Origin of the sequence: Chryseobacterium sp. SN22 (assembly GCF_008329705.1) — a bacterium.
In the GTDB taxonomy this organism is placed as follows: domain Bacteria; phylum Bacteroidota; class Bacteroidia; order Flavobacteriales; family Weeksellaceae; genus Chryseobacterium.
The window spans coordinates 1-85,719 of the sequence record NZ_VTSX01000023.1 but is presented as its reverse complement, the minus strand read 5'-3'; the positions used below and the strand labels follow the sequence as shown (position 1 = coordinate 85,719).

The 85,719-nt window shown below is 40.7% G+C and carries 77 protein-coding genes; 51 read left to right on the top strand and 26 right to left on the bottom strand.

The window, feature by feature from the left end:
* The 4 genes from FY557_RS15765 to FY557_RS15750 all read left to right on the top strand — a co-directional run.
* A partial coding sequence (locus tag FY557_RS15765; RefSeq protein WP_149248201.1) for a lanthionine synthetase LanC family protein occupies window positions 1–888 on the top strand: 888 nt, incomplete at its 5' end.
* 85 nt (window positions 889–973) lie between these two features.
* Window positions 974–1,411: a hypothetical protein gene (locus tag FY557_RS15760; RefSeq protein ID WP_149248200.1), complete on the top strand. Its 438-nt coding sequence runs from the start codon at window positions 974–976 to the stop codon at window positions 1,409–1,411.
* A 34-nt stretch (window positions 1,412–1,445) separates the two neighbouring features.
* Complete coding sequence (locus tag FY557_RS15755; RefSeq protein ID WP_149248199.1) at window positions 1,446–2,438, top strand: aspartate-semialdehyde dehydrogenase; 993 nt, start codon at window positions 1,446–1,448, stop codon at window positions 2,436–2,438.
* A gap of 54 nt (window positions 2,439–2,492) precedes the next feature.
* Window positions 2,493–3,491, top strand: coding sequence for a cation diffusion facilitator family transporter (locus FY557_RS15750; protein WP_149248198.1), 999 nt, complete (start codon window positions 2,493–2,495; stop codon window positions 3,489–3,491).
* A gap of 4 nt (window positions 3,492–3,495) precedes the next feature.
* On the opposite strand, the gene FY557_RS15745 is transcribed toward FY557_RS15750, so the two are convergent.
* Window positions 3,496–3,933 carry an exosortase F system-associated membrane protein gene (locus FY557_RS15745; protein WP_149248197.1) on the bottom strand — a complete coding sequence of 146 codons (438 nt, stop codon included), beginning with the start codon at window positions 3,931–3,933 and terminating at the stop codon, window positions 3,496–3,498.
* A complete protein-coding gene (gene xrtF, locus FY557_RS15740) occupies window positions 3,930–4,451 on the bottom strand; it encodes an exosortase family protein XrtF (protein WP_149248196.1) in 522 nt (173 codons plus the stop codon). Before xrtF ends, FY557_RS15745 begins: the two co-directional genes overlap by 4 nt.
* 47 nt (window positions 4,452–4,498) lie before the next feature.
* On the opposite strand from xrtF, the gene FY557_RS15735 reads away from it, so the two are divergent.
* The 5 genes from FY557_RS15735 (at window position 4,499) to FY557_RS15715 (ending at window position 8,150) form a co-directional block, all read left to right on the top strand.
* Window positions 4,499–5,518, top strand: a complete 1,020-nt coding sequence (locus FY557_RS15735; RefSeq protein ID WP_149248195.1) for an aminoglycoside phosphotransferase family protein — start codon at window positions 4,499–4,501, stop codon at window positions 5,516–5,518.
* Window positions 5,519–5,635: 117 nt separating this feature from the next.
* Entirely contained in the window at window positions 5,636–6,055 is a 420-nt protein-coding gene (locus FY557_RS15730; RefSeq protein ID WP_149248194.1) for an RNase adapter RapZ, read from the top strand.
* 95 nt (window positions 6,056–6,150) lie between these two features.
* Window positions 6,151–6,864, top strand: a complete 714-nt coding sequence (locus FY557_RS15725; RefSeq protein ID WP_149248193.1) for a nucleotidyltransferase family protein — start codon at window positions 6,151–6,153, stop codon at window positions 6,862–6,864.
* A gap of 6 nt (window positions 6,865–6,870) precedes the next feature.
* Complete coding sequence (locus FY557_RS15720) at window positions 6,871–7,623, top strand: TIGR00730 family Rossman fold protein (protein ID WP_149248192.1); 753 nt, start codon at window positions 6,871–6,873, stop codon at window positions 7,621–7,623.
* A gap of 104 nt (window positions 7,624–7,727) precedes the next feature.
* On the top strand, window positions 7,728–8,150 hold the full coding sequence (locus tag FY557_RS15715; protein WP_317131790.1) for a DUF6702 family protein: 423 nt from the start codon (window positions 7,728–7,730) through the stop codon (window positions 8,148–8,150).
* Window positions 8,151–8,410: 260 nt separating this feature from the next.
* Here FY557_RS15715 and FY557_RS15710 read toward each other — a convergent pair whose 3' ends face one another.
* Window positions 8,411–9,811, bottom strand: a complete 1,401-nt coding sequence (locus FY557_RS15710) for a DUF5689 domain-containing protein (RefSeq protein ID WP_149248190.1) — start codon at window positions 9,809–9,811, stop codon at window positions 8,411–8,413.
* 15 nt (window positions 9,812–9,826) lie between these two features.
* Window positions 9,827–12,712: a carboxypeptidase-like regulatory domain-containing protein gene (locus FY557_RS15705; RefSeq protein ID WP_149248189.1), complete on the bottom strand. Its 2,886-nt coding sequence runs from the start codon at window positions 12,710–12,712 to the stop codon at window positions 9,827–9,829.
* A gap of 249 nt (window positions 12,713–12,961) precedes the next feature.
* Here FY557_RS15705 and FY557_RS15700 point away from each other — a divergent pair, with 249 nt between their 5' ends.
* Together FY557_RS15700 and FY557_RS15695 are read left to right on the top strand one after the other, a co-directional pair.
* Complete coding sequence (locus tag FY557_RS15700) at window positions 12,962–14,152, top strand: endonuclease/exonuclease/phosphatase family protein (RefSeq protein ID WP_149248188.1); 1,191 nt, start codon at window positions 12,962–12,964, stop codon at window positions 14,150–14,152.
* Window positions 14,153–14,198: 46 nt separating this feature from the next.
* On the top strand, window positions 14,199–14,621 hold the full coding sequence (locus FY557_RS15695; RefSeq protein WP_149248187.1) for a DUF6146 family protein: 423 nt from the start codon (window positions 14,199–14,201) through the stop codon (window positions 14,619–14,621).
* 60 nt (window positions 14,622–14,681) lie between these two features.
* Here the strand turns inward: FY557_RS15695 and FY557_RS15690 are convergent, their stop codons facing one another.
* Together FY557_RS15690 and rho are read right to left on the bottom strand one after the other, a co-directional pair.
* A complete protein-coding gene (locus FY557_RS15690; protein ID WP_149248186.1) occupies window positions 14,682–15,278 on the bottom strand; it encodes a superoxide dismutase in 597 nt (198 codons plus the stop codon).
* A 570-nt stretch (window positions 15,279–15,848) separates the two neighbouring features.
* Window positions 15,849–17,765 carry a transcription termination factor Rho gene (gene rho, locus FY557_RS15685; RefSeq protein WP_149248185.1) on the bottom strand — a complete coding sequence of 639 codons (1,917 nt, stop codon included), beginning with the start codon at window positions 17,763–17,765 and terminating at the stop codon, window positions 15,849–15,851.
* A 145-nt stretch (window positions 17,766–17,910) separates the two neighbouring features.
* Here rho and FY557_RS15680 point away from each other — a divergent pair, with 145 nt between their 5' ends.
* The 3 genes from FY557_RS15680 (at window position 17,911) to FY557_RS15670 (ending at window position 21,586) form a co-directional block, all read left to right on the top strand.
* Window positions 17,911–18,300: a DUF4293 family protein gene (locus FY557_RS15680; protein WP_149248184.1), complete on the top strand. Its 390-nt coding sequence runs from the start codon at window positions 17,911–17,913 to the stop codon at window positions 18,298–18,300.
* 339 nt (window positions 18,301–18,639) lie between these two features.
* Entirely contained in the window at window positions 18,640–19,560 is a 921-nt protein-coding gene (locus FY557_RS15675) for a M28 family peptidase (RefSeq protein WP_149248183.1), read from the top strand.
* Between the two features lie 187 nt (window positions 19,561–19,747).
* Window positions 19,748–21,586, top strand: coding sequence for an ABC transporter ATP-binding protein (locus FY557_RS15670; RefSeq protein WP_149248182.1), 1,839 nt, complete (start codon window positions 19,748–19,750; stop codon window positions 21,584–21,586).
* Between the two features lie 196 nt (window positions 21,587–21,782).
* On the opposite strand, the gene FY557_RS15665 is transcribed toward FY557_RS15670, so the two are convergent.
* From FY557_RS15665 to rsfS, 5 genes are all read right to left on the bottom strand, one after another.
* The gene (locus FY557_RS15665; RefSeq protein ID WP_149248181.1) at window positions 21,783–22,439 is read right to left on the bottom strand and encodes a phosphatidylserine decarboxylase family protein; all 657 of its coding nucleotides are present in this window, start codon (window positions 22,437–22,439) and stop codon (window positions 21,783–21,785) included.
* A 4-nt stretch (window positions 22,440–22,443) separates the two neighbouring features.
* Window positions 22,444–23,316: a phosphatidate cytidylyltransferase gene (locus tag FY557_RS15660; protein ID WP_149248180.1), complete on the bottom strand. Its 873-nt coding sequence runs from the start codon at window positions 23,314–23,316 to the stop codon at window positions 22,444–22,446.
* Between the two features lie 23 nt (window positions 23,317–23,339).
* Entirely contained in the window at window positions 23,340–23,921 is a 582-nt protein-coding gene (locus tag FY557_RS15655; RefSeq protein ID WP_149248179.1) for an LUD domain-containing protein, read from the bottom strand.
* 131 nt (window positions 23,922–24,052) lie between these two features.
* Window positions 24,053–26,059, bottom strand: a complete 2,007-nt coding sequence (gene ftsH, locus FY557_RS15650) for an ATP-dependent zinc metalloprotease FtsH (protein ID WP_149248178.1) — start codon at window positions 26,057–26,059, stop codon at window positions 24,053–24,055.
* 21 nt (window positions 26,060–26,080) lie between these two features.
* Entirely contained in the window at window positions 26,081–26,443 is a 363-nt protein-coding gene (rsfS, locus tag FY557_RS15645; RefSeq protein ID WP_149248177.1) for a ribosome silencing factor, read from the bottom strand.
* Between the two features lie 86 nt (window positions 26,444–26,529).
* Between rsfS and FY557_RS15640 the strand changes: the two genes are divergently transcribed.
* On the top strand, window positions 26,530–27,246 hold the full coding sequence (locus FY557_RS15640) for a biotin--[acetyl-CoA-carboxylase] ligase (protein WP_149248176.1): 717 nt from the start codon (window positions 26,530–26,532) through the stop codon (window positions 27,244–27,246).
* Here the strand turns inward: FY557_RS15640 and FY557_RS15635 are convergent.
* The 4 genes from FY557_RS15635 to FY557_RS15620 are packed head-to-tail and all read right to left on the bottom strand — an operon-like array spanning window position 27,240 to window position 30,642.
* Window positions 27,240–28,352, bottom strand: a complete 1,113-nt coding sequence (locus FY557_RS15635) for an LptF/LptG family permease (RefSeq protein ID WP_149248175.1) — start codon at window positions 28,350–28,352, stop codon at window positions 27,240–27,242. The two genes, FY557_RS15640 and FY557_RS15635, sit on opposite strands and share 7 nt — an antisense overlap.
* 55 nt (window positions 28,353–28,407) lie before the next feature.
* On the bottom strand, window positions 28,408–29,541 hold the full coding sequence (gene tgt, locus FY557_RS15630) for a tRNA guanosine(34) transglycosylase Tgt (RefSeq protein WP_149248174.1): 1,134 nt from the start codon (window positions 29,539–29,541) through the stop codon (window positions 28,408–28,410).
* 10 nt (window positions 29,542–29,551) lie between these two features.
* Entirely contained in the window at window positions 29,552–29,929 is a 378-nt protein-coding gene (locus FY557_RS15625) for a DUF4296 domain-containing protein (protein WP_149248173.1), read from the bottom strand.
* Complete coding sequence (locus FY557_RS15620) at window positions 29,926–30,642, bottom strand: polyprenol monophosphomannose synthase (RefSeq protein ID WP_149248172.1); 717 nt, start codon at window positions 30,640–30,642, stop codon at window positions 29,926–29,928. Before FY557_RS15620 ends, FY557_RS15625 begins: the two co-directional genes overlap by 4 nt.
* Before the next feature lie 75 nt (window positions 30,643–30,717).
* Here FY557_RS15620 and FY557_RS15615 point away from each other — a divergent pair, with 75 nt between their 5' ends.
* The 4 genes from FY557_RS15615 (at window position 30,718) to FY557_RS15600 (ending at window position 34,809) form a co-directional block, all read left to right on the top strand.
* Window positions 30,718–31,386, top strand: coding sequence for a DUF4271 domain-containing protein (locus FY557_RS15615; protein ID WP_149248171.1), 669 nt, complete (start codon window positions 30,718–30,720; stop codon window positions 31,384–31,386).
* A gap of 12 nt (window positions 31,387–31,398) precedes the next feature.
* Window positions 31,399–32,139: a uroporphyrinogen-III synthase gene (locus tag FY557_RS15610; protein WP_149248205.1), complete on the top strand. Its 741-nt coding sequence runs from the start codon at window positions 31,399–31,401 to the stop codon at window positions 32,137–32,139.
* An 88-nt stretch (window positions 32,140–32,227) separates the two neighbouring features.
* The gene (locus FY557_RS15605) at window positions 32,228–34,273 is read left to right on the top strand and encodes a S9 family peptidase (protein ID WP_149248170.1); all 2,046 of its coding nucleotides are present in this window, start codon (window positions 32,228–32,230) and stop codon (window positions 34,271–34,273) included.
* Window positions 34,274–34,464: 191 nt separating this feature from the next.
* Entirely contained in the window at window positions 34,465–34,809 is a 345-nt protein-coding gene (locus FY557_RS15600; protein ID WP_149248169.1) for a demethoxyubiquinone hydroxylase family protein, read from the top strand.
* A 94-nt stretch (window positions 34,810–34,903) separates the two neighbouring features.
* Here FY557_RS15600 and FY557_RS15595 read toward each other — a convergent pair whose 3' ends face one another.
* Window positions 34,904–35,401: an SRPBCC domain-containing protein gene (locus FY557_RS15595; RefSeq protein ID WP_149248168.1), complete on the bottom strand. Its 498-nt coding sequence runs from the start codon at window positions 35,399–35,401 to the stop codon at window positions 34,904–34,906.
* Between the two features lie 205 nt (window positions 35,402–35,606).
* On the opposite strand from FY557_RS15595, the gene FY557_RS15590 reads away from it, so the two are divergent.
* From FY557_RS15590 to fabF, 10 genes are all read left to right on the top strand, one after another.
* A complete protein-coding gene (locus tag FY557_RS15590) occupies window positions 35,607–37,154 on the top strand; it encodes a sensor histidine kinase (RefSeq protein WP_149248167.1) in 1,548 nt (515 codons plus the stop codon).
* A gap of 76 nt (window positions 37,155–37,230) precedes the next feature.
* Window positions 37,231–37,917 carry a response regulator transcription factor gene (locus FY557_RS15585; protein WP_027380477.1) on the top strand — a complete coding sequence of 229 codons (687 nt, stop codon included), beginning with the start codon at window positions 37,231–37,233 and terminating at the stop codon, window positions 37,915–37,917.
* A 69-nt stretch (window positions 37,918–37,986) separates the two neighbouring features.
* Window positions 37,987–38,628 (top strand): hypothetical protein, encoded by a 642-nt coding sequence (locus FY557_RS15580; protein WP_149248166.1) that lies wholly within the window; start codon window positions 37,987–37,989, stop codon window positions 38,626–38,628.
* A gap of 18 nt (window positions 38,629–38,646) precedes the next feature.
* A complete protein-coding gene (locus FY557_RS15575) occupies window positions 38,647–39,021 on the top strand; it encodes a hypothetical protein (RefSeq protein WP_149248165.1) in 375 nt (124 codons plus the stop codon).
* Window positions 39,022–39,130: 109 nt separating this feature from the next.
* Complete coding sequence (locus FY557_RS15570) at window positions 39,131–41,806, top strand: TonB-dependent receptor domain-containing protein (protein WP_185151743.1); 2,676 nt, start codon at window positions 39,131–39,133, stop codon at window positions 41,804–41,806.
* A 348-nt stretch (window positions 41,807–42,154) separates the two neighbouring features.
* Window positions 42,155–43,012 carry a helix-turn-helix domain-containing protein gene (locus tag FY557_RS15565; protein WP_149248164.1) on the top strand — a complete coding sequence of 286 codons (858 nt, stop codon included), beginning with the start codon at window positions 42,155–42,157 and terminating at the stop codon, window positions 43,010–43,012.
* 88 nt (window positions 43,013–43,100) lie between these two features.
* Entirely contained in the window at window positions 43,101–43,520 is a 420-nt protein-coding gene (locus tag FY557_RS15560) for an OsmC family protein (protein ID WP_149248163.1), read from the top strand.
* A gap of 171 nt (window positions 43,521–43,691) precedes the next feature.
* Complete coding sequence (locus FY557_RS15555; protein ID WP_149248162.1) at window positions 43,692–44,312, top strand: TetR/AcrR family transcriptional regulator; 621 nt, start codon at window positions 43,692–43,694, stop codon at window positions 44,310–44,312.
* 7 nt (window positions 44,313–44,319) lie between these two features.
* Entirely contained in the window at window positions 44,320–44,745 is a 426-nt protein-coding gene (locus FY557_RS15550; RefSeq protein WP_149248161.1) for a PaaI family thioesterase, read from the top strand.
* Window positions 44,746–45,987 (top strand): beta-ketoacyl-ACP synthase II, encoded by a 1,242-nt coding sequence (gene fabF / locus FY557_RS15545; RefSeq protein ID WP_149248160.1) that lies wholly within the window; start codon window positions 44,746–44,748, stop codon window positions 45,985–45,987. It abuts the gene before it with no gap.
* Between the two features lie 427 nt (window positions 45,988–46,414).
* Here the strand turns inward: fabF and FY557_RS15540 are convergent, their stop codons facing one another.
* Genes FY557_RS15540 through FY557_RS15530 form a run of 3 tightly spaced genes read right to left on the bottom strand, consistent with a single transcriptional unit; the run spans window position 46,415 to window position 48,723 of the window.
* A complete protein-coding gene (locus FY557_RS15540) occupies window positions 46,415–46,900 on the bottom strand; it encodes a hypothetical protein (RefSeq protein ID WP_149248159.1) in 486 nt (161 codons plus the stop codon).
* An 18-nt stretch (window positions 46,901–46,918) separates the two neighbouring features.
* Entirely contained in the window at window positions 46,919–47,341 is a 423-nt protein-coding gene (locus FY557_RS15535; RefSeq protein ID WP_149248158.1) for a Dabb family protein, read from the bottom strand.
* A 53-nt stretch (window positions 47,342–47,394) separates the two neighbouring features.
* Window positions 47,395–48,723: a hypothetical protein gene (locus tag FY557_RS15530; RefSeq protein WP_149248157.1), complete on the bottom strand. Its 1,329-nt coding sequence runs from the start codon at window positions 48,721–48,723 to the stop codon at window positions 47,395–47,397.
* 227 nt (window positions 48,724–48,950) lie between these two features.
* Between FY557_RS15530 and FY557_RS15525 the strand changes: the two genes are divergently transcribed.
* Window positions 48,951–49,640 carry a response regulator transcription factor gene (locus FY557_RS15525; protein ID WP_149248156.1) on the top strand — a complete coding sequence of 230 codons (690 nt, stop codon included), beginning with the start codon at window positions 48,951–48,953 and terminating at the stop codon, window positions 49,638–49,640.
* The gene (locus FY557_RS15520) at window positions 49,637–51,028 is read left to right on the top strand and encodes a sensor histidine kinase (RefSeq protein ID WP_149248155.1); all 1,392 of its coding nucleotides are present in this window, start codon (window positions 49,637–49,639) and stop codon (window positions 51,026–51,028) included. Before FY557_RS15525 ends, FY557_RS15520 begins: the two co-directional genes overlap by 4 nt.
* Window positions 51,029–51,054: 26 nt before the next feature.
* On the opposite strand, the gene FY557_RS15515 is transcribed toward FY557_RS15520, so the two are convergent.
* Both FY557_RS15515 and msrB read right to left on the bottom strand, forming a co-directional pair.
* Window positions 51,055–51,810 carry a murein L,D-transpeptidase catalytic domain family protein gene (locus FY557_RS15515; protein ID WP_149248154.1) on the bottom strand — a complete coding sequence of 252 codons (756 nt, stop codon included), beginning with the start codon at window positions 51,808–51,810 and terminating at the stop codon, window positions 51,055–51,057.
* Between the two features lie 132 nt (window positions 51,811–51,942).
* On the bottom strand, window positions 51,943–52,386 hold the full coding sequence (msrB, locus tag FY557_RS15510) for a peptide-methionine (R)-S-oxide reductase MsrB (protein ID WP_149248153.1): 444 nt from the start codon (window positions 52,384–52,386) through the stop codon (window positions 51,943–51,945).
* A gap of 217 nt (window positions 52,387–52,603) precedes the next feature.
* Here msrB and FY557_RS15505 point away from each other — a divergent pair, with 217 nt between their 5' ends.
* Complete coding sequence (locus tag FY557_RS15505; protein WP_149248203.1) at window positions 52,604–53,848, top strand: DUF445 domain-containing protein; 1,245 nt, start codon at window positions 52,604–52,606, stop codon at window positions 53,846–53,848.
* A gap of 224 nt (window positions 53,849–54,072) precedes the next feature.
* Window positions 54,073–54,495, top strand: coding sequence for a helix-turn-helix transcriptional regulator (locus tag FY557_RS15500; RefSeq protein WP_149248152.1), 423 nt, complete (start codon window positions 54,073–54,075; stop codon window positions 54,493–54,495).
* Window positions 54,496–54,623: 128 nt separating this feature from the next.
* Here FY557_RS15500 and FY557_RS15495 read toward each other — a convergent pair whose 3' ends face one another.
* Together FY557_RS15495 and FY557_RS15490 are read right to left on the bottom strand one after the other, a co-directional pair.
* Window positions 54,624–55,661 (bottom strand): quinone-dependent dihydroorotate dehydrogenase, encoded by a 1,038-nt coding sequence (locus tag FY557_RS15495; protein WP_149248151.1) that lies wholly within the window; start codon window positions 55,659–55,661, stop codon window positions 54,624–54,626.
* A gap of 160 nt (window positions 55,662–55,821) precedes the next feature.
* The gene (locus FY557_RS15490; RefSeq protein WP_149248150.1) at window positions 55,822–56,526 is read right to left on the bottom strand and encodes a pseudouridine synthase; all 705 of its coding nucleotides are present in this window, start codon (window positions 56,524–56,526) and stop codon (window positions 55,822–55,824) included.
* Between the two features lie 124 nt (window positions 56,527–56,650).
* Here FY557_RS15490 and FY557_RS15485 point away from each other — a divergent pair, with 124 nt between their 5' ends.
* Both FY557_RS15485 and FY557_RS15480 read left to right on the top strand, forming a co-directional pair.
* Window positions 56,651–57,148, top strand: coding sequence for an RNA polymerase sigma factor (locus FY557_RS15485; RefSeq protein WP_149248149.1), 498 nt, complete (start codon window positions 56,651–56,653; stop codon window positions 57,146–57,148).
* The gene (locus tag FY557_RS15480; protein ID WP_149248148.1) at window positions 57,132–57,722 is read left to right on the top strand and encodes a hypothetical protein; all 591 of its coding nucleotides are present in this window, start codon (window positions 57,132–57,134) and stop codon (window positions 57,720–57,722) included. The genes FY557_RS15485 and FY557_RS15480 overlap by 17 nt, the downstream gene beginning before the upstream one ends.
* Before the next feature lie 116 nt (window positions 57,723–57,838).
* Here FY557_RS15480 and FY557_RS15475 read toward each other — a convergent pair whose 3' ends face one another.
* Window positions 57,839–58,894, bottom strand: coding sequence for an alpha/beta hydrolase (locus FY557_RS15475; protein ID WP_149248147.1), 1,056 nt, complete (start codon window positions 58,892–58,894; stop codon window positions 57,839–57,841).
* 145 nt (window positions 58,895–59,039) lie between these two features.
* Between FY557_RS15475 and FY557_RS15470 the strand changes: the two genes are divergently transcribed.
* From FY557_RS15470 to FY557_RS15455, 4 genes are all read left to right on the top strand, one after another.
* Window positions 59,040–59,552, top strand: coding sequence for a hypothetical protein (locus FY557_RS15470; protein WP_149248146.1), 513 nt, complete (start codon window positions 59,040–59,042; stop codon window positions 59,550–59,552).
* A 274-nt stretch (window positions 59,553–59,826) separates the two neighbouring features.
* Window positions 59,827–61,368 (top strand): glycine--tRNA ligase, encoded by a 1,542-nt coding sequence (locus FY557_RS15465; protein ID WP_149248145.1) that lies wholly within the window; start codon window positions 59,827–59,829, stop codon window positions 61,366–61,368.
* Between the two features lie 104 nt (window positions 61,369–61,472).
* A complete protein-coding gene (locus FY557_RS15460) occupies window positions 61,473–62,288 on the top strand; it encodes a hypothetical protein (RefSeq protein WP_149248144.1) in 816 nt (271 codons plus the stop codon).
* A gap of 163 nt (window positions 62,289–62,451) precedes the next feature.
* Window positions 62,452–63,594 carry a serine hydrolase domain-containing protein gene (locus FY557_RS15455; RefSeq protein ID WP_149248143.1) on the top strand — a complete coding sequence of 381 codons (1,143 nt, stop codon included), beginning with the start codon at window positions 62,452–62,454 and terminating at the stop codon, window positions 63,592–63,594.
* Between the two features lie 484 nt (window positions 63,595–64,078).
* On the opposite strand, the gene FY557_RS15450 is transcribed toward FY557_RS15455, so the two are convergent.
* Both FY557_RS15450 and dinB read right to left on the bottom strand, forming a co-directional pair.
* Window positions 64,079–67,144 carry a DNA polymerase III subunit alpha gene (locus tag FY557_RS15450; protein ID WP_149248142.1) on the bottom strand — a complete coding sequence of 1,022 codons (3,066 nt, stop codon included), beginning with the start codon at window positions 67,142–67,144 and terminating at the stop codon, window positions 64,079–64,081.
* 11 nt (window positions 67,145–67,155) lie between these two features.
* Window positions 67,156–68,316, bottom strand: a complete 1,161-nt coding sequence (gene dinB / locus FY557_RS15445) for a DNA polymerase IV (RefSeq protein WP_149248141.1) — start codon at window positions 68,314–68,316, stop codon at window positions 67,156–67,158.
* Window positions 68,317–68,377: 61 nt separating this feature from the next.
* On the opposite strand from dinB, the gene FY557_RS15440 reads away from it, so the two are divergent.
* The 12 genes from FY557_RS15440 to FY557_RS15390 all read left to right on the top strand — a co-directional run bounded on the left by FY557_RS15440 (window position 68,378) and on the right by FY557_RS15390 (window position 85,715).
* On the top strand, window positions 68,378–69,148 hold the full coding sequence (locus tag FY557_RS15440) for an XRE family transcriptional regulator (RefSeq protein WP_149248140.1): 771 nt from the start codon (window positions 68,378–68,380) through the stop codon (window positions 69,146–69,148).
* Window positions 69,149–69,311: 163 nt separating this feature from the next.
* Complete coding sequence (locus tag FY557_RS15435) at window positions 69,312–69,812, top strand: M15 family metallopeptidase (RefSeq protein WP_149248139.1); 501 nt, start codon at window positions 69,312–69,314, stop codon at window positions 69,810–69,812.
* Window positions 69,813–70,139: 327 nt separating this feature from the next.
* On the top strand, window positions 70,140–71,177 hold the full coding sequence (locus tag FY557_RS15430) for a patatin-like phospholipase family protein (protein ID WP_149248138.1): 1,038 nt from the start codon (window positions 70,140–70,142) through the stop codon (window positions 71,175–71,177).
* Between the two features lie 435 nt (window positions 71,178–71,612).
* Window positions 71,613–71,768 carry a hypothetical protein gene (locus FY557_RS20165; protein ID WP_185151742.1) on the top strand — a complete coding sequence of 52 codons (156 nt, stop codon included), beginning with the start codon at window positions 71,613–71,615 and terminating at the stop codon, window positions 71,766–71,768.
* A 511-nt stretch (window positions 71,769–72,279) separates the two neighbouring features.
* Complete coding sequence (locus tag FY557_RS15425) at window positions 72,280–74,472, top strand: hypothetical protein (protein ID WP_149248137.1); 2,193 nt, start codon at window positions 72,280–72,282, stop codon at window positions 74,470–74,472.
* A gap of 551 nt (window positions 74,473–75,023) precedes the next feature.
* Window positions 75,024–76,469, top strand: coding sequence for a hypothetical protein (locus FY557_RS15420; protein WP_149248136.1), 1,446 nt, complete (start codon window positions 75,024–75,026; stop codon window positions 76,467–76,469).
* Between the two features lie 21 nt (window positions 76,470–76,490).
* On the top strand, window positions 76,491–80,303 hold the full coding sequence (locus FY557_RS15415; protein ID WP_149248135.1) for a hypothetical protein: 3,813 nt from the start codon (window positions 76,491–76,493) through the stop codon (window positions 80,301–80,303).
* A 72-nt stretch (window positions 80,304–80,375) separates the two neighbouring features.
* Window positions 80,376–82,550, top strand: a complete 2,175-nt coding sequence (locus tag FY557_RS20385; protein ID WP_228451806.1) for a zincin-like metallopeptidase toxin domain-containing protein — start codon at window positions 80,376–80,378, stop codon at window positions 82,548–82,550.
* A gap of 2 nt (window positions 82,551–82,552) precedes the next feature.
* Entirely contained in the window at window positions 82,553–82,846 is a 294-nt protein-coding gene (locus tag FY557_RS15405) for a hypothetical protein (RefSeq protein WP_149248134.1), read from the top strand.
* A 286-nt stretch (window positions 82,847–83,132) separates the two neighbouring features.
* Entirely contained in the window at window positions 83,133–84,701 is a 1,569-nt protein-coding gene (locus FY557_RS15400) for a hypothetical protein (RefSeq protein WP_149248133.1), read from the top strand.
* Window positions 84,698–85,198 (top strand): hypothetical protein, encoded by a 501-nt coding sequence (locus FY557_RS15395; RefSeq protein ID WP_149248132.1) that lies wholly within the window; start codon window positions 84,698–84,700, stop codon window positions 85,196–85,198. Before FY557_RS15400 ends, FY557_RS15395 begins: the two co-directional genes overlap by 4 nt.
* 292 nt (window positions 85,199–85,490) lie before the next feature.
* Window positions 85,491–85,715 (top strand): hypothetical protein, encoded by a 225-nt coding sequence (locus FY557_RS15390; RefSeq protein ID WP_149248131.1) that lies wholly within the window; start codon window positions 85,491–85,493, stop codon window positions 85,713–85,715.
* Window positions 85,716–85,719 lie beyond the last annotated feature (4 nt).

Here is an 85,719-nt window from a genome sequence, read left to right as displayed (position 1 = left end):
TTCTTAATGTATTCTTTAGAAAAAATACATGCCAGGCTTATAAGTCAGGACAATTATAGATTTTGGGACTCAGGATTAAATGGCAGAAGTGCCGTAGCATTATTCTTTTTTTATTATTATAGATTTGCAAAGGACGTTAATTCATATAACCAAGGAATTGAATTAATTGAATATGAATTAAATGATTTAGAAAATATTTCTAATGTAAGTTTATTCAATGGCCTTTCAGGTATAGCATGGACTATTAATCATTTATGCATCGAAAATTTATTAGATATTAATCATGACGAATTCCTTCCGGATTTACTTGAAGATCAACTAAAAAGTATTTTTTTTTCAAAAGATTATATAACTTCCCAAGAACACTTTGAAATAAATTGCAACATTCTTTTCTATTTTATTGAAAGGTTTATATCAACAAGATCCGAACAATTAAAAGGAAATTATGAAATTTTTATTAATCAAAGCTTAATATTTTACACTCATATATTTTATCAACTTAAAAAAAATAAATATTATGAAAAGTTTTCAGTAAATATATTAGAATCTTTTATAAAGCTTTTAAACCTTCTTACAAATATCTTCCCATCACCACTAATTGATTTCCTATTATCAGAAAGCATTAAGTGGATAATAAAAAAACCTCTTATACACTCTTATCCGTTAATTCAAAAGCATATTAGTATATCACTTAATTATCTAACGGATATCAAGCTTATTAAACAGGCAAATATTTTTTTTGAGAAAATCAAAATAGAAGATATTCCTGATAAAAGTGATGATAAAGAAATTGGTATCTGGAATTCTGGTTATAGCAAATTAGGATTAAACTTAATTGTTAAACAGGAAAATCATATGAGTGATACTTTAAAATATTTACTCTATTAATTATCCATTTTATACCTACCAATCCCGGCATTTCGCCGGGATTTTTTGTTATCTTTGTGTACTTTAAAAAAACAAAAAATAGATTATGGAATTTTACAACATTTTGCTTAATGCGCATAAGGGAATTGGATATCTGGAAATTCTTTTGGTGACCTTATTTGTGATTGCCCTCTTAACGACGATGTTCGGCTATAGCGGGAAAGTGAATAAGTTTCTGAAAAAGATTACCCTTTTTACGATGATCTTCTTCCATGTGCAGTTTATAGCAGGGATTGTTCTCCTTATGGTATCGCCGGGCGTTAAAGCTGCTTTATCTGCAGGAACCCTGATGAGTGATTCTTATTCAAGATTCCAATATGTAGAACATCCGTTTTCGATGCTGATCGCCGCTGTTTTGATGACGATCGTTAATAAAAAAGTAAAAACAAATCCTACCATTACCTTAGGCGTAGTAATTATGGGATTAATTGCCGTAGGTTTATTTGCATTCGCGTTCCCGTGGGCCAGAGTCTTCGGGGCATAAATATATTTTAACAAAACAATTTTTAATTAAATCAATGAAAGTAGCTGTAGTAGGTTCAACAGGAATGGTTGGACAAGTTATGCTTAAAGTTCTCGAGGAGAGAAACTTCCCGATCACCGAACTGATTCCGGTAGCATCCGAAAAATCCGTTGGCAATAAGGTGAAGTATAAACAGGAAGAATTTACGATTGTAAGCATGAAGGACGCTATAGCTGCCAAACCCGATATCGCGATCTTCTCTGCCGGAGGCGGGACTTCCCTGGAATTCGCCCCTCTTTTTGCCGAAGCAGGAACTACGGTGATCGACAATTCTTCTGCCTGGAGAATGGATCCCGGCAAAAAACTGGTGGTGCCGGAAATCAATGCAGAGGTACTGACAAAGGAAGACAAGATCATTGCCAACCCGAACTGTTCGACGATTCAGCTGGTGATGGTATTGGGACCATTGAATAAAAAATACGATCTTAAAAGAGTGATCGTTTCCACTTACCAATCCGTTACAGGTACCGGTAAAGCAGCCGTTGACCAGCTAAACGGGGAAATCGGCGGAGACGAGTCTACGGCTAAAGTATATCCTTACCAGATCTTCAAAAATGCACTGCCGCACTGCGATGTTTTTGCAGACGACGATTACACCAAAGAAGAAATTAAGCTGATGAAGGAACCTAAGAAGATTTTAGGGGACGACACGTTTAATTTAACGGCTACTGCCGTAAGGGTTCCCGTACAGGGAGGCCACTCGGAAAGTGTAAACATCGAGTTTGAAAATGAATTCGATCTTGATGAAGTACGGAAAATCTTATCCGAAACCCCGGGCGTTGTGGTGATGGATAATGTGAAAAACAATGAATACCCGATGCCGCTGTATTCCGAAGGAAAAGATGAAGTATTCGTCGGAAGGATCCGGCGGGACCTGTCTCAGCCCAATACCCTGAATCTCTGGATTGTGGCGGACAATCTGCGAAAAGGAGCTGCCACCAACGCGGTACAGATTGCAGAATACCTGGTAGAAAAGAACTTAGTGTAAACTAACAAACCTAAAAAGAGTCTCAGAATTGAGATTCTTTTTTTTATCAAACCTATGAACGTTCAGCAGAATAAAAATACAGATAAACTGTCCTTTCAGAAACTGATCGCTGTTTTTGGGGTCATCCTTTTCATCGGGAAAATCGTTGCCTGGAAACTAACGAATTCCGATGCTGTCTTTTCGGATGCGATGGAAAGTATCGTGAATGTGGTGAGTGCTTTTATGGGATTATATTCCCTGTACCTGGCTGCGAAACCCAAAGATGAGGACCATCCGTACGGCCATGGAAAGGTAGAATTCGTCACCTCCGGAATCGAAGGGGCCCTGATTGCCATTGCAGGAATCATGATCATTTACGAAGGCGTCAACAGCCTTATCGTCGGGAAGGTCCTGAGTAAGCTTGATCTTGGAATCTGGATTATTGCTGCTACGGCTGTTGTCAATTACCTGTTGGGCTATATTTCCATTAAAAAAGGAGAAGCAGAGAACTCCCTGGTGTTAATTTCGTCCGGAAAACACCTGCAGTCCGATACGGTAACGACTCTTGGGGTGGTGATCAGTTTAATTGTTGTCTATTTCACTAAAATTTACTGGCTGGATTCGGTGGTAGCTTTGATTTTCGGGCTTTACATCATCCTTGTGGGGTACAAGATCGTCCGGAAGTCTTTAAGCGGGATTATGGACGAACAGGATCCCGAATTGCTCAACCAGATCATCAAGGTGCTGGAAGAAAACCGCCGCACGGAATGGATTGATGTCCACAACATGAAAATCCAGCAGTTCGGAGCCAACCTACACATCGATGCCCACATTACCCTGCCCTGGTATTACAGCCTTCGCGATGCGCACAATGAAATGGAAAAAATGATCATCCTCCTGGCCAAGAATACCAGCCGCAGTGTGGAGTTCAATTTCCATATGGATGACTGCAAGCCCATTTCCTGCCCGGTCTGCCGGATCGCGGAATGTCCGGTCCGTGAAAAAGATTTTGTAAAAAGAGTAACCTGGACCCCGGAAAACGTGACCAACACGGAAAAGCATACCGCGGAATAAAATATTAATTTATTTTTTCATTCAAATGCTTCCGGTAATAAAACATCGGGATAACCAGCAGCAGAATCAAAGGCTGGATTACAAACCGCCGCATGTAAAAAGAAAACAGATATCCGATTTCAAACCGGTCGTAAATACAGTACAGGTAAATCGGAAAGGTGATCAGAAAGATAATCGTTATTAAAATAGCGCCCTGGATGGTCCATTGCCTGTTTCTGAACCAGAAATGAATGATCAGGCAGGAGAAAAAAAGATTTAAGATAAAACGGAAAAGATAGCCGGCAACCAATTTTCCCCATTCAAAAGGTGGAAAAGGAATGTTTTTCTGTGCTTCATGGAAGTAGTTTAGGAAAGGATCGTAAAAAAGACGGTCTTCCCCTATTCTGATGCCAATGAGTCCCAATATCCCAAAGGCCACTAAAAACCAGCTCAGCACTCTCATTTTTTCAATGCAAAAAATTTGATCCAGACCAGCCACAGGGCAACCACCGTTCCGTAAATAATAGCCGGAAAAATAAAATCGTGTGAAATCTTTCCGTATTGTTTGTAGTCTGCCATAACGATATTTAAACCTACAATCCTGAGCAGATTCATTACATACAGCAGGACCAATCCTATCAATACAAAAAGGAATGTTTTGGACCCTTTATAAAAGGCAAAGACAAAAGCAACAAAAAGAATCATCACGGATACCGCATTACAGCCTTCCACCATCCGGGTTACATATTCCTGTTTTACGTAAAACCATACCTGTTCGCCTTTCACATCGTCGTACAGCTGCGTAGGGAAGCCGGTGGAATTCTGAATTTCGCTTACCTGGCCTGCGATCATCCGGGAAAAAGGATCAAGGCCTTCCCCCTGAAAACGGTTCAGGAAAAACTGATAAGCAAAGAGCAGCACCAGGTAAATGATGATAAAACGAAGCAAAATGCTTAAAGCAGGTTTGAAATCCTTTAACATACTGCAAAGATAGAAATTAACCGTAAATTACTATCTTTGTTTCGCCTATGATTTCCGGATACGCCCAACGATTTTTTGAAAATTATATAGAAACACCCTCTTCTGAATTTATTACGCTAGCTCAAAGCGGTTCTGCAAGGGTTAATTTTCTGGCAGCAGCCGGAACTAAAAAATACATCGTTACCTGTAACGAAAATATTCAGGAGAACGAAACTTTCCTGTATTATTCGGATGTTTTTTCCCGTTTAAAGCTGAATACTCCTGAAATCCTCGCCGTTTCCGGAGATCGGAAAATGTATATCCAGGAATTTCTGGGCGAGCAGACGCTGTCCGATATCATTACGAAAGAAGGGCTTTCAGACCGTGTAAAAGGTTTGGTACGTCAAACATTGGAACAACTGTACCGGCTACAGGTTTCAACCCGAGATAAAATCGATTTTACCAAAACTTTTGAATACGAAAACTATGACGAACTGCCGGTAACCCATGATCTGTATTACTTTAAAAATTTTGTGGCGGACGTCCTTGAACTGGAATACCATAAATCGACCCTCCTGAAAGAATTTAAAAGCATTGTCAACCTCATCGAAAGCCTGGAACCGAAAGGACTGATGATCCGTGATTTCCAGTCCAGGAATATTATGGTGAATGATAAGGATAAAATTTCCTTCATCGATTACCAGTCGGCGATGAAAGGTCCGCTGATGTATGATGTTATTTCGTTTCTTTTCCAGGCCAAAGCCGATTTTCCTGAAGATTTTAAAAATGAAATGCTGGAATTCTATATTCGGCAATTTGAAAATCAGGAAATCGAAAATCAACTAAAAAATTCGGTAAAGCCACTCCAGATGATGAGATTCCTTCAGGTATTAGGAGCTTATGGATTCAGAGGTCTGATCCAAAGGAAACCGCACTTTATCGCAAGCCTTGAAAAAGGGATTGAAAACATAACGGAATTGGCAAAATCCTGGGAACAAATGAAAGACTATCCCGAACTGGAAAAAGTGATCAGCAGGCTGAATTCGGAACAAAATAAGGATAAAATAGAAGGAATACTGAACCGTTAAGATTGTTTAGAGCAGAATATCAGGAAAAATACAAGCCTGTCATTCCGTAGAGATTCCAACAGAGTATTAGAAAAATAAGACTTGCTTATTATCAGTTTAAAATAATAATTAAAAGAAATGCTACACATAGACATACACAGTTTCTCCTACAAGAAAGGAGGAATACCGAAAGATGAAACAGGAAACGGAGGCGGTTTTACCTTCGATTGCCGGGGAATCCTGAATCCGGGGAGAGTGGAAGAATATAAGATCCAGACCGGAAACGACATCGGCGTTCAGGAATACCTGGAAACCAAAACGGACATGCCTAAATTTTTAGAATTGATCAAAAGCCTGGTTTCCATCAACATTGATAATTACCTGGAACGGGGGTTTGAAAACCTTCAGATCAACTTCGGATGTACGGGCGGCCAGCACCGGTCGGTATATTCTGCCATCAAGACAGCCCATTTCATTGAAGAAAAATATGGCACCCAGGTAGAAATCAGTCTTCATCACGACGAACAGCACCAGCTTAACACAGGTAATAAGCAATAGGTAATGAGCAATATTTTTAATTTCATTAATGATGTATTACCATTAACGGCTATGCGTTGTATTACTTATTACCCATTACTCATTACCCATAAAAAATGAAGGCTCTTATTTTTGCAGCAGGAAAAGGTACCCGGCTGAAACCTTTTACCGACCATCATCCGAAAGCATTGGCTAAAGTGAATGACATTCCGCTTTTGGAAAGAAATATCTGTTATTTAAAAAATTTTGGAATAACCGATTTTGTCATTAATATTCATCACTTTGGAAATCAGATTGTTGATTTTTTAAAGCAAAACAACAATTTCGGATGTAAAATAGAAATTTCGGACGAATCCGAAGAACTGCTGGAAACAGGAGGCGGCTTGATTTTTGCCAGAAAATTCCTCGATCACGGTGAAGATTTCCTGATTATGAATGCGGACATCCTTACCGATATCAACATCACGGATTTTGTAGAATATCATAAAAAGATAAAAGATTTTGCTACATTAGCTGTTTCGGACAGAGAAAGTTCGAGGAAATTGCTTTTCAATAACGATCTGGTGTTGCGCGGCTGGCTGAATGTACAGACCGGCGAACAAAGACTGGCTGAATTTAACAAAGGTTTTAAACCGTTAGCTTTCAGCGGCGTTCACTGCATCAATCCGGTGATCTTTGAAAAAATAAAAAGAAAAGGCAATTTTTCTGTGATGGAAGAATATCTGGATCTGATGCAGACCGAGCATATCCATGGTTTTCTGCACGACAGCATCCTGATCGATGTCGGAAGACCGGAATCCGTAACAGAAGCCGAAAAACATTTTAAATAATTTGCAATGGGAATGGAAGGAACCCGGGATGAAAGTTTGATCAATCCCGAATTTGATGCTAATGAAACCAGGCTGCATAACAGTCTGAAACAAAAAACCTGGGACGAGACGGTAACGAAAGACAGCTGGATGGTCTTCAAGGTGATGGCCGAATTTGTAGACGGCTATGAAAAGCTGGCGAAAATCGGTCCCTGCGTTTCCATATTCGGGTCGGCAAGGCTGCAGCCGGAAAGCAAGTATTACGAAATGGCTGTTGAAATCGCTGAAAAGATTACCAAAATCGGCTTCGGGATCATCACCGGAGGCGGGCCCGGAATTATGGAAGCGGGGAATAAAGGAGCTTTCAATGCCAAAGGAAAATCTATCGGACTGAATATTGACCTGCCTTTCGAGCAGCATTTTAATCCGTACATCAACAGATCCTACTCCATGAATTTCGATTACTTTTTCGTGAGAAAAGTAATGTTCGTGAAATATTCGCAGGGATTTGTTGTCATGCCCGGAGGATTCGGAACACTGGATGAGCTTACGGAAGCATTAACGCTGATTCAGACCAATAAAATCGGAAAATTCCCTATCGTCTTAGTAGGTTCGGAATTCTGGAGCGGCCTCCTGGACTGGTTTAAGGCGACTTTACTGAAAGAAAAAATGATCCACGAGGAAGATCTTGACCTGTACCGTGTAGTAGATACAGCAGATGAAGCAGTGGCACACATCAAAGCGTTTTACGATAAATATTCCGTCAATGTCAATTTCTAGTTGGCATATTATTTGTGATTAACATAAAGACCATGAGTGCAAATTTATTTTTTAAGATGAAAAAAATTTTATCTATATCAGGAATTTTAACATTATTTATGTTAATGAGTTTCACGTATGTAGACTTTTTCTCTTCAATGACCAAGGTAGATTATATTGACGGAAGCAAAACATTGAAGTTCACGACAAAGATGAATACAAATCATATTTCTGACGCCATCAAAATCAACCCGAATACGGCAGGATTTGAGGCAGAAGTTAAAAAGTATGTAAACAACAATTTTGATGTGTACGTTAACGGAGTTCCGAAAACAATTACTTTTACGGGAAGCCAGGTAAGCGGAGAAACAGTATGGGTCTATTTTGAAACCGGAAGCGTTTCAGATATCAGTACCTTAAGAATAAAGAATACGATTCTTCTGAGCACTTTTCCCAGGCAGATTAACCTCGTTAATATTGCTTACAAAGGAAGCCAGAAAACAATGAATTTCCAACGCGGAAAAGAAGTGAACGAAGTATCTTTTTAAAGAACATTTAAATTAGCTAAACCACTGCAATTGCGGTGGTTTTTTTATTACATTAATAAATAGTTAAAACGAATATTCACTGAATGATTCTTCGAAAATTGAATTTAACAACTACTGATTGGAGGAAGATTTATTGCTAGAATACAAAAGATCTTAGAGTATGTCTCAGGTTTGTTACTAATAATTAAATTACAGAACTTTATAACATAAAAAAGACTGCCCTTATCAGGCAGTCTGTCTATTTTAGATATCCGGATCTGTTATTGAACCTGAATATTGTCTAACTGAACGGTAGTTGTAACTCCACTTCCGTTTCCGGTATATTCGAATAAAATAAATCCGTTACCCGTTAACGAAGCCGGGAAACTGTACATTCCGGCAGGCGTTAAAGTTCCGTAACCGCTTACAGGAGTCTGCGGGATCGTTGTAAACGCCGAAGTGATATCTGTTTTTGTAGCCTGGGTAATATCGCCAAGCGGCGTGTAATTAGTAGTATAATATACTTTTAAGGCGTTACCATTCCAGAATCCGACGTTAACATCAAATTTCAGGGTATTTGCAGCGGTAAAGTCTACCGGAACTGCGAAATACGTTACATAAGGACCTGTTCCGGAGTTTGCTCCCAACTGAATATATTTGTTGTTGTTGAAAGTTTTTAACTGCCAGTATCTGTTTCCTAAAAGCGCATCATTTACATATTTAGGATAAACTTCAAGGTTACTTGGTGCTGTCGGGTAGCTTTCAAAGTTTTCAAGGAAAGATCCTGAATACGTAATGGCTGTTCCTCCTTTCGGCGGTGTTGCATCTACTCTGCTTCCTTTGAAATTAATATCGGAAATACTTCTGATCAGCATCTGCCAGTTGGAATTGTAACGGCTTACCACAAAAGTAATGTTTCCGCTTCCGGTAGGAAGTAATTCACCGCCTGTTTTAAAGAAACCTGAATTTCTTATAACCGCCGTATTGCCAAGTTTATCCTCGATATTCCGATCTGTATCCAGGCCCTGTCCTCCTGCGTCATAATCAATAAATTTCTTTACCGTAGGATAGATTTCGGAAATACTAAACTGAACATCCGGTACACTTACTAATGTATTGATTAAGCTTGCATTTTTAGCATCGGCTAATGAAGTAAGCTGTTTAGGAACAATAGTCTGAATATCCAATCCGTTTCCGTTACAAACACCCGACACATATCTTCCTACAAGATTCTGAGGAATCCGGCCTATTGCAAACACAGGATCTTCAGAACCCAGTTTAATTGTCCCTCTGTCATTCCCTATACGTAATCCTTTGGCATTGATTCTAATATGGGCACCTACAGGATAATCTGCAAAGTTGCTGGCCTTGTCAACTTCGATCTGCAGACCTACGGTAGGATTTGAGGTTTTATCCTGAAAAGAAATCGTTTTATAGAAGTTACCCTGCTCGTCGGAAGATATAATATAACCGTCAAATATTTGATCGGTCGTAATTAATTTATATCCTGTTGCCGGAGTTTGGGCCACGAAGTCTGCCATAGAGATCGTAGCGGCAGGAAATTTATTTGAACATTCGATCGGCGGGGTTTCCCACTCATCATTTTTTACGCATGAAGACATTGCAGACAATATACCTGCTGCCAATAATGTCGTTTTTAAAAATTTCGCGATATTATTCATGTTATTTTATTTTTATTAAAATCTAAATTGTAAGTTAACAAAGTAAGAACGGCCTTGGGTATACCAGTACTTAGGTCCGAAAGAAGGAGCCGGGCTGTAATAATCCGTTGCAAAATCAGGAGCTTTCGTTTCTCGGGTCTGCTCGAATCCTCCGGTAATATATCTCTTATTATTTAAAATGTTGTTTACAGAAGCCGTAATTAATACATAATATTTACCAAATACGAATGACTTACCTGCATTTGCATTGAAGAAGAATGAAGACGGCAGTTTTACCGGCTTCAGCAGATCTCTTACATTTTCTTCCGTAAGACCTACATAAGGTGCTCCTGTAGCAGGATCCGTTATAAAGTTTTGGGTTCTTAAAGCCGGTGCAGGATCCAGGAAATTATCGTCAAGGTAATTCCAGTTTGCTCCTACCCACCAATATTTCGGATTGTTATAGCGAAAGCCTAATGAAAATGCCTGTTGAGGAGTTCCTCCCTGCTTATAGTTTTTAACATAAGCTTTTCCGAAAGAGGTAACATTACTTCCTGATGCATCCGATATCAGGTAAACATCAGGATTGTTACGATAAACGAACTGTCCGTAGCTGGCTAATCCCTGAACGGATAATGTAGGTAAAACTTTTACATCAACACCTAGCTCCGCACCCATGTTTCTTTTTTCAACATTAGACATTACCTGCGTCACGAATGCACTCTGAACCTGAGAAACGGTTCCGTCAGGATTGGTGTTATTCAGTTGAATTCCGTCGGCAAAAAATCGCTGTACATTGGTTTCATTCTGGGTATCCACCAAATATCCTGAAGCTCTCAGCTTAATAAACGGAGTACTCATGACATAGCTCAGATCATTAGCTGTGTAAACCGTACTTCTGATATTAGGATTAACCAATGCGTTAACTCTTGGATTGATGAAAAGGTCTTCAAGGAACGGGGCCTGGTTGTACATCGCTCCGTTGTATACAAAGAAATTCCTACCGTTAAGGCGATAAATAACCTGCCCTTTTAAACCAAAATTCCAGAAATTATAGTCTTTACTTTTTCCATAAGAATTTTCGTATAAATAATGCTTAAACAGACCTTCTCTGCTGGAGGATGAATAGCCTGCCAAAGCGGATACAAAAACATCAAAATTTCCTGTTGAGAATTTTAATCCCGGATTTATTTTAGCTTCCTGTCTTCTTAGGATATAATTGTAGGTCATACGGTCACCAACCTTTACCCCTACATTAGAATCAAGCGTATTGTAATATCCTGTAGATCCGGGTCTTGCTGTTTCTTTAAACGGGTCTACATTAATAGCGTAATCACCTCCTAAAAGATCTTTTACCTCACGGTACAACTCAGATCTGTAATTCTGATAGGAAGCATTTAAGATAAACTTGGCACGATCATTAAAATTGTAGGTATAGTGAGTCCCAGCGTTAAATATTTTATCATTACTTACATCATCTACCAGATACACCTTGGATCGCTTACCGCTTAAGCCGTAAAGACGGGACATTTCAGCCTGATCTACGACGTCATTTTTCATGTTGTTTTTGTAAAGCCGATCCCAGTTGATCTGTGTAACATCAGGATCACCGTTCACCCAGCTGTTCAAGCTTGTATTGTAAGCATCGGCCAATGTAGTAAATTGTGCCGGCGTAAATTGCGGGTTGTTCGTCGCATTATAAATAATACTGTTGACGTAATAGCTCGGTAAGTTTCTGTAATATGTTGGAGATGGGTTTGAAACACCATTCCAGTCCAGACGGGAGCCTCTGTCTTTTCCTAACTGGTAGGATATACTGGTCCAAAGGTTCGAGTTTTTATTGATTTTCCAGAAGTCCTGCACCTGAAAGATCGGCTGAAAACCTTTTCTTACCCTCTCGCTTCTTTTTTCACCATCCTGCCATCCCCAGTATGAGTTATAATGTACTCCACGGTAATCATAAACTTCCTGAGTGCTTGGGCTGGCGGTAGACCTTCTGTATGGCGAACCAATAAAGTTAAAAGTCATTGTATGGTTATCGCTGAACCTTTTTTCAACGCCTAAATAAGTACCGTAAGCATCATAGAACGTACCTTCCTGGATCCCTTCTTCAGCCCATCTTCTGGCACCCATTGCTGTAAATGCCCATCCGCTTTTGCCCATTCCTGAACTATAACGTAAAGATGTTCTGTTTCTGTAGTTCCTGTTGGTTAAAGACTGCGTAAACTGAAATCCTTTTCTGTATTCGCTGGCCTTTGTATTTTTATAGATTACCCCGGTGCTCCCTCCGAATGCATATTCTGAAGGAGAATGGTTAGCAGAAATCTCAGGGTATCTTGTAATTTCATTAAGGCCTCCCCAATTGCTGAAATCTACATTCCCGTTATCTGCTTTTACCATAGAAACACCATTCATCATGCTTTCTCCGGTTCTTCCGTCAATCCCTCTCGGACGGAACCAGTAGAATCCCAGGTCAAATGCCGCGATTCTGTTGAAAATATCCTGGGACGACTGTAGTAAACCTACCGTAGAAGCCTGTCCGCTGCTACTGTCTTCATCATCACTGCTGCTGTTGTCGATAATAGCTAAACCCTGGTCCGCGCTGGTAAGTGCAGAATAAAGGGTAATGGTCCCCAAATCCTTTCTCTTCTCATTGTCCATCACATCAAACTCCATTACTTTGGTTTCGTAATTGGGTTTGGTAATCACAATTTGGTAATGCCCCGGCTTCAGGTCCACAAACTGGAAGTATCCGATTTTGTCAGCCGTTACATCATTGTCACTCCCTTTCATATCTACTTCTGCCCTTTCAACGGGCTTTCCTTCAGCATCCTTCAGATATGCAGAGACGGTGGTCTGTGCAAAATAGTACGACGCCGGAAGCAAAGTAAATAAAGAGACTAATGATAGTTTTTTAATCATGAGTATATTTATTTTTAAATACTTTTCTTATTAGTTCTCAACAGTTTAAAAGTTGGGGCGACAAATTTAGTCAAAATTTAGAATTTACAACTTCTTTAACGTTATTTTTTCTTAACATTGCAAACTTTTAAGAATCATTATAGATAAAAAACAGGAATACCATGTTTTAAATTTACAAATATTTAAAATGGGGTCAATTAAAAAAAAGTAAATTTGCAGATTAAATAATATTAATACCACTCTAAGAAAATGAAGAAATTTTTGAGTTTTTTTGCCATCATTTTTTCGGTTATGGCATTTTCACAACAGCAGGGAAAACTGAGGAAAGTAGCTACCGTAGGGTTTCTGAATGTTGAAAACCTTTGGGACACGATTCGCTCGGCAGATTATATAGACGGGACCAAAGACATTAAAAATCCGGCTTTCCACAGAAGCATTCCGGTAGACTCGATCAAATTCCTGGAGGCTGAAAAATACGACGGGCCGTGGAGCGACGGTGCCCTGATCGGGAAAAAAGCCATACGTTACCAGAGTAGTGCTGATGAGTTTACTCCGAAAAGCGCAAAAAACTACAATTCCAAAATTTATAAAGCAAAATTAGCTAACGAGGCAAAAGTAATTTCCGAATTGGGAGCACAATATACCAAAACAGCTCCGGCGGTGGTAGGCCTTATCGAGGTTGAAAACAGACAGGTGATCCAGGATCTGATCAATGAGCCGGCCTTAAAAAAATACGACTATGGCATTATCCACTATAATTCTTATGATTACAGAGGAATTGATGTGGCTTTAATTTATCAGAAAAGGAGATTTACACCCACCAACTCCCTGAAAAAAGAACTGAAAGTTTTCAGTGATGATGGCAGACGGGAATATACGCGTGATATTTTAGTCGTAACAGGATTTCTGGATAACGAAAAAGTAGCTTTCTTCATGAACCACTGGCCTTCCCGGAGAGGTGGCGAAGCAGCGTCTCTGCCTAAGAGAAATGCCGCCGCCGCTTTATTAAAACAGCAGATGGACAGTGTACGGGCAGCCGACCCCTCAACCAAATTATTCGCCATGGGCGACTTCAATGATGACCCGGTAAGCTCAAGCCTGAAAAATTACCTTAAGGCACAGCCGAGCGTGAAAGACCTCAGCGACGCCAACCCGTATTTAAATCTGATGTACCCTTTGTACAAAAAAGGTGTGGCTTCACTGGCCTATCAGGATGCCCCGAACTTATTCGACCAGATCATCGTTTCCAAAAACCTAATCTCGGATCAGGTGACGAAAGACTACTCCGTATATAAAGCGGAAATCTTTGCACCGGCCTATCTGGTCAACAAAGAAGGAAATTATAAGGGCTATCCTTTCCGGTCCTGGAACGGGGATCAGTTTACGGGAGGATACAGCGACCACTTCCCGGCGTTTGTTGTTCTCCAGAAAGAACCCTAAAATTTAAGGCACTCATTTTGAGTGTCTTTTTTTATAATGTACGGATATGAAAAATACCATCACCATCTTAATCGTTTCTTTACTTACTTTCAGTTGTTCTGCGCAGGCACCTTCAAAAAGTGATAAGGAAAAGAGCGAAATGAAACCTTCCAAAAATGAAGACGGGGAATGGGATCTAACGATCATCGACACCCAGTTTGATTATTTCCTGAATGCAGTGGCCAAACCGATTAGCCAGTACACGGAATCTTCTCTGAAAAGCAGGAATACCCAGCTCGTAGCAGAATGGAATTCATACTATTTTTCCGGGCGGTACCGCAATGTGATCGAATCATCGATTGATTATGACCCGAAAGAAAAATACGGATTAAAGTTTGAATATAAGCTGTACCAGGTTTTCGCGTATGTTAATTGGAAATATGGGCTGAGGATGAACGGGCTGTCGGGAAGTGATACGACAAGATTTTAGATAACAACAAAAAAGGTTCGGCATTACGCCGAACCTTTTCTATTTATAAACCGTAAAAAATTATTTGTTGAATAATTCTTCTACTTTATCCCAGTTTACCACTTCGAAGAATGCGGTTACATAGTCAGGTCTTCTGTTCTGGTAGTTCAGGTAATAAGCGTGCTCCCAAACGTCAAGTCCTAAAACCGGAGTTCCTTTCACGTCTGCTACCGGCATTAATGGATTGTCTTGGTTTGGTGTAGAAGTTACAGCAACGGAACCGTCTGAATTTTTTACCAGCCAGGCCCATCCTGAACCGAATCTTGTTTTAGCCGCGTCGGAGAAATCCGTTTTGAATTTATCAAACCCCCCGTAATTTTCGATAGCAGCTTTTACGTTTCCTACCGGCTCCTTACTTCCGCCCGGCGTCAAAATTTCCCAGAATAACGTGTGGTTGAAATGCCCTCCACCGTTATTTCTTACTGCCGGCTTATCGGTCCCGGTCTGGCAAACTTCTTCTATCGTTTTTCCTTCAAGGTCTGTTCCTTTAATGGCATTATTTAAATTGTCAACGTAAGCCTGGTGATGTTTTGTATGGTGGATTTCCATTGTTTTCGCATCAATAGTCGGCTCTAATGCATCGTACGCATATCCCAGTTGTGGTAATTCAAATGACATAATTATATTTTTTAATGTTATTACTCAAATTTAGTCATAATTTGATCCATAGTCAAAAAATGCAGATTACTTTAATAAATCTTTAACATTGATTCTTTGATTTAGAATGAATTAAGTTTTAAAGTAGGGAAGCTGGATGATGGAAGCTGGAAGTTTTCTGAATCTTGGATTTTTCAATCTATGTGAAACCAAATTCTATTTCATGCTCAGGCTATTTGAATCTAAAAAAATATTGCAGAATTCTAATGATTTTCTATACAGATATTGCTCCGCCAGCGCAAAGTCAACAGCTGATTAATTTAATTTTAAATTATTCAACACAATAAGAAAGTCAAATAGATTAAGATCTTTAAAGGAAAATGGTCTTTGATCCTAAAGTAAGTGGTTTTTAAGTAAACTTCCAGCATCCGGCTTCTCCCTCCCAGCCTTTTAATCCGAATTATACGTCAGGTTCACTGTAATTAAAAATTAAACTTCATTATTAAAAAATTCTTACCTGGTCATTGATCCAGCAAAACAAAAAGCACGGACATTTCTGTCCATGCTTTCTTTATGATAAATTCAATTCTATTATTTATTCATCGACATCAGGAATTCTTCGTTGTTGCGTGTTCCTCTGATGTTTTTACTTACAAATTCCATGGCTTCCACAGGATTCATTTCAGAAAGGTACTTTCTGAGAATCCACATTCTCTGGGAAGTTACTTCATCAAGAAGAAGGTCGTCTCTACGCGTACTGGATGCTACCAGGTCAATCGCAGGATAAATTCTTCTGTTGGCAATCTTACGGTCCAGCTGAAGCTCCATATTTCCGGTTCCCTTGAATTCTTCGAAGATCACCTCATCCATTTTAGAACCTGTGTCGATAAGTGCCGTTGCAATAATCGTCAAAGATCCGCCGCCTTCAATTTTCCTTGCTGCTCCGAAGAATCTCTTCGGCTTGTGAAGAGCATTGGCATCTACCCCACCGGACAATACTTTACCGGACGCCGGGGTAACGGTGTTGTAGGCTCTTGCCAGTCTGGTGATGGAGTCTAATAAAATCACAACATCATGTCCGCACTCCACCATTCGCTGAGCTTTTGCCAAAACAAGATTGGCTACTTTCACATGCTTTTCAGCTGCTTCGTCGAAGGTAGAGGCAATAACTTCCGCATTTACACTTCTTTCCATATCGGTAACCTCTTCAGGACGTTCGTCGATCAGAAGAACCATCATATAGACTTCCGGATGGTTGGCAGCAATGGAATTGGCAATATCTTTCAGCAACATGGTTTTACCGGTTTTCGGCTGTGCCACGATCATCGCTCTCTGCCCTTTTCCGATCGGTGCAATTAAATCAACAATCCTGGTAGACATCGTGGAATTGTTTCCGGCCAGGTTGAATTTTTCTTCCGGGAAAAGCGGTGTTAAATATTCAAAGGCAACCCGATCCTTGATAAAGGCGAGGTCTCTTCCGTTAACTTCCGTAGGTTTCAGCAAAGAAAAATATTTTTCCCCCTCTTTCGGAAGCCTTACAATCCCTCTTACGGTATCTCCCGTTTTCAGGCTATAGTTTCTGATCTGTGCCGTGGAAACATAAACGTCATCCGGGGATGAAATATAGCTGAAATCCGATGAACGAAGGAATCCATAGTTATCCGGCAGGATCTCCAGTACCCCTTCGATGCTTACCATACCGTCGAAACTGAATTCTTTCTTCTGTTCCTGCTGATGGTGCTGATGCTGATTTTGGTTCTGGTTCTGGTTCTGGTTTTGCTGCTGATCGTCATTCCTTTCGGCATGCTGCTGTTGCTGCCTGTGCTGATTGGGATTTTGATTCTGGCTATGGTTTTGATTCTGGTTAGAATTCTGATTCCGGTTCTGGTTTCCGTTGTTGTGCTGCGGATTATTGTGTGGTGTTCTCTGGGAACGTGCCTGAACCTGGGGTTGGTTGTTGTTCTGCTTTTCTTCTGCAGGTGCAGATTCCTGGGTTTCTGGAGTATCGGAAGCTTCTGTTTTTTCCTGAAGCCCTTCTGGATTGGCGGTATTGGCCGGGGAAACTCTTTTTCTTTTTTTCTTGGCCGCTGTCGTCTGTTCTTCAGTAACGGCTGCAGGTTCTGTTTTGGTTTCCTGCGGTTCTGCCTGTTCTTTTTGCTGTGGCTCTTCTGCAGCAGGCTTCACTTCTTCTGCTTTCTCTTCCCCCGCGGGCTGGGGTTCTGCCTGAACTTTAGGCTCTGCCTTTGTTTTGGCTGCGGTTTTTCTCGGTGCCGCTTTCTTAGCAGGAGCTTTGGCTGGCTTCTCTGCCGGTTTTTCTTCAGTGGTTACACTGGTTTCCGTGGTGTTGAAATATTCTTTTGCCACTTTGGGATTTGATGCCTGAAAGTCAAGAATAGCAAAGATTTTGTCATTTTCAGTGCTGTTTCTTGCCACTTTAACGCCCAAATCCTTTAAGATTTTAGTCAGCTCCGTTACGGATTTTGACCTTAACGTTTCGATGTTAAACATATTTATGTAAAAAAATGTAATTAATTGTGAGTAAGAAAAGTAAGTCGGGTGACTTTTGTTTTCAAGTACATTTGTATAATGCAAATCTACACTTATTTTTGAATTGTGCAAAATTTATGCTATTTTTGCCTTGAATTTATATTTCATGTTACAAAGAATACAAACTATTTGGACTTTTTTAGCCGTTCTCGCGGCGGTTTTCCTGTTCGTTACCGCGCAGGATGTAATTGTTTCAGACAGTATTCCGGTAATCAATATCGGATGTGTGATCCTTGTTTTGGTTGGACTCCTGAGTGTTTTCAGCTTTAAAAACAGAAAAAGACAAATTTTGCTGAATACCGTCAGCATCATTATAAACGCTTTGTTGATTGGTGTATTGGTTTACTGGCTGCTAAATTTATCCGGAGGAATTAGTTTTCCTGAGAAGGGTATTGAGCCGATTTTTCCATTGATCGCGGTGATCTGTTTGTTTATTGCAAACATTTACATCAAGAGAGATGAAAGGCTCGTAAAATCTGTGGACAGACTTCGATAACCTTACAACGATTTTTTGAGTGAGAACAGCTTCTTTTTAAGGAGCTGTTTTTTCTTTTATGTCTACATGAAAACGGCTGAAATTTAACATTAAAGAACACTCGATTTTACCCATTTATATGAAAGTAGGGATGGTACACCACATCATTTATATTTTATTAAGTTTACATTATCCGCTTTCAATCTGTTAATAATTATTTTTGTAATACAGAGAAACTAATTGTGTGAAATCGGCTTTTGATTATATTTTCGTAAACAATCTGCATTATTTTAAAGAAACTTAGAAACCCGATGCAACATTTCTCTATAATCTGCGACAGATTATGCATAATTTTATCACATGAAAAAACTGACCTATTTTACCCTTACCCTGTTTTCTTTTTTCTCCTTTGCGCAGGAGGTTTCGCAGGAAAGAATCAAATCCGTGCTTTCCACATTAGCTTCCGATGAGATGAAAGGCCGCGAAATCGGCACTCAGGAAAATGACAATGCAGCCAATTACATCGCTAAGCTCTTTAAAGAAAACAATCTGGACTACTGCACCGGAAATTCTTACCTGGTTCCTTTCGATTATAAAGGAAAAACGGCTTATAATGTCTGCGGTATCAAAAAGGGAAAAACGGATAAATATCTTGGTTTCTCAGGACATTTCGATCATATCGGGACCAGTGATAATCCAAAGGATAATATCTACAACGGTGCTGATGATGACGCCAGCGGCATTACAACTTTGGTAGGCATCGCTGATTATTTTAAGAATAAAAAACCTGAATTTTCCATGGTTTTTATGGCCTTTAACGGTGAAGAAAAAGGAATGCTGGGATCAAGAGCGATCTCAACCGACAAAAATCTTGATAACATCTATAATAACATGACGGCCCTTTTCAATTTTGAAATGGTAGCCACAGAATCCGCTTTCGGAAAAAATGCCCTGTTCATGACCGGTGATGAGTTTTCCGATCTTGATGAGCTGTTCAATAAAAATGCAGTTAACGGATTAAAGGTAAATCCTGATCCTTATGCTGCCCAGCAGTTATTTTACCGTTCGGATAATGTAAGCTTCGTGAAAAAGAAAATTATCGCCCACTCGTTCTCAACGGTTGATATGACGAAAGCCACACACTACCATCATGAAAACGACGATATAAATATAGTTGATTTTGCCAACTTAACGCAGATCATCAACAATTTCGGAAAAACGCTGGACAAGCTGTCTCCGAAGAATTTTGCTCCGAAGTATAACGACAAAGTAAAGTTTTAAATAATCAAACCGCCGCATCGGCGGTTTTTCTTTGTATCAAGGATATAATGAACTCAACCAAAAGACGCTCTTAGCAGGTGGTGTAATAAATCATGAAGATTTGAAACTTATTGAGTAAAGTAAAACGTCATTCAAAAACGTCTTATCATTTTAATTATGTAATTTTGCTATCCAATTTTTTCATTGAATGAATCAATATATTAAAATACTTAAGTTCGCAAGACCTCATCAAAAATACATTTACGGAAGTCTGTTTTTCAACCTGATGTATTCTGTATTCCAGATTGCATCTTTAGGGACCATTCTGCCGGTTTTGGGGATGCTTTTCGGAACCATCGAAGCTAAAAAATACAGTTCTCCGCCTGTATACTCAGGAGAAATTCTGGATTTCTTTGATTATATAAAGGAATATGCCAATTATTATGTGCAGAGCCTTGTTACCCAGTACGGCGCACTTACCGTACTTGCCTGGCTATGTGTGATTACAGCTTTCATGTTTTTACTGAGAAACCTTTTCCGTTATCTTGGATCTTTTTTACTGATCAATTACCGCGTCGGGGTTACCAAAGACCTCCGGGGTGCCATGTACAGAAAAATCCTGGCCCTCCCCGTTTCCTTCTTTACGGAAAGCAGAAAAGGGGATCTGATGTCCCGGATGTCTAATGATGTCGGAGAAGTAGAAGGAAACATACTGGGAAGTTTAGTAGAGCTGATCAATGCTCCGTTCATGCTGATCAGTACCTTGGTTACGCTGTTTTTCTTAAGTACCGAACTGACACTTTTCTCGCTTCTGGTATTGCCTGTAATGGGCACCATGATCGCACTGATCGGGAAAAGCCTTAAAAAAGATTCACACGAAGCACAGAACGAAATGGGAAATATTTTTTCCATTGTCGATGAAACCTTGAAATCAACAAAAGTTATCAAGATATTCAGTGCCGAAAAGATCATGGACACCCGTTTTATGCAGTCGATGCAGAAATGGATCAACAGCTCCATCCGGTTGGGAAGAAAAAAAGAACTGGCCTCGCCGATGAGTGAATTCCTCGGTTCGGTAACTTTCCTGATTATCGCCTGGTACGGAGGAAAACAGATTATCGTTGAAAAAAGCATTTCGCCTGCCGATTTCCTTGTGTTCCTGGGGATATTCTTTCAGATCTTACCTCCTGTAAAAAGCTTGTCCCAATCCATCTCCAATGTCCAGAAAGGAGAAGCTTCCCTGGAAAGGGTACTTCAGATCCTGGATGCAGATGTGAAAATTGATGAAGTTCCGAATCCTGTTGCCATATCTACGCTTAGCAAAGCTATTGAATTTAATAACATCGGCTTTTATTACGATAAAGACCACACCATCCTTAAAAATTTTTCCCTGAGCATTCCGAAAGGAAAAACCGTTGCCCTTGTCGGGCAGAGCGGAAGCGGAAAGACCACCATTGCCAATCTTCTGGCCCGGTTTTATGATGTTTCCGAAGGTGAAATCCTTATCGACGGAACCAACATTAAAAACTTAAGGCTGAAAGAATACCGTAAGCTATTGGGGATGGTAACGCAGGAGTCCGTTCTTTTCAATGATTCGGTCTACAATAATATTTTAATGGGTAAGCCGGATGCAACGCGGGAAGAGGTCATAGCCGCCGCCAAAATCGCGAATGCCGACTCTTTTATTTCCAGTCTTCCTGAAGGCTATGATTCAAATATCGGGGATGACGGCGGTAAGCTTTCGGGCGGTCAGAAACAAAGAGTCTCCATTGCCAGGGCCGTACTGAAAAATCCACCAATTATGATCCTGGATGAAGCCACTTCTGCCCTGGATACTGAATCTGAACGTTTTGTACAGGACGCCCTGGAAAAAATGATGGAAAACAGAACGTCACTGGTGATTGCCCACCGGCTGTCGACCATCCAGAAAGCAGACTGGATCGTTGTGATGGAAAAAGGGGATATTATGGAACAGGGAACCCACCATGACCTGATCGCCAGAAGGGGAGTATATCATAAGCTTGTAGAGCTTCAGAATTTTGATTAAATAGAATTAATCTTATTATAATAAAAAGAGAAAGCCGGAAACAGCTTTCTCTTTTTTATGATCTGTCAATTATTTCGTATCCATCCAATTTAATTTAAATTAATTCAATGATTGCTCCAATAATTCCCAGGTATGTTTCTCCAAATAAAAGAAGGACATCGCAAGATGTCCTTCTGAATTTTGTATGGATCAAAATTTAGCCTTCTTTCATTCTTGCGATAACATCCAGGCCTCCTTTCGTAATATCTCCGATCTTACAAACAATTTCCGTATCCAGCGGTAAAAACACATCCATTCTGGACCCGAATTTAATGAAACCGAATTCATGCCCAGCTTTTGCCTCATCCTCTTCTTTACAGTAGAAAACAATCCTTCTGGCAACGTATCCCGCAATCTGCCTGAAAACCACCTTATGATTCGTTAGACTTTCTACAGCAACAGTTGTCCTTTCATTCTCAGTAGACGATTTTTCGTGCCATGCGACCAAGTATTTCCCGGGATGGTATTTCTTATAGATTACTTTTCCTGATACCGGATAACGGCAGATATGCACGTTCAGCGGAGACATAAAGATAGAAACCTGAATGGCTTTTCCTTTGATGAATTCATCTTCTTCCACTTCCTTGATCATGACTACTTTTCCGTCTACCGGCGCAATCACATTTTCTTTGTGGTCTAAAATATCACGGTTCGGCACCCGGAAGAACCAAAATACCAGACTGTATACCACCAATAAAGGCAGAATGATCACCAGCGACCACATTTCAAGAAAATAGATGGCCAATGCGCTTATAATGACAAACAGCAAGGAGGCAACGGTGATGGTTCCTTTTGATTCTTTGTGTAATTTCATGAGTTTAAATAAATTTTTCTAAAATAAAGTACAAATATACGACAGGAACGCAGATTAAAAAACTATCCAGGCGATCTAATACGCCGCCATGCCCCGGAATGATGTTGCCGCTGTCTTTGACAGCGAAATTTCTTTTAAGCTGGCTCTCTACTAAATCCCCTATCGGGGCGAAAGCAGCTACTAAAAAACCGACTACCATCCAGTTTCCGCGCAGGTCATGCTGGTACTTTTCAATAAAATAAGAAAGAACCAAAGTTAGTACTACCCCGCCGATATATCCTTCCCATGTCTTTTTGGGGGAAATCTTGGGAGCCATCTTATGTTTTCCGAAGAATTTACCGGTAAGATAAGCAAAGGTATCGCTGCTCCAGATCAAAATAAACAGGAACAACACCTCTAATGAAAAGCGGTCATCAAATTGTGAAAACTTGGGTAATCCCAATGCAAAGCTGAAAGGCAGCGCGACGTAAATTACGATGAAAATAAGCTTTCCGCTATCGAAATAAAGTTCATTTGGATATTTAAACAAAGTAACGACGGCAATTAAAATTAAAACCATCGCCAGGATCTCGCTCAGCCGGAAATCGAAAAAGAAATCGAAATGAAAATATCTTTTAGAAAAAATATAAAAAATAAAAATAACCAACGGAAAAACGACAAACCGCTCATAGCCTTGTCCGAATTTCATAATTTTAAAACATTCCCAGGCACCGACAATCATTAAAAAGGTAATTAATCCGAAATACAGGTATTCCTGTCTTACAAGCCCCTGTGAAATACTGTTGATCAGCTGAGCGCCGAGCGGAGAGGTACAAAGAATGATAACGGTGACATAAACAAGTCCTGAAAGGGTTCTTTGAATGAGATTTTTATCCAAAATTTTATATTTATAAGTTGAGCTTAATCTTCAAGCAGCAATAAAAAGAGTTTTGTATTCGTATGCGAAGAAGTATCAAGCTTGGAGTGGCCTCCGCTGATGGATGTAAGGTTCTTGATATTTCCGTTTCTTTTGATCTTTCCCATGGCATCGTTCAGGTTACTTACGATCTGTGAAACATTGGCCATGATAATAATCTTGTCCGGAAGCCGTGAGGAATGATAATGCAGAATATTGTTATGCGAAAGCATAATCCTTCCGTCATAGGCGATGAGGTATTCACAGGTAATAAAGCTGGCATCGTTCCCTATCTGAAGTTCCGGAGTATAAGGCGTCTTTACGACATCCAGAAAATTCTGAAGATCCTTATCCCAACAGAATATATTACGGATCCCTTCTATCTTGATGATCTGGTTCAGCGTCTGGAGAGCTTCCGCTTCATCTGCACAGTAATTGAAAAATCCTCCTGAATGTGTAAACAACTGGGCAAATTTATAGTCGAGATCCGCATTTTTCAACGAATCCCCTAGCTTTTCCAGGCTCTGCTTTTGCTCTTCTTCAGGCTGGCTGGTAAGTTTGCTTACAATCTTCTTGAATAAATTCAATGTAGTTTATTTTTAGTCAACTTAATACAAAAATATAAATTAATCCCATAGAATTCCAAAAACATGCCGATAAATATGAAAAAACCTGACAATTTCAGAACTGTCAGGTTTTATGAGGTTTAATTTAATCGTTAAATCTGGGTAGGGCTTTCAGGTGCCTGAATTCCGCCTTCTCCTTCCTTTTCCTTAATAAGGATCTGCTCTTGCGGCTCTGCAGTAGGAATGGTATTTGTTACCGGTTTCTCCGTCAATTCGGGATCCCAGGCTCTTTTCCCGAATACTTCTTCAAGGTCTTCACGGAAGATCACTTCTTTTTCAAGAAGTTTGGTTGCCAAAGCATCCAGTTTATCTTTATTATCCGTCAGGATTTGTACGGCACGGTCATATTGCGTTTCGATAAGCCCTCTGATTTCAACGTCAATCTTCTTGGCCGTTTCTTCAGAATACGGCTTTCCGAAATTATATTCAGACTGTCCTGAGCTGTCGTAATACGATATATTTCCGATATTCGGACTCAGACCATAGATGGTTACCATCGCCTGGGCTCTTTTGGTTACACTTTCCAGATCGGAAAGAGCCCCTGTAGAGATATTGTTGAATATAACCTGTTCTGCAGCTCTACCCCCCAAAGTAGCACACATTTCATCAAGCATCTGCTCGGTAGTGGTCAGCTGTCTTTCCTCAGGCAAATACCAGGCTGCTCCTAAAGAACGTCCTCTCGGTACAATGGTTACTTTCAAAAGTGGTGAAGCATGCTCTACCAACCATGAAATCGTAGCATGCCCTGCTTCATGATAAGCCACCCTTTTCTTTTCAGACGGTTTGATTGCTTTATTTTTCTTTTCAAGACCACCGATAATCCGGTCTACAGCATCAAGGAAATCCTGCTTGCTTACCGATGAATGGTCATTACGGGCAGCAATAAGAGCTGCTTCGTTACAAACGTTGGCAATATCTGCTCCACTGAATCCGGGAGTCTGTTTTGCCAAAAATTCACGGTCTACATTTTCGTCCAGCTTGATTTTCTTTAAATGAACATCAAAGATCTGTCTTCTTTCGTGCAGTTCCGGAAGGTCGACGTAGATCGAACGGTCAAAACGTCCGGCTCTCATTAACGCTTTATCCAGGATATCTGCTCTGTTGGTCGCTGCCATTACAATAACATTGGTGTCAGTACCGAAACCATCCATTTCCGTCAACAACTGGTTCAGCGTGTTCTCTCTTTCATCGTTTCCGCCGGAGAAGTTGTTTTTTCCTCTGGCACGCCCGATGGCGTCGATCTCATCAATGAAAATAATAGCCGGAGATTTGGCTTTAGCCTGGGCGAAAAGGTCTCTTACCCTTGATGCACCTACCCCAACGAACATTTCCACAAAATCCGAACCTGAAAGTGAGAAGAAAGGAACTTTAGCCTCTCCTGCTACGGCTTTTGCCAATAAGGTTTTACCGGTTCCCGGAGGACCTACCAATAAAACACCCTTAGGAATCTTACCTCCCAATTTCGTATATTTTTCTGAGTTTTTCAAAAAGTCCACAACTTCCTGAACCTCTTCTTTAGCACCTTCCAGACCGGCTACATCCTTAAATGTCACCTGGATTCTTTCTTTTTCATCAAAAAGCTTGGCTTTCGATTTTCCGATTGAAAAAATCTGTCCACCGGGACCGCCGCCGCTTCCCATTTTTCTGAAAAGGATAAAATAGAATATCCCCAGGATCGTAATCCAGATCAACGCCTGAACCAGAATATCCATCAGCGGGCTTTTACCCACGCCGTAATCTTTCGATGTCTTAACCGCCGGATTCTGAGCTTTTACCTGATCAAACTTTTGTAAGAAAAGCTGTAAATCCCCGTATTTTACGGTATAGTCTGCTTTCGGAGCCATGGAAAAGGCAGAAAGCGGATCATTCTCCTTTGTACTTACCGTTGCCGTTTTTGCTTCTTTGGTAAGAAATATGTCGGCTCTTTCAGTGTCTTTATAAATTATAATGTTCTGAACTTTTCCCGCCTGCATTTCTCTGAAGAAACCATCTTCATCAATAGACTTTGCGCTGTTGTCTCCAAAAGAATTGGCTACAAAAAAAAGCACAAGGGCTATAATCATGATCGGAAAAAACCAGTTAAATCCTTTATTATTCATTTATACTTTTTAAAATTAATATTAACTTTCAATTCTTGTGATAGCGGCATCTCCCCAGAGTTCCTCGATATCATAATACTCACGTACTTCTTTCTGGAAAATATGAACGACTACGGATACATAATCTACCAATACCCACATGGAGTTTTCGGTACCTTCTACGTGCCAAGGCCGGTCTTTAAGATCATTTCTTACTTTCTTTTCCACACTTCCTGCCAATGCTGAAACCTGCGTATTGGAGTTTCCGCTGCAAATGATGAACGTTTCTGCCACTGAGTTTTCGATGTTGGAAAGATCAAATATCATGATATCTTCGCCTTTTACATCCTGGATAGCCTCTACAATTTTATCTATTAGTGCTTGTTTTTCTGCTGTTTTATTCATTAAAAAATACTATAATCTGCAAATTTATTGTTTTTCTTTTACTTTAGCCTTACTTTTAACCCCCGAAAGTCTTAAAGTTTTCTTAAATGAGTCAACTATTTTACGTGAATGAATGTTCTTCTACTAATGACGAAATATCCAAGTTTTTACTTTACGAAAATTCAGATTTTATTGCTGTGTATACATTCAATCAGACAAAAGGCCGCGGACAGTACGGAAACACCTGGTCTTCAACGGCTGAAAAAAATCTGGCTTATACACTGGCCGTCAAGGCTGAAAATTTTACGGTCTCCGATTTTATGTTCAATTATTATACCGCAATTGTCATCAGCGATTTCCTTGCCAATCTGGCTGAAAACCCGGTGAAAATCAAATGGCCCAATGATATCGTTCTTAAAAACAAAAAAATTGTCGGCATTTTAATTGAAAAGAAAAAAATCAATCACCACAACTATTTTATTATCGGAGCAGGTTTCAACATTCTTCAGGAAACATTCGGGGAAATTTCCAATGCATCATCGCTTCTAACCCTTACAGGAAAGTCTTTCGACCTGCATGAATTTGCTCTGCAGTTGGATATTTTTTTAGCGGAAAAGTTAAAATCCTTACCTTCCGGAGAGGAAATCCGGAAGCTTTTCAACCGGAAGCTCTTCCGGAAAGATGAAATTTCTGTTTTTGAAAAGGATAAAAAGCGACAAAATGGCATCATCCGCCAGGCTGACGAAAAAGGTGAATTGTGGATTGAACTGGAAGACGAAGGCTTACAGTCCTTCTTTCATAAAGAAATCAAGCTGCTTTACTGATTGGCCCTTTTAATATAAAGATAAGCGGCAAGCGGGAAGAAGACAATATTCGGGAACCACATCGCCAGAGCCGGGGACATGCTTTTGTTCTCGGAAACCACTTTTAAAGCTTCAAAAGAGAATACAAAGACAAAGGCCAGGGAAATTCCCAGTGCCAAGTTTACCCCGAGCCCTCCCCTTTTTTTCTGCGAGGAAAGGGAAAGTGCCAGAAAGGTAAGGATCACGATGGAAACAGGCATCGAAGTCCTCTGATGCAGCTCATTCAAATGCGCATTCAGGTTGCTGTTTCCTTTTTCAGTTTCCCTGTGGATGAATTTTAGAAGCTCAGGCGTGGTTTTATTCTGCCCCAGCAATTCGTTCGGGAAAAGTTCTTCGGGATCATGCCCGTAATTTTTCTTCAGCTCAAATCCATTGGCAAGCTTTTCCGTATCGTTTTTATTGATGGTTTTTTCTGTATAGGAATTCAGAACAAAGATTTTTTTATCCTTGTCCCAGGAAACATCGGAAGCTTTAAGCTCATAAGTCATCCTTCTGTTTTTATCAAACTTCTGATAGAGGAATCCTGATCCCCGCTTCTCCCTTTTGTTCCAGGTATTGATGAAAATGTATTCGGTCTTGCTAAGCTGTGCGGAAACAGGAGCCGTTCCCAGTACCTTTTCCTTGTTGGTGGCATTATAGGTATAAGCTTCCAGCTGGTTTTTTTGGATATTGGCCCAGGGCAGCAAGAAATGGTTGATCCCTAATGATAAAATGGCAATAAAAAGGGACGTTAGCAAATACGGCCTAGCGAACCGGTGGAAGCTGGCCCCACTGCTGATTACCGCAACAATCTCGGTATTATTTGCCATTCTGGATGTAAAATAGATCACTGAAATAAACACCAGGATCGAGAGGAATGTCATAATCAGGTTGATGATCCAGAAGGGATAGAAATGGATCAGAAAATAGGTAACATTCAGCTTCGGATCAATTGCCGTGGCATTTTCAATCCTCGGGATTTTCTGCTGTACATCGATCACCAATACTACAATAGACAGGAGGATCAACATGAAACTGAATGTTCCAAGGTATTTTCGCACAATGTATCGGTCTATGATCTTTAGCATGTTACTGCATTTTTATTTGATTATTCCTATCAGACTTTCTTTCTTTATTAATCGGTTACAGCCTTTGGCGCAGCACCGGTACTACAGAATCTTTCCACTGGTAGAAATCCCCTGCTAAAATATGCTCTCTTGCCGTTTTTACCAAATCCAGGTAGAAAGCCAGGTTATGAATCGATGCGATCTGTTTCGCTAGGTATTCCTTAGACACAAACAGATGTCTCAGATAGGCCTTTGAATATTCCCGGTCTACGAAACTCGTTCCGAATTCGTCCAGCGGCGAAAAATCCTGCTTCCACTTTTCGTTTTTCATGTTCATGACGCCTTTCCAGGTGAAAAGCATGGCATTTCTGGCATTACGTGTCGGCATTACGCAATCCATCATATCGATTCCCAGCCCGATCGACTCAAGGATATTCCAGGGCGTTCCTACACCCATCAGGTATCTTGGTTTTTCTTTAGGTAAAATATCCGTCACCTCATCGGTAATTCGGTACATTTCTTCTTCGGGTTCTCCAACAGAAAGTCCTCCGATCGCATTCCCTTCAGCACCGGCTTCAGCGATCACTTCCGCAGAAATTTTTCTTAGATCTGAAAAAGTGGAACCCTGCACAATCGGGAAGAAAGTCTGTTTGTGACCATACAGTTCAGGATTTTTTTCGTTCCAATCCATACATCTCTTCAGCCATCGATGGGTCATTTCCATAGAAGACTTTACCTGATTGTAATCGCAAGGATATGCTACACATTCATCAAAAGCCATAAAAATATCAGCTCCGATCTGCCGTTGGATTTCCATTGATTTCTCCGGAGTGAATAAATGAACGCTTCCGTCTATGTGAGATTTGAATTTCACACCTTCCTCGGACATTTTTCTTGTTCCTGAAAGTGAAAATACCTGAAAGCCTCCCGAATCTGTAAGAATAGGAAGATCCCATTTCATGAACTGGTGCAGCCCTCCTGCTGCCTGCATGGTTTCCATCCCCGGACGGAGGTATAAGTGATAGGTATTGCCCAGAATAATCTGAGCTTTTATGTCTTCTTTTAATTCTCTCTGATGAACGGTTTTTACACTCGCTACCGTTCCTACCGGCATGAAGATCGGCGTCTGAATCTTACCATGATCTGTCGTAAGCTCGCCCGCTCTTGCTTTCCCCTCAGAGGTTTTTTCTATATTAAAAAACTTTTGCATCTTACATATCTTATCTTGATAAAACGGGAGGTGGCTGAAGCTCTCCCGGTTTATTTTTTTTATCCTTTACATACTGATCCGCTTTTGGATCTCTTTCCAATAATATTTGCTGCGCATCCTCCGCGATTTCCTGCATTTTTTCCTTCACCACGTAATATTTGAAGCTTGCGATAAAATCTTCGGATTTAATATTATGCTGTTTCAGAACATATCTTGTCCCGGCTTCCAGATTGGAATTCGGATAGATGAAAGTAGCCTGGTCATTGATGGCCAGGTCTGCCAGCACTTCTGCCATCTGATCTTTGGAGATCAGGTTTTCAGGCTTGTCGATGTAGTCTCCGCAGGAAAACATACTCATCAGAACGAAAATGAAGAACAGTTTTTTCATAATCTGTTGATCAGGGATTTCCATTTTAAATTTAATACGCCGAAAACCGCTTCATGAATAATTCCGCCGTTCATTTTACTTTCCCCCAGGATCCTGTTGGTAAAAATAATCGGCACTTCCACGATTTTAAATCCTTTCCTGAAGGCTCTGAATTTCATTTCAATCTGGAATCCATATCCTTTTAACCGTACATTGTCCAGGCCGATCTCTTCAAGCACTTTTCTTGAAAAGCAGACGAAACCTGCAGTCGTATCATGAATCGGAAGCCCCAGCACAAACCGTACATACTTTGAAGCAAAATAAGACAGCAGCACCCTTCCCATCGGCCAGTTTACCACATTTACCCCTTTGGAGTACCGGGAACCGATAGCCATATCCGCATTCAGGCAGGCTTCGAAAAGTTTCGGCAGATCGTTTGGGTTGTGGGAAAAATCGGCATCCATCTCGAAAATATAATCATACTTGTTTTCGATTGCCCATCTGAAACCATGGATATAGGCTTTTCCCAGACCGTCTTTTACTTTCCTTACGGATAAATGGAGATGATGCGGAAAGGCCTTCTGCAGATCCTTTACCAGTTCCGCCGTTCCATCGGGAGACGAGTCATCCACTACCAGAATATGAAAGTCATCTTCCAATGCAAAAACTGCGGAAATAATATCTTCAATATTTTCCTTTTCGTTGTATGTCGGAATTATGACCAGTTTTTTCATTTCAGTTTGCAAAGATAGTTTATTTAACCTTTTTATTTTATACAAAATAATCTATAATTTTGCAAAAAAATTACGTTGCCGCTATCACAAAACTTTATAAATCATACGAGAATACCTGAGAACAACGATTGGGTAATCTTTATATTGCTAGGTTGTATCTTTTTATATCTTTTTATGATGAATATTGTAGAAAGGGAAGCCAACCTGAAAGACTTTCTGCTTCAGAAATATTTTGACTCCAGTAATAACCTGCCAAGCTGGGTTATTACTTCCTGCGTTATCGTCCTCACCTTGTCGGTTCTGATCTCGCAATATGTTCCGACGGTTCCGAAGTTTGTGGCAGACCTGCAGATTCTGGGCTACCAGCTGAACAAATTCGGGTTCAGCCTGATTGCCGTGATTCTTTTTTACCTGCTGAGGACCAGCCTGGGCTTTTTATTTTTTCAGAGTATCGGCGATGGAAAGAAATGGACTGTTTTTTATTTTACCGCTACCAAATTCTATTTTATCCTGTCTTTTCTGCTGATTGTTCTTTGCGTCATGCACTATTATTTCCCGATCGACAGAAATGAAATGTTTTTGTATTATCTGTTCTTTTTTTCCTTTGTTTTCGTTTTCAAAGTTTTTTTCTATTTATTTCACAAGAACAAGATTTTACCTGCGAAATGGTATTATAAATTTTTGTATATTTGCACCCTCCAAATTGCACCTCTTTTGTTGCTTTGGAAGCTATTATTTTTTTAATACATGTCAATGATGAGAATAAAGTCTATATTGGTTTCTCAACCAGCGCCAAGTGAGTCGTCTCCGTACCTGGAAATTGCAAAGAAGGAAAAGATAAAGATTGATTTCCGCCCTTTCATCCACGTCGAAGGAGTTGACAATAAAGAACTGAGAACACAGAAGATCGATCTTACGCAATATACCGGAATTATTTTCACGAGTAAAAATGCGATAGACCATTACTTCAGATTAGCGGAAGAGCTGCGTTTTGCGGTTCCTGATACGATGCGTTACATCTGTCAGTCTGAAGCGATTGCCAACTATCTTCAGAAGCACATCGTGTACAGAAAAAGGAAAATCAGTTTCGGGGAGAAGAATTTTTCCGATTTGCTGCCTCTTTTCAAGAAGTTCCCGACCGAAAAGTATCTGCTTCCCTCATCAGATGTTTTAAGCCCGGATATTACAAAGACCATGGAAGCTTCCAATGTAGATTGGAAAAGAGCTATCATGTACAGAACGGTCTGCAGCGATCTTACCGACATCACCGTAAAGGATTACGACATGCTTATTTTCTTCAGCCCGCAGGGAATCAAGTCTTTGCAGCAGAATTTCCCAGGCTTTAAGCAGGAAGACACGAAAATCGGCGTTTTCGGATCTACCACTTCAGCCGCTGCGGAAGAAGCCGGTTTAAAAGTAGATTTAATGGCACCGACAAAAGAAACCCCATCCATGACCATGGCTCTGGAAAAATATATTAAAGCGCTCCACAAATAAGTTTTAATATAAAAATATAAAGCAACCGTCTTTTCATACAGGAAAGATGGTTTTTTTTTAACTAAATTTGAACAAGAATTAATATTGAATGGAAGCTCCAAAGGCAAAAAAAATAGAAAAACTCCTCGAAACACACGGTGATCAAAGAACGGACAGCTATTTCTGGCTCAATGAAAGGGAAAATCCGGAAGTCATTAAATATCTTGAAGAAGAAAACGCCTATGCCGATTTCGTGATGAAAGACACGGAACCGCTGCAGGAAGAACTTTTTGAAGAGATGAAGGCCCGGTATAAGAAAGACGACGAGTCTTTACCCTATTTTTTCAACGGATATTGGTACATTGTACGTTACGAAGAAGGGAAAGAATATCCTATTTTCTGCAGAAAGCACCAGACCCTGGAAAATGAAGAGGAAATCATCTTGGATGTAAATGTGCTGGCAGAAGGCGAAAGCTACTTTGAAGTAGGAAGTGTTGCCGTTTCACCGAATAACGAACTGGCTTCTTTTTCATCGGATAAGGTAAGCCGAAGAATTTACAGCATCAATTTTAAAAATCTGAAAACCGGGGAAATCCTTCCGGATAAAATTGAAAATACCACCGGCAAAGCAGTCTGGGGAAATGATAACGAACATGTTTTTTACATCCGTAAAGACGAAAGTCTGAGGGCCTTTCAGGTGTACCGCCACAAACTGGGAACCGACGCTTCCGAGGATGTGCTGATTTTCCATGAGAAAGACGAAACTTTTGACGTGAATGTTTTCAAAACGAAATCCCTGGAATATATTTTCATCGCCAGCTCCAGCACAATTTCAGATGAGCACCGGTTTATCCCTTCCGACGATGTTTTTGCGGACTGGAAGATTATTCAGCCGAGGATCGATGACTTGGAATATTCCGTGGAACATTACGAAGACGAATTTTACATCATTACCAATGCAGATGATGCTTTTAACTTTAAAATCGTAAAGACAAAAATAAACAGCTGCAGCATGGAAAACTGGGTGGATGTAATCCCGCACCGTCCTGAAGTGCTGTTGGAAGGTTTTGAGATCTTTAAAAATTATCTGGTTCTTGAAGAAAGGGAGCAGGGTCTTTTACAGATCAAAATCATCGATGAGAAAACCCGGGAATCGCATTACCTGCCGTTCTCCGATCCTACCTATACGGCTTATATCGGGGTAAATCTTGAATTCGATACGGAAATCCTGCGCTATGGTTATACGTCTTTAACCCAGCCGAGTTCAACGTATGAATACAACATGAAGGACAAGACCACCGTTCTCCTAAAACAGCAGGAAGTACTGGGTGGAAAATTTTTTGCGGAAAACTATATTTCCGAAAGAATCTGGGCGGATTCCAGAGACGGAGAATCCAGAATCCCCATTTCTCTGGTGTATCATAAAGACACGAAAAATTCTGCGGATACCCCATTGCTGCTGTACGGATACGGAAGCTACGGACATACCGTGGATGCAAGTTTCTCAAATGTAAGGTTATCGATCCTGGACCGGGGCTTTATTTATGCCATCGCCCATATCCGGGGCGGTGAATATCTGGGAAGAGAATGGTATGAAGACGGAAAAATGCTGTTTAAGAAAAATACGTTCTTCGATTTTATTGATGCCGGAAAGTTTTTAATTAAAGAAAATTATACCTCCTCAAAACACTTGTACGCCATGGGCGGAAGCGCCGGAGGCCTGTTGGTAGGAGCCGTAATGAATTATGAGCCTGCTTTATTTAATGGGATTGTGGCGCAGGTTCCTTTTGTGGATGTGGTAACCACCATGCTGGATGATACCATCCCGTTAACCACCGGGGAATATGACGAATGGGGAAATCCGAATGACAAAGAATATTACCATTATATGAAGGAATATTCGCCGTACGACAATGTAGAAGCCAAAGATTACCCGAACGCACTGATTACTACCGGATTGCATGATTCGCAGGTTCAGTACTGGGAGCCGGCTAAATGGACGGCCAAGCTCAGGGAGCTGAAAACGGATAACAACCTTCTGGTTTTCAAGACCGATATGAGTGCAGGCCACGGCGGGGCCAGCGGAAGATTTGAATCGCTGAAAGAAGACGCACTGGAATACGCATTTTTAATAAAACTGGAAAATAAAAATTAAGATGTAACCCTCCTGATTATTTATTGGCATTGTTTCAAAAGAGCAGAATAAACGGAACTGAAAAACAGGAATATCTGCAGGAAAAGAAGGATTAAAAGTTGAGCAGTTTCTGGACCTTGCCGGGAAACAGGATTCGGCAAAATCTTAAACGCAGAACACCAGTAACCATCAGGAGAATTTATTTATACATTATGACGAACGAAGCAGAATACTGGCAGAAAGTAGAACAATTTTTCATTGAAAATTTTGATACGGAAAAAAACGCACCGATTGAAACCTATCTTTTCCTGATAGGCCTTCAGGAACTCGGCAGCGGCCAGCAGAAATATACAAAGGACGATAAGGTAAACCTTCTTCATATTGCCGTATGCAGGCTATTGGAGCCTTTCGGGTATTACAAATTTTCGCATTACGACGATGACGGATATCCGCATTTTGATCAACTGGAAGAACTTCCGGAACTGAAGCCTAATGAACAGCAGCTTTTAATGAAAAAGGCCATCATCCAGTATTTCCAGGATGAAGAGTTAATTTGAAAATGGCTTAATAAGATAATTTGAAAATTAATTTTCAGAATGTTAACTAAAAAGGAAAGTAGAAAACTACTTTCCTTTTTTTATCTTCAAATTATTATCTTTTCAAATCACTGAGAATTTCTTCCAATTGATGAAGTCCGGTTTTAAATCCTTCCTCGAAACCCATCTCCAATAGTTTTTTTAAAGATTCTTCGTTTGGAAAATAGATATTGACCGTAACTTTTGCCCCCTCTTCTACTCCTGTAAAGCCGAAAAGCCACTTCACTTCCGGAAAATCAGGATTGGTATTTCCGTTTTCATCACAGAAAGAACCGCTGCCGTCGAAGCTCCGGTGTTCAGTAATTTCCCCGTACTTTACCCTGGCATAATGCCGGTCACTATCCGGCCCGGTCATCGCATACAGCCAGATACCATCTTCCTTAAAATCCTGGGTCTTCGTTTCGCGTTTCCAGGGCTTTGGTGCCCACCACTGGTCCAGCAATTCGGATTTTGTAAAATAATCCCAGACTTCTGATACTTGAGCATCATAGATTTTCATTACATAGATGCTATGGGCATCGAGATCTTTGTTAAAAATAATTTTGGATTCCATAAAAGATATTTTTGTTTATATAAAGCTACACTTTATTTTCAGTACCGCTATTTAGCGTACCACATTTTAAAAAATTTCTAAATAAATGTTAAAAATTAGAGTTTTAAGAAAAATTACACAATTTAACGGCTTATTTTTTGTTTATCAAATCATAAAATAATAATTTTAACATTCATTATTTTAAGAAACTATTAAAAAACAATAAATGAATAATAAATTCATTCCAATAATTTCGGTGTTCATGACGATCTCACTGATTGTCTTTGTCACGCTCCAGTTTTATTGGCTGAAAAATTATTATGGCGCCCTGGAACAGGATTTTTCCTCAAAAGTTTATTCTGCCCTGGAAGGAACAACAAAAAATATCGGCGAAATCGAACTCGATAAATATTTAAATGTTGAAAACAAAGATTTCAGGAACAATATTCTGGCCAACAGCGAGCAGCCTACTTTAACGACGATTCAACAGGTAGAGGATTCCGGGAAGCAGCGGCAGATCATTTACCTGAAAAACATCATTGAAAAAAGCCAGCTCCCGATTTCGCAGAAAGGGGATTCCATCAAGCTTACCAAATTATACACGGACGAAGCGGCCTATAAAATAAAACGGGATACGACCGACCGCGGTATCCTTACTGCAGACCTGAACCAGGATATCGAAAACGGGGATTATTCGATGAAGGAATATGCCAAAATTGTAGGCAATAACCTTCCGATCTCAAAAAGGGTAAATCCCAAAGTCCTGGATTCCGTGATTACCAAAGAGCTCAGGATCCGCGGGATTTCCGCCAAATTCGGATACGGCATCATCGATAAGAATAACAACCTCACTAAAGTGGTGAGCAGGGACTATAAAGACCGGAAAGACAACAATACGTACAGCTATCCCCTGTTTACGGACCAAAAAGAAAGAACTTTATACAATTTAGCCCTCGTTTTCCCGAAAAAGGACTACTCACTGGCGATGAACAACTGGCCGATGCTTCTGGGAACATTTCTCTCCCTGCTGACGATCCTGGGCATTTATATCATTTCCATCAATTATATGATGAAGCAGAAAAAGCTGGCGGAAGTGAAAACGGATTTCATCAATAACATGTCTCATGAATTCAAAACGCCGCTGGCAACGATTTCCGTCGCCACCGATTCCTTGGCCAATGATAAGATTGCGACTAATCCAGATAAAGTAAAATACTATTCGGAACTGATCAAGCAGGAAAACCTGAGAATGAAAAAACAGGTGGAGAACGTTCTGAACATGTCGAAGCTGGAAAGGAACGAAGTGAAATTATTCCTGAGAGAGACAAATGTACGCGAACTGATCCGCAGGACGACGGAATCTTTTAACCTGATCGTCCAGCAGAGAAACGGAAAGCTTATCCAGGAATTCAATGCTACCAATTATACTTTTAAAATAGACGAATTCCATATTTCCAATATGCTGGTAAACCTTCTGGATAACGCCAATAAGTATTCGCCGGAAGCACCGGAAATTACGATCCGCACCAAAAACGAAGGCCATTTTTATGTAATTGAAGTTTCAGATAAAGGAATGGGAATGGAAACCCAGAACAAAACCAAAATTTTCGAGAAATTCTTCAGGGAAGAGACCGGGAACATCCATAATGTAAAAGGACAGGGATTAGGACTTTCCTATGTAAAAAAAATTGTAGAACTTCATAAAGGACAGATTATCGTAGATTCCTACAAAGGAAAAGGAAGTACATTTACGATCAAGCTGCCGATGAGCTGATTAAAAAACCAAGACAAAATATAGAAGAAAAGAGTGACGGGTTCATTCTGATTATTAACTTTAATAATTTAAAACTATGAGCAACAGAATATTATTAGTAGAAGACGACCAGAGTTTCGGGGCAGTGCTGAAGGATTATTTAACGATAAATAATTTTGAAGTTACTCTTGCCACCGATGGAGAACAGGGATTGAAAGAATTTACGGAAAATGAATTCGATATCTGTATTTTCGACGTGATGATGCCAAAAAAAGACGGGTTCTCCTTAGCTGAAGACGTTAAAAAAATCGATAAAAATACGCCGATCATTTTCCTTACGGCCAGAAATATGAGAGAAGACATCCTGAAGGGCTATCAGCTGGGTGCCGACGATTATATCACCAAGCCTTTTGATACGGAATTGCTTTTATATAAAATCAAGGCCATCCTTCAGAGAAGCTCAACCCTGGAAAATGAAGAGCAGGAACAGTTCAAGATCAGCAACATTTTCTTTGATTCCATGTTGAGACAACTACGCGTTGGCGATAATGAATACAAGCTTTCCCCGAAAGAGAATGAGCTGCTGAAGCTTTTGTGCATCCACAGAAACGATTTTATGCCAAGGGATCTTGCCTTGAGAAAAATCTGGAAGAAAGAAAACTATTTTACGGCAAGAAGTATGGACGTTTACATCGCGAAACTCCGTAAGCTGCTGAAAGACGATGAAGGATTGGAAATCATCAACGTACACGGTGAAGGATTCCGGCTTCTGGTTAAGAATTAATTCCTAAATATCGATTACAAAAATAAAATTAGCAAAGCAATTCAAAATGTTTTGCTAATTTTGTTTTATATGAAGAATACGTTATTAGGTCTGATGGCCTTATCCATAGTAGCCGTTTCCTGTAAAAAAGATGAAAGAGCGACCTATATTGCAGAAGAAGCAGGTGTTAAACAGCCAGCTTCTCCTGTAAATCAGGCTCCGAAAGCTTCGCTGATAGATCAGGCGGGCATTACCACCACTTCCGGTTCCGGAACGGCCACCGTAACATCGGCCGGTATGAATCCACCTCACGGACAGCCGGGACACCGGTGCGACATCCCTGTCGGGCAGCCTTTAAATTCAGCTCCTCAACAACAGAATGCACAGAACCTTACCGTAAATACTCAGCAGGGACAGGCCATCCAGATTGATCCGAATGCCCTGCAGCCCGGAAAGTTTACCGTTGATAAAAGCGGAAAAGCAAAAACCGTAACCCCAAAAGGCATGAACCCGCCTCACGGAGAACCGGGACACCGATGCGATATTCCCGTAGGACAGCCGCTGAACAGCAAACCTGCTCCCGTACAGCAACCGGTTCAGCAGGCAGTGGCACAAAACACTCCGGCGCCTGCTTCCACCCGGGTGCCTACAGGACCTAAACCTGCGGTGAACCCTCCTCACGGAGAACCTTGGCACAACTGCGCCGTGAAAGTTGGTGAAGCTTTGCCGTAAATTTTGTACTTTTGCAGCATGAAATTATTTCAGATCATAACGCTTATTTTCTGTTTGGGGATTTTTCTGGTTCCTAAAGATAATTTCTATGCCCAGAACAGGCAGGAAACCTGCTGCAAAAATGATTCTGAAATGAGCTGTTGCAAAAAAGACCATCAGCATCAGCAGCACTCCAAAGAAAATCATGGTAAGCAAGGGAAGAAATCTTCATGCAACGACGATTGCTGTTCTACCTGCGTTACCTGCTACAATTATATAGAAACGCCGTATGCCAAGAATCCGCAGGCGGAGATTCCGTATTATCAATCCGATAAAAATTTACCGTTCGAATATTCGGACCCGTATCTTTCAGGCCGTTTAAAAGAAATCTGGCAACCGCCGAAAATAGGTTAATTAAACAAATTCAATAACGCATCACGTTAGCAATTTATCAATGATTATCAGATGATTAAATTGCTATACTGCTGCATTAAATTTAATTTAACCTAAATTTTTTAAACCCATGAAATTATATATTTCCAGGATTATTCTTGGTATATTCTTAGTATCTGCCTCCTTTATATCTGCCCAAAGTCTTTCAAAAAACAGTTTTATGGTAAAAGGGAACTGCAATATGTGTAAAGAAAGGATTGAAAGCGCCGCCAAAAAAGCAGGGGCTAAAACAGCGGTTTATTCCGTAGACCTTCAGACGTTAACCATAGAAACCGATAATGCCGTTTCTGCAGACGGGATCTTAAAAGAAGTAGCTGATGCCGGCCATGACAATGAAAAATTCAAAGCTTCTGAAAGCAGTTATCAGGCTCTTCCCGGCTGCTGCCATTATGAGCGGAGTGCACAGATTGTAACTACAGAAAAGCCCGATTATCCTGTAAAAAAGGAAAACGAATTTTACGTAAAAGGCAACTGCGAATCCTGCAAGGCCAGGATTGAAAAGGCAGCTAAAGAGGCCGGTGCCGATGCTGCCGAATGGAATGCGGAAACCCAGACCGTAGCCCTAAATTTTGATTTGGCTAAAACTTCATCCGATAAGATTTTAAAGAAAATAGCAGAGGTCGGTCACGATAACGAAAAGTACAGATCCAACGACAATATCTATAAAAACCTTCCCTCCTGCTGTCTTTATGACCGGGCAATCCCTTTTGGGGAAGCCAATCCGAAAGTTCATTCAGAAGAAGCTGAAGCACAGGAACACTTGGAGCATACTGTTTCCAATGCTGAACGTTCTGCCGGAAAAGCCATTGAAGGCGTAACAATAACAGGGTCGAAAGCCTCGACTTCATTACAGAAGAAAGAAGCCGGACTGGTTTTTAATATTGATAAAAAAGAATTATTGAAAGCCGCCTGCTGTAATTTATCCGAAAGCTTTGAAACCAACGCTACGGTAGACGTATCTTTCAGCAATGCGGTAACGGGAACCAAGCAGCTGAAAATGCTGGGGTTAGACCAAAAATACACCAGTTTAACGAAAGAACTGCTGCCTGAAATCCGCGGACTGGCTTCCGCGTACGGACTGAATTTCATCCCGGGACGGTGGATTGAAAGCATTCAGCTTACCAAAGGCGGCAGTACGGTAACCAACGGCTATGAAAGCATTACCGGACAGATCAATACCGAACTGCTGAAAAATGCCAAAGAGCCCGAAACTTCATTAAACCTGTTCGCCGATTTCAACGGAAGAACCGAAGCCAATATCACTAGCGTTTCGCCGATCAATGAAAAATGGTCACAGACTTTCCTGCTTCACGGAAACGGTACCTTCGGTGATACGGATATGAATGACGACGGTTTTCTGGACCGGCCGAAAGGAACCCAGCTGAATGCCGCTTATTTGCTCAATTACAATGATCTTGAAAAATCGGGACTCGGTTCACATTTCGGGATCAATTTCATTAAGGATGAGAGGACTTCCGGACAGATCGGCTTCGATAAAAAAATCCCGCAGGAAAAACAGTCGCTCTATGGCGTTGGCATTGATATTTCCAGATTCCAGGTATGGAATAAAACCGGCTATGTTTTCAAAGGAAAGCCGTACCAGAGCTTAGGTTGGATGAACCAGTATACCTATCATCAGCAGGACAGCTTCTTCGGATTGAGAAATTACTCCGGAAAGCAGCAGACGTATTATTCAAATCTTATTTTTGAAAGTATTTTAGGAAATACCAACCATAAATATAAAGCCGGGGCAAGCTTTATGTATGACGGCTATGACGAAACCTATTTAACGGGGAACTTCAAAAGAAATGAAATCGTTCCCGGAGCCTTTGCGGAATATACCTTAACCGGACTGAAATATACTTTGGTCGCCGGTGCACGGGTGGATTTCCACAATCTGGCAGGAACGCAGCTTACTCCAAGACTGAATTTCAAATATGATTTTACGCCGCAGACCATCCTGAGACTTTCTGCGGGCAGAGGTTTCAGAACAGCCAATGTTTTCGCGGAAAGCCAGCAGTATTTTGCCTCTAACAGAAGCATTCAGATCCTGGGGAACGGCGGGAACATCTACGGCCTTAAACCTGAAATCGCCTGGAACTACGGAGCCAGCCTGCAGCAGGAGTTTAAAATCTTCGGAAGGAAATCAACCGTTGTGGCCGATTTTTTCAGGACCGATTTTCAGGATCAGGTGATGGTGGATCCGGACCGTTCCCCTCAGCAGCTGGTCTTTTATAACCTGGAAGGAAAATCATTTGCCAATTCATTCCAGACGCAGTGGGATTTTATGCCGTTTAAGAATTTTAAGGTCCGCTTGGCTTACAAATATTACGATGTTCAGGCCGATTACCTGAGCGGAAGAAGAGAAGTTCCTTTCATGGCGAAACACAGAGGGTTTGTGAATTTAGCCTATGCAACCAATAAAAACAGCAAGGGCGGATTCTGGAGTTTCGATACCACCCTGAATGCTGTCGGAAAACAGAGGCTGCCAGATACGTACTCCAATCCTGCTGCATTCCGGCTTCCGGCGTACTCCGGATCCTATGCGGTTCTGAATGCCCAGGTTTCAAAGAACTTCAATAAAAAAATCAGGGTTTATGCCGGTGGCGAAAACCTTACCTCGTATTACCAGAAAAACGCAATCGTGGATGTGAAGAATCCTTTCGGAAATTATTTCGACGGCGGAATGGTCTACGCTCCGGTTATGAAAGCGAATTTTTATGTGGGGCTGGATGTGAGTTTTTAGGGTTGATTTTGAACAGAGTAGCCTCTGGTCGAATTACAATTAATTTAACATGAACTTGAGCTGAAATAAGATGAGCTGGCTGAAATTTAATTTATCATATTTCATCAATTGCATCGGGCTTTAGCCCGACATGAAAATTGTAATTCCAGCTTGGCTTTAGCCAAAACGAACCATATATTTCGGTTAAAGCCGCTCATTATCCGCCATATGGTGACGGGGCTAAAGACCATTTCTATTGATATTGAATATTATACTTAGCATGTTAAAAAACATTCAGCATGGCCTAAAAAGCGTTTAATTTAAGCCATGCTTTTTTGTATCTTTCCCTAAAGAAATCCATCACTGAAGATGCTTATTTTTGAAGACCAATACAAAAAACTAGGTTTTGAAATCTTTTCTGAAGAGAATCTGCAAACCTTTACTGAGGCAAGATATATTTCTGAAATCAGAATTTTCTATGTTCCGGCAGGATATGAACTGACAGTAGACTTTAAGCAATACAGCATTGAAAAGCCGGCCTTATTTTTTCTGACCAACCAGCATCTGCAGGTTGAAAAAGCATCAGGGGTATCCCGTCTGATTTATTACAACCGTGATTTCTACTGCATCCAGATCCATGATAAAGAAGTGGCCTGTGACGGTCTGCTGTTCCATAATGTTTTTGAAATTCCTTTTGTGGAGCTTGATGACGCAGAAGATTCAGTAATTAAAAATTTATTTCAATATATCAAAGAAGAACTCGAGGGTAAAGATTCTTCGGCTGAGGAAATGATCCGGACTTATGTAAAGCAGATCATCATCCGTGCCACCCGGAAATGGAAGAAACAGAACCTGGATAACGATGACATCAAAATTCCGGGAAACGAACTGGATATTTTCAGGGATTTCAGCCGGCTGCTGGAAATCCATTTCCGGGAAAAGCATCATGTTGCAGAATATGCGGAGCTTCTTCATGTTGCTCCTAAAACCTTGACTCATAAGTTTAAAAACTTAAAACTGGAATCCCCGAACCAGTTTATTATCAACCGCATTTTACTGGAAGCCAAAAGACTCTTGTTTTACACAGATAAGGCTGTGAAAGAGATTGCCTACGATCTAGGGTATGAAGATCCGGCCTATTTCAACCGTCTATTTACCAATAAAACCGGAAATACACCTGCTCAATTCAGGAAAAGTTATATTTTGGGAAAAAAGTACAAGATTTAGTTCTTTTTATCTAACGCTTCGGAATAATATCTGCTATACCTTTGTCCTGTCAAAACAACACAGTTAACAATAATAAATTAAAAATAATATGAAACGTAACGCAACAGCCGTTTGGAACGGTACCGTCAAAGAAGGAAAAGGACATTTAACAACACAGAGCACTACTTTAAACCAGACCCAGTACTCTTTCAACAGCCGCTTTGAAGAAGGCGTGGGGACGAACCCGGAAGAACTGCTGGCAGCAGCGCATGCAGGATGTTTCACCATGAAACTTAGTGCAGAGCTTTCACAGGCAGGTTTTACTCCTGAGGAATTAACAACCAAATCCGTGATCACCTTAGACCCGAGTATCGGAAAAATTACAAAATCCGAGCTTACTTTAACGGCAAAAGTTCCGGGAATTTCTGAAGAAGAATTCCAGAAATATGCTAAAATTGCAGAAGAAGGATGTCCGGTAAGTGCCGCGTTCAACTTTGAAATTACCCTGCAGGCGACTTTGACCAATTAAATATGATCAAAGAGATTTATCCTGTAAATCTTAACCTGATATCAATGAAACGGGCTTTCGGCCCGTTTTTCCTTTTTAAAAAACTAGCCCGTCTCATTCAGTATAAAAATTTAATCAGAATAAATATACCGATCGGTATATTTTTATATATTTGTACTCTCATTCAGCCTTATGTCAAAAGCGGAAAAGACAAAACAATTCATTATTGAGAAAACAGCTTCTTTGTTCAATACGAAAGGTTATACTTCCACGTCTTTATCTGACATTTCCGAAGCGACCGGATTAACGAAAGGCAGTATCTACGGCAATTTTCAAAATAAAGATCAGCTGGCCCTTGAAGCCTACCGGTATAACGCCGGTTCGTTGAAAGCAAATATGGTCCTTGCCTTCAGTGACAGGTTTCCGACTGCCGTTGATAAACTGTATGCTCTTGTTGCTTTTTACAGAAAAAACTGGCATTCCGTATTTTTAAATGGTGGCTGCCCACTGATGAATGCGGCAACAGAAGCAGACGATACATTTCCGGATCTGAAAGACCAGGTAAAAAAATCCTTTGAGGAATGGATGGCCAAAATCTCGGAAGTCATCACCCAGGGCCAGAAAGCCGGAGCGCTGAATGAAAAACCGGATGCCGAAGAATATGCCTCCTTGTTTGTCATGATGATCGAAGGCGGAATTTTATTATCCAAAACCACAGGTGATGAGAAGTTCCTGAACCTTGCGCTGGATCGTATCCTCAAAATCATTGATACCGAATTGGTAACGGCATCTTCAGAAAAAAATAAAAATTAAATATAATATGGATAAATTAGCAGTCCTGAAAAGCTTTACCGGAAAAGAATTCACGGCCTCCCCTTCCCCGTTTATGCGATGGCTGAATCCGGTGGTATTGTCTGTGGAAGAAGGGCAGATTGAATTTCAGTATACCGTAAGGCAGGAATGGCTGAACCCGATGGGCAATCTTCACGGAGGCGTTACCGCTGCGATCATGGATGACATTATCGGAGCTACAATGTTCTCCCTGAACGAGGAAACTTTTATTGTTACCATCAATAACAGCATTGATTATTTTTCAACCGCTAAAGAAAACGATCCTATTATAGCCAAAACAAAAATCATTAAAAGAGGAAAGCAATTTGTAAACGCACAATGCGAAATCTGGAATGCGGATAAAACCCGCCTGATTGCCAGAGGAACCTCTAATTTATTCAAAATCAGCAATTAAATGAAAAGAGTTGTTATTACAGGTCTTGGCGCAGTGACGCCTTTAGGAAATAATGTCGGAGAATTCTGGCAGAACAGCATCAACGGAATCAGCGGTGCCGGAAAAATCACCCATTTTGATACTGAAAAATTTAAAGTCCATTTTGCCTGTGAGGTTAAAAATTTTGACCCGAAGGCCTATCTAACCCATCATGAAATCAAAAGAAGCGACCTTTTCTCCCAATACGCCATGTATTCTGCTGCTGAAGCGTTGAAGGATTCCGGTCTTGAGCTTGAAAAGATGGATCCCTTCGATACCGGCGTGATCTGGGGAACTGGACAGGGCGGAATGTGGACCTTCGAAAGCGAGGTGATGGAATTCACCAAAGGAGACGGTACTCCGCGATTCAATCCTTTTTTTGTTCCCAAATTCATTGCCAATATGGCTTCGGGAATGATCTCGATGAAATTTGGCCTTCAGGGCATTAATTATACGACCATTTCGGCGTGCGCTACAGGAAATACGGCACTGATGGATGCTTTCAACTACATCAGGCTCGGCAAAGCCAAGGCGATCGTAAGCGGCGGATCCGAAGCGGCCATCACGCCTGCATCGATCGGAGGCTTCTCTATTATGAAAGCCATGTCTACCCGGAATGACAATTTTGCTACTGCCAGTCGTCCCTATGATGCGGACCGGGACGGATTTGTAATGGGAGAAGGGGCAGGCGCTCTAATCTTAGAAGAATATGAACATGCCAAAGCCAGAGGCGCAAAAATCTATGCGGAACTTGCGGGAGCTGCGATGACCGCCGATGCTTATCACATGACGGCACCTCATCCTGAAGGAACGGGCGCCATCAAAGCGATGCAGCTGGCATTAAATGAAGCAGGCATCAATACGGAAGACATCGATTATATCAATCCGCATGCTACTTCCACCCCAATGGGTGACCTTGTAGAGCTGAATGGAATCAACAGACTGTTTAAAGGGAGCACGAACCTGGACATCAGTGCCACTAAATCCATGACCGGCCATTTGCTGGGGGCTGCCGGAGCAGCAGAAGCCATTTTGTCGATCAAAGCCATTGAGAACGGAATCATTCCGCCGACCATTAACCTTCACAGGATTGATGAGAATATTCCGAAGGACCTGAATATTGTTTTTGGGGAGGCAAAAGAAAAGAATATCAATTATGCTTTAAGCAATGCTTTCGGATTCGGAGGCCACAATGCTACTTTGATTTTTAAGAAGTTCCAGTAATTTTGATAGGCTGGAAGAGGGAAGCAGGACGCCGGAAGTTTTATTTACAGCATTATGCTTCCGGATCCTAGAACAAATTGAATATCATTTCCATTGTACGATTATACAAGCATCAGTACACTAATTATTAAACTTGTGAATAAAATTAACGCAAAGCCTGATGATTGCTCTTTTTATTTCTAAAGGGAGCAAAGTGGAGCCGCAAAGCTGCCGATGAAGCGGATGGGTCATGCTCACACTTCATCAGATCAGCTTGCTGATCTTTTCTTAACTTCCTTATCTTATACATTGGGAAAGTAAAAACTTTGCGTTTGAAAAATTCAGCGCTTAGAAAAAGAAGAAATACATTTTGGATCACGTAAAAAGCAGCCTTTCGGCTGCTTTTTCACTGTACGAATTTATATAAACACCATATGATGATGTTGAATTAGTCGGAATCTTTGTCTGCAATAAAAAGATCGTCCGCATCTTCTGCAATCGGGATGTAAAGCCTTTCCCAGACTTTGCTTTTTACCATATCCCAGCTGTGGCCTTTTCCTTTCAGGTCTTCTGCCAGCAGTACCGTTCCCGGTTTGATCATAAAAGTGGATCCGTCGGTTACTTTGAATCTGATGTTTCCTTTGATGGTAATTACGTATTGCCTTCTTGGTGCAGGATGGGCATTTTTTTCCCATTCCTCGGTCTTATTGCTCATCCAGAACGTACTGGTGTTCATGTGTTTCAGTGTCGGGATCTTCCCTTTTTCAAAAGTGCAGGTACCGTCGGGCTTATTGATGAGCCTGATGGCTGGAATGGATTCCGTGGTTTCTTCTACTTTAACTCTCACATGCTTTTTGTGATGATCTTGTGCATTCATAAAACTCATAGTTGAAAATGCTACAACAAGGCTCATGCCTTTAACAAAGTTTTTCATTTTAAATAAGATTCTTTTTTATGGGTTGTAAACGGTATCGTGAACCGCCATTCTTTCAAAGAACGGCTTGTATTTCTGTACGAGGGCAAGGTGCTCCGGAAGTTTCCCGTACGCTTCAAGGGCTTCCAGGCTGTCGAATTCCATGGAAACGTTATAGGTAAAACTGTTATCCAGGACACTTCTCGGGCTGGAGGCTGCCGGCTTTCCATAGCGGAGATTTTTCTGGTAAGGAAGTTGGGCCAGTCCTTTGAAAAAGTTCTCAAATTCTTTTACTTCAGCTTCAGAAAGATCTTTTCTGAGCCAGAACAATAAATAATGGAAATACACTTTTTTCTTTTTTATAGGGTTAAACACAGGTAAGGCAGAGGCCAGCATATTCCCGGAGATCAGCAGGAATGCCGAGGCCTGTACCGAACGGAATAAAAATTTTCTTCTTTCCATAATAAATATAATTTTGTTGTGGTTTACTGTTCTTCATGAACAGAAGTTGTTATTTAGTTAAAATCAATCCTGTATTTCAGGACGAACTGCCATTTCCGGTCTGAAACCACGGCATTATTACCGGCATCCGGCGTAAATACTGGGCGGTTCTGTGCATCGAAAGTAAGCCTGGAAGACATCCCGTTCATCAGCAGGGAAACTCCGGCATCATAAATCACCGCATTGTCATGAAGGGCTTTCAGGTCAGAAAGCTGCACGCCTACGGCAGGCTGGAGCTGCAGGTTTTTCTTTTCTTTATTTAAATAAGGCAGTGTTCCTCCCAACTGCAGGTAATAGGTATTTCCGGTTCCGATCACAGGCATGGCATTTCCGGCGCCGTTAAGGCTCGCCAGCGAAGCATCTGCCGAAGTAGCCGGGTTATTGGTTCCGACATAGCGGACATAATTCGGACCGTAATCATTGTGCATTGCCATGGCATAGGCACTTACGGAAGTTCCTTTTTCCTTGTTCAGCGGAGCATCATAGAACAGGTCTACAGCAAAGCTCTTCATATCGTCATTCACCGTATTTTTAGCGGCATCCTGATGCCACATCGCATTGTGGATATAATCGAATCCTGCTCCAAGGCTCAGCACATTCTTTTTCCCCACGTACGTCCCGGAATTGAAGGGAGTTGAAATATTTTCCGTATCCAGGAAAGCATAACGGAAATACCCTGAAAAATCTTTATGGGGCGAATTTTTACTGAAGGTGGACACATTTGGTTTCGGTTCGGCAGTTGCCATGGTATAAGGATCTGCCACGACCAGGCGGTAGTCAAATTTCCCAAGCTGCCCTTTGATATAGGCACTGAGCTCCCTTACAGTATAATCCGTGGCACCGGCATTGGAAGTAGCATAGGCAGGAAGGTCATACAGCAGCGTATTCAGCGGCCCTGTCGTAAAACGGGAAAGCCCTCTCCAGGTGGAGCGCCCGGCCCCAAAAGCAATTTTATCATTAAATGCATATTCTGCATAGGCATCCAGCAGATCAAAATAATTGCTTCCTTTTGCATTTACATTTATATTGGTGGTTCCTCCCTGAAGCACAAACATCAGTTTTTCCGTCGGTTTATACGTCATTTTCACCCTTACTCTCCGCAATGAAAGATCCGATACGTCTGATTTTGCATCGTTGTTGATCATACTTCCCGGATTCAGCTGGGCATAACGGGCCCACAATTCGGCATATCCGCTGAATGAAATATACCGCGTATGCTGTTCGTTAAGATAATGGGTCAGTGCGGGATTGCCGAAATCATTCTTTTTCTGTGCTTCCGCTGTCTGGCTCATCCCGGCCAGTAAAGCGATGATAAGTCCGGTTTTAAGATACCTTTTGTCCATAGTGTTTCAATCCTCTTTTCGTTGTTTTGACAGGGCAAAATTAGCTTTGAAGAACCGGGAATGCCGTTAGAAAACTATTAGAAAACCTTTAGAAAACCATTAAACGGGAGATTCCGTTTTTCCGGAAGTAAAATATGAGATACCTTTGTATGGGATTCGTACAGTGTCGGATTCAGGCTTTAAAAAGTCAGATCCGGTTCGGCTTCCTCCCTGAAACAGTATTCCAGATGAAAATTTTAATCATAGAAGACAACGCTCGGGTTTCCGCACTGCTGAAGCGGGGCCTTGAAAGCCAGGGCTATCAGATCTACATTTCGGAAGATGCGGAAGATGCCCTGATCATGGCAGACCGGATGGCATTCAGCCTGATCATTACGGATATTATGCTTCCGCAGATGAACGGGATTGAGTTCAGCAAAATCATCAGGCAAAAATACCCTGACCTTCCGATTATTATGCTGACTGCCCTGGGAACCATTGATGAAAAGATCGAAGGTTTCGATGCCGGAGCCGATGATTATATGGTAAAACCCTTTGAGATCAGGGAACTGTATGCCCGAATAAAAGTCGTGCTGCTGAGAAAATCATCATTGCCAAAAAAAGAGGAAACGCCGGATCTTATCCAATATCACCAACTTTTGATCCATCAGAAGACCAACCGCGTATTCCGGGATGGAAGAGAAATTATCCTTACACCAAAGGAATTTAAACTGCTGGTTTTTCTCATGACCCATGCAGAGCGCATCCTGACCCGGGAAGAAATTGCAGAAAATGTGTGGGGCAACCATTTTGATACGGGAACCAATTACATAGACGTATATATTGCCTATCTGCGTAAGAAAATTGATAAGGATTTTGATGAGAAACTGATTCACACCAAGCCCGGAACGGGATTTATTTTTACCAGGAACTTATGAAAATCGCTACCCGGACTGCGTTGATGTACGCACTGATAACGGCAGGCATCCTCTTCGTTTTTGCCTACGTCCTGTATTTTGTCTCCGAAAAAAACAGGAATGATGAATTCAATGACCGTTTAGGCTATAAAATTATCTGGAGGGCAGAGTTTATCTTCGATGCCAATATAAACGGCAATAAAATAAAAAAGCTTCATGAACGAAACAAAAAAATGCTGAACGAAGCTGACATCAGTGTCTACAACAGTAAAAAACAACTGATTTTTACAGATATTAAACCCAGTTCGAAAAATCCGTATTACCTCAACCAGCTGATTAAAACCGGAAAAGATAAACTTACCTGGCAAAGAAGAGAGCGGCAGTACATGGCTTTCCGGTATGAATTTAACGGTAATAACTTTTATATCATCGGAAGTGCTGTTGACGTGACGGGACTGGCCCATATCAAAGAATTCAGAGATGATATTATCGTCATTTATATTATCTCCGTTCTGGTTATTTTTGTCACGGGTTTTTTATTTTCTTACTATACTTTAAAGCCTTTAAAGGATATTATCGTTCAGATCCGGGATATTTCCGAGCATAACCTTCACAAAAGACTGGTGGTTCCCAAAGCAAAAGATGAAATCTATGAGCTCACCGAAACATTTAATTCCACCTTTAACCGGCTGGAGAAATCATTCAGCAACCACCGCCAGTTTGTGACGACGATTTCCCATGAATTCCGGACCCCGCTTTCTACCCTGATTGCTGAACTGGAGCTTGCCAAAGAACTGAATGTTACCCTGGACGATTATAAAATTTCCATCAACAATGCCCTTCAGGACGCAACCCATGCCTCACAGCTTTCCTCCGCATTGCTGGATTTTGCACGGGCCAGCTATGATGCTTCCCAGATCAGTTTTACCGACCTCCGGCTGGATGAGATCCTGGCAGATGCCAAAGTCGATCTGCTTCAGAAGAACCAAGACTACAGGATCGGCATTCACTATATGGATAATCTGGGTGATAAAGACGAAAGCAATTACGATTTTCACGGAAATCCTTATCTCTTGCAGGTGGCTTTTCTGAACCTCATGGAAAATGCCTGTAAATATTCGTCGGACAGAAGCTGCCGGGTGGAAATCGAAGTTCACAGCCAGACGCTGGATATCCGATTTATTGACCACGGGGCCGGGATTGATGAAAAGGACCGGAATAAAATTTTCGACCTGTTTTACCGCGGAGCTAATAAAAACGGTGAAAAAGGAAACGGGATTGGTTTATCAATCGTTAAAAGAATCATTGAAATGCATCATGGCACCATTTTACTGACTTCGGTTCCCGGGGAAGGAAGTATTTTCCAGGTGCGGTTTATTTCCGATAATAAAAAAAGCAGCCTTACCTAAGACTGCTTTTCTGTTTTATTCTGTTTTTATGCCTTCAGCCATTCCGATTTGGATAGGTAGTTCTGATCCGGGTAATAGATAAAAAGAAGGTTTCTTCCTTTGATCGTATTGATAATCGGCTGGGTAAGATCCCTTGGAACTGCCGGGCACCCCCAGCTTCTCCCGATTCTCTTATGTATGGAAGCAAACTGGTCACTTACATAATCAGCACCGTGCATTACGATTGCCCTTCTGTAAGCCGCATCATTAAACCCTTTGTCCATACCCAACAGCTTCAGAGAATAGCCGTTGTCTCCCTGGTAAGTAGCATCCGTGATATAAAATCCTAAGCTGCTCTGCAGCGAACTTTCCGTATTAGAAAAATTCGTCGCAAATTCGTCGCCTGTATTTTTACCGTGTGCTACCAATGAGTTGAACAACACTCTTTTCTCGTTCATGTCGATCACCCAAAGTCTTTTGGTATTGGATGACATGGAAAAATCGCATACCGTCAGCAGGTGCGAATCCGGATTGAGAAGACCTGCTTCTTTCAGGTTTTCAAATCCTGTCATGGCTTTAAAGAAAACGTCGGGATTAAGCTCGTGGCCCTGCTCAAAGGTAATGGAGTGGTATAATTCTTCGGATGAAGACATGGTCTTTTCTGCTTTCACAGAATTCATTTCAACTGATTTTTCAATTCTTTTGGTATTGGATTCATTTTTCATAACAGCCTTTTCAGGAGACCCGTAAAATGAAGTGGTAATCATGTAAACAATACCGAGTACGCTATAAATTCCTTTCATTAAAAATATTATGTTAAATACAATTGCGGGAACAAATGTATAAAAACATAATGGGTCAGGCGTTATAACTCTAAAAGTTTAACGCTATTTAAGAAACTTTAACGTGCTGGTTTTTAGAATTTAAACCAGTGTTTATTTTTCAGAATCCGGTAGGAATTCAAGGCTTACGGAGTTCATACAATACCGTAATCCGGTAGGCTGAGGCCCATCATCAAAGACGTGACCAAGATGCGAATCACATCTTTTGCAGAGCACTTCTACCCTTTCCATACCGAATGCCGTATCTCTTTTATAGTATACACCTTCTTTATCGGCTTCAAAGAAACTCGGCCAGCCACAGCTGCTGGAAAATTTGGCATCCGAACGGAACAGATGGTTTCCGCAAACAGCACAATAATATTCTCCTAGCTGATCGAACTCATTATATTTTCCGGTGAAAGGCCGTTCTGTGGCCGCTTCTCTGGATATCGCATAGAGATCAGGTGATAGGATGTTTCTCCATTCCTGATCCGGAATATCAAGTTTGGTCCGGTCGGTCCGGGAATAGTATGGATTGTTTTTTGCTTCGTATTCCATATCGTCTGTTTAACGGATTGGTATCAGCTAAAATCAAACCATAAGCGAATGAAAGTTTTAAAATTTAATTATTTTTAAGTAATTAATTCTGTTTCCTGATATTGAAAAAGATATAGCGAATTGATTTTAAATTATTTAAATACAAAACCATTTATCATGCTGACAATAAAAAATTAAATTGGAAAAAATCATCAACAATAACCGCATACCTAACTTTATGAATGATGAAGCAAAAAGAAAACAGCTGAATACATACAAGGCCTTCGCCACCGGGCTGTTTTTGCTGATGGCCATTATTTTTATTATCACGACCGTTCTCCAGAAGCGTATGGATTCCCACTGGATCGGCTATGTCCGTGCTTTTTCGGAAGCTGCCATGGTCGGCGCGCTTGCCGACTGGTTTGCCGTGACTGCCTTGTTCCGCCATCCGCTGGGCCTTCCGATTCCGCATACCAACCTTATTGAAAACAGCAAGCAGCAGCTGGGCGATAACCTGGGTGGATTTGTCGTAGAAAATTTCCTTTCTCCCCAAAACATCCGTCCCTACATCCAGAAGCTGAAAATTTCAACTTTTGTAGGGGAATGGCTCGGAAAAGAAAAGAACCAGGAAGTCCTGATCACGAATATTTCCGATATCGTCCTGGATATCCTGAATAAGCTTGACGATGCGGAAGTGAGCCAGTTTATCAGCCGTAAAGTTTCTGAAATGGCCGCAGATGTCAAGCTCAATACAATCATCGGCAACGGGATTACTTATGTTACGGAGAAGAACGACCATCAGCGGATGGTGACCAGCCTTTCTTCTCAGATCAAAAATTATATTCTTGAAAACAGTGAACTGATCAAAGACCGCGTGAGAAAAGGGAGCTATACCTTTATCCCTTCTTTTGTTGATAACAAAATTGCGGATAAAGTTACCATCGGTCTCTCCGATTTTTTTGCTGAAATCGAAGAAAACCCAAACCATGAAATCAGGGATCTTATTACCCAAAGAATCCAGGAATTTTCTGCCAGCCTGGCTGAAGACCCGAAATGGGAACAGGAATTTACCACCATTAAAAACGATCTCCTGCAGCCGGAAAAACTGGATGAATATTCCCATGACATCTGGGCTTCCATAAAAAAGACCGTTACCGAAGAGCTTCAGCAGGAACATTCTGCCCTGAAAACCTATCTTTCCAAAAACCTGAATGAATTTGCCCTGAATTTAAATACCAATGAAACCCTGCAGGACAAAATTGACGGTTGGGTCCGTGTAACAGCCTATAAATATATTCTTAAAAACACTCATCAGTTCGGGAACCTTATCAGCTCAACCGTCGGCAACTGGCAGGGAAAAGAATTAAGCGAGAAGCTGGAGCTGGAAGTCGGAAAAGACCTTCAGTTTATCCGGGTGAACGGAACATTGGTCGGCGGGTTGGTCGGACTGATTATTTATACGGTAGCGCATTTTTTCCTGTGATTCAATTATTCTGCTTTTTTGACGCACGCAGACACAGGGTTTTACCCTGTACTGATACAGGTCCTCTCTTTGGGGTTCTAGAACTGAAAAATTATTATTTATCCTGTCTTTACAGTTTCTTGCCGGGTAAAATGACCTACTTATTTAAATATAAATTTTTAGTTTTTTCACCTATTTTTATATCTTTACTTTTATATAATTAATCATCAAAATAAAAACAACAAATGGAACGAAAAATACATCAGGGCAGAAACATAAAACGATTCAGGGAAATGCTGGGAATCAAGCAGGAGGCATTGGCTTTCGATTTGGGTGAGGAATGGAATCAAAAAAAAATCTCACAGCTTGAACAGAAGGAAACGATTGAAGATCCTCTGCTTCAGAAAATATCCGGAGTCTTAAAAATTCCAGTGGATGCATTCAAGAACTTTGAGGAGGAATACGCTGTAAATATTATTGCCAATACTTTTTCCCTGGATAACGGTTCATTATTCAGTGCCCGTGACATGCATGGTACAAGCCAGGTATTTACACCGGTAGAAACCATTCTTAAAATCCATGAAGAAAAAATTACCCTTTATGAAAGAATGCTTAAAGAAAAAGATGAAATACTAGTGAAACTTGAAACTTTAAGGCATCCTCAATAAAAAGGCTGATCAAACATGATCTTGTAAAATTAAAAAGCAACATCCGGAAGATGTTGCTTTTATTATTATATTTCAATAAGTTCCTTTTTTTTCCTGCTCTTTATCTATTAAGCCAAGAGCCAGAAGCACTATCTCGGCAAGCGGCTTGCTCTTTTGAGGACTTCCCGGTTGATATCGTTGATGAGTTCCGGGCCTTCGTAGATGAAGCCGGTATACAGCTGCACCAGGCTTGCACCGGCATCCAGCTTTTCAATGGCATCTTTAGCCGAATGAATACCGCCGACGCCGATGATCGGGAAAGCACGGCTGCTTTTCTCGGAAAGGTAGCGGATCATCCGGGTGCTGCGTTCACGGATCGGTTTTCCGCTCAGGCCGCCGTTGCCGATTTGGGCCAGGACTTCCGGTGACGTCTTCAGTCCTTCCCGGTTCACGGAAGTATTGGAAACGATAACCCCGTCGATTTTCGTTTCTGCGATCAGATCGATGATTTCATCTAGCTGGCGGTCGTTCAGATCAGGAGCGATTTTTAAAAGGATTGGTTTCTGAACGGTTTTGGAAAGGTTGATTTTTTTAACTTCGGTAATCAGCTCACGCAGGTATTCCACATCTTCCAGCTTGGCGTGGCTTCCTACATTCGGGCAGCTTACATTAAGGACAAAATAATCAACATGCGGATGAAGGCCTTCAAAGCACTGCAGATAATCGTTGGTGTACTGTTCCGGGGCCGTATCCGTATTTTTTCCGATGTTTCCGCCGATGATGATTTTCCCTTTGTTGCCTTTCAGCTTTTCGACAGCGGCTTCAAGCCCGTCGTTATTGAATCCCATCCGGTTGATGATCCCGCCGTCTTCAATGAGACGGAACAGTCGTTTTTTAGGATTCCCGGCCTGTGCTTTAGGCGTTACCGTACCGATTTCCACGAATCCGAACCCAAGGTCTGCCAGTTCATTGAAGAGTACGGCATTTTTATCGAACCCGGCGGCAAGTCCGACCGGATTTTTGAATTTCAGGCCGAAAACTTCTCTTTCAAGACGTTTGTCTTCAACAGGTTTCGGTAAAAATAATTTAGTAAGAAAGCCGAAATTCTTAAGCATCGAGAAGGTAAAGTGATGCACGGCTTCAGGATCGAATCTGAAAAGGATCGGGCGGATCAGCGATTTGTACATGCCTGGTTTTTGGGGTACAAAGATACTGATTTTTAACTGAAGGCCGAAATTGTTTATTCAGGCCGGCCGTCTGACTTTTTTAATTTGAAAATGGGAGAATTTGGAAATTTGAAAATGAGGCAGGACTAATGAAACTGCCAGGTGATTAATGAAGTATCTTTCAATGATCCTTAACATACGCATTCAGGTCAAGCCCGAGAAGATCGCCCACTTTTTTAAATTCTTCGTCTATCGTGGCGGTTACCGTAATTCTTTCTTCAGAAACCGGATGGGTAAAAGTGAGCTGGAAGGCATGGAGCGTCATTCGGGTCATATTAAAAGTCTGCAGCAGCAATTTGTTCTGCTTGTTGCATCCGTGTTTACGGCAGCCTAAGATCGGATGCAGAATATGCTTAAAATGCTTTCTCAGCTGATGAAATCGTCCTGTTTCCGGAATGGCTTCCACCAGGCAATACCTGGACGTCTGATGTTTTAAAAAAGGCAAATCGATTTCCGAAGTCTGCAGCCGGCGATAATAAGTCACAGCATTCTGTTTTACTTCATTTTCATTGATCAAATCATAATCAATGGTTTCTTCTTCTTTCGTCCAGCCGCGAAGAATAGCAATGTATTTTTTTTCAACTTCCCGTGTGGCAAACTGATCACTCATTGCCCTCAGCGTTTCTTTATCTAAAGTAAACAGCAGAACGCCTGAAGTCTTCCGGTCCAAACGGTGTACCGGATGCACTTTTTGTCCGATCTGTTTTTTCAGTTCCTGAACAGCGTAAGTATCTGCTGTTCCTGCATAAAAAGATTTATGAACAAGCAGTCCACTGGGTTTGTTGATGGCAATAAGATGTTCGTCGCGGTAAAGGATTTCTAGCATGCGGCAAAAATAGAGATTTCTGTTTATCCGGCTATCATCAAAGCCATAACAAAATATTTTTTATCTTCTACCCTTATTTCTGTAACATTTCCGGGCTGATATGCTCTAAATTCTAAAAGGATCAATGCACGATTTAAACTTCGATGAAATTTACCATACATACTGGAAAAAAATTTTCAGGCTTTGCATGGGATACCTCAATGATGATGAAATGGCAAAAGATCTGTGTCAGGAAACTTTTATAGCGGTTTTTCAGCAGCTGCCGAATTTTCGTCAGGAATCCAGCATCGGAACCTGGATCTACAGAATTGCTACCAATATCTGTCTGCGGCGGGTTCATATGGAGAAGAGAATGCCTAAAAGCGAACTTCCTTACCAGATCAAAGATACCCCGGGAAAAGAAGATAAGCTGGAGCAGGAAAAAATGACTGATTTCCTGTATCAGTGTATTTCCGAACTGCCTGAACTGGAACGGATCATTATTTCTCTGGAACTTGAAGAGATGAAACAGAAAGAAATCGCGGATGTAGTAGGAATATCTCCTGCTAACGTCAGGGTAAAGATTCACCGAATCAAAGAAAAATTAACCGAAAAATTTACGAAATATGGCCACTCATTATAATTTCCGGGAAATATGGAGCAAGAAAGATGCTGATATTCCAAACGTAAAAGAAATAAAAGCAAAGGCTGAACGATACAGGAAGATACAATTACTGAAGGATATTGGTAACATTGTATTCCTGGTGGTCATTGCATTGCTGGTAGCCGGCATATGGGTACGGACTCATTTTATATTCTTCACCACAAAATTAGGAATTGCACTGATGCTTATGGGCCTTACTTTTTATATCTATCTGTTATATCAGAAGTTCAACAGCTTAAAGAAAATCAATCCTGCTGCTACGAATCAGGATTATTTGAGCAGTATGAAAAAAACGGAGCAGCATCAGATTTATATGCAGACAAAAGGTCTGAGTTTCTATTATATCAGTTTGTCTTCAGGGTTTGCTATCTATTTCTATGAACTTACGCTAAAAATGTCCTGGACTGGCGTCTTATGGGTATATATAGCCACATTTTTTTGGATTGCTGTTGCCTGGTTTATCATCAGACCGAGGCAGATCAAAAAGCAAAAAGAAAAAATATCTGCAGTAATCCGGTCTTTGGAGAAACTGGAAAAAAGCTTTGAGGAATAATGCTGCTGAAAGAAGACGTAAAAATGAATCATCAGACCTATCCGGCAAAGACCTTTTGGGTTCCTGTTTTTTCAGCGGTGCTGTACAATCCGTTTCCCTATGTTTTGAATCTGCTATTATTCATCAAATTTTAAATAAAGATTAAAAAACGGCAGCAGGCTGTTTTCTATTCTTCCGTTTTCCTTGCTGACTTCGCTTCCGTGGGTTCCGATGTATTCTTCGGCTTCGTGTTTAATCTTCAGCAGTTCGAGGCTCTGGCTGAAACTCCGGCAGGTAACCGGGATGTGTCTGAATTCATCATTCCTTCCCCAGTCGAATTTAATGGCTTTTAATTTTTTGAGATTTTCATAATGGGTGAAAGGCAGTTCCGAAACGGAATTGTTTTTTAATTCTTCCACGACGCCTGCATTTACCTTTACATTTTCTCCATCGAAGGAAAAAGGAAGATCAGCAAAAAACGGAGGCTTGCGGCTGTTCCCGTTATAGGCTCTGGCGATGGCATAAAGAATGGTGGCTCCGGCATTTTCAGGTTTTGAAAGGTCCTTTACTTCTTTTATATAGGATGTATTTTTATAAGCATCTATTTCCGTGAGTGCAAAGTACCGTGCATCCAGGACTCCGGGAGAAAGCGCATAGACGGAGGAAAAGGTTTCGGGATGAAGGATGGCATTACGTAAAGCGCCGTTTCCGCCCATGGAGTGTCCGGCAATACCACGGCTGTCTCTATTAGGCATCGTCCGGTAACGGCTATCGACAAAATTCACCAGTTCTTCCGATGTAAAATCCGACCAGCTGCCGGAAGATTCCGAATTGGCATAAAAACTCCCTTTGAACACCGTGCTTTCATCCGGCATAACGACAATAACCGGCTTTATCTTCTTCAGATGGATGGCGCGGTCGAAAATCCGGTTGATTTTGTCATTGTTTACCAGCAGGCTGTCGCTCCAGAAGAAGCCATGCAAAAAGTAAATCACCGGATACCGCTTTGAAGAGATTTCATAGTCCGGCGGAAGGTAGACCGAAACCCTTCGTTTGGAGTTTTCGCCTGCCTTGTTCTCTAAGGTTTTCGCTTTAATATGCGTGGTGATTACTTTACCTGCAGGAATTTCCTGTGCGGATAAGAAGTTGGTAAACAGCAATAGAATAATAATCACAAAGAGGGGTCTTTTCATTGGATTTATTTTTGGAGACTGACAAATATCGCTAAATTATCTCAAATTGAGACAATAAATATAAAAGAGGCTTTACTCTTTAAATTTACCTTTTAAAATTTGCATAAATTCCTGTGTCTTTCTACTTTTGCAAAAATTTTAATCCATGAAAAAGCTTCTGTTAACGGTTCTTTTAAGTATTTTTCCACTCATTGTATGTGCACAGCATTCGGACTCGCTGAAACTGGGAAAGTCCAACCGTGAATTTTTTATTAAAGGTGACCAGAAATTCAAGTTTTCCGAATACCGCAAAGTATTCACCAATCCGGAAGCCTTAGGCTACATGAAAAAATCCAACACCAACGGTATAGTGGCCCAAATATTCGGTGCCATCGGCGGCGGGCTTATCGGTTTCGGACTGGTAAAGGAAATTACCAAAAATAAAACCGTTTATTATAACGGAGTTGCTGTGAAGGAAAAGCAAAAAGGAGGTTGGGGCCTGATCGGTGCAGGATTAGGTGCTATCGGAATCGGGATTCCTTTTGCGATAAGCGGCGGCAAAAATCTGAAGAAAGCGGTAGACACGCAAAATCAGAATCCGGGAACTGATGAGAGGAAAGCAACTTCTTACCGTCTTGAACTCAGCGGAAACAGCATCGGCCTGACGTATCATTTTTAAGAAATATCGAAAGCAGTTTAAAAAACTTCTTTTTTGTTGGGTATCAACTGAAAACCTACTGGATTCTTGAAACCTGCCTGGTTTATTTTTGGTACTCATTCCCAGCCCTGATTGCAGCGGCATCCTTTTCCGGAAGGCATTGCGCGGGCGGAAAAGATACAGCGGAAAGCAGGTTCCCGGCTCCTTACCAGCCTATCCTGCAAAAACTTCCCGCTTCCGTCTTCCAACTTCCCTCTTTTTCACTACTTTTGCACTTCAGACGTTAAAAAAATTTATGGCAAAGCAAGAAGATGTTTTCAAGAAAGTGATTTCTCACGCTAAAGAATATGGTTTTATTTTCCCATCGAGTGAGATCTACGACGGGTTATCCGCTGTGTATGATTATGGACAGAACGGTGCCGAACTCAAAAATAATATCAAACAGTATTGGTGGAAAGCGATGGTACAGCTGAACGAAAATATTGTGGGTATCGATTCGGCCATCCTGATGCACCCGACGACCTGGAAGGCATCCGGGCACGTAGACGCTTTCAACGATCCATTGATTGACAATAAAGATTCCAAGAAACGTTTCAGGGCAGACGTCCTGGTAGAAGATTACTGTCTGAAAATCGAGGAAAAAGAAAAGAAGGAGATTGAAAAGGCAGCCAAAAGATTCGGTGAAGCTTTTGATAAAGACCAGTTTGTCGCTACAAATCCAAAAGTAACGGAATACAGGGCTAAAAGGGAAGCGATTCTTTCAAGACTGGCCAAGTCCCTGGAAAATGAAGACCTTGCTGATGTAAAAGCCCTGATTGAAGAGCTGGAAATTGCCGATCCTGATACCGGATCCAAAAACTGGACGGAAGTACGACAGTTCAACCTGATGTTCGGAACTAAATTAGGGGCTTCCGCAGATTCTGCAATGGACCTTTATTTACGTCCTGAAACGGCGCAGGGTATTTTCGTAAATTTCCTGAATGTACAGAAAACTTCCCGTCACAGACTTCCTTTCGGGATTGCCCAGATCGGAAAAGCGTTCAGAAACGAGATCGTCGCGAGACAGTTTATCTTCAGGATGCGTGAATTCGAGCAGATGGAAATGCAGTTTTTCGTAGCACCGGGAACCGAGCTGGAGTTCTACGAGCAATGGAAGCAGAAACGCCTAAACTGGCATTTGGCTCTGGGACTGGGTGATGACAATTACCGCTTCCATGACCATGAGAAGCTGGCGCATTATGCCAATGCTGCCGCCGATATCGAATTCAACTTCCCGTTCGGTTTCAAAGAGCTTGAGGGAATCCACTCGAGAACGGACTTCGATTTAAAAGCTCATGAGGAAGCTTCAGGAAGGAAGCTTCAGTTTTTCGATCCGGAAAGAAACGAAAACTACGTTCCGTACGTGGTGGAAACTTCGGTTGGGCTGGACAGGTTGTTCCTTGCCTTATTCTCCCACTGCCTGAGAGATGAAACCCTGGAAGACGGTTCGGAAAGAACGGTTCTCTCTTTACCTCCGGCACTGGCGCCGATTAAAGCGGCGATCCTTCCGCTGATGAAAAAAGACGGACTGGCAGAATATGCCGAACAGATCTTCAACGACCTGAAATACGATTTCAATTTATTCTACGAAGAGAAAGATGCGATCGGAAAACGTTACCGAAGACAGGATGCGATCGGTACGCCTTACTGTATCACGATCGATCACGATTCACTAACGGATCACACGGTAACCATCAGAGACCGGGATACGATGCAGCAGGAAAGGGTTCCCGTTTCGGAACTGCGGAGAATTATCGACGAAAAAACAAGTTTCAGAAACTTACTTTCAAAAATATAGACGGAAGCCCTGAGAAATCGGGGCTTTTTTATTTAATATACCATAAGGTGCAATTATGTCAAAGAAATAATTATTTTTGCGTGATTTTAAAATACCTTATAACCATGAAGAAATTACTTATTTCGACTGCAGCATTTTTTGCACTGGCAAGCTGCTCATCCACTGATACCATTGAAGAAAACCAGCCTGTTGACCTCACAACGGTTCTTCCTACCAAGCTTACCGAAACCAATAACAGCGGCCAGCCTTACAGCATGACGTTTAAATACGAAGGCAACAGGATTCTTGAATCAGCTGAAGTCGGAGCTGCTAATAAAACAACCTATACCTACAACGGTGACCTGATTATAAAGGCAGATGATTATGAAAACAATAAGCTGGTTTATACCCGCGAATTTACTTATACCAACGGAAAGGTAACTGCTGAAAAAGTTACGGATAAGCACAACGGAACATTAACGTATACTAAAAATTACCAGTATTTAAGTGATAACCACGTGCAATACAACGATTATGCAGGCGGTACTTACAATCCTTCAACCGGCATTTACAGCAATCTCACATTCTCCCAGAATGACGTATACATTTCCAACAGCGGAAATAAGATCAGTGCAACGTCTGTTGCAAATGGGGTATCCACCGTTTATACCTACAGTTATGACGGTGATTACAGTCCATTCAAAAATGTAAGGGGATATAACAAGATTGTTTTGTTCGATTCTATGGACGGGGAATACGGAAACAACAACCTGCTTCACCAGACGGCAACTTCCAGCGGAGTGAACGGCGGTACAACCAGCATTACGGGAACCCATACGTTCAACAGCAACGGTTTCCCGGTAAAAAGCGTAATCGCAAGCTCAGGAAACAGCGTTATTCCTCCTGCTTCTCATACTTATGTATACGAATACAACAAATAAAAATAGCAGGCCCTGAGAGATCAGGGCTTTTTTAGTATGCACTTTATAAACAATATTTAACGTTGCTCTCATTGGTTCTTTAAAATTCACGGTAACGACAAAAAGTCAATCATTTCGTTTCACGTCTTTAAATTTATTTTAAATTTGCTGCAGACCGATGATTATGACCATTCTTATTTACCTTATTACGTTCATCATTATTGCCCTTGCAATTTTCTATATCCTGGGATACGGATATCTCTTTAACGGAATCTCAAAAACCTACCTAAGAGGAAAGATGAGCGCAAACATTGACGACGGGAAATTGTTTTCCGCCAACCTCATCGCCACAAAAGCGCCGGTACTTTGGGAGAAAGCTCCGGAATACAATAAAAAAGAGCTTCCGAAACATATAGCGGACAATCTTGTCCTTTCAGATACTGCCTCTTTTATTGTGATCAAAGACGGAAAGCTGCTTTATGAACAGTATTGGAAAGGCTATCATGCCCTTTCTACCACCAATTCCTTTTCCATGGCAAAAGCCATAACGGTCATGTTATTAGGAAAAGCCCTGGAAGAAGGAAAGATCGGGAGCATCAATGATCAATTTACAGAGTATTTTCAGGAATTTAAAAACAAAGATTTTGCAGAAAATTTAACGCTGAAACATTTAGCCCAAATGGAATCCGGCCTGGACTGGGACGAAAATTATAAAAATCCTTTTCTGCCGAATGCCAGAGCCTATTACGGAAGAAATCTGATGAAAGCAACCTTTTCAAGGAAATTCAAATCCCGTCCGGGCGAAAGGTTCGAATACCAGAGCGGATCTACCCAGCTTCTTGGATTTGCCGTAAAAAAAGCAGTCGGCCAATCACTGGCCGGATATCTCTCCGAGAAATTCTGGATTCCGATGGGCATGGAGCAAAACGCTACCTGGAGCACCGATGAAAGCGGCATGGAAAAGACCTATTGCTGTATCCATTCCAATGCGCGTGATTTTGCCAAGCTGGGGCAATTGTTTCTGGATAACGGAAAAGCAGGCGACCGGCAAATTCTGAATGCAGATTTTATCAACCTGATGAAAACCCCGACGAAACATTCCGAAGAAATTTACGGCATGGGCTTCTGGATCAATAACGACAACCCGATTAAACATTATTACTTCCTTGGCCTTCAGGGCCAGTATATCATCATGGTTCCGGAGCACAGGATGGTGATCGTAAGAACCGGAAGCTACAATAATCTCCCTAAAACCGACCGGGGAAGACCGGATCAGGTGAGATTTTTAGTAAATGAGACAGTGAAGTTTTTTAGTACAGACAACTGATTCTGATTCTCACGATAAAAGTTGAGAAGAATATTCGGATTTGCCATCTTCAGGATTTTCATTATTCTAAGAGCTTTTTTAGATTTTGATTCAGAAAACTTTCCGTTATTTCTTAATTTTCTGAATTAAAATAAACTCTGTTTATTCTTCATTTTGATACGATGATATCAGTGAATAACGCTGAGCAACAAATACATTGGCTTTCCCAGGATAAAATACCTTAATGTCTTAGTGGTGAAAAATAAAGGATGAATTTAAACAGGCTCTAAATAATCTTCAAGATCACTCCGGATGAACTTATTTACATACAAAACACAAAAACTACCCCGTCAAAATTCTTTGAATTTTTGCCACCCCTCCGGTCCGGAGGAGAATTTGAGGCGCTTACATTAAAGCAACAAAATCTATTGGATCTACGATAATCAGTTCAGCTTTTATCCTCTTTTCATAATTCAGGTAAATACAAATTTTCAAACATAAGACTTTACCTCACCCCATTATTGATCCTGTGTCTTGGCAATCCGATTTCATGAGCCTGCGGATACGGTTTCCGTGAGGTCATGCTGACATCTTCCCGGATCCTGCCGTGTACCTGATAATTTTTTTCCTGTTTAAAGGAATATCTCGGATCGGCAATCATCTGCATTTTCGCCATTTTATGGACGGTAACGGTCGGGAAATGATAATCGATTTCCACCGTTCCCAGCAGCAGGTAGCAGCCGCCGCCCTGGAAATCGTATTCTTTCAGGCTGTCCGGAAAATGGGCGGTATCAAAATACTCTCCGTTCGCATCGATCCATGTTCCGAAATACATCGCTCCTTTTTTCGTCGGCACATGTTTTCTGGAGATCAGGTAAGCCAGCATTTTCACCTGCTGCTTATGGTATTTGGCCAGGTCTTTTACCCATACGGAACCCCGGTATTTCGTCTGAAGCAGATCGAAAGGAGTACATGAAACCGGAAACCCGATGATTTCAATTTCATCAAAAGCATCTTCAAAACATTCTCTTTTCAGCTCCGGGAGCCGGAATTCATGCACAGGTTCCTCAATCAGCATGATTCCGCAGTTTTCAGGCCTGAAATTCACCAACAGCATCCGGGCTTCCACCAGCAGTTCGTTTTTCTGCTTGCCGGTGAAACGGAAAGCACCGATAAAAATTAAGGTCTGAATCGCCTCCACTCCTGCAGCAACACGCCGGATAAAATTTTCCAAAGAGGAATAGTCTCCGTTCTTTTCACGCTCTTCCACCATTTTATTGACCATTTTTGTTTCAAGCCCTTCCAGCAGGCCGAATCCCAGGTAAATATCATTTCCTTTAAGCGTCGTCTGTATTTCACTTGAATTGATGCATGGCAGCTGTATATTCCCACCGGACATTTTTGCTTCATGGATATAGACTTCGGTACGGTAAAACCCGCCCTGGTTATTGATTACCGAAACCATAAATTCCAATGGATAATAGACCTTCAGGTACAGGCTCTGATAGCTTTCCATCGCATAGGAAGCCGAATGTGCCTTGCAGAACGAATAGCCGGCAAAGGATTCGATCTGCCGGAAGGCTTCAGCAGTAAGTGCTTCAGAATGTCCTTCTTTCTTACATTTTTCAAAAAAATTAGCCTTTACTTCCTGTAGTTTTTCTATTGACCTTCCTTTTCCGCTCATGGCTCTGCGGAGCGTATCTGCATCTGCCAGGGATACGCCTCCGAAATACTGGGCAATTTTAATAACGTCTTCCTGATAAACCATGATTCCGTAAGTCTCTTTCAGGTTTTCTTCAAATACTGGATGGAAATATTCAAACTGATCGGGATGATTATGCCTGAAGATATATTCTCGCATCATCCCGCTTTGGGCCACCCCGGGGCGGATAATGGAAGAAGCGGCAACCAGGATCCGGTAATTATCGCATTTCAACCTTCGGAGCAGGCCGCGCATTGCCGGGGATTCGATATAAAAGCAGCCGATGGTATTCCCTACCGCCAGGTATTCATTGGCTTTCGGTTCATTTTTAGAAATACGGGTATCGCGGATATCAACGTCAATGCCCCGGGTTTTCTTAATGAGCGCCACCGTATCGTTAATGGTACCCAATCCGCGCTGGGAAAGGATGTCCAACTTTTCAAGCCGCATGTCTTCTGCCGTATCCATATCGAACTGCGCGATCGGAAAACCTTTGGGCGGCATTTCCAATGTGGTAAAATTGGTAATCGGTTCTTCAGAGATCAGAATTCCACAGGCGTGCATGCTGCGCTGATTCGGAAATTTTTCCATTAAAGCGCCATATCGGTGAACATGCTTGACGATGGAATTCACGTCATGTTTTTCAACAGGGTCATTCGCCAGGCTGTCCAGTTCTTCTTTCGGGAGTCCGAAAACCTTACCTACCTCCCGGAAAATCGATTTGTATTTAAACTGAACATTCGTCCCGCAAAAAGCGACATGCTCTCTCCCGTATCTTTTAAAAATATATTCCAGAATCGTATCCCTGTCCTGCCAGCTCCAGTCGACGTCAAAATCAGGGGGTGAATTCCGGTTCAGATTCAGGAAGCGCTCAAAATAAAGATCAAGCTCAAGCGGACAAATATCGGTAATACCCAAACAATAACTGACAATAGAATTCGCCCCGCTTCCCCTTCCCACATGCATCAGTCCTATACGGTTGCTGTACCGGGCGATGTCCCAGGTGATCAGGAAATAAGAGCAGAAATTACTTTCATCAATGACTTGCAGCTCCCGTTCCACTCTTTCCCTGGCCTTTTTATTACCAGTCCCGTATCTTTTCTCAAGCCCAAGATACGCCAGCCTGGTCAGCATCTTCAGGTCGGAAGCTTTTGACCTTGTATAATGCTGCCGGTTACGGACTTTTTTGAAATCAAATTCAAAGCTGCAGGTATCAAGAAGCTTTTGGGTATTTCTGATGATCTCGGGATAAAACTGAAAGTCTTCGGTGAGTTCTCTTTCAGACTTAAAATATTCGGATTTGCGGCAGATATCATGTTCGGAGAGTTTGGACAGCAAAGTATTGTTATCGATCGCCCGAAGGATCATGTGGAGATTGTATTCTTTCTGGGAAATGAAAGTTACCGGCTGGAGAATCACCATTCGGTCCATAAGTTTGTTCAGCTCAGGCCGTACCAGAAAATTCAGCTCTTCTTCCCGGATGCCGATATATTCGTTGTCTTTAAGCTGTTTCGGAATGTTCTGCAACGGGTAAACCACCCATACCTTTTCAAAACCGGGAGCGGTTTCCGAAAGTTCCGTCCCGTCACAGTTGTGGGCGGTCATCATCCGGTTGATCTCCCCGATCCCGGAAAATTCCCGGGCAATAGCGATATACAGCAACCGGTTGTCTTTCCTGATCTCCATCCCGGCAATAGGTTTTATTCCTGCGTTATTGCATTGCTTTTTAAAATCATAAATCGCCGTGACGGTATTGATATCGGTAAGCGCCAACGTTTTGATGCCCAAGGCCTGGGCTTTCTGCACGAGTTCTGTTACGGAAAGGGTGCCGTAACGCAGGCTGTGGAAGGAATGGCAATTGAGGTACATAACAAAAAAGATTAAAGGGTTGTTTTATTTTCTAAATCGAATCCCGAAGCCCTGCCGACAGCATCCGCTCCGAAACGGTTTTTAAGGTAATCCATGGTCTGGTACAAATTCATCTGTTCTTCGGTATCTTCAAAAAGGTTCATCTGGTGGTTTCCGTGGACCAGGTCGGTAAACCGGATACCCATCAGGCGGATCCGCATCCTGCGGGTATACAGCCGGCTGAAAAGTTCCAGGGCAACTCTGGATAAGGTATGGTCTGCCGAAGTGTAAGCCAACCGGCTCTGCTTGGTTTCAGTATCAAAGTTGGCATACCGGATCTTCACAACGACCGTCGACGTCAGCCATTTTTCCTGCCTCAGCCGGTAAGCCAGCTTTTCCGACATTCCGGTAAGGATTCTTCTTAATTCGGGGACATCCATCGTATCTGTTGAAAACGTATGTTCTGTAGAAATGGATTTGCGATCGGAATATGGGATTACCGGATTTTCGTCGATGCCATTGGCTTTTTTCCACAGTTCTTTGCCGTTGTTCCCGATCATCTGCTGAAGGACCAGGACGGGCATTTCTGATAAGGTCTGAATCGTACGAACACCTACCCGTGAGAGCAGCTGGAAAGTTTTATCGCCGACCATCGGAATCTTTCTGATGGACAGCGGGTTTAAAAACGGCCGGATCTGCGTTTCCCGGATTTCCATTTTCCCGAAAGGCTTGGCTTCTCCGGTTCCGATTTTGGAAACGGTCTTGTTGGCGGACAGAGCAAAGCTTATGGGAAGGCCGGTTTCTTTTTTCACAGACGCTACGATTTCCTGGGTCCACTGATAGCAGCCGAAAAATTTATCCATCCCGGAAAGATCCAGGTAAAATTCATCGATGCTTGCCTTCTCCATCACCGGTACCTTTTCCCTGATAATATCCGTTACAGTGTGGGACAGATTTGAGTACAGCTCATAATCCCCTTTGATGATCTTCGCCTCCGGGCAAAGCCGCAGTGCCATCCGGATCGGCATGGCAGACCGCACCCCGAACTGACGGGCTTCATAGGAACATGACGCGACCACCCCACGGTCCCCTCCTCCGACAATAAGAGGAATACCGTCAAGCTGAGAGTTATTCAGCCTCTCACAGGATACAAAAAATGAATCCAGATCCATATGTACAATCGCTCGGTCCACGTGACAAAATTAGTTACGTTTTTAAACAAAATTTGTATTTTTGTTGTTACAAATTATAACAATGTCAATTTTTTCAGATAACATCAGGTTTTTAAGAGGTAAAAAAGCGATTACCCAACAGGATTTGGCAGATACCCTAATCATTACCCGGTCGCGGTATGTTTCTTACGAAGACGGCCGATCGGAGCCGCCGATTGAAGTATTGATGAAGATTTCCAAGTTTTTCAATGTCAGCATTGATCTTCTGGTGTCAGTGGATATCCGGAAATATCCGCTGGAGGAAATCTTAAGGCTGCCGGACAACCGGATTGTTCTGCCGGTGGTGGTGGATCGATTGGGGAACAACAGCATTGAGATTGTTCCGCAAAAAGCGTCGATGGGCTATCTGTCCGGCTACAGCGATCCCGAGTACATTGAAAGTTTACAGCGAATCTCGCTTCCTTTTCTGGTAAACGGAAAGTACCGGGCTTTTCCTGCCAAGGGAGATTCGATGCCGCCGTTTAAGGACGGTTCATACATTATCGGAAAATATGTGGAAGATATTGAAGATTTGAAACCCAATAAAAGTTATGTTTTTGTTACCCTGAACGACGGGATTTCCTATAAAAGACTGAAAGTAAAGAAGAAAAAATCAATTACCGTGGCCGCTGACAATTCGTTCTATCAGCCTTATGAGATCCCGTTGGGTGAAATTGTAGAAATCTGGCAGTATGCTTCAGGAATCTTCCCGGAAGATTTTGAGCCGGATCATATAGAAAATTATAATTTAAAGGATATGTTTCTGGAACTAAGAAGTGATATCAAAAAGCTGAATGACAAAATTTCCGGATAGCATATTCACTTGTTGTATTCCGGATGATTTATAATTTATATTTCTCATTTTTAGTTTGTTCATATTAAATTTGATTAAATTGATCATAATAAATAATTATGCGTCAAGTTTTGTCGCACCCCGCATCTACCTTTGTATTCCAGAACACTAACACATTGAGAATATGGACAAAGTAACTTTACAAAGAATTGAAAAACTTCATCCTTCGGTAAGAGCGGAAGTAAAACAGATGATTAAAGAATGCGACGAGGCCCTTACCGGAAGGGTAAAGGTGAGAATCACCCAAGGCCTGCGAAGTTTTGAAGAACAGGAAAAACTATACGCCATCGGAAGGATTACCACCGGGAAAAAAGTAACCAACGCCAAAGCCGGGCAAAGCATCCACAATTATGGATTAGCAGTTGATATCTGCCTGATGATCGACGGAAAAACCGCCAGCTGGGACACAGCAAAAGACTGGGACAATGATAAAGTAGCCGACTGGTACGAATGCGTAAAAATTTTCGCCAGACATGGCTGGGACTGGGGTGGAAACTGGAAAACGTTCAAAGACCTTCCCCATTTTGAAAAGAAAAATATCATAACGGCAAAAGGTACCGTGAAAACCAGCTGGCGGACTCTGCTGAAAATGAAAATGGATAAAGACGGCTATGTAATCCTTTAACTTAATCAAAAGGAAAGCTTGATTCAAATTAAAATATCCCTATTTAAAGCCAGACATCAACTTCGAAATTTTCACGAATTTTATGATCAGACTTATAAATTACTGCTCATTAATATTCAATATTGCAAACACTGAAATAAATTCTCTATTGGGAGAATTTAATTTTTAATGCGACGAGTTTTGTCGCTTTACCATCCTACCTTTGCTTCAGAAGAAACACCAACACAGCTTCATACCACGAGATAAAACCAATAGTTATTCTATAACGCTATTGGTTTTACTTGTCTAAAGTTGTCTGATGTTTCATCGGAAAAAGCGAAAAATCATATGAAAAAGACAACCTTACTTTCTTTGGACGGGGGCGGAATCAGGGGGATTATTACCTGCATCATTCTGCGCTATATAGAAGAGCAGCTCCAGTTGTACGATAAGCCGGGCGCCAGACTCGGCGACTATTTCGACTTTGTTGCGGGAAGCAGCACGGGAGGACTGATCGCGTCTATTATTTTATGTCCCGATGAACACCGTAAAGCAAAATATTCCATCCAAAAGGGATTGGAATTGTATGCTGAAAAAGGTGGCGACATATTCCAGGTTTCTTTTTGGGAACGTTTGGTAAATCCTTTCGGATTGCTGAACGAAAAAATCTCCCAGGAAGCACTGGAAAAGAACCTGAACGACTTTTTTGGAAATTTGGAATTAAAAGAACTGATTAAACCCTGCTTAATTACAAGCTATGATATAGAAAACAGAAGGGCCAAATTATTCAATTCCTGGAAAGCCAATCTGAGCACCGATAATTTTTATGTCAAAGACGTCTGCAGGGCTACTTCGGCAGCTCCTACGTATTTCAGCCCGGTACAGATCAAATCCATGTACGGACAGATTTTCAGCCTGATCGACGGCGGGATGTTTGCCAATAATCCGGCACTCTGCGCCTATGCCGAAGCCCGGAAAATCCCTTTTGCAGAAGTATTGAAAAACCATCAGAAAGCCAATATGCCGACTGTTAACGATATGCTTATCATCTCAATAGGAACCGGAATCGAGGCTAAGCCATATTCTTTCAGAAAAATGCAGAAATCCGGAAAGCTGGGCTGGGTAAACCCTATTATTGACATCTTGATGTCTGCCAATGCCGAAACGGTGGATTACCAGCTTTGCCAGATGTTTCAGACTTTAGGAATGAGAAATCAGAAAAATTATTACCGACTGAATCCGTCATTGAAAAATGCCTCTCCTGCTATGGATAATGTCAGAAGATCCAACATCGAAGGCCTGATCCAGGCCGGACTATGTTATATTGATGACAACAGGGAAACTTTGAACCAGATTGTACAGAAATTAATTAAGAACAAAATATAAGCTTTTAAACTTATAATTATCCAGTATAAGCTTTTTTAATTATATTTTTTATTAATCCTATGAAATAACAGATGAGGCCACACTGCAGACTCTTATGAGAATCTTATTTTCATTTCAGGTTATTTTATGGCATATGCTTTTTATTAATTTCAATCTTCCTATTACAAAACACGGCATATATATTTATCTATTAAACATGTTTAGTCTCAGGAATCACAGTGATGAAGGCTACAGTGATCGTTTTTTTTCCTTGTCAGAAAATATATAAAAAGAAATTTTTATTTTTTTTCAAATTAAAAAATAATACGTCAAGTTTTGACGTCGGCAGCCTATACCTTTGAAACATAAAATAAAAGCAAACAAATTAAAACCTGATAACTTTTGAATTCAAAACCAATTCATCCAGAATTTAAAACCAAAAACCGCAGAAAAAATATGGAAACAAAAAATTGTACTTCAGACGTCACTTTTGATCAAACTCCCTATACCATAGAATGGAGTGATATCGAAAATACTGAGGCAGATTATGACAATTATCTCAACAATCTTAAAAACGTATTCCGGCAGGGTACGAAAATAATATATTCTTAATTCAATTCACGGTTCCGCAGCTGTTCAGCATTCTATTCCCCTCATCCTTTTTATGTCTCATTCTTTGAATTACCATTCACAAAGTGCCAGACAACCGGAACCGTTTTTACCTCTGTCATAAAACCCATGAAAAGAAATTATTAATTTTTTTGAAATTAAAAAATAACACGTCAAGTTTTGACGTTGACAGCCTATATCTTTGAAACATAAAAACAAAGGCAAGCAAAATAAAGCCTGATAACCTTGAATATTAAGTGCAGTAAAGCTGTCTCAAATCAATACCAAAAACCTAAGACCATGAAAACACAAATTATTCATCTTAAAACGTATTTCCGCAGAATATTAAAATAAGATATTCTTAAAACAAATTCATTGTTTCGCAGCTGTTCAGGATTCTATTATCCCATCACCTTTTTATGTCTAACCCCTTTGAACCAACATTCACAAAATGCCGGACAGCCGGAACTGTGTCTTAAAATAAATAATTAATATCTCAACTAAAAAAAAATTTATGAAAACAAAACAAGAATTGAAACTCCGTTTCGAAAACGGAGACATCCCTAATCAGAATGATTTCTGGGAATGGCAGGATTCCTATTGGCATAAAGAAGATAAGATTCCGGCTACAGCAATAGATTATGATCTTACAAAAAAGGTTGATGCGGATGCATCCAATTTAACTCCGGAAAATGCTAAGCTTTGGCAAAATAAAATAGAAACTCAGACTTCCATTCAGAATCCCCAACTGAATGGCAATGTATTAACAGTATTCTATACAGGAGAGAATGGTATTCAGCAAAGCAAATCCATAGATTTGGGAGGACTTGTTACCAATGACATCCACATTGAAAACGCAACCTATGATGCTGCCCAAAATATGATTACCATTACCCAAAATAACGGGACTTCTTTCCGGATCAATCTTTCCGAGTTTAGTATTATTACAACTACCAATTCTGATGGAAGTGTTACCCTAACTCAGGAAAGCCAGGAAAAACTTGTTTTGAAAAAAGTAGCTGTTACGGGAAGCTATAATGACCTAACGGATAAGCCAACTTATACCGGCAGCGATAATTTGCAAAACATTATCGACCGGGGCAACGGAACAACCAAACCTATCATTTTCCAGCCGGATCACGGACGCGCAGGTGAAATAGGCTTTAGCCCTACCACCTATTCTTTATGGTTTGGAAACATGAATAAAGACCATACCGGAGTATACGGAGTAGGAATAGGATACGGTACCCTGCAGAATTTAACCACCGGAGCAAGCAATGTTGCTATGGGAAGCTTTGCCGGTACCGGTTTAACAACAGGACAGTGGAATACTCTTGTTGGTGTGAACAGCGGCTATTCTTTAACGACTGGGAGCTACAATGTAATGATGGGAAACGAAACCGGCAAAAATTCTACAATTGCTACCGCATGTACATACATCGGGGATGAAGCTGGATTAAAAAACATTACCGGTAAAAACAATGCCGCTTTGGGAACCGGCGCGGGATACTGGCTTACCAACGGAAGCCAGAATACCTTTGTTGGAGCATTTGCAGGCAATAACCATGGAAAGACTACCGGATCGGGTGCCTGGGGTTTCAACACATTTATCGGGTATAATGCAGCTTCTACTACTCATGCCATGGGCACATGGGGAGACAATAATGTGGTCATTGGCAGTAATGCCCCTTTAGGAGGTTCAGTATCCAATCGTCTTGTTATTGAATCGAATACAACAGCGAGACGCCACGATTTCGTAACACCTCTCATCGGGGGTGACTTTGCTGCCAGAACATTAGATTTTGACGCCGTGGTTTCAGCAAAAAGGACTCCGATGGCAGACAGCAGCTATACAAAAGTAGCCGTTCTGAATGCCGGAAATGTATTCGGGTACAGAAACTTATCCGATTTCACGGCCTTTATTCCCATTACAGGAACTGCTTCGGATGTGCCTATTACCGGGAACATCCGGTTCTCAAATGAAGATCCGACAGAAAGAATTATTTACAGGACCAATGAAATTAACAATGTAAAAAATGCATTAGGCTTATTTTCTGATTCTGTCATGATGTTTTCAGGAAATCCCGACGGAACGCAAACCTGCAGTGTGGATGTAAGCAAAAATAACGGCATTCTTGCACTGGCCTATGGCACCCGTATCACGTTAGACACCAATGGAATTGCTTTAAAACAAACGGACGGTGAAAATACCAAAGGAATTGTTATAGGCTCAAATGCAGATGAACCTGTATTTATTGAGCATCAGGCAGAAAAACCAAGGGGCCTAAGCTCTAAAACCTATTTCGGGGACAGTGCCGAAAAAAACGATTATATTCAGAACCAGTACGCAGACAAACAGCACTCTTACAGTACAACAGAAATAAAAACAGGAGGATTGTGGATCAATGGCAAACCATTGTATAAAAAGACATTACTTACAAATGACATCCCAAGAAATGGTGAAATTCCGCTTGACAAGCTTTTTGAAGAACTGGAAATAATTGTTTCCAATCAGATGTTCACAGAATCTTCTTCATTAAATGTAAGTTTTGCAGGAAATCAGTGGAGATCAAAAATATTTATTACGTTAGAAAAAAGTCTTGTAAAATTTGAAATGGCCAATACGCCGGATTATGATTATTCACAGATCGATTCATTTATGCTGACTCTGGAATACACTAAGAAAATTGACAGTTCAGTAGTATAGGCGTTTATTGAAGTTTAATACAATCAAAATAAACAGATTAGAAATTTTACTTCAGACAAGATGAAATAAATGCTATAATTAAATTTCGCAAAATATTATATTTTGCGGAGTTTTAATAATAATGTGATTTCCATCATAAGGTTCTATATCCGTTTAATTTCCTTTAATATTTTGAATTACCACTGCTAATTTTTTAACAAAAATAAAATACGTCAAGTTTTGACGTCAGCAGCCTATATCTTTGAAGCATAAAACAAAAGCAAATAAAACCTAATAACTAAATTCAATATTATAAGTGCAGAAAATCTTTCTTACATCAACACCAAAAGAACACATGAAAACAAAAATCATCACAATCCTGAAAACGCATTCCGAAAGGCTGCGCAGATAACAGATCCCTAAAAAAATATACAGTTCCGCAGCGGTCCTGCATTTTACTTCCCAGTATTCTTTAATGTCTCACTCCTTTGAACCACCATTTACAAAATGCTGGACAGCCGGAATTGTGTCTTAAAATAAATAATTAACATCTCAACTAACAAACAAGATTTATGAAAACAAAACAAGAATTGAAACTCCGGTTTGAAAACGGAGATATTCCCAATCAGAATGATTTTTGGGAATGGCAGGATTCTTATTTTCACAAAGAAGATAAGATACCTGCAGGCACCCTCGATTATGACTTCAGCAAAAAAGCCGATCTGGTGGACGGTAAAATACCGGCTTCCCAGCTTCCCAGCTATGTGGATGATGTCCTGGAATATAATCTTTTATCCGACTTTCCCAAAGCAGGGGAATCAGGAAAGATTTATATTGAAATACGTACCGGCAAGCAATTCCGATGGAGTGGCGAAAGGTATATCCAGATTATAGACACCTCTGCATTTCAGGATCTGCTTCTTGCCAAGCTCGATAAGCCGACCGAAACTCTTAATAAAGCGGAAAGCAGGCACTTCATTCCGCTGCTGGAACCTGACAATTCAACGAAAAAGGTTCCGGTCAACGATCTGAAAAAGGATTTTTTCATTACGGCTTCTACCTTTCTTACCGAAGAAGAAAAGATCAACTGGAGAACCCAGATGAATGGCGGATGGACCACCAATACCATGAGTGTGGCTTATATCGTCCCGCCTATCATCGATCAGACTGATAAGAATACCTGGTTTACCCTGAAAGGAACCGGACTGAACCTGAATCCGGCTAATTTCTCAATCAGCCTGATGACTGCGACAGGAGATCTGTTATTAATTGTTCCCAATTCCCAGGTACAGCTGTTTCAGAACGGAACGGATCTTATTTTCTATTACAACTGCAGCAGTTTAGCCGAAGGTGAATATAAAATAATGATTTCAAACGGCGTCGCATCTTACATTACAAGCTCCACAGTCACCGTAAGCAACAGATTGTCTCAGGTAGATTTATCAGCGACGCAGTGGGACAGGAAATTGTATAACGATGCAGACAGCAAGTCCATATACGGGCGTGGAAACACTGGTGTTTTTTCCACAGATCCGAATGTAAAACCTCTCGAGAGGGACAATACCTTTATTGCTTCCCTTATTACCAAACCTCTGATTAAGGAGAATCAGGATTTTATTCTGAGAGGTTCTTTTAATCTGAATATTTATAATTTAGATTATACAGGAACTCCGGAATATTATTTCGGATTAACAACTGCAGACACTGTTCCGGAACTTTCCAATCAGGCCTTCCCCGTGATAAGAATGGGTTACGCAGCTGGTGCAATAAAGTGGTACTGTCAATTAAATGAGTCTAGTTTGGGATATGCTACAAATTATTATAGTAGTGCTGTACAGGGAAATTTCAGTTTTATCAGGAAAGGCAATACCCTTTTCTCTTCTGTTACCCTGAATACAGGAACTTTTACACAAATAGGAAACATAACACAGAAAGCTTTAAAATTCGGCATGTTCTGTCAAAATAACGGCTCTAAGACCGATGTATCGGCAGTCATGCAGGAGCTTATCATTCTTTAATCTTACCAAAAATTTATTAATATGACAACTAACAACAAACAAAACAATTCACAAACCCTTTTCAGGTTTGTAAGCTTAAGAAACCCACAACTCACGGAGACCAAGGATAAAAACCTGGGATTCATTCATAGAAAAGACGGCCTGACAGGTATTTTCGATTCTGTGGTGGCTGCTGATTCAAGCACATCTGCTACTGTGAAATTCAGCCTGATGGAAAAAGAAGCACGGGCTTTCTCTGTATTAGCCTTTAAAAATGAAAGTGTCCTTGAAAATGATCCTGTTTACAAAAATGCTTTGAAAGTCGGCCGTAAAATTTCAAAAAACGAACTGTTAACACCTGCTGACGAAAGCTTAGCGATATCAGCTTATGAAAATACGGATGATGCCGCACTTGCAAAATTATGGAACAACCTGATTTACCAGGTGGTTACCCAAAAGGATTTTTACGTTAAAGAAGCCATTATCCATGTCCTGAAAGCACTTCATTTCGGATTTGTCTGTAAACTGCAACCTACGGATGAATATCTGAAAATCAACGGCGCGGATTTAAAAGCAAAAGCATTGGAAGCCAAAGTCGTATTGCCTCTTACCCTCTTTGGGGATGGCGCTACTCAAAGCAGTTCTGTTAACGGCAATTCTTTCCAGGTGGATTCATCAGCCGTTGGCACCGGGATCATAGGAAATGACCAGCTGCCTGCAGCCATACAGCAACAGCTTAAAACAGCCGGAGAAGAGATCTTCGAAACTTCCGTTCTGGAATTACAGAAGAATGAATTGATTCAATTGAAACTTGAACTTGAAAAAATTCAAAAAACTTTTTACAAATTAAAAGCAAAACAACAGGATGCAGCCTATCAGATTTACAGAGGCCGATATCAGTCTCAGATTGATGAATATCAAGCCGCGCTCGACAGAATAGAAGCACAGATTCATGAAGGGATGTCCCAGGAAGAAATCGATGCTTTGTATGCTACACTTCAGGAACCTTCCATCCCTCTTTTTAAGTTTGAATATAGGAATGAACTGAACTTTGAAGACCTGGCCTCAAAACTTTCACCGGCATTATTTTCTTTATTTGTTGAGAAATTCGCCTCCGTTAATGATGGCAAATCGGAAAAAGCAGAGTTAGACCTTTCGAAAATTGTAATTGTATCGGATAAAAAAATCCTGGTTGACGAAGTTCCTGTTCTGATCACGGATGAATACGATACTTTCGCTGAAGTGTATGAAAAAATAGATGAAGACCTTTCTTCCAAATCCGAAGTACTGCTTGCAAAGTCACCTGCAGCAGGCCAGGAATTCGCAAGGATTGGAAACGTGCTTGTTCCTTTGGCAAAGACTACCTATACCGAAGTTTCCGGTACTTATTATTTAAAAGTTTATAATAGAAGAACCCTGTTTATCAACCATAACTTTTTAACATTTTATTACAATACTGACAGTTCGGCTTTAGGCTTACTTTCAGCGAATGTACAGATGGCCGGGGCAGGACAAAATTTTTCAAAAGATATCCCTGCTATCGACGTTGTTGATGGAAAGGTAATCTTCCCTGTAGTAATTGGCAATTTAAAAGCCGTCTCAGACATAAAGATTACTTTATATTTTAAAAATGGCGAATATACGGTTATCACCCACAGCAATGTTACAGCTGATGAAACATACACCGGAAAATTTTCATTCAGAACAAAAACGGAAGAACCTGATAATCCCGGCGACGGAACAGATAATCCGGGAGAAGGAGGAACCACTCCTGAAACAGGCTCAGATCCTAAAACAGTAACGTTAAGCCGCAAAAACTTCGGTATCAAACGATTAGGGGTAGCCGATTATATGAAGGTGGTACAAAGCACCCATGCCTATGTTCCCGGAGAAGTTACCCACATTGAGAATGTGATGGCCAAAGAGTTCAAGCAAAAATCCACACGAAGACTCAGAAGAAGCGAAATACAGACCACCACTTCAAAATCTACCGAAAGAGAGAACCTGAATGACACGACTTCAACCACAAGAAATGATATGCAGTCTGAAGTAGCCAATGTTATTCAGAGTCAGATAAACGCCGAGGCTCATTTCAGATATGGAGGTGGTGATATGCCGTTTGAAGTAGGCGGCAGCTTTGCCACAAGCAATGCAAAAGAGACCAGTACCCGCCAGGCGGTTGCCAAATCCCAGGAAATCACCGAAAAGGCCACGGAAAGAATTTTCACCAAAGTGGCAGAAGAAAGGATCGAAAAAATCATCGAGGAATTCGAAGAAAACAATGCACACGGCTTCGACAACAGAAATGGTGACAAACATGTAGTAGGCATTTACCGATGGGTCGATAAGAAAATGAAGAACCAGATCTACAATTATGGAATCCGTACCATGTTTGAATTTATGATTCCTGAACCGGCAAAACTTCACCGTCTGGCTACCTTTGCTACAAAAGAGACGCTGAAAGCCCCTGTTGACCCGAGAAAATCCAAAGACCGCTGGGAAATGCAGGATCCGAAATCAGCCACCAACGATCAACTGCAGTATTGGGCAAATTATTATGGGGTAACTTTAACCAAACTGCCGGAATCCAACATCCTTTATACGGCAGAAACCGGACCGCAGAACCTTAATGACAGCGCTTCACCAAGAACATTAACCCTTATGATTCCGGATAATTATAAAGGATACGAAGCAACCATCACGTATGCATTTTACAACCGGTTCAAGAAGAATTCTTCCCAACTTACCCTGGATAATTTACAGGGAGGCCTCTTACCGCCTTTTGTAAACCCGAATAAGCAAGGCTGGTACCGAAGTAATCATACCATTACCGGCATCAATGTCGTAGGAAATTACGCGATGCAGTATGCCGGCAGCAACGGGACGACCGATATGTCATTTGTCGTAAAAATAAAATGTACCCTGTCGGATGCCTACATGGCTTCCTGGAAGCAGGAAAATTTTGATCTGATTATTAAGGCTTACGAGGATGCTAATGAGGCATTTCTTACCAAACAGAAAGAAGCGGACGAAAAGGCAAAAGAGGAAGAAACGGCAAACAAAGAAAAAGTATCCAACTTCTACCGTGATATGGAGCGGGTGATTATCAAGCACAACTGTATCGCTTATCTGCTTCAGGATTATCTTAATAATAATACCTTAGGCCAGACGCTGACCAATAAGAAACAGACCATGAAGGAGTTCAGCGTACTCCTGGGTGAAAACCTCGACCAGTACACGGCTTTGGCTAAATTCCTGGAACAGGCGTTTGAATGGACCATTATGGATTACTCCTTCTATCCGTATTATTGGGCAGACCGCGATGAATGGCAGACCATGTATCTGTCGGAAAGCACCGATCCTTTATTCAGAAGCTTCCTGCAGGCCGGGATGGCAAGAGTGGTGGTCACCGTAAACCCGGGATTTGAAGACGCCGTACAGTTCTTCATGGCTACCGGAAAAGTCTGGAACGGCGGTGAAGTGCCTGTAATCGGAGATCCGATGTACATGAGCATTGTTGATGAAATGCGCCAGCCTATGGGCGTAAAGCAGGGTAAAGCGTGGATCACCACCCTACCGACATCGCTCAATATCTTACAGAAGGATGGTGCAGGATTAGAAACCCTTACTGCATTGCCATTCTCGGAAGAAGACCCGGAGGAATTTGAAGTTCCTGCTGATGTGGTCACAGAAAGCGATTTTGCATTCAGTAATGCACAACTCAATTCCGGGGAAGATAAGTTTATCGACCATATCGAACTGAACGGAGGATTCCTCCAGCTTACCAATGACGAAAATCCGAAAGAAGTGATCGCACAATTGCCTCTGGAGGAACTGAAAAAAGCACTTCAGTAAATTCTGTTTAATCTTAAATAAAAAGGCAGAGTGGACCACTCTGCCTTTTTTATTAATCTTAAAATTTTTAAAATGAAAAATACAGAATACAAAGATGTTTTTGATTTCGGTGAAGAGGCTTTGTCGATGGAGAATAAGTTTTCAACACCCTCATTTCCTTCATTTAAAAATGCTTTTACCCTGGGGGAAAATATACGGGGCATGACTAACGTGAGCCCGCTGGCAACAGTAAAATTTTTCAATCAGACTTCGGATGACCTTCTGACAAAATATTATCCGGATTCAGAAAATGTTCAAAAAGGGAATACCAATGTAATTACTGATGCAGATATTTCAGACAGTGAACTGAACCGTTTTGAAGAAAATTACTATTTTGACAATAACCATAACGGTAAGTTTGGAGACTCCGGAGATGTATTAGCATTTAAACTTGTGCTTTTCATCTCAGCTGACGGACTTAAAATAAGAGAATCCTATGAAGTTACTGAACCCAAAAATGATGAAGTGATCTTATTTCTTGAAACGGATGGCGGTCTAAGCAAACAAGTCCTTTTTGGAAAAATGTCTGAAAAGGTAAGAAAGCAGTTTACCGATAAAAATGGAAATTTAAAAAGTAATCTTTATGATAATGAAATTCTCAAAGGGGTACGAAAATACTATAAAGATGCCAATCAGGAAGTCATAGAAAAATTAATAAAGAACGGGTATATCGAAGAAAGTATTATTAAAGAAGGTTTCTTTAAAGTGCTGAAATACCTGGGAATTGCTACAAATGCATTACCTAAGATAATAGGCTGGATTTTGGAAAAATTGGGAATCTGGATCGATTACTTAAAAATTGATGAGCAATTCTGGGATACGGAAAATGAGAATTATTTTCTTAAAAAGGAAAATCTTATTGAGAATTTTACCATTTCTACGGAAACCATAAAAAAAATTGAAGAATTATTAAATAATAAAGATGATCTTTCTGTAACAGATTTGATGCCTGAAGCTATAGAAGAAGGCATTCAGTATATTTTATCGAAAACCAAAACCACCATAGAGCAATACAACGAATTTGTAAAAGAAAAAATTGAAGAATTATGTAGCGCTTTTGACAATCCTACAGCTGATTTTATTTTTAAGGACTTAGCCGAAGGATTTGCTTTCTTATGCGGAATCTGGAATGGAGCGGTCGATTTTATTTCAGGCACATTCAAGTTTGCTGCAGCACTCTTGCAGGCTCCTTTCAATATTGTAAACGACTTTCAGACAACACTTGAACTTATTGATAATTTTTGGGATACCATTACCACTAAGATTTTTTGGGTTAATTTATGGGAAAGCACCAAAGAAACATATACTAAAATAAAAAATGAATTAAGCAATCTAGACTACGCAGATTTTAATTGGGTGAAAATTGCTTATTTCACAGGATTTGGTTTAGCCACGATTGCCTCTTTCTTTATACCTGTTGCTCAAATTGCCAACGTTGCAAAAGCCGGAAAAATTGGAGAAATAATTGCTAAATTTACCAGTGAAATCAGTAGTGGTTTTGTAAAAGGGGCAAACATTATCGTGCAGAAATCTGCACAAGCTTTTGAGAACTCCATCAAGATTTTTCGTGAGATGTTAGCATTATTCTCACAGGGCAAAAAGAAACTTACCGCTTTCTTTGAAAATGTCTGGAAAAAGATTGTTAAGTGGCTTAAGAAGAATAGAAAGCTTTTAAGTCCAAGATATGAAAAAGTTGCTGATCTTACAGTAAAGGAATTAGACTGGATGGCTTCCCGAAATATCGGAAATTTAGGTGGTCTTATTTTAAAAGAATCTCAGATTAGAAAACTGCGAGGGATATTAAAAAATAAAGGAATTACTTTAATAGTTGATGGTGATATCAATTCAGTTACAAAATTATTTCAACCAATAGATCAATTTAAATCTTTTGAAGATTTAATATTCTTTATGAAAACAAGCAAGACTCCAAAAGTTGGAATGTTTCATGCTGGAACACAACAAATGATTTTAACTAAAAACTGTACGGAAATTGTTGCCTTCCATGAAATGTGTCACTTAAAACATTTTAAGGAAGTCGGTGAAATCGCATATAAAAGACTTAGCCGGTTAGATAAAGAAATGTACGTTTGGAAGCAAATTCTTGCGAATCGTGGAAAATGGACAGAAGCAGAGCTTAAAGATTCTCTTGATTATATCAATAGAATCAGAACAGAACAATATGGATTGAAACCTATAATAATTAAATAAATATGAAACATACAAAACAAGAAATGTTAATAAAAGCATTAAAAATTTTAAAAGATTTAAATCCTCAATATTTTAAAGACGAAAATCTAAAAAAAATAAGTTATCATGAAAATGATGAATTATCTAGACCAAAAGGTAAAATTGCTAATACATGGGTTGCAATTGTTGACGAACCAATTTTCGATGCAAGTGAATTTCTAACTATTTCAGATGACACAGGAGAGCCGTTATATTATCAAAATGCTAATATGATTATTCATGAGATACAAAAGGATAATAATGGAAATTACTTTTAATTGAAGTTCAGCAGTCATTTCTGACTGCTTTTTTATTAAATTTATCTGTAAAGATCTTATATGGCATATTAGTGATGCACTGCGGGCAGCAACCAGTATTCTCCTGGAAAAAGTAATTCTCCTTATTGAAAAGACAAAGCTCGGCGAGAACAGATGGCAGCCCAAGCCCCCGAAACTGGAAAACGGAGAAACTGATGAAAGCTATACTTACCAGCCTCTGATCTCTTCGGGAAAAGACGGCAACGGTTTGGTAAATTTCAGTGAAATTACCGGTCTTTTAAAGAATATGCTGAAAGAACAGAATGATACGGTCAGGCTGGTGCTGAATATCAAAAAGGATTTCAGGAAAAACAGTCAGCCGAAAGGATTTTTAGAACTGCTGTACAATCTGTATCTGAGCGCGTATGACATTATGTATGATGTCATTACAGGTCTGGATGAAATTTCCGATCTTGACATTCTAAAATATGGAGTCCGGGCTTACAATGCACTCTTATGCGGGGTATGGAACGGACTGGTAGATTCGGTTGCCGGATTATTGGCTATGGTTAAAATGATCTATGACGGCATTACCTTAGGTAAAGATTTTGCGCAGAACATCGAAAAATACCTTCCCACTCTTCTGGAACAGTTTGATGAAGCGGTACAGGCTATTAGAAACATACGTTTCTCCGAAACGGCCAAATATATACATACCAAATTAAAGCAAATAAACCTTACATTTGATCCGGTTGCCTGCTCTTATTTTATCGGATATGCCTTTGGGTTCATCATTTCGCTGATTATTGAAATTATTGTCGGAATATTGGTTAGCGGAGGCGTACTGGATATACCGGTTATCATAGAGAAGCTTGAAGAAGCTATTTTCGGCATCTTTCGGTTGGGTTGGGGATTTGCGAAAGGAGTGGCAAAAAAGGTCAGGACGTTCAGTAAATTTGTGGTGAAGTCTGTTAAAGATTTGATAAAAGGATTTCAGGAGTTACTTAACTTTTTAAAGAAAGGATGGAATGAATTTAAGAGTATTATTGATGATGCGTTTGAAAAATCTGTAAAAATATTAGATGAACAAGCGTCTATTTTCATAAAAAAATTGCCTTCTAATATTGGGAAATTTTTAGATTTATTAACCCAAAATTTCCCTAAAATTCAAAAGAAAATTGTAGATGGTTTGTTGATCCTTGAATTTAAAGGGAATATTTTGGCAAAGATAAGCCCCAAAGGGATTATAACGGAGATAAAATACTTTAGAGAATTAAATAATTATACCTATTTTACAGAACTTAAAAATGTTAAAATAGAGCTCGAAATAATAGATGACTTAGGAAGAAAAACTATTAAAAAGTATGAAGATACAGTAGAAGTGATGAAGAAGGGGAATGATGTGGCTTTTAGGGCTAAGTTTGAGGAAGGTAAAATAAGGGACGCAGAGTATATTAACTATACTTTTGAACGATCAGGAGGTTATAATCCCTTTGCTACTAAACCAACTGACAAATCCAAAGTAATAGATAAGATATTAAAACCGGGAGATGAGTTTTATATTGTAGAATTTAAAGATAGAAGCTTACAGAGAGGAGTTCCCGGTGGTTGGGCATCAAATTATGAAGTGAAAAGCATAAAAGAATTAAGAGAAAAGCTTCAGGTACTTAAAGGATTTAAAGATGAAGCAACAGGAGAATTAGTTGTTAGAAAATATAAAGTAAAAACAGGTAAAGAAGTACCAAGCAGACAGGGTTATATTGGTGATTTGAAAACGAGCATAAATACAGGACCAACACAATGGGAGTTTATTAATGCTTGGGATAGTGATTTTGAAAATATTATTAATAAAATAAATGAAAAAATAATTAAATGATAACATTGTTTAGTGTAAAATATAATTCAACCTGGGATAATGAAAATAAGCCATTACAGTTTTCAGAAGGAAATGTTGACAGACCATTATCTATAAAATGGAAGATACAAGAAACCGATTATGAAATAGTTAGCGATCAGGTCAATTTTATATCTCGTATTTTTGCTTTTCAAGATTTTATAATGGTCTGTTATTCTAAGAATTCAAAAGACCATAGTTTTCCTAACAATCTTGTTATATACAATTTGAAAAAAGAAGTAATTAGGATATTGCCTCCACCAATTCCTATAAATTGGGACAAAATTTCCCCAGTTTATTCAATTGGTGAAATAAAAGAAATTGATGGAGAAAAATATATAGCTGTATATATAGATACAGACAATTATTTTAGCAGAGAACAAGGTGTGATCGGATTTATAGAAATTAGATGGCTAAGCTTAAACACTTTCGAATACCACCCGACAGAACATACTCTTATAAAAGATTATGGAAGATAGGTCACAGTCCATTTTTTAGGGAGTTTATATACAAATAATCAATACTTGTTTTTATTCTTACTAAGTAAACGACCAAAGCTAATTTTTTATCTGGAATCCGTCTAACTGTGGCGGATTCTTGATATATACTGTTTTTCATTTAGCTGATTACTGAAATTATTATCAAATACCGGTTAACGGCAAATGATTTATGACTGCCCGGAGGAAAGCTATCTAAAGGTTATTCGGAGACTATTATGGATGCAATTAAAAAAGTGGATTAAAGAAATTAGTTTAAATTTAAAGTAAAAATATGCAAGTATTAATAAAAAGAAACTGGCAATATATTTTATATAAGGAGAACCAAAAGTATTTCCTGGAAGTTATTTGCGGAGGTGCAGCAATGTTCGAATTAAAAATAGCACTGAATAGCGAAGAGATAAATGATTATTTATCTGATGGAGAAATATTTATAGATAAATTAGCGGAAAAAATCAGAAATTCTCCGGGCGAATATTTAGCTAGAAAAGCTGAATAGTAAT

What these genes read in the sequence shown, in the direction of transcription:
- FY557_RS15760 (WP_149248200.1), top strand. Translation starts at nt 974, where the DNA reads ATGGAATTTTACAACATTTTGCTTAATGCGCATAAGGGAATTGGATAT.
- FY557_RS15755 (WP_149248199.1), top strand. Translation starts at nt 1,446, where the DNA reads ATGAAAGTAGCTGTAGTAGGTTCAACAGGAATGGTTGGACAAGTTATG.
- FY557_RS15750 (WP_149248198.1), top strand. Translation starts at nt 2,493, where the DNA reads ATGAACGTTCAGCAGAATAAAAATACAGATAAACTGTCCTTTCAGAAA.
- FY557_RS15745 (WP_149248197.1), bottom strand. Translation starts at nt 3,933, where the DNA reads ATGAGAGTGCTGAGCTGGTTTTTAGTGGCCTTTGGGATATTGGGACTC.
- xrtF (WP_149248196.1), bottom strand. Translation starts at nt 4,451, where the DNA reads ATGTTAAAGGATTTCAAACCTGCTTTAAGCATTTTGCTTCGTTTTATC.
- FY557_RS15735 (WP_149248195.1), top strand. Translation starts at nt 4,499, where the DNA reads ATGATTTCCGGATACGCCCAACGATTTTTTGAAAATTATATAGAAACA.
- FY557_RS15730 (WP_149248194.1), top strand. Translation starts at nt 5,636, where the DNA reads ATGCTACACATAGACATACACAGTTTCTCCTACAAGAAAGGAGGAATA.
- FY557_RS15725 (WP_149248193.1), top strand. Translation starts at nt 6,151, where the DNA reads ATGAAGGCTCTTATTTTTGCAGCAGGAAAAGGTACCCGGCTGAAACCT.
- FY557_RS15720 (WP_149248192.1), top strand. Translation starts at nt 6,871, where the DNA reads ATGGGAATGGAAGGAACCCGGGATGAAAGTTTGATCAATCCCGAATTT.
- FY557_RS15715 (WP_317131790.1), top strand. Translation starts at nt 7,728, where the DNA reads ATGAGTTTCACGTATGTAGACTTTTTCTCTTCAATGACCAAGGTAGAT.
- FY557_RS15710 (WP_149248190.1), bottom strand. Translation starts at nt 9,811, where the DNA reads ATGAATAATATCGCGAAATTTTTAAAAACGACATTATTGGCAGCAGGT.
- FY557_RS15705 (WP_149248189.1), bottom strand. Translation starts at nt 12,712, where the DNA reads ATGATTAAAAAACTATCATTAGTCTCTTTATTTACTTTGCTTCCGGCG.
- FY557_RS15700 (WP_149248188.1), top strand. Translation starts at nt 12,962, where the DNA reads ATGAAGAAATTTTTGAGTTTTTTTGCCATCATTTTTTCGGTTATGGCA.
- FY557_RS15695 (WP_149248187.1), top strand. Translation starts at nt 14,199, where the DNA reads ATGAAAAATACCATCACCATCTTAATCGTTTCTTTACTTACTTTCAGT.
- FY557_RS15690 (WP_149248186.1), bottom strand. Translation starts at nt 15,278, where the DNA reads ATGTCATTTGAATTACCACAACTGGGATATGCGTACGATGCATTAGAG.
- rho (WP_149248185.1), bottom strand. Translation starts at nt 17,765, where the DNA reads ATGTTTAACATCGAAACGTTAAGGTCAAAATCCGTAACGGAGCTGACT.
- FY557_RS15680 (WP_149248184.1), top strand. Translation starts at nt 17,911, where the DNA reads ATGTTACAAAGAATACAAACTATTTGGACTTTTTTAGCCGTTCTCGCG.
- FY557_RS15675 (WP_149248183.1), top strand. Translation starts at nt 18,640, where the DNA reads ATGAAAAAACTGACCTATTTTACCCTTACCCTGTTTTCTTTTTTCTCC.
- FY557_RS15670 (WP_149248182.1), top strand. Translation starts at nt 19,748, where the DNA reads ATGAATCAATATATTAAAATACTTAAGTTCGCAAGACCTCATCAAAAA.
- FY557_RS15665 (WP_149248181.1), bottom strand. Translation starts at nt 22,439, where the DNA reads ATGAAATTACACAAAGAATCAAAAGGAACCATCACCGTTGCCTCCTTG.
- ftsH (WP_149248178.1), bottom strand. Translation starts at nt 26,059, where the DNA reads ATGAATAATAAAGGATTTAACTGGTTTTTTCCGATCATGATTATAGCC.
- rsfS (WP_149248177.1), bottom strand. Translation starts at nt 26,443, where the DNA reads ATGAATAAAACAGCAGAAAAACAAGCACTAATAGATAAAATTGTAGAG.
- FY557_RS15640 (WP_149248176.1), top strand. Translation starts at nt 26,530, where the DNA reads ATGAGTCAACTATTTTACGTGAATGAATGTTCTTCTACTAATGACGAA.
- FY557_RS15635 (WP_149248175.1), bottom strand. Translation starts at nt 28,352, where the DNA reads ATGCTAAAGATCATAGACCGATACATTGTGCGAAAATACCTTGGAACA.
- tgt (WP_149248174.1), bottom strand. Translation starts at nt 29,541, where the DNA reads ATGCAAAAGTTTTTTAATATAGAAAAAACCTCTGAGGGGAAAGCAAGA.
- FY557_RS15625 (WP_149248173.1), bottom strand. Translation starts at nt 29,929, where the DNA reads ATGAAAAAACTGTTCTTCATTTTCGTTCTGATGAGTATGTTTTCCTGC.
- FY557_RS15620 (WP_149248172.1), bottom strand. Translation starts at nt 30,642, where the DNA reads ATGAAAAAACTGGTCATAATTCCGACATACAACGAAAAGGAAAATATT.
- FY557_RS15610 (WP_149248205.1), top strand. Translation starts at nt 31,399, where the DNA reads ATGAGAATAAAGTCTATATTGGTTTCTCAACCAGCGCCAAGTGAGTCG.
- FY557_RS15605 (WP_149248170.1), top strand. Translation starts at nt 32,228, where the DNA reads ATGGAAGCTCCAAAGGCAAAAAAAATAGAAAAACTCCTCGAAACACAC.
- FY557_RS15600 (WP_149248169.1), top strand. Translation starts at nt 34,465, where the DNA reads ATGACGAACGAAGCAGAATACTGGCAGAAAGTAGAACAATTTTTCATT.
- FY557_RS15595 (WP_149248168.1), bottom strand. Translation starts at nt 35,401, where the DNA reads ATGGAATCCAAAATTATTTTTAACAAAGATCTCGATGCCCATAGCATC.
- FY557_RS15590 (WP_149248167.1), top strand. Translation starts at nt 35,607, where the DNA reads ATGAATAATAAATTCATTCCAATAATTTCGGTGTTCATGACGATCTCA.
- FY557_RS15585 (WP_027380477.1), top strand. Translation starts at nt 37,231, where the DNA reads ATGAGCAACAGAATATTATTAGTAGAAGACGACCAGAGTTTCGGGGCA.
- FY557_RS15580 (WP_149248166.1), top strand. Translation starts at nt 37,987, where the DNA reads ATGAAGAATACGTTATTAGGTCTGATGGCCTTATCCATAGTAGCCGTT.
- FY557_RS15575 (WP_149248165.1), top strand. Translation starts at nt 38,647, where the DNA reads ATGAAATTATTTCAGATCATAACGCTTATTTTCTGTTTGGGGATTTTT.
- FY557_RS15570 (WP_185151743.1), top strand. Translation starts at nt 39,131, where the DNA reads ATGAAATTATATATTTCCAGGATTATTCTTGGTATATTCTTAGTATCT.
- FY557_RS15565 (WP_149248164.1), top strand. Translation starts at nt 42,155, where the DNA reads ATGCTTATTTTTGAAGACCAATACAAAAAACTAGGTTTTGAAATCTTT.
- FY557_RS15560 (WP_149248163.1), top strand. Translation starts at nt 43,101, where the DNA reads ATGAAACGTAACGCAACAGCCGTTTGGAACGGTACCGTCAAAGAAGGA.
- FY557_RS15555 (WP_149248162.1), top strand. Translation starts at nt 43,692, where the DNA reads ATGTCAAAAGCGGAAAAGACAAAACAATTCATTATTGAGAAAACAGCT.
- FY557_RS15550 (WP_149248161.1), top strand. Translation starts at nt 44,320, where the DNA reads ATGGATAAATTAGCAGTCCTGAAAAGCTTTACCGGAAAAGAATTCACG.
- fabF (WP_149248160.1), top strand. Translation starts at nt 44,746, where the DNA reads ATGAAAAGAGTTGTTATTACAGGTCTTGGCGCAGTGACGCCTTTAGGA.
- FY557_RS15540 (WP_149248159.1), bottom strand. Translation starts at nt 46,900, where the DNA reads ATGAAAAACTTTGTTAAAGGCATGAGCCTTGTTGTAGCATTTTCAACT.
- FY557_RS15535 (WP_149248158.1), bottom strand. Translation starts at nt 47,341, where the DNA reads ATGGAAAGAAGAAAATTTTTATTCCGTTCGGTACAGGCCTCGGCATTC.
- FY557_RS15530 (WP_149248157.1), bottom strand. Translation starts at nt 48,723, where the DNA reads ATGGACAAAAGGTATCTTAAAACCGGACTTATCATCGCTTTACTGGCC.
- FY557_RS15525 (WP_149248156.1), top strand. Translation starts at nt 48,951, where the DNA reads ATGAAAATTTTAATCATAGAAGACAACGCTCGGGTTTCCGCACTGCTG.
- FY557_RS15520 (WP_149248155.1), top strand. Translation starts at nt 49,637, where the DNA reads ATGAAAATCGCTACCCGGACTGCGTTGATGTACGCACTGATAACGGCA.
- FY557_RS15515 (WP_149248154.1), bottom strand. Translation starts at nt 51,810, where the DNA reads ATGAAAGGAATTTATAGCGTACTCGGTATTGTTTACATGATTACCACT.
- msrB (WP_149248153.1), bottom strand. Translation starts at nt 52,386, where the DNA reads ATGGAATACGAAGCAAAAAACAATCCATACTATTCCCGGACCGACCGG.
- FY557_RS15505 (WP_149248203.1), top strand. Translation starts at nt 52,604, where the DNA reads ATGAATGATGAAGCAAAAAGAAAACAGCTGAATACATACAAGGCCTTC.
- FY557_RS15500 (WP_149248152.1), top strand. Translation starts at nt 54,073, where the DNA reads ATGGAACGAAAAATACATCAGGGCAGAAACATAAAACGATTCAGGGAA.
- FY557_RS15495 (WP_149248151.1), bottom strand. Translation starts at nt 55,661, where the DNA reads ATGTACAAATCGCTGATCCGCCCGATCCTTTTCAGATTCGATCCTGAA.
- FY557_RS15490 (WP_149248150.1), bottom strand. Translation starts at nt 56,526, where the DNA reads ATGCTAGAAATCCTTTACCGCGACGAACATCTTATTGCCATCAACAAA.
- FY557_RS15485 (WP_149248149.1), top strand. Translation starts at nt 56,651, where the DNA reads ATGCACGATTTAAACTTCGATGAAATTTACCATACATACTGGAAAAAA.
- FY557_RS15480 (WP_149248148.1), top strand. Translation starts at nt 57,132, where the DNA reads ATGGCCACTCATTATAATTTCCGGGAAATATGGAGCAAGAAAGATGCT.
- FY557_RS15475 (WP_149248147.1), bottom strand. Translation starts at nt 58,894, where the DNA reads ATGAAAAGACCCCTCTTTGTGATTATTATTCTATTGCTGTTTACCAAC.
- FY557_RS15470 (WP_149248146.1), top strand. Translation starts at nt 59,040, where the DNA reads ATGAAAAAGCTTCTGTTAACGGTTCTTTTAAGTATTTTTCCACTCATT.
- FY557_RS15465 (WP_149248145.1), top strand. Translation starts at nt 59,827, where the DNA reads ATGGCAAAGCAAGAAGATGTTTTCAAGAAAGTGATTTCTCACGCTAAA.
- FY557_RS15460 (WP_149248144.1), top strand. Translation starts at nt 61,473, where the DNA reads ATGAAGAAATTACTTATTTCGACTGCAGCATTTTTTGCACTGGCAAGC.
- FY557_RS15455 (WP_149248143.1), top strand. Translation starts at nt 62,452, where the DNA reads ATGACCATTCTTATTTACCTTATTACGTTCATCATTATTGCCCTTGCA.
- FY557_RS15450 (WP_149248142.1), bottom strand. Translation starts at nt 67,144, where the DNA reads ATGTACCTCAATTGCCATTCCTTCCACAGCCTGCGTTACGGCACCCTT.
- FY557_RS15440 (WP_149248140.1), top strand. Translation starts at nt 68,378, where the DNA reads ATGTCAATTTTTTCAGATAACATCAGGTTTTTAAGAGGTAAAAAAGCG.
- FY557_RS15435 (WP_149248139.1), top strand. Translation starts at nt 69,312, where the DNA reads ATGGACAAAGTAACTTTACAAAGAATTGAAAAACTTCATCCTTCGGTA.
- FY557_RS15430 (WP_149248138.1), top strand. Translation starts at nt 70,140, where the DNA reads ATGAAAAAGACAACCTTACTTTCTTTGGACGGGGGCGGAATCAGGGGG.
- FY557_RS20165 (WP_185151742.1), top strand. Translation starts at nt 71,613, where the DNA reads ATGGAAACAAAAAATTGTACTTCAGACGTCACTTTTGATCAAACTCCC.
- FY557_RS15425 (WP_149248137.1), top strand. Translation starts at nt 72,280, where the DNA reads ATGAAAACAAAACAAGAATTGAAACTCCGTTTCGAAAACGGAGACATC.
- FY557_RS15420 (WP_149248136.1), top strand. Translation starts at nt 75,024, where the DNA reads ATGAAAACAAAACAAGAATTGAAACTCCGGTTTGAAAACGGAGATATT.
- FY557_RS15415 (WP_149248135.1), top strand. Translation starts at nt 76,491, where the DNA reads ATGACAACTAACAACAAACAAAACAATTCACAAACCCTTTTCAGGTTT.
- FY557_RS20385 (WP_228451806.1), top strand. Translation starts at nt 80,376, where the DNA reads ATGAAAAATACAGAATACAAAGATGTTTTTGATTTCGGTGAAGAGGCT.
- FY557_RS15405 (WP_149248134.1), top strand. Translation starts at nt 82,553, where the DNA reads ATGAAACATACAAAACAAGAAATGTTAATAAAAGCATTAAAAATTTTA.
- FY557_RS15400 (WP_149248133.1), top strand. Translation starts at nt 83,133, where the DNA reads ATGCTGAAAGAACAGAATGATACGGTCAGGCTGGTGCTGAATATCAAA.
- FY557_RS15395 (WP_149248132.1), top strand. Translation starts at nt 84,698, where the DNA reads ATGATAACATTGTTTAGTGTAAAATATAATTCAACCTGGGATAATGAA.
- FY557_RS15390 (WP_149248131.1), top strand. Translation starts at nt 85,491, where the DNA reads ATGCAAGTATTAATAAAAAGAAACTGGCAATATATTTTATATAAGGAG.